Consider the following 110,673-nt stretch of genomic DNA (forward strand, 5'->3'; position numbering starts at 1 on the left):
GGCGCCCGAGCGGCGAGGAGGCCAAGCAGATCGCCAACGAACTGCGCGCCTGGGTGGCCAAGGAGATCGGCCCGATCGCCAAGCCCAAGGACATCCGCTTCGGCGAGAACCTGCCCAAGACGCGCAGCGGCAAGATCATGCGGCGCCTGCTGCGCAGCATTGCCAAGGGCGAGGCCATCACGCAGGACATCTCGACGCTGGAAAATCCGGCGATCCTGGAGCAGTTGTCACAGACCAACTGATTCGATCTGTAGGACATGGCCGTAAGTGGGAAGCAGGGGCCATGGCGGCCCGCGGCCTGAGGTAAAACCGGCGCAGTTGCCATGCACCTCGACGTGCATGGCGGGTTCACTGTGTTCGATCTTTACGAAGGAGGCCCCCATGGGCGTGAGATCTGCTTTCCTTTTCGCCATCCTGCTGCTGATCGCGGCGCTCGCCGCGCTCAACTGGGGCACGCTCTCGGCACCGGTGCCGGTGTCGCTGGGCTTCATGACCGTGTCGGCGCCGCTGGGCCTCATGATGCTGGGCCTGACCGTGGCCCTGGGCGTGTTCTTCCTGGTCTACGTCCTGTACCTGCACAGTTCGGTGCTGCTCGATGCCAAGCGCCACAACAGGGAAATGCAGGTGCAGCGCGACCTGGCCGACAAGGCCGAGGCCTCGCGCTTCACCGAGCTGCGCAATTTCCTCGAAGCGCAGGAAACCAAGCACATGGCGCAGAACGCCGATCGGCATGCCGCGCTGCTGACCCGGCTGGGGCAGCTCGAGAGCGTGATCCGCCAGCGCTCGGAGCAGTCCGACAACACCGTGGCCGCGCACATCGGCCAGCTCGAGGACCGCATCGAGCGCAAGCCGCTGCCCACGGACATCGATCCGCGGATCTGACGAGCCGCCGCGTCAGCGCGCCAGCAGCACCCAGGCCGCGAGCTTCTTGGCGTCGGCTTCGCTCACCTGGGTGTTGGCCGGCATCGCCAACGGCCCCCACACGCCCGAGCCGCCCTTGATGATCTTTGCCGCCAGCATGTCGACGGCACCGGCGTTGCCCTTGTACTTGGCGGCCACGTCCTTGAAGGCGGGGCCGAGCACCTTGCGGTCCACCGCGTGGCAGCTCATGCAGTTCTTCGACGTCGCCAACGCCAGGTCGGCAAAGGCGGGCGCCGCCAGGCCGAGGCCGAGAACCGCGAATGACAGGAGTCTTTTCATGGGGCTTGATTCGTAATGGCTGGGTTACATTCGATGCAACGCGATTGTAGGTAGCGCCGTGCACCGGCGTCCGGAAGCGTTGCCAACAAAAACCCGGAGGGATTCGCGATGCTTTTTCTGCTGTTGGGCCTGCTCGGCGTGGGCCTCAAGTATTTCGAGGTGGGCATGGTGGCCGGCTGGAGCTGGTGGATCGTGCTGTCGCCCTTTGCCATGGCCGTGGCATGGTGGGCATGGGCCGACTCGTCGGGCTACACCAAGCGCAAGGTCGTCGAGCGCGAAGAGGCGCGCAAGCAGGCGCGCATCGACCGCCAGCGCAGCAACATGGGCCTGCCCGGCAGCAAGGGCCAGCGCCCCAAGCGCTGACCCGGCAGGCGCTGGCCGGCCTCAGAACTTGTCGAGCACCGCGCCCGAGCTGGCGCTCGAGGCATTGAACGCGAACTTGGCCTGCACGCCGCGCGTGTAGCGCGGCGCCGGCGGCTTCCAGCCTTCGCGGCGCTTGGCCAGCTCGGCTTCGGGCACATTGAGTTCGAGCACCAGCTTGTGCGCATCGATGGTGATCGAGTCGCCCTCGTTCACGAACGCAATGGTGCCGCCCGCGGCTGCTTCAGGCGCGACGTGGCCCACCACCATGCCCCAGGTGCCGCCCGAGAAGCGGCCATCGGTGATCAGGCCCACGCTTTCGCCGAGGCCCGCGCCGATCAGCGCGCCCGTGGGGGCCAGCATCTCGGGCATGCCCGGGCCGCCCTTGGGGCCGAGGTAGCGCAGCACCATCACGTCGCCGGCCTTGATCTTGCCGTCCAGGATGGCCTTGAGCGCCGACTGCTCGTCGTCGAACACGCGCGCCGGGCCGGTGATGACCGGGTTCTTGAGGCCGGTGATCTTGGCGACCGCGCCTTCGGGCGAGAGGTTGCCCTTGAGGATGGCCAGGTGGCCTTCTTCGTACATCGGCTTGTCGATCGGGCGGATCACGTCCTGGTCGGCGCGCGGCACGTCGGGCACGTCCTTCAGCACTTCGGCGATCGTCTGGCCGGTGATGGTGATGCAGTCGCCGTGCAGCAGGCCCGCGTTCAGCAGCACCTTCATGACCTGCGGGATGCCGCCGGCCTGGTGCAGGTCGACCGCGAGGTACTTGCCCGAGGGCTTCAGGTCGCACAGCACCGGCACCTTCTTGCGCATGCGCTCGAAGTCGTCGATGGACCACTCGACGCCGGCCGCATGCGCAATGGCCAGGAAGTGCAGCACCGCGTTGGTGGAGCCGCCGGTGGCCATGATCACCGCCACCGCGTTCTCGATGGCCTTCTTGGTGACGATGTCGCGCGGCTTGATGTCTTTCTTGATGGCCTCGATCAGCACCTTGGCCGATTCCTTGGCCGAATTGGCCTTCTCGTCGTGCGGGTTGGCCATGGTGGACGAGTAGGGCAGCGAGATGCCCAGCGCCTCGAACGCGCTGGACATGGTGTTGGCCGTGTACATGCCGCCGCAGGAGCCGGTGCCGGGGATGGCGCGCTTCTCGATCTCGTGCAGGTCCTCGTCGCTCATGTTGCCGGCGGCGTTCTGGCCCACGGCCTCGAACACGCTCACGATGTTGAGGTCCTGTCCCTTGTAGCGGCCCGGCAGGATGGTGCCGCCGTAGACGTAGATGGCCGGCACGTTGGCGCGCAGCATGCCCATGAGGCCGCCCGGCATGTTCTTGTCGCAGCCGCCGACCACCAGCACGCCGTCCATCCACTGGCCGCCCACGCAGGTCTCGATGCAGTCGGAGATCACTTCGCGGCTCACCAGCGAGTACTTCATGCCTTCGGTGCCCATGGCCATGCCGTCGGAGATGGTGGGGGTGCCGAACACCTGCGCGTTGCCGCCGGCTTCCTCGATGCCCGCCATGGCCGCGTCGGCCAGCTTCTGCAGGCCCGAGTTGCAGGGCGTGATGGTGCTGTGGCCGTTGGCGACGCCGACCATCGGCTTCTTGAAGTCGGCCTCTTCGTAGCCCATGGCATAGAACATCGAGCGGTTGGGCGCGCGGCTCTTGCCTTCGACGATGTTGGCGCTGCGGCGGTTGATCTGGATTGGCTTGGTGTCCATGGTGTCTCTTGTGTCGTGGGGAGATCGAGGGGAATTCCAAGTATCGGACTTCTCATTGATTCATTCCAATCCATTTTTGTGCGCCGATTGATATGCTTGGCATATGAAAGATGCCTTGATCGACCTGCGCGCCTGGCGCCAGTTCGTGGCCGTGGCCGAGGAACTGCACTTCGGCCGCGCCGCGCTGCGGCTGCACATGACCCAGCCGCCGGTGACGCAGGCCATTGCCCAGCTCGAGAAGACGCTGGGCGTGGTGCTGTTCGACCGCACGCGCCGGCGCGTGGCGCTCACGCCGGCCGGCGAGGCGCTGCTGCCCGACGTGCGCGAACTGCTGGCGCGCGCCCAGGCGCTGCCGGCGCGGGCCCGTGCGGCGGCGGCGGGGCAGGTGGGGCGCGTGCGCATCGCCTTTGTCTCGACTGTCGGCTTCGAGCAGCTGCCGGCCTGGGTGCGCGAGTTCCGCGTGCGCTGCCCGGAGGTGGCGCTCGAGCTGGTCGAAGCCACGGGCGACGTGCAGCTCGAGGCCTTCGCGCGCGGCGAGATCGACGCCGGCCTGATGCTGCATTCGCCGGGCGCCGCGCCGCCCGGGCTCGCGCGCCTGCCGGTGGAGGAAGAGGCGCTGGTGCTGGCGCTGCCGTCGCAGCACCGGCTCGCGCGTGCGCGGCCCGTGCCGCTGGCCGAGGCGCTGGCCGAGCCGCTCGTGATCTTTCCGCGCCGCATCGTGCCGTCGCTGCACGATGCGGTCTTCGACCTCTATCACGCGGCGGGGCGCACGCCGCAGGTGGCGCAGGAGGCGATCCAGATGCAGACCATCGTCAACCTCGTCTCCGGCGGCATCGGCGTGGCCTGGGTGCCGCACAGCGTGATGCAGTTCCGGCGCGCCGGGGTGGTCTATCGGCAGGCCGGCGAGTTCAAGGGCACGGGCCGGCGCCGCGTGGCGCTGCCAGCCTGCGAAACCAGCCTCGTGTGGCCCGCGCAGGCCGCGCATCCGGCGCTCGCGCGCTTCGTGGAATTCGTGCGCGAGCGCACGGGGCGGGCAACGTAGGGCCGCCTACCTGCGCGGCGTTCGTGGGCCGGCCGGCCGCGGTGCTGCGGGCGTATCGAGCGAGGCGGCGAGCAGCGTCTCGAGCCAGCCCGCGAAGGCTTGCATGCGGCGCGAGAGATTGCGCCGGTGCGGATAGACCAGGTGCACCGGCAGCGGTTGGGCGCGTGCTTCGGGCAGCACCTCGGCCAGCTCGCCGGCCGCGAGGTGTTCGCGCACGTCGTAGGCCGGGATCTGGATCAGCCCGAGGCCTGCCAGCGCGCAGGCGATGTAGGTCTCGGCGTTGTTTGCGCTGACCTGGCTGCGCATGCGCAGTGTCGCGGTCTCGCCGTCGCGCTGCCACTCCCAGGGCGCCGCGCGGCCGCTGGTCGGCGAGGCGTAGTTGACCGCGATGTGCTCCGGCAGGTCCGCCGGCGTGCGCGGCGTGCCATGGCGCGCCAGGTAGGCCGGGCTCGCGCAATTGATCAGCGTGAAATGCCCGAGCGGCCGCGCGACCAGGCTGCTGCTCGCCAACGGACCCACGCGCAGCGCGCAATCGACACCTTCGAGCACCAGGTCCACCGCACGGTCGCTGGAGCCGAGCTCGAGCTCGATCGCCGGGTAGCGCTCGAAGAAATCCGGCAGCGCCGGCGCGATGAGCCGCCGCGCGATGCGGCTCGGCACATCGACCTTGAGCCGTCCGCTCACCTGGCTGCGCGAGGGCAGGAACTGCTGCTCGATGTCTTCCATGTCGGCCACGAGCGTGCGGGCGCGTTCCAGCAGCACCTCGCCGTCGGGCGTGAGGCCGACGCGCCGCGTGGTCCGGTGCAGCAGGCGCGAGCCCAGCTTCGCCTCGAGCTGCTGCACCGCCGTGGAAATGGTGGCGCGCGGCAGCGCGAGCCGATCGGCCGCACGCGTGAAGCTGCCGGTTTCGGCCACGCGCAGGAACACCTTGAGAAGGTCGATGCGGTCCATGCGTGCCAGTCGAATTGTTCGTGGTTCTGCGAACAGTCTAGCGCCCGATTGTTGATTTATTCCGGAACTTGCCATCAATAGACTGAAGCTTCCCGATTCACATCAACGCTCTTCAGCAGGAGGCCATTCCATGTCCGCACGCACTCTCCAGAACAAGGTCGCCGTCATCGCCGGCGGCGGCAAGAACCTCGGCGCGCTCATCGGCCATCAACTGGTCGATGGCGGCGCCCGCGGCATCGCCATCCACTACAACAGCGATGCCTCGCGCAAGGAGGCCGAGAAGACCGCCGCCGAGCTCGAGGCCAAGGGCGCCGGCACGCTGCTGGTGCAGGGCGACCTTGCCGTGGTGGAGAACAACGTCCGGCTGTTCGACCAGGCCGTCAAGCACTTCGGGCAGGTCGACATCGCCATCAACACCGCGGGCGTGGTGATCAAGAAGCCGATCCTCGATGTCACCGAAGCCGACTACGACAAGAGCTTCGACGCCAACGCCAAGGCCGCGTTCTTCTTCATCCAGCAGGCCGGCCGCACGCTGGCCGACGGCGGCAGCATCGTGTCGCTGGTGAGCTCGCTGCTGGCGGCCTACACGCCGTTCTACGCGATCTATCCGGCCTCGAAGGCGGCGGTGGAGCACTACACGCGCGCGGCTTCCAAGGAGTTCGGCGAGCGCGGCATCTCGGTCAACGCGATCGGCCCCGGACCGATGGACACGCCGTTCTTCTACGGCCAGGAAAGCAAGGAAGCCGTCGAGTACCACAGCAGTGCGGCGGCGCTCAGCAAGTTCTCGAAGAAGGGCCTCACCGACATCGAGGACATCGCGCCCATCGTCCGCTTCCTGGTCACCGAAGGCTGGTGGATCACCGGCCAGACCATCTTTGCCAACGGTGGCTACACCACGCGCTGATCCAGCCGGATCGCGCTCGGGGCCGGCTGCTCGGCGGGGTTTCGGGCACTGACATCGCCCTGAACGCCCCCGTGCCGGCCGCGACATTCGGGCCGGGCACAATCCGCGGATGCTCATGTATCCGCAGATCAATCCTGTCGCCCTGCAACTCGGGCCCGTGGCCATCCACTGGTACGGCCTGACCTACCTGGCCGCGTTCGCGCTGTTCTATTTTCTCGGCACCCGCCGGCTGCACCACGAACCGTACCGCTCGCTGGTCGGGCAGGGCGCCTGGCAGCGCAAGGACATCGAGGACATCCTCTTCCTGGGCGTGATGGGCGTGATCGTGGGCGGGCGGCTCGGCTATTGCCTGTTCTACAAGCCCGAGTTCTATCTCTCGCATCCGCTCGAGATCCTCTACGTGTGGCAGGGCGGCATGAGCTTCCATGGCGGCCTGCTGGGCGTGATCGGCGCGATGATCTGGTTCGCGCATTCGCGCGCGCGGCCGTTCTGGCAGGTGATGGATTTCGTCTCGCCCTGCGTGCCCACGGGCCTGGCGGCGGGGCGCGTCGGCAACTTCATCAACGGCGAGCTCTGGGGCCGCTTCAGCAGCCCCGACCTGCCCTGGGGCATGGTGTTTCCGCAGAGCGGCTCGATGCTGCCGCGCCATCCCTCGCAGGTGTACCAGTTCCTGCTCGAGGGGCTTCTGCTGTTTGCCATCATGTGGCTGTACGCCCGCAAGGAACGCAAGCAGGGGCAGGTGGCCGCGGTGTTCCTGATCGGCTACGGCGTGCTGCGCTTCATCGCCGAGTATTTCCGCGAGCCCGACGATTTCCTGGGCCTGCGCGCGCTGAACCTGAGCCAGGGGCAGTGGCTCAGCGTGCCGATGGTGATCTTCGGCATCGGCCTGTGGATCTGGGCCGCGCAGCGCCGCCAGCCGGCGAGCGCCTGAGCATCGCGTCCTCAGGGTAAGCACGGGCCGCGCAGGGGATGCGCGGCCTTGCGGCTCCTTCGGGCGCGCCTCACAATTACGCGTAATTACAGAAAATTACGCGAGCCGGATTTCCTCCAACCGCCATGCGCCTGGTCCCCAACTCCCTGCACGACGAAGTCGCCGCCACGCTGCGCGAGCAGATCTTCGCGGGCGCGCTGGTGCCGGGCAGCTTCCTGGACGAGGCCGCGCTGTGCGAGCGGCTGTCGATCTCGCGCACGCCCTTGCGCGAGGCGCTCAAAGTGCTCACGGCCGAAGGCCTGCTGCGCCACGAGCCGCGGCGCGGCTGCTTCGTGCGCGAGGTGACGGAGCGCGATCTGGACGAGATATTTCCCGTCATCGCGCTGCTCGAAGGCCGCTGCGCCTACGAGGCGGCGCGCAACGCCAGCGATGCGGAACTCAGCGAGCTCGACGTGCTGCACGAACGGCTGGTGCGCCACGCCAAGGCCAAGCGCATCAACGACTACTACGCCACCAACCACCAGATCCACGAGGCCATCATCCAGCTGGCCGATAACAAGTGGCTGGCGCAGGTGATTGGCGATCTGCGCAAAATTCTCAAGCTGGCGCGGCTTCAGCAGCTGCATGCGCCGGGCCGGCTCGAGCAGAGCCTGTCGGAGCACCTGGCGGTGTTCGCGGCGCTCAAGGCGCGCGACAGCGAGGGCGCGGACGCGGCCATGCGCACGCACCTGACGCGCCAGCGCGAGGCGCTGCGCGCGGTGGCGCGGCAACAGAAATCGAGGGTGATGTCGTGAGCCGCCTGAAAGAAGACGGCATTCCCGCAGCCCACAGCATTGGAGCTTGTCGATGAGTGCGACCGAGTGGTTCCAGGCGCGATTGCGCTCTGGCGAAAAGTCCGGCGAAAAGGCCGCAGCCAGGGTGCCCGTGGCATCCGACGGCGCGGCCCGCGGCGCACCCAAGTCGGCCGCAAGACCCAGCATGCGCTCGACCGCCGAGCGGCTGCAGGCCACGCTGCGCAAGGCCGACGAGGCCCTGTCGCCGCGCGCGCTGCGCCGCGTGCTCACGGCGCTGCAGGCGGTGATCGATCCGCGCGTGAGCGAGGTCGAGGGCGGGCGCCGGGCCCATGCCATTGCACGCGAATATGCCGCCGCCACGCCCGAGGAGCGGCGCGACTACTGGGCGCTCATGAGCGAGCATTTCGCGGCCGATCCGCACAAGCTCAAGTCCGCGCGCGACCAGCACCAGGCCGCCGTGGGAACGCCCGACGAAGGACAGGCCGAACTGCGGCTGAGGCGCGCGCTGGTGTCGCCGCGCATGCGCCTCTTGCAGCGTTTTGCAGTCGAGCCCGAGGGCATGCGCTTCCTGGTCGACCTGCGCGCCGAGCTGCTGCCGTTCCTCAAGTCGGACAAGCGGCTGCTCGCGCTCGATGCCGAACTGGAGCACCTGTTCTCCACCTGGTTCGACGTCGCCTTCCTTGAATTGCGACGGATCGACTGGCATTCGCCGGCGTCGCTGATCGAGAAGCTGATCCGCTACGAGGCCGTGCACGACATCAAGAGCTGGACCGACGTGAAGAACCGGCTCGACGACAGCGACCGCCGCTGCTACGGCTTCTTCCATCCGCGGCTGCCCAACGAGCCGCTGATCTTCGTCGAGGTGGCGCTGGTCGACCGTATCAGCGACGGCATCACGCCGCTGCTCGACGAGGCCGCCGTGCCGATCCAGCCGGCCAAGGCCACCACCGCCATCTTCTATTCGATCAGCAACACGCAGACCGGGCTGCGCGGCGTGAGCTTTGGCGATTCGCTCATCAAGCGCGTGGTCGAGACGCTGCAGGAAGAGCTGCCGCGCCTGAAGACCTTTGCCACGCTGTCGCCGATCCCGGGCTTTCGCAGCTGGCTCGCCCGGAATGCCGCCGAGCTGCTGCCGCGCCTGGACGAGAAGCGCGAGGCCGAGCTCGGCCGCCTCGTCGGCTCGCTGCCGCCGACCGCCGAGCGGCTGCTTGCCGCGGTGGAGGCGCCGGCCACGCTCGATGCCAAGTCGCCGCTGCGCCAGTGGCTGCTGCAGGCCGCGGCCGAATACCTGGGCCGCACGCTGGTCGACGGCACGCCGGCCGATCCGGTGGCGCGTTTTCACCTGGGCAACGGCGCGCGCGTGGAGCGCCTCAACTGGGCCGGCGATCCTTCGCCCAAGGGGCTGAAGCAGTCCTACGGCCTGATGGTCAATTACCTCTACGATCTCAAGCGCCTCGACAAGCATCGGGCATGGATCGCCGAGGGCAAGGTGGCGGTTTCGGGGGATGTGGAAAGCCTGTTCTTCAAAAAAGGCTGAGTTCTGGAAAGAAGTCCGGCGCGTGCTGCGCCGGCCCGCATGGTGCGGCAATCTACAACGACAGGAGATGACAGATGACTCAGAGTTTTCAGAGACGCGAGGTGCTGCGCCTGGCCGCGGCCGGTGCCGCCGTTCTGTGCGGCGGGGCAGCGGCGCAGGGAGGTAATTGGCCGACGCGGCCGGTCAACATGGTGGTGCCGTTCCCGGCCGGCGGCGGCACCGACGCCTTCGCGCGCCCGCTCTCGGCCCAGTTCGCCAAGGTCACCGGCCAGACGCTGGTCATCGACAACCGCGGCGGCGCGGGCGGCACCGTGGGGGCCAGCATCGCCGCCAAGGCCCAGCCCGATGGCTACACGCTCTTCATGGGCGCGGTGCACCACGCAATTGCGCCGTCGATCTACCCCAAGCTCGACTACGACCTCGAGAAAGACTTCGTGCCGCTGATGCTGCTGGCCAACGTGCCGCAGGTGGTGGTGGTCAACCCGCGCCGCGTCACGGCCAATACGCTGCAGGAACTCGTGGCCGCCGCCAAGCGCAGCCCCGGCAAGCTCAACTACGGCTCGGCCGGCGCAGGCACCTCGCACCACCTGGCGGGCGAGCTGTTCAAGCTGCAGACCGGCACTTTCATCACGCACATTCCCTACCGCGGCGCGGGGCCGGCGCTGTCCGACCTGATCGCCGGCAACGTCGACCTGATGTTCGACGGCCTCGGCTCCTCGGCCCAGCACATCAAGGGCGGGCGCATCAAGGCGCTGATGGTTGCCGGCAGCAAGCGCAACCCGGCGTTCCCCGACGTGCCCTGTGCGGCCGAGGTCGGCCTGCCCGACTACACGGTCACCACCTGGTACGGCCTGTGGGCGCCCAAGGGCACGCCGGCCGAGCTGCAGGCACGGATCGTCGACAGCATGAAGAAGGCCCTTCAGAGCGACGAGCTCAAGGCCATCTGGGCCCAGAATGGCTCCGAGATCCCGAACCTCACCATGGCCTCGTACGGCGGCTTCGTGAATTCCGAGATCAAGCGCTGGGCCTCGGTGGTGAAGGCCTCGGGCGCCAAGCTCGAGTAGCGGGCGGCAGCCAGCCTCCACGTCACACCGAATATCCGAAGCACCTGCCCGATGAAGACGAAAGCCAATTCCAACCTGTTCGCCGCCCTGCGCGCGGCCTTTCCCGCCGAGCTCGGCCGCACGGCCGTGGAAACCGACAACGGCCTGTTCTATTCGTGGCAGGACCTCGACCGCGCCAGCGCGATGATGGCCAACCTGTTCGGCGCGCTGGGGCTCGCGGAGGGCGCCCGCATCGCGGTGCAGGTCGAGAAATCGGTCGAGGCGATGATCCTCTACCTCGCCACGCTGCGCGCCGGCTACGTGTTCCTGCCGCTCAACACCGCCTACCAGAGCGCCGAGATCGAATACTTCATCGGCAACGCCGAGCCGGCCGTGGTGGTGTGCACCAGCCGCAATGCCGCGTGGGTCGGACCCATCGCGAGCGCGGCGGGCACCCGGCATGTGTTCACGCTGGACGACGACCGCACCGGCACGCTGCTGGAGCTTGCCGCGCAATGCAGCGACCGGCATGAAGCGGCGCGCAAGAACGCGGACGACCTGGCCGCCATCCTCTACACCAGCGGCACCACCGGCCGCAGCAAGGGCGCGATGCTCACGCATGGCAACCTGCTGTCGAACGCCGAGGTGCTCAAGGACTACTGGGGCTGGACGGAGGGCGACGTGCTGATCCACGCGCTGCCGATCTTCCATGTGCACGGCCTCTTCGTTGCGCTCCACGGTGCGCTGCTCAACGGCAGCAAGATGATCTGGTTCTCCAGGTTCGACCCGAAGCGCGCGGTCGAGAAGCTGCCCGAGGCCACCGTGTTCATGGGCGTGCCCACGCTCTATGTGCGCCTGCTGGCCGAGCCCGGCCTCACGCGCGAGGCGGTGCGCGGCATGCGGCTCTTCATCGCCGGTTCCGCGCCGCTGCTCATCGAGACCTTCGAGGAATGGCGCGAGCGCACCGGCCACACCATCCTGGAGCGCTACGGCATGAGCGAAACCATCATGCTCACCTCCAACCCCTACAGCCCCACACAGGGCGAGCGCCGCGGCGGCACCGTCGGCTTTGCGCTGCCGGGCGTGCGGCTGCGCGTGCGCGACGACGCCGGCCGCGACTGCACCACCGACGAGATCGGCAACATCCAGGTCAGCGGCCCGAACGTGTTCGCGGGCTACTGGCGCATGCCGGAGAAGACGAAGGAAGAATTCACCGCCGATGGTTTCTTCAAGACCGGCGACGTCGGCAAGATCGACGGCCGCGGCTACGTCACCATCGTCGGACGCAGCAAGGACCTGATCATCAGCGGCGGCTACAACGTCTATCCCGCCGAGATCGAGGGCTACATCAACGAGCTGCCGGGCGTGGCCGAAAGCGCGGTGGTCGGCGTGCCCCACCCCGACTTCGGCGAGGTGGGCGTGGCCATCGTCATTGCCAAGGGCAATGGGGCGCTCGACCCCGATGCCATCGTGGCGGAGCTCAAGTCGAAGCTCGCGAACTTCAAGATTCCCAAGCGCTGCTTCGTGGTGCCCGAGCTGCCGCGCAACACCATGGGCAAGGTGCAGAAGGCGCTGCTGCGGGAGCAGCACAAGGGGTTGTTCGGCTAGGGCTTTGCCACCTTCGGGGCGAGCGCGGTGACGCGGGGTTCGTGGAAGATCATCGCGTCTACTGCGTCGGGCCAAGGCCGGCGGAATTCCACGCCGAAGCCATCGAGCGTGTCGACGCGGAAGCTGCGTCCATCGGCCGGCAGCAAGCGATAGGTCGGCTGGCCAGGGATCGTCATGGCGAGCTCGCCGCGCGCATCGAGCCTGATCTCGATCACGCGGCCGCTGTGCAGGTAGTCGCCGGCGCACAGCTGCCGAAAGCCCGGGTCCAGCACGTCGCCGGCTGCGACGCGATGGAACACGATGTCGTCCACCATCTCCTCGAACGGTATCTCGATGCGGTCGATGCGGCCTTGCCGGTCGTAGCGGAAGGTGAGCGTCCGGTTGCTGGGGTGCAGCACCGTCGGGCGGTCGGGGGTGATGAACACGTCGTAGTGGCGGTGCTCGAGCTTCTCCTCGACACCGCGCCAGCGCCATGCGAGCCCGTCCGCCTCCCGGTCGATGCGCAGGCGCCCGTAGGCCGGATGCTCGTAGTCGCCGACATGCTCGTCGAGCGGATGGCTCGGCTGGGTTCCGCTCCTGCGGACTTCCGCGCTCACCTTCCTGTCGAGCGCCTGCTGTTCGATGGCCTGCCTGCGCTTGGGTGCCAGGCGCCCGAACCAGTCGACCGTCTCGCGGCCGCAGATGCGGTCGAGCACCGCATAGGTGAGGATCGCGTGCACGCTCCCCGGCGTGCGGTTCGTCAGCACCACGACGCCTGCACGGCGCTCGGGCTGCATCGTCATGAGCGTGCTCCAGCCGGTCCACGAGCCCGAGTGCGCGACGATGCGCTCGCCGCGGTACTGCTCGCAGAAGAGGCCGAGGCCGTAGTGCGAGTCGCCGATCTCGGCGTAGGGGGAGCGCCCCATGTGCACGCGCGGGATCGTCATTTCGCGCAGCGCCTGGGTCGAAAGCAGTTGCTGCCCATGCGCCTTGCCATCGAGGAGAAAGCGCGCCCATTTCGCAAGATCGGCCACCGAGGCGTTGATGCCGCCGGCCGGCGTCGCGCGGATCGGCGACAGCGGCGTGCGGTAGCGCTCGTCGCCATCCATCGCATGCGGACGGGCGGCGTCTTCGGCGGCCGCGAGGGCCTCGATGGAGAAGCCGAAGTGGCTGAAGCCCAGCGGCTTCATCAGGCGCTCGGTGGTGAAGTCCTGGTAGCTCCGGCCGCTGATGCGCTCGGTGACCATGCCGGCGGCCAGGTAGCCGAGGTTCGAGTACTGGAAGGCGTCGCGCAGGTCCTTGTTCGGCGCCAGGTGCCTGAGGGCGGCCAGCATCTGCGCGTTGCTCAGGTCGCCGGGCATGTGGATCCAGTCATGCCGCGGCAGCCCGCTGTGGTGGCACAGCAGGTCGCGCACGGTCAGCCGCTCGGTCGCCACCGGATCGTGCAGGCGGAATTCGGGAATCACCTCGCGCACCGGCCGGTCCCAGTCGAGCTTGCGTTCGTCCACCAGCAGGCCGAGACCGGCCGCGGTGAACGACTTGGTGATCGAGCACAGCAGGAATTGCGTGTCGATGGTCACGGGCAGGCCCGTGTCGGTGTCGCGCACGCCATAGCCCTTGAGCACGGCGATCTCGCCATCCTGGATGACGGCCAGCGCGAGTCCCGGTACCTTCCATTCCTGCATCGAGGCTTCGACGAGACTGTCGAGATCGCTCCACATGGTCGGGGTCCTTGCCTTTGTGTAGGGCCGCGCATCCTACGGCATCCCCGGAGCGAGGGGCCCGCTACACCTCGCCCAGCCCGTTCATGAGCCCGCTGCCCGCATGGCAGTTGATGTATTCGTAGCTCTGTTCGTCGGCCTTCAGCACCGACACCTCGTGGTACACGCGCAGCTGCAGCTGGAAGTTCAGTGCCTGCACGTAGCGCATGAAGCTGCCGAAGATCGCGACGTGCGTGGGATGCGACTCGGCCCAGCGCTCCATGTCGGCGAGCGAGTGCCAGAAGCTCAGGCCGAAGGATTTCTCCAGCGGCGCCCCCTTGGCATCGAGGTGCTGCATGTAGCGGTTGCTGTAGCAGCCGATGTGAAGCCCCTGGTCGCGCAGGAAGTCCATGCCTTCGCGCAGCACGGGTTCCATCTCGCCGAGATAGAGCGCGCGTTCCTGTCCCGTGGTGTCGGCCCACTCCTGGCCGGAGCGGATCATGGCGATGTTCTCGTGGCCTGCGATGCGCACGCGCTGGCCGGGTGCCGGCGCGCCGGCAATGACGGCGCGCGTGCCCGAGGGCGCCATGGCGTCGGTCTGTGACAGCGGAATGCGGTCGCGCATCGAACCCCAGTAGCCGTGCTCCTGCAGTTCGCCGCTCACGCCGCCCATCACCACGCCCACGCCTTCGAGGCGGTCGGGCGTGTTGAACATGGTCTCGAAGTGCTCGGCGCGCGGCGCAACGATTTCGCGGAAGTAGCCGAGGCCGTCCGCCAGCCGCTCGTCGGAGCGCCACCAGGCATCGACCTCGGGCGCCGTGCACCAGCGCGCATGGGCCGCAGGGTCGTTCCAGTAGGCGATGGCGACCATGTTGTCGCAGCCGGCGGCGTCGACATGGTGCGCGAAGTCGTGGTGGCCGGGCCCGTCGGGCAGCGCAAAGCCGGCGGCGATCTTCATCAGCGCCGCACACGCGCGGCCCTGCATCCCGGCGCCGCGCGACTGCACGCCGAAGTAGCCCATCACGACCTGCCTGACCGCGCCCGGCGCGCGCGCCGACCAGGCGGGGTAGGGCGGCGCGTAGTCGTCCTCCACGCGGCGATGGCGCGTGCGGGGGCACTTCAGGTGCTCGGCAATGGCGGATTCCATGGCGTGGCTCCGGTGCTTCAGGCCGCCAGCGGCTGCTGGCGCGCGGCCGCCGGTGCCGGCTCGGGTGCGGCGACGATGGCCTCGAAGGCACCGCGCTCGACCTCGGGCGCACGCTGCAGCACCACGGGTTCGCGGCGCGTCTTGTTCAACAGCAACTGCGTGACGTCGGGCCGCGAGTAGTGGCCGCTCGGGTCGGCGGCCGCCTTGGAGAGCGCGATCATCCCCAGGTCGATGTCCGCAATCACCAGCCCCTCCTGGTCTTCGGCCAGCGGCGTGCCCAGCGGCGAACCGTCGGGCGCATAGATGCGCGCAAAGCCGCCGCCCACGCGCAGCATCTGCTGCTTGCCGGCGTCGGTGCACATCAGCTCGCTCATGGACTGCGAAACCGTGGCGCACGGCGCAATCACGAAGCACTGGCCCTCGGCCGCGTACACCTGGCTCGCGGCGTTGTTGAGTTCGGGGCCGAGCGCATAGGCCGCGCCGCGATAGAGCGAAAAGCTCGGCCAGGCGCCGCAGTGGATCTGCTCGTTCTGCGCATACATCGCGTACTTGCTGAGCGGCTGAAGATGCTCCCAGCACGAGAGCGATCCGATGTTGCCGATGGGCGTTTCGACCACGGCCAGGTCCGAGCCGTCGCCCTCGCCGAACACGGTGCGCTCCACATGCGTGGGCTTGAGCTTGCGGCGCGTCTGCACCGTGCGGCCCTGGTCGTCGATCAGCGCCTGCGCAATGTAGAGGCTGCCGGCGGCCTTTTCGCTGTAGCCGAGCGAAACCCAGATGTTGTGCTTGCGCGCGGCCTCCCGGACGCGGTCGAATTCGGCCGAGCCCACGACCAGTGCGTTGTCGTGGTAGCGCTGCACGAACTGCATGCCCCAGGCCGGCGAGTCGAGCCAGATCCACCACGGGTAGCCGGGCACCCAGGTCTCGGGAAAGGCGATGAGCTTCACGCCCTGGCCGGCGGCCTGGGCCATGAGGTCGATGGTCTTGTCGATGGTGCCGTCGAGATCGAGGAACACGGGCGCTGCCTGCACGGCGGCAACGCGGAGCTTGGGGTGAACGGTGGCGGGCATGGCGGGGTCTCCGGAAACGGGTTGAAAGAAACAACTTCGCACACCTCGCACCGGGTTTGCGCGGTGGCATGCGGGTTGCTTCAAGCGTAGATTCGCCGCCGCGAAACGCCTTGACCCGAACTTGCGGCGTTCTTGTTCCAGCGTTGCAGGCCGACTTCCGAAGGAACCCCGATGACCCCGTTGCTCAGCACCGATGCCGTTCCGCGCGGCCAGCGGCTCGCCTACTGGACCGACATGATCTGCAACGTCTACGTGCAGCTCGGATGCGATCCGGTGCGCGAAGGCGATAGCGGCAATTTCGAAGGCAGCATCCGCCAGCACACGCTGCCGAGCCTGGACGTGTCGGTGGTCAGGTCAGGACCGCAGAAGGTGATGCGCACGCCGGGCCACATCTCGCGCTCGGGCGACGACTGCTTTCTGGTCAGCATCCAGGCGCGCGGCCAGGGCGTGGTGCGGCAGGATGGGCGCGACGCCGTGCTGGCGGCGGGCGACTTCGCGCTGTACGACAGCACGCGGCCCTACCAGCTGCTGTTCGACGACAGCTTCGAGCAGATCGTGCTCAAGCTGCCGGGCGAGCGCCTGCGCAGCGAGCTGCACCACACCGAAGCGCTGACGGCCACCACCGTGTCGGGGCGCGAGGGCGCGGGGCACCTGCTGCTGGGCATGATCCGCACGCTGCGCGAGGACATCGACACCTTGCAGCCGGCGTCGGCCCTGGCGGTGGCCAACGGCGTGCAGAGCATTCTCGTGGCCGGGCTGCAGACGCTGCCCGCGGCGCGCTCACCGGGCCTGAGCAGTCTCACGGCCTACCACCTGGCCCGCGTGAAGCGGCGCATCGACGAGCAGTTGGCGGATCCTTCGCTGTCGGTGGGAAGCCTCGCGGCGCAGCTGGGCGTCTCGGCGAGCCACATCCACCGCGTCTTCAAGAGCGAGCCGCTCACGCCTTCGCAGTACATCTGGGAGCGCCGGCTCGAAGCCTGCAGCCGCGACCTGCTCGAGGCGCGCCTGGCCGGCCGGCCCGTGGCCGAGATTGCCTACGGCCGCGGCTTCAACGACGCGGCGCATTTCAGCCGCGCGTTCCGCGAACGCTTCGGCTGCTCGCCGCGCGAATGGCGGCAGCAGCGCGTGCAATAAAAAGGGGAAGAGAAAAACCCGGCTACTGCACCAGCAGCACCGAGGTGTCGGTCTCGGAGATCACCTTGGTGGCCACCGAGCCCATCAGCGCGCGGCCGAAGATGCCGTGGCCATGGGTGCCGAGCACGATCAGCTGCGCATGCGCCGCGGCCGCCGACTTGAGGATTTCCTCGGCCGCATGGCCATGGCGCTTGTCGATCGTGTAGTTGCTCACGCCGTTCTGCGCAAGCAATGCCGCCACGGGTTCGAGCACCTTGGCGTTCTCCTCGGCGTAGTAGTCGGCGATGACCTCCTTGCTGAGGTGGCGCGCCACGTGCCCCGAGATGCCGGTGCTGACATGCACGATGACCAGCTCATGGCCATCCACGAACATCGCGCGGTTGGCCAGCAGGTAATTGAGCGCCTTCTGCGTGTAGGCGCTGCCGTCGACAGCAATGAGGATTTTCATGCGCCCGTTATACGGCCGGGCCTGCCGCCTCGCAACGGATCCCACCCGGGACCCGAGGGGCTTTCAACGCGCCCGGCGGCTCAGCCCTGCAGGCCCTTCCAGAGCATGTAGGCCGCCAGCAGGTACAGGATGCTCGCAAATACGCGCTTGAGCTTCTTCACCGGCAGGTTGTGCGCCGCCTTCGCGCCGAGCGGCGCAGTGAGCACGCTGCACAGCGCAATGACCACCAGCGCGGGCAGCCAGATGTAGCCGAACGAGCCGGCCGGAAGGCCCTGCACCGACTGCCCGCTCACCACGTAGCCCAGCACGTTGGCCACCGCAATCGGAAAGCCGAGCGCGGCGCTGGTGGCCACGGCGTTGTGGATGGAGATGTTGCACCAGGTCATGAACGGCACGCTGACAAAGCCGCCGCCCGCGCCGACCAGGCCCGAGATGAAGCCGATGGCGCCGCCCGCCGACAGCTGCCCCGCGGTGCCCGGCATCTGGCGCGTGGGCTTGGGCTTGCGGTCGAGGAACATCTGCGTGGCCGAGAAGCCCACGAACAGCGCAAAGACGATGGCCAGCACCGTGCCCTTGAGCAGCGCGAACACGCCCAGGCTGCCCAGCAGGCTGCCGATGACGATGCCGGGCGCCAGGCGCCGCACGATGTCCCAGCGCACCGCGCCGCGCTTGTGATGGGCGCGCACGCTGGACACCGAGGTGAAGATGATCGTGGCCATCGAGGTGGCGATCGCCATCTTCACGGCAAGATCGGAGGCCACCCCGCGGTGCCCCATGATGATCGTGATGAACGGCACCATGAGCATCCCTCCGCCGATGCCCAGCAGGCCCGCCAGGAAACCGGTGCCCAGGCCGAGCGCGGCCAATTCGGCGATCAGGAGGGGGTCGAGCAGGGAAGTCACGCAGCGGAGCCTTGAAAAAAAGCAACGGCCCCGTGCAGCGCATGCAGGGGCCGTATGAACGGAAAAAGGTGTCTGCAAGTGGGCGCCGAACCCGCATCCTGAACCAGGGTTCAGGTGGGCGAGGGCAGCAAGACTTCGGGTTCATCTGACGCGAGATGATCACACCCGTCAAGCGATGTACCAAGCCCGGCTCCGGAGAGCATTGGAACAAGGAAATATTAAGCCCGACGCGCACCGCAGACAGTTCGGATTTTACGCCCCGGACGGGCCGGGTGCTTCCGCTCAGAGTAAATGGTCATCGCCCGCGAGGGCTTGATCGAGTTTCTGAATGAGCTGGGCGGCCTTGGCATCGGCGTCGCCGCCCTCTGCCGAGGAGGCCGCGGCCAGGGGAGGCGGCGCGGCCGCGGCGGCCGCCTGCTGGGCCGCCAGGTCGAAAGCCAGGTTCAGCGAAGCGAGCACCGCGATGCGGTCGCGCGCCTTCACCTTGCCCGCATCGCGGATCTTGCACATGGCCGCGTCCACGCGCTCGACGGCTTCGCGCAGCTGCGCCTCGCCGCCTTCGGGGCAGCCGAGCAGATAGCTCTGGCCCATGATCTGAACTTCAATCTGCTTCATGCGGGGGAATCTTGGGAAGGTGGTTCGGCCGGCAGCCGCTCGAGCAGCGCATCGAGGCGCGTGCGGGCCGCGGCCAGCCGCGACTTCAACGCGTCGCGCTCGCGCGTGAGCGCTTCGACCTGCTCCTGCAGCAGCGCATTGGTGCGCTGCACCTCTTCATGACGCACGAGCAGGCGTTCCACACGCTCGGCGATCTGGTCGATGGGGCTGGAGGCGGGCATGGTTGGCGATTGTAGTTTCCCCGGCGGACGGCAGGCGGCGCAACTTTTGGCTTACTGCGCTGGCCGAGGCCCTAAAATCCTGCGCGTTGGTGCCTGCGGCGTGGTTCACACGCCGCGGTTCAACGGGAAGCAGGAGTGAACGCCCCCGGAAACGGAACAGGGCCGAAGCCGCCTGCGCTGCCCCCGCAACGGTCAAGCAGTCGACGCCGCAAGCGTCAACCTCATCCATCAAGCCACTGGGTGCCCTGAAACAGGCGCCTGGGAAGGCGGTGGGGTCGCACTGCCAGCCCGGATACCGGCCAACAAGGCGGCTGCCGCATGCGCGATCGATTTTCGATTCGGCGCGCAAGGCAGCCATTGCGCCCAAGCGCCGGCGGGGAAGCCGGCGACGGGCATAGACGTTCGTTCGCTCCATTCATGACTTCCTGTGGTTTCCTTTCCCTCGGCCGTGCGCCTGCGCGCCGCCGCCTTGCCTGCCTGCCGCTCGCGCTGGCCTCTGCTTTCGGCGGCATGGCGCTGCTTCAACTGCCGGCCGTCGCGCATGCCCAGCAGGATGCGCCGGCACTCGGCGAAACCGTGGTCACCGCCAACCGCACGCCGCAGCCGCTGTCGGACCTCGTGGGCGACGTGTCCGTGGTCGACCGCCAGACCATCGAGCGCAGCGGCGCGGTCGGCGTGGCCGACGTGCTGGCGCGCCTGCCCGGCATCGAGATCACGCGCAACGGCAGCGTGGGCAACACCACCAGCCTGTACATCCGCGGCGCCGAGACCCGCTTCACGGCCGTCTACGTCGACGGCGTGCGCGTCGATTCGCAATCGACCGGCGGTGCCGGCTGGGAAAGCATTCCGCTCTCGCAGATCGACCGCATCGAAGTGCTGCGCGGCCCGGCCGCCGCGGTGTACGGCTCCGATGCCGTGGGCGGCGTGATCCAGCTCTTCACCAGGCGCGGCGAAGAAGGCGTGGCGCCTTACGCGGGCATCGGCTTCGGCAGCCACGGCCTGCGCAAGGCGGAGGCGGGCGTGAGCGGCAAGTCGGGCGCCTTCGACTATTCGCTGGGCGCGGCGCACGAGGAAAGCCGGGGCTTCAACGTGCTGCCGATGGACAAGCGCACGCCCTCCAAGGACGGCTTCACCAGCCCCGACCGCGACGGCTACCGCAGCAATTCCGGCAACCTGCGCCTGGGCTACCAGCTCACGCCGAACCAGCGGCTGGAAGCCACGCTGCTGTACAGCGACATGGAAGCCGGCTACGACCCGCCGGTGAGCTTCAGGACCAAGCCGCCGATCCTCTTCCGGAACGACATCTCGAACAACACGCTGCGCACGGCCGGGCTCTCGTGGTCGGCCAAGTGGAACGACATCTACAGCACGCGCGTGCAGGTCACCGATTCGCAGTCGGTCTACAAGACCCAGCCTTCGTTCTACCGCACCGAAACCAATCTGCGCGGCTACCTGTTCCAGAACGAATTCCGCTTCGGCCCGCACCTGGTGACGGCCACGCTCGAGCGCCGCGAAGACGCGCTCGAGAATGCGCCCACCATCAGCAGCGGCCTGCTCTCGAGCAAGCGCTCGCAGGACGCGGTCTCGCTCGGCTATGGCTTCGTGCAGGGCGCGCATTCGCTCCAGCTGCATGTGCGCCATGACGACGACAGCGAATTCGGCGGCAAGGCCACCGGCAGCGCCGCCTACGGCTACGCGATCACGCCGCGCCTGCGCGCCACCGTCTCGGCCGGCACCGCCTTCCGCGCGCCCACGCTCTACCAGCGCTTCAGCGAATACGGCGTGGCCAGCCTCAAGCCCGAGTCGAGCCGCAACGTCGAACTCGGCCTGCAGTACACCGACGGCGGCACGCATGCGGGCATCGTCGTCTACCAGAACCGCGTCGAGAACCTGATCGTGTTCGACGGTTCGGCCACCAACTGCCGCTCCGGCTTCGGCTGCTATGCCAGCACCGCGCGCGCCCGCTACCAGGGCGTGACGCTGTCGGGCGGGCACCGCATCGGTGACGTGAGCCTGCGCGCATCGCTCGACTTCCAGGACCCGCGCGACCTCGACACCGACCACCTGCTGGCCCGCCGCGCGCGCCGCCACGGCACGCTGGGCGCCGACTGGCGCATTGCCGGCTGGACGCTGGGCGCCGAGCTGCAATCGTCGAGCAAGCGCTTCGACGACGCGGCCAACACCCGCACGCTGGGCGGCTACACCGTGCTGAACCTGGTGGCCAGCACGCAGATCACGCGCGACATCGGCCTGGTGGCCCGCGTCGACAATGTGGGCGACAAGGACTACACGCTTGCACGCGGCTACGCCACCGGCGGCCGCAACGCATACATCGGCCTGAAGTGGACACCGCAATAAGCCAGCCCCGCAACAACGGCGAACCGATCGCCGCGCACAGCTGCGCCGCCGTGCTGGTGGCGGCACCGGCTTCGGGGCAGGGCAAGACCACCGTCGCGGCCGCGCTGGCGCGCCTGCACGCGCGCCAGGGCCGGCGCGTGCGGGTCTTCAAGTGCGGGCCCGACTTTCTCGACCCGTACTGGCTGGCGCTTGCCAGCGGCGCGCCGGTGCATTCGCTCGACCTCTGGATGACCGGCGAGGCCGACTGCCGCCGGCGGCTGCATGCGGCCGCGGCCGAGGCCGACCTGCTGATCGTCGAGGGCGTCATGGGCCTGTTCGACGGCAGCCCCAGCGCGGCGGACCTGGCCGAGCGCTTCGGCCTGCCGGTGCTGGCCGTGATCGATGCGCAGGCCATGGCCGGCACCTTCGGCGCGCTGGCCTACGGCCTGCAGAACTTCCGTCCCGCGCTGCCCTGGGCCGGCGTGCTGGCCAACCGCGTGGCCGGCGAGCGGCATGCCGGCATGCTGAAGGAGGCCTTGCGCGAACCGGCGCAGTGGCTCGGCAGCCTGCCGCGCGGCGCCGGTTTCGAACTGCCCGAGCGGCACCTGGGGCTGGTCGCTGCGCATGAACTCGGCGACGCGACGGCGCGGCTCGATGCGGCGGCCGACGCGATGGCCGCCACGCCCCTGGGCAAGCGGCCGCTTTCCGATTGGCCGCAGGTGCGCTTCGAGGCTGCCGCGGCCGAGCCGCCGGCGCGCATCGATCCGCTGCTGCAGGGGCGCACCATCGCGGTCGCGCGCGATGCGGCCTTTGCCTTCATCTATCCGGCCAACCTCGACGTGCTTGCGGCGCTGGGCGCGCGGGTCGTGTTCTTCTCTCCGCTCGCCGGCGATGCGTTGCCCGCATGCGATGCGCTCTGGCTGCCCGGCGGCTACCCCGAGCTGCATGCGAAGGCGCTGTCCGCCAGCGAATCCCTGCGCGCGTCGCTGGCCGCGCACGCCGCCGCGGGCAAGCCGGTATGGGCCGAGTGCGGCGGCATGATGTCGCTGTTCGAGCAACTGGAAACGGCCGATGGCGCATCGCACGCGCTCTGGGGGCTGCTGCCGGGCCGGGTCGCGATGCACAAGCGGCTGTCCGGCCTCGGGCCGCAGCAGCTCACACTGGGTGCCCACACGCTGCGCGGCCACACCTTTCACTATTCGAGCTGCGAAACGCCGCTGGTGCCGGCGGCCTTCACCGGCAGGCCCGGCGCGGACGCCCGCGCGGGAGAGGCCTTCTATGTGCACGGCCCGGTGCGGGCGAGCTATTTTCATGCGTGGTTCGCGTCCAGCCCCGAAGCCACGGCCAGGCTGTTCGGCGCGATGCCGATCGAGCTCGAACACGAAACCCCGGAGGCCGATGCGCATGCGCGTTGAACATGAATTCATCCTCGGCGGCCAGAAGAGCGGCAAGTCGCGCCGCGCCGAGCAGCGCGCCGCCGACTGGCTGGCCGAGGCGCCCGCCATGCGGCGCGCCGTGCTGATTGCCACCGCCCAGGCGCATGACGAAGAGATGCAGGAGCGCATCGTGCGCCACCAGGCCGACCGCGCCCGCCGCGTGCCCGCCATGCGAACCGTGGAAGAACCCGTCGAACTGGCGCGCGCCATCGTCACGCAGAGTTCGCCCGACACGCTGGTGGTGGTCGACTGCCTCACGCTCTGGCTCACCAACCTGCTGATGCCGCTGCGCTGCGAGACCGCGCAGCCGGTCACGCGCACGCCGGCGGCGCATGCCGCGATGCTGCTGATGGCGCTGCGCGAAGCGCGCGGGCCGGTGGTGCTGGTCGGCAACGAGATCGGGCTGGGCGTGATTCCGCTCGGCCGCGAAACGCGCGCCTTCGTCGATGCGCTGGGCCGCATGAACCAGGACGTGGCGGCCGCCTGCGACCGCGTCACGCTGATGGCGGCCGGCTTGCCGCTGACCCTGAAGGCACCCGCATGACCGCCCGCTGGATTCGGTGCTTGTCCGCGGCGCTTGGCCTCGGCCTCTTCGCGCTGGCCGCGCATGCCATCGACGTGGTCGACGAGCGCGGCGTGACGGTGAGCCTGCCGCAGCCGCCGCAGCGCATCGTCACGCTGCTGCCGTCGCTGACCGAAGGCGTCTGCGCGCTGGGTGCGTGTTCGCGGCTGGTGGGCGTCGACAACTATTCCAATTCGCCCGACGCGGTGCGCGCCTTGCCGCAGCTGGGCGGCGGGCTCGACCCGAACGTCGAAGCCATCGTGGCGCTGCGGCCCGATGCGGTGCTGCTCGCCAAGTCCTCGCGCGTGACGCAGCGGCTCGAGGCGCTGGGCCTCAAGGTGCTGGTGCTCGAACCCAAGAGCCATGCCGACGTGCGGCGCGTGCTCGACAAGCTCGACCAGGTGCTCGGCACCCGCGAGGCGCCGAACATCTGGCGCGCGATCGATGCGGGCGTGTCGGCCGCCGCGCAGTCGCTGCCGGCCGGGGCGAGGGGCCAGCGCGTCTACTTCGAGGTCAACAGCGCGCCCTATGCGGCCGGCGAGTCGTCTTTCATCGGCGAGACGCTCGCGCGCCTGGGCATGAAGAACATCGTGCCGGCTTCGCTCGGGCCCTTTCCCAAGCTCAACCCCGAATACGTGGTGCGCGCCAATCCCGATCTCATCATGGTCAGCGTGCGCAGCGCGGCGGGCATGGAGCAGCGCCCGGGCTGGGGCGGCATCCGCGCGGTGCGCGAGGGGCGCATCTGCCGCTTCGACGCCGCGCAGTCGGACGTGCTCGTGCGTCCCGGCCCGCGCATGGACGAAGCCGCACGGCTGATGGCGCGCTGCATCGCCGAGAAGGCCGGCTGAGCGCGGGTGGACTTCATGCACACCCGCCATCAGCGCCGCGTCTGGCTCTTCGGCATCGCCTTGCTGGTGCTGGGCGGCGCGCTGGCGGTGCTCGGCCTGGGCATCGGCAGTACCGGCTTCGAAAGCCTGCGCGCGGCATGGCGCGATCCGGTGGCGCTGCGCATCGTCTGGGACATCCGGCTGCCGCGCACGCTGGGCGCGTGGCTCGCGGGCGCACTGCTCGGGCTCGCGGGCTCGGTGGCGCAGGGGCTGTTCCGCAATCCGCTGGCCGATCCTTATCTGCTGGGCAGCGCCTCGGGGGCTTCGCTCGGCGTGGCGGTGGCGCTGCTGCTGTTCGGCGGCTCGGCCGCCAGCACGCAATGGGCGATGCGCCTGGGGCTCACGGGCGCGGCCTTCGTGGGCGCGGTGCTCGCGGTGATGCTCACGCTGGTGCTCGCGCGCGGCGTGCAGCAGACGCTGCGGCTGCTGCTCGCGGGCGTGATCGTCGGCGTGGTGCTCGGCGCCGCCAAGGACCTGATCACCATCGCCTCGGCCGACATCCTGCAGGCCATCCAGGGCTTCATCCTCGGCAGCACAGGCCTGGTCGGCTGGAGCGCATGCGCGGTGATGGCCGCGGTCGGTGCGGTGTGCCTGCTGCTGGGCTGGGCGCTCGCGCCGGTGCTCGACGGCCTTGCGCTCGGCGAAGCGACGGCCCGCAGCCTCGGCCTGCCGCTGGGCGCGATGCGCGCCACGCTGGTGGTGGTGCTCGCGCTGGGCACCGGCGCAGCGGTGGCGCAGACCGGGCTCATCGCCTTCGTCGGCCTGGCCGCGCCGCACCTCGTGCGCTCGGTGGTCAAGACCACGCATGCCGGGTTGATCGTGCTGTCGGCCGCGATGGGCGGCCTGCTGCTGATGGCGGCCGACCTGCTGGCGCGCTGGCTCATCGCGCCGCAGGAACTGCCCGTGGGCGTGCTCACGGCGGTGCTCGGCGGCAGCTACCTGCTGTGGCTGATGCACAGGCGCAGCGCGCGGGGCGGGGTGGCATGAGCCAGGAGATCCCCGCACTCGAAGCCCGCGGCCTGGGCGCCACGCTCGGCAACACCGAGGTGCTGCACGGCATCGACCTGAAGCTCGGCGCGGCGCGCTGGACCAGCGTGGTCGGGCCGAACGGGGCGGGCAAGTCGACCCTGCTCAAGGCGCTCGCGGGCCTGCTCGCGCACCGCGGCGAAGTCTTTCTTTTTGGCGAACCGTCGGCCAGGGTGCCGGGCCGCCTTCGCGCGCAGCGCCTGTCGTGGCTGGGCCAGAGCGGCGCGGCGGGCGAGGGCAGTGCCGACGACCTGATGGTCTACGACATCGCCATGCTCGGCCGCCTGCCGCACCAGCGCTGGCTCGCGGCGCCGAGCCCGGCCGACCGCGCGGCGGTGGAGCGTGCCTTGCGCAGCACCCAAGCGTGGGACTGGCGCGAACGGCCGCTCGGACAGCTCTCGGGCGGCGAGCGCCAGCGCGTGCTGCTGGCGCGCGCGCTTGCGGTCGAGGCCGAGCTGCTGCTGATGGACGAGCCGCTCGCCAACCTCGACCCGCCGCACCAGGCCGACTGGATGCAGACCACGCGCGCCCTGGTGGCCGAAGGCCGCACCGTGGTCAGCGTGCTGCACGAACTGCCGATGGCGCTGGCCGCCGACGAGCTGGTGGTAATGAACCACGGCCGCGTGGTGCACCGCGGCGGCAGCAGCGACCCGGCCACCCACGCCGCGCTCGAACAGGTGTTCGACCACCGCATCCGCGTGCACCGCGTGGCCGAGCAGTGGATCGCGCTGCCGAACTGACCGCCCCCCATCAACACGGAGCCCGTCTCATGCAAATCGAAACTCCCCCCAGCGAGAAGCCGTACGACAAGGCCGAAGGCGAACGCCGCGGCATCGTCATCGTCAACACCGGCGACGGCAAGGGCAAGAGCACCGCGGCCTTCGGCCTCGCGCTGCGCGCGCACGGCCGCGGCAAGGCGGTGAAGATCTACCAGTTCATGAAGGTGCCTTCGGCGCGCTTCGGCGAGCACCGCATGTTCGAGCAGATCGGCATTCCGATCGAGGGGCTGGGCGACGGCTTCAGCTGGAAGAGCCAGGACCTCGAACACTCGGCCCAGCTCGCGCGCGATGGCTGGGAGAAAGCCAGGGCGGCCATTCTTTCGGGCGAGTTCTTCCTGGTGGTGCTCGACGAGATCACCTATCCGCTGATCTACGGCTGGCTGCCGCTCGAGGGCGTGCTCGAAACGCTGCGCACGCGGCCCAAGCACGTGCACGTGGTGCTCACGGGCCGGCGCTGCCCGCCCGAAATCGTCGAGCTGGCCGACACCGTGACCGAGATGGCCATGGTCAAGCACGCATTCAAGGCCGGCATTCCGGCGCAGCGCGGCATCGAGGACTGATTTCGATGTCGCAAGCCTTCGCGGCCGACGAGGTGAGGGCGGTGTACCGCGCCATCCATGAGCGGCGGGACATGCGTCACTTCGCAGGGGGGCAGGTGGCGCCCGAGTTGCTGCGCCGGCTGCTGGAAGGGGCGCACCACGCGCCCAGTGTCGGATTCATGCAGCCGTGGCGGTTCATTCGCGTTCGCGACGGTGCCTTGCGTCAGCGTCTGCACGATGTGATCGAGCGCGAACGCGTGCTGACGGCCCGCGCCCTCGGCGAGCGCGAAGACGCGTTCATGCGGCTCAAGGTGCAGGGCGTGCTCGATGCGGCCGAACTGCTGGCCGTGTCGCTGGCCGACGGCCGTGAGCGGCATGTGTTCGGCCGACGCACCTTGCCGCAGATGGACCTGGCCTCGGCGTCCTGCGCCATCCAGAACCTCTGGCTTGCGGCGCGTGCCGAAGGGCTGGGCATGGGCTGGGTCTCGCTGTTCGATCCCGCCGAGGTGTCGGCCCTGCTGGGCCTGCCCGAGGGGGCGGAGCCGATCGCGCTGCTGTGCCTGGGCCCGGTGCACGATTTCTACGAAGAGCCGATGCTGCAACGCGAACGCTGGGCCCGGCGCGAGCCCTTGTCGGCGCTGGTGTTCGACGAACGCTGGGGCCAGCCGTCGGACCTGTTTCCCACCCCGTCTTCGCGAGAATGACGGCTCCCATGCCCCCCTTTCCCCTCGAACACGCCCTGGCCGTCGTTGCCGCGCTGTGGCTTGCGCTTGCCATCGACTGCTGGCTGGGCGAGCCCGCTGCGTGCTGGCATCCGGTGGTGTGGATGGGGCAGTACCTCGGCTGGATCGGCTCGCGCATCGCACCGCCGGCGGCCAAGGCGAAGCCGCGCGACCTGCCGCTCTTCTTGATCGGGGCGCTGGCGTGGTGCGTGGGCGCGATGTGCGTGGGGGTGGTCGCCGCCGGCGTGCAGGCTGCGATGGTGCAATGGCTGCCCGCATGGGCGCTGGCGGTGGCGATGGCCTTTGCGCTGAAACCGCTTTTCGCGTGGCGCATGCTGCACGACGAAGTGCTCGCGGTCGAGGCGGCGCTGGGCGTTTCGCTCGATGCGGGGCGCGCGCAGCTGGGCCGGCTCGTCAGCCGCGATGTCTGCGCGCTCAGCGAGCGCGAGGTGCGCGAAAGCGCCATCGAATCATTGGCCGAGAACCTTAACGATTCGCTCGTGGCGCCGCTGTTCTGGTTCGTGCTACTGGGCTTGCCGGGCGCGGCGGTCTACCGCTTCGCCAACACGGCCGATGCGATGTGGGGCTACCGCGGCGAACGCAATGGCCGCGAGTGGAGCTGGTTCGGCAAGTGGGCCGCGCGCGCTGACGACCTGCTCTCGTGGCTGCCGGCGCGGCTCACGGCGCTGCTGCTTGCGCTTGCGGCATGGCGCTGGCCGCGCGGCGTGGCAGGCGAGGCGCGCCGCACGCCGTCGCCCAACAGCGGCTGGCCGATGGCGGCGATGGCACTGCTGCTCGGCGTGCGGCTTGCCAAGCCCGGCGTCTATGCCTTGAATGCCGAAGGACGGCCCGCCGATGCGGCCGATACGCAGCAGGCCGCGCGATGGGGCGGCAGGGCGGTGCTGGCCACGGCCGCTTGTGCATCATTGGCCATCTTCTTCGCGGCAACCGACTGGGCATGACACCGGAACACACGACATCCACCGGCCTGTTGCATGGCGGGCCCGACGCCATCGGCACCGCCTGGCACGATTTCTCGACCAACGGCAATGCCACGGGCTCATGCCCCGCTGTGCTTACCGCACTGCGTGCAGCCGATGCGGCGCACTACCCGGACCCGGGCTACACGGCGCTGCGCCGCGCATTGGCAGGCTTTCACGGCGTGGCCGCCGAACGCATCGTGATCGCGGCCAGTGCCAGCGAATTCATCCACCGCATCAGCGCCGCTTTTGCGCAGGGCGGCGGCCGGCAGGTGGTGCTGCCGGCGCACAGCTATGGCGACTACGAGCGCGCGGCATCGGCCTGGGGTTTGCAGGTGCTGCGGCCGCCAGCGCCGCATGACGGAGCAGCGCTGCGCTGGTGCTGCGAGCCGTCGAGCCCGCTGGGCCAGGCCGAGGCCAATCTCGCGCTGCACGCCGCGGCCGGCGGCCCCTGCGTGCTCGACCTGGCCTACGAAGCGCTGCGCCTCGAAGGCGCGGCATCGCTCGACGCGGCGCAGCGCAACCGTGTCTGGCAGCTGTGGACGCCCAACAAGGCCATGGGCCTGACCGGCATCCGCGCCGCCTATGCCATTGCGCCCGAAGGCGATGCCGCCGCATTGCTGAAGCAGCGCCTCGAGCGGCTGGCCCCCTCGTGGCCGGTGGGCGCGCATGGCGTGGCGCTGCTCGAAACCTGGATCGGCGAGCCCGCCCAAGCCTGGCTTGCCCGAAGCCTGCGCACCCTGCGCGAATGGAAGGCGCAGCAGCGCGCCCTTTGCGAATCGATGGGATGGCAGTGCCTGCCGAGCGAGGCCAACTTCTTTTGCGCGCGCACCGATGCGCCTTATCCGCAGCGGGCCGCCCGGCTGCGCGCCGAAGGCATCAAGCTGCGAGACTGTGCATCATTCGGCCTGCCGGGCCATGTGCGGCTCGGCGTGCTGCCGCCGCAGAGCCAGCAGGCGCTGAAAGAAGCCTGGACGCGCGCCGCGGCTTCGGCCGAACCTTGAAAGCCAGGACATCCGCATGCTCTACGCCATCACCACGCTCTTTCTTTGCCAACTGGCCGGCGAACTGCTCGTGCAGTGGCTGGGCTTGCCGATTCCCGGCCCGCTGATCGGCATGCTGCTGCTGTTCATCGTGCTGCTCGTGCGCGGCGGCGTGCCCGAGGCGCTGAACGAGACCTCGGGCCATCTGCTGCGCAACCTCATGCTGCTGTTCATTCCCGCGGTGACCGGCGTCATGCTGCATTTCGAACGGGTGGGGCGCGAATGGCTTCCGTTCCTTGCGGCGGGCATCGTGGGCGCGGCCTTCACCATGGCCGTGACCGCGCTCACCTTGCGCTGGATGATCCGCATCACCGGCAAGGATGCCGAATGACCCCGCCCGCCAAGCTGTCCGAGATCTGGGTCTTCCTGGCGCAGTCGCCGCTGCTGTGGCTGTCGCTCACGCTGCTGGCCTACCTGGGCGCGCTGTGGCTGCACCGGCGCAGCGGCGCCAACCCGGCGGTCAATCCGGTGCTGGTGTCGGTGGTTGTCATCGTGGGCGTGCTGCTCGCCACGCGCACGCCCTACGACACATATTTCGAAGGCGCCAAGTTCGTGCACTTCCTGATCGGGCCGGCCACCGTGGCACTGGCCGTGCCGCTGTATGGCCAGCTCGGTCGGCTGCGGCGCCTCTGGCTGCCGATCGGCGTGGCGCTGCTGGTGGGCTCGGCGGCGGCCATCGTGTCGGCCATCGGCATTGCCTGGGCGCTGGGCGGATCGCACGAGCTGCTGATGTCGCTCGCGCCCAAGTCGGCCACCATGCCGATCGCGATGGGCGTGGCCGAGAAGATCGGCGGGCTGCCGTCGCTGGCCGCGGTGGCGGCCGCCGTGGCGGGCATCTCGGGCGCGATCATGGCCACGGGTCTCCTGAACCTGCTGCGCATCAAGGAGCCCGCGGTGCGCGGCTTTGCCGTGGGCATGGCGGCGCACGGCATCGGCACCGCGCGGGCCATCCAGGTGAACGAAACGGCAGGCGCCTTCTCCGCGCTGGCGCTGGGGCTGAATGGCATCGCGACGGCGCTGCTGGTGCCGCTTTTGATCAGGCTCGCCGGCTTCTTCTGACGCAGAATGGCGCCTCCTCTTTTGGCTCTGGAGAGCAAGGCATGGCCCAGTACACCGCAGGAATCCTCTGGCAGCGAGGCGAGCAGGACTTCCTCGGCAACAGCTACAGCAGAAGGCATTCGCTGCGCTTCGATGGCGGCGCGGAAGTGCCGGGCTCCTCGTCGCCGCACGTGGTGCCGCTGCCGTTTTCCGATGCGGCGGCGGTCGATCCTGAAGAGGCCTTTGTCGCGTCGCTCTCGAGCTGCCACATGCTGTGGTTCCTCACCATGGCGGTGAAGCGCAAGTTCATTGTCGACCGCTACTTCGATGCGGCGAGCGGCGTCATGGAAAAGAACGCCGAGGGCAAGCTCGCGATGAACGTGGTCACGCTGCGTCCCGAGGTCACGTTCTCGGGCGAGAACCTGCCCACGCGCGAGCAGGTCGAGCACATGCACCACCGCGCGCACGAAGAGTGCTTCATCGCCAACTCGGTGAAGACCGAGGTGCGCTGCGAGCCGGTGTTCGCTCCGGCCGGTTGAGGCGCGTCAGGCGCAGTTCAGCGCCGCTGCAGCCGCGGGTTCTTCGCGAACAGCTCCGCCGCCCAGTCCACGAAGGCCCGCACCTTCGCGCTCAGGTGGCGGTTGGGCGGATAGACCACGTGGATCGGAAGCGGCTCGCGCTGCCAGTCGGGCAGCACCTCGATCAGCTCGCCGCTTGCGAGCAGCGGCTCGGCCATGAAGGTGATGCACTGCGAAATACCGAAGCCGCCGAGCACCGCCGCCATGTGGGCGTTGCTCTCGTTGACCGACACGCGGTAGGGCCCGTTGAGCTCGATGTATTCGTCGCCCTTCCTGAACTCGTGCGGATAGATGCGCCGCGTGGTGCCCGAAAAATAGCTCACCACGTGGTGGCGCTTCTCGATGTCGTTCGGATGCTGCGGAATGCCGTAGCGCTTGACGTAGGCGGGCGATGCCACGGTCACGAAGTGCAGCGTGCCGATGCGCCGGGCCACCAGCGACTGGTCGCTCAGTTCGCCGGCGCGGATCACGCAGTCGACGTTGTCGCTGATGAGGTCGACCGTGCGGTCGCTCACGCCCAGGTCGACCTGGATCTCGGGGTAGCGGTCGCAGAAGGTGGCCAGCGCGGGCAGGATGATCTGCCGCGCCACCGAGGTGCCGACGTCGATGCGCAGCCGCCCCGTCGGGTTGGCCTGCGCATTGGTCATGCTGGCTTCGATGTCGTCGAAGTCGTTCAAGAGGCGCGCGGCGCGTTCGTAGTAGGCCGCGCCGTCCGGCGTCACGGTCACTCGCCGCGTGGTGCGGTTGAGCAGCTTCACCCGCAGGCGCGATTCCAGCGCCTGGATCTGCTTGGTGACCGTCCCCTTGGGCAGGGCGAGCGAGTCCGCCGCCCGGGTGAACGTGCCCGCTTCCACCACGCGGACAAAGATCCGCATTGCCTGGATTTGATCCATTGATGACTGTTCCTGGGAGCCCGGCCATTGCCGGGAGGACGCGGATTCTCACACAAGGTGACAATCCCCGGCGTTTCCTGGATTGTTAGCTGTTTGGAAACAGAGTAGGGGCAGCTTGCCTGTTTAACGCCACACTGGCCGCCTTATATTTCGACTATCGCCAATCCTCCTGAGGTTGCCCCCATGTCACCGCGCCCATCGTCCCGCTCTGCCGAAGCCGCTGCTCTCGCCGCGGCGCAAGGCGTGGAAGCCGATCTGTCGATCGAGCTGCCCGGCCGCGAGCCCGTGGGCGCCCGGGTCTACGGACAGCGCCCGCGCGGCGAGACGGTGCCGCTGGTGCTGCACTTCCATGGCGGCACCTTCATCTGCGGCAACCTGGACAACGGGCGCAACGTGGCCCGGCTGCTGGCCGGCGCGGGCGCGGTGGTGGTGTCGGTGGACTATCCGCTGGCGCCCGAGTCGCCTTTCCCCGAGCCCATCGAAGTGGGCTATGCCGCGCTCGAATGGCTCTACAAGCAGCGCGTGAAGCTCGGCGGCAAGGGCGCCCAGGTGTACCTGGCCGGCGAAGAGGCCGGCGGCAACCTGGCCGCCGGGGTGGCGCTGATCGCCCGCGACCGGGCGCATCCGCCGCTGGCCGGGCAGATCCTGCTGTCGCCCATGCTCGACCCGTGCGCGGGCACCGCGTCGCTGCGCAAGGCCACCAACGACTCGGCCGAATGCCGCTGGGCCACGGGCTGGGAAAAGTACCTGAGCTGCCCGTCGAACGCGATGCACCCGTATGCGGTGCCGAGCGGGTCGCTGCGGCTGTCGTCCCTGGCGCCGGCCCTGGTGCTGGTGGGCCCCGACGACGCCATGCGCGACGAGGCAATGACCTTTGCCGGGCGCCTGCGCGCGGCCGGCATCGACGTCACCAGCAGCGTGCTGCCCGGCGCCGCCAACTGGCCCAGGGCGCTGTACGACCCCGAGCCCTCGGGCTGCAAGGCCTGCGAAGCCAGCGTGCAGCAGCACTTCCGCGAATTTTTCAGTGCCACCACGCCGCCCCCGGTAGCACCCAAGCCCAGCTAGGCGGGCCGGTCGCGGCAGCCCTCTGCTGACGACGCGACGCCGCCCCTCGGCCCACCGGTAACCCCGGTCATTTTCGAGTTCCGCCTCCTGGCGCCAAAAGCGCCGGGATGGCCTGTTGCATCCCAAGAAGTCATCGAGAAGGACGAACCATCATGTCGAACAACAAGCAAAACCTTTCTTCCGCCGCCCGCAAGGGCCTGTGGCCCGCAGTGACCGGCCTCACCGCACTGCTGGCGGTGGCCGCCGCGGTGCTCGGCATGCACAGCTTCAAGGCGGAGGCCACGGCACCGGCCGCGGCGCAGCAGGGCACGCCGGTCTCGGTGGCCACCGTGGCTTCGAGCGAGATCAATGCCTGGGACGAGTTCTCGGGCCGGCTCGAGGCGGTGCAGCGCGTCGACGTGCGCTCCCGCGTGGCGGGAGCCGTGCAGTCGGTGCACTTCCGCGAAGGCGCGCTGGTGAAGCAGGGCGACCTGCTGATCACCATCGACCCCGCGCCGTACGCGGCCGAGGTGGAGCGCGCCGAAGCGCAGGTGGCCTCGGCCCAGGCCCGCCAGGCCTTCAGCCGCAGCGAGCAGGAGCGCGCCAAGCGCCTGTGGGACCAGCAGGCCATCGCCCAGCGCGAATACGACGAGCGCGTGAACGCCGCCCGTGAAGCCGAAGCCAACCTGCGCGCCGCGCAAGCGTCGCTGCAGTCGGCGCGGCTGAACCTGGGCTACACCCAGGTGCGGGCGCCGGTGGCGGGCCGCATCGGCAAGCTCGAAGTGACGATGGGCAACCTGGTGGCCGCCGGCCCCGGCGCGCCGGTGCTGACCACGCTGGTGTCGGTGAGCCCGATCTACGCGAGCTTCGATGCCGACGAGCAGGTGATCACGCGGGCCCTGAAGGACCTGCCGAGCGGCGCCAGCGCCCGCGGCCAGATCGAGAGCATTCCCGTGCAGATGGGCACCGCCGGCCTCGAAGGCACGCCCTTCACCGGCAAGCTGCAGCTGATCGACAACCAGGTCGATGCGCGCAGCGGCACAGTGCGTGTGCGGGCCTCGTTCGACAACAAGGACGGCGCCCTCATTCCGGGCCAGTTCGCCCGCATCCGCATGGGCCAGGCGCGCAGCGACTCGGCCCTGCTGGTGAGCGAGCGCGCCATCGGCACCGACCAGAACAAGAAGTTCGTGATGGTGGTGGGCGAGGACAACAAGGCCACGTACCGCGAAGTCACGCTCGGCGCATCGATCAACGGGCTGCGCGTGGTGAGCAAGGGCCTGAAGGCCGGCGACCGCGTGGTGGTCAACGGCCTGCAGCACATCCGCCCCGGTGCGCTGGTGGTGCCGCAGACCGTGACGATGGACGCCAAGGCCGACACCAAGCAACAACAACCGGAACGCGTCGCGGAAGCCGCGAAGTCCTGAACTCGGTGGGGAGCGCATTTGCGCTCGCCGGAGAAACAACATGAATCTCTCTAAATTCTTCATCGACCGGCCGATCTTTGCCGGCGTGCTGTCGCTATTGATCCTGATAGCCGGCCTGATCGCGCTGCGCGGGCTGCCGATCTCGGAGTACCCGGAAGTTGCGCCGCCCTCGGTGGTGGTGCGCGCCCAGTACCCGGGCGCCAACCCGAAGGTGATCGCCGAAACCGTGGCCACGCCGCTCGAAGAGCAGATCAACGGCGTCGAGGGCATGCTCTACATGGGCAGCCAGGCCACCACCGACGGCGTGCTGACGCTCACCGTCACCTTCCGCCTCGGTACCGACCCGGACAAGGCGCAGCAGCTGGTGCAGAACCGCGTCTCGCAAGCCGAGCCGCGCCTGCCGGAGGAAGTGCGCCGCCTCGGCATCACGACCGTCAAGAGCGCGCCCGACCTGACGATGGTGGTCCACCTCGTCTCGCCGAACAACCGCTACGACATCAACTACCTGCGCAACTACGCTGTGTTGAACGTGAAAGACCCGCTCGCGCGCATCGAAGGCGTGGGCCAGGTGCAGATCTTCGGCGGCGGCGACTACTCGATGCGCGTCTGGCTCGACCCGCAGAAGGTCGCGCAGCGCGGCCTCTCGGCGAGCGACGTGGTGGCTGCCATCCGCGGCCAGAACGTGCAGGCCGCGGCCGGCGTGGTCGGCGCTTCGCCGGGCCTGTCGGGCGTGGACATGCAGCTCTCGATCAATGCGCAAGGGCGCCTGCAGAGCGAGGAAGAGTTTGGCGACATCATCGTCAAGAGCGGCACCGACGGCGCCGTGACGCGCCTGCGCGACATCGGCCGCCTCGAGATGGGCGCCGCCGACTACTCGCTGCGTTCGCTCCTGAACAACGACCCGGCCGTCGGCATGGGCGTGTTCCAGGCACCGGGCTCCAACGCGCTCGATATTTCGTCGAACGTGCGCAAGACGATGGCCGAGCTCAACAAGAACATGCCCGAAGGGCTGGAGTACCGCATCGCCTACGACCCGACGCAGTTCGTGCGCGCATCGATCGAATCGGTGATCCACACGCTGCTCGAAGCCATCCTGCTGGTGGTGCTGGTCGTGATCCTGTTCCTGCAGACCTGGCGCGCGTCGATCATTCCGCTTTTGGCCGTGCCGGTGTCGGTGATCGGCACCTTCGCGGTGCTGCATGTCCTGGGCTTCTCGATCAATGCGCTGAGCCTGTTCGGGCTGGTGCTGGCGATCGGCATCGTGGTGGACGACGCCATCGTGGTGGTGGAGAACGTCGAGCGCAACATCGAGGCGGGGCTCACGCCGCGTGAAGCCACCTACCGTGCGATGCGCGAAGTGTCCGGCCCCATCATCGCTATCGCGCTGGTGCTGGTGGCCGTGTTCGTGCCGCTGGCCTTCATCAGCGGCCTCACGGGGCAGTTCTACCGCCAGTTCGCGGTGACGATTGCGATCTCGACGGTGATCTCGGCGATCAACTCGCTCACGCTGTCGCCCGCGCTCGCCGCCTTGCTGCTGCGCGGCCATGACCAGCCCAAGGACGCATTGACGCGCGGCATGGACAAGGCCTTCGGCTGGCTGTTCCGCGGCTTCAACAAGCTCTTCAGCCGTGGCGCGGAAGCCTACAGCGGCGGCGTCAAGGGCGTGATCTCGCGCAAGACGCTGATGCTGGTGATCTACCTCGCGCTGATCGGCGTGACCTTCGGCCTGTTCAAGGCCGTGCCCAGCGGCTTCGTGCCGGCGCAGGACAAGCAGTACCTGATCGGCTTTGCCCAACTGCCCGACGGCGCCACGCTCGACCGCACCGACGAAGTGATCCAGCGCATGGGCGAGATCATGAAGAAGAACCCGAACGTGGAAGACGCCATCGCCTTCCCGGGCCTGTCGATCAACGGCTTCACCAACAGCTCGAACTCGGGCATCGTGTTTGCCACGCTCAAGCCCTTCGACCAGCGCAAGCGCGCCGACCAGAGCGGCGGTGCGGTGGCCGGGCAGCTCAACGGCGCCTTCGCCAGCATCCAGGACGCCTTCATCGTGATGTTCCCGCCGCCGCCGGTGGCGGGCCTGGGCACCACGGGCGGCTTCAAGCTGCAGATCGAAGACCGCGCCTCGGTCGGCTACGACCAGATGGACGCGGCGGTGAAGGCCTTCATGGCCAAGGCCTATGCCGCGCCGGAGCTCACGGGCATGTTCACGAGCTGGCAGGTCAACGTGCCGCAGCTGTATGCGGACATCGACCGCACCAAGGCGCGCCAGCTCGGCGTGCCGGTGACGGACATCTTCGACACCATGCAGATCTACCTCGGCAGCCTGTATGCGAACGACTTCAACAAGTTCGGCCGCACCTACAGCGTGCGCGTGCAGGCCGATGCGCCGTACCGCGCCCGCGCCGAAGACGTGGGCATGCTGAAGGTGCGCTCGACCACGGGCGAGATGGTGCCGCTGTCGGCGCTGATGAAGGTCAATTCGACCTTCGGGCCGGAACGCGCCATGCGCTACAACGGCTACCTGGCGGCCGACATCAACGGCGGCCCGGCCCCCGGCTATTCGTCGGGCCAGGCGCAGGACGCGATCACCAAGATCGCGGCCGAGACGCTGCCCAAGGGCGTGAGCTTCGAGTGGACCGAGCTGACCTACCAGGAAATCCTGGCCGGCAACTCCGCCTTCCTGGTGTTCCCGCTGGCCATCCTGCTGGTGTTCCTGGTGCTGGCCGCGCAGTACGAGAGCCTGACGCTGCCGATCGCCATCATCCTGATCGTGCCCATGGGCATCCTGGCCGCGATGACCGGCGTATGGATATCGGGGGGTGACAACAACGTCTTCACGCAGATCGGCTTGATCGTGCTGGTGGGGCTGAGTGCGAAGAACGCGATTTTGATCGTGGAGTTTGCGCGCGAGCTCGAGTTTGCCGGCAGAACGCCCATACAAGCGGCGATCGAAGCCAGCCGCCTGCGCCTGCGCCCGATCCTCATGACCTCGCTGGCCTTCGTGATGGGTGTGCTGCCCCTCGTGCTGTCGACCGGCGCGGGCTCGGAGATGCGCAAGGCCATGGGCGTGGCGGTGTTCGCCGGGATGATCGGCGTGACGGCCTTCGGCCTGTTCCTGACGCCGGTGTTCTATGTGCTGCTGCGCCGCCTGGCGGGCAACCGCGCGCTCAAGCTGCATGGCGAAGTGCCGCATGGCGAGGAGTTTGTCTCGGCGGGCCATCCGGTCGCTGCGGCACCCTCGTCGCACGGTGGTTCGGGCGGCGGCGGGCTGCACCCGGTGCCGGCCTCGCCGCGTCCTTCGCATGACTGATCGCCTGGTCGATCAAGAAGAAAGTTCATCATCATGAAATTCGCATTTCAACCCTGGGCCCGCACTGCCTTGCTGCCGCTGGTCGCAGCCCTGGCGCTGGCCGGCTGCGCGAGCGTGCCCTCGGGCGTGCCCGAGATCCAGACCACTGCCGAGTTCAAGGAGCAGGGCGCCGCCCCGCCCGCGGGCTGGACGCGTGCCGTGCCCTCCGAAGCGCAGGCGCGCGGCGCCTGGTGGCTGGCGTTCAACGACCCGGTGCTCAATGCGCTGGTCGAGAAGGCCGACGTCAGCAACAACAACATCCAGGCCGCGGCGGCGCGGCTGGCCGAGGCCCGCGCGCTGGCGCGCAGCGCCAATGCCGACCGCATGCCGCAGATCGGCCTGGGCGCGGGCGCCAACCGCGGCGCCGGCCTCGACAAGGCCACGGCCAGCACCCGGCCGGCCACCATGACCAACATCGGCGCCACCTTCTCGTACGAGGTCGACCTGTTCGGCCGCCTCTCGGGCGCGAGCAATGCGGCCAAGCTCGATGCGCAGAGCCGCGAGGCCCTGCTGCAGAGCACGCGCCTCGCGGTGCAGGCCGAAGTGGCCCAGACCTACCTGCAGCTGCGTGCGCTCGACGCCGAGCGCGCGCTGGTGCGCGAGCAGGTCGAGGCCTACCGCGACACGCTGCGCCTCTCGCAGCGCCGCCAGCAGGCCGGCGACATCGCCGAGCTCGACGTGGCGCGCGTGCAGACCGAGGTCTCGTCCACCGAGTCGGACGCGCTCGCGCTCGACCGGCAGCGCGCCCAGGTCGAGCATGCGCTCGCGGTGCTGGTGGGCGACTCGGCCTCGAGCTTCGGCCTGCGCACCGACGACTGGGCCACCGCGCTGCCGTCCGTGCCGCCCGGCGTGCCGGCCACGGTGCTCACGCGCCGCCCCGACGTCTCGGCCGCGCAGAACGCGGTGCTCGCGGCGCAGGCCCGCGTGGGCGTGGCGCAGGCGGCGTGGTTCCCGGACATCTCGCTGACCGGCGCGGCCGGCTATGCATCGCCCGAGATCGGCGACCTGTTCAAGTGGTCGGCCCGCTCGTGGGGCGTGGGTGCGCTGCTCTCGCTGCCGATCTTCGACGGCGGCCGCCGCGAAGCCGGCGTGCAGGGTGCCAATGCCCAGCTCGACGGCGCGCTCGCGAACTACCGCAACCAGGTGCTGGTGGCGTTCCAGGAGGTCGAAGACCAGCTGTCCGCGATCCGCATCCTGCAGGAGCAGTCGGCGGTGCAGGCGCAGGCCGTCACCTCGGCGCAGCGCGCGACCAGCCTGTCGGACACGCGCTACCGCAACGGCTACATCAGCCAGCTCGACCTGCTCGACGCCCGCCGCAGCGAATTGCGCAACCGGCGCCAGGCGCTGCAGGTGAAGTCGGCGCAGTACCAGGCGGCCGTGGGGCTGATCCGCGCCATCGGCGGCGGCTGGGAGGTGCCGGCGGCCACCGCAAAGGCGCCGCCCCAGGACGGGGCAGCCGCGGTACAGACCGCGGCGCGCTGAAAGAAAAACCAAGGGGCGCAAGCCCCTTTTTCTTTGCCTCTTCGCGGCTGCCGCAAGAGGGCTGCGGCGACAACGGACAATAGCCGCATGACAACCCGATGCGTGATGGTTCTCGGCACGACCAGTGGCGCCGGCAAGAGCTGGCTGACCGCCGCGCTGTGCCGCTGGTACGCGCGCCAGGGCCTCAAGGTGGCGCCCTTCAAGGCGCAGAACATGAGCAACAACGCCCGCGTGGTGGGCGGCGGCGAGATCGGCAGCGCGCAGTATTTCCAGGCACTGGCCGCGCGTGCCGTGCCCGACGTGCGCATGAACCCGCTGCTGCTCAAGCCCGAGCGCGACACCCACAGCCAGGTGGTGCTGATGGGGCAGGTGAGCGCGGAGCTCACGGCCATGCCCTGGCGCGGACGCAGCGAGCGCGTGTGGCCGCAGATCGCGCAGGCGCTCGACGCGCTGCGTGCCGAGAACGACGTGGTCGTGATCGAAGGCGCCGGCTCGCCGGCCGAGATCAACCTGATGGCCAGCGACATCGTCAACCTGCGCGTGGCCCGCCATGCGGATGCGCGCTGCCTGCTGGTGACCGACATCGACCGTGGTGGCGCCTTCGCGCATCTGTACGGCACCTGGGCATTGATGCCCGAAAGCGACCGCGCGCTGCTGCGCGGCTTCGTGCTCAACAAGTTCCGCGGAGATGCTTCGCTCCTGGCGCCGGCGCCGCAGCAGCTGCAGGCGCTGACCGGCATCGCCACCGTCGCCACGCTGCCGATGTGGCGGGAGCACGGCCTGCCGGAAGAAGACGGCGTGTTCGATGACCGAAGCCATGCGAGCGGTGCGGTGACCCGCACCGTTGCGGTCGTGGCCTACCCGCGCATCAGCAACCTCGACGAATTCCAGCCGCTCAAGAACGTGCCCGGCGTCCGCCTGGCCTGGGCGCGCACGCCGGCGGAGCTGGCCGGCGCCGACTGGATCGTGCTGCCCGGCTCCAAGCACACCAGCGGCGATCTCGCGTGGCTGCGCGCGCAGGGGCTGGACCGCGCCATCGCGGCGCACGCGGCCCGCGGCGGCGCCGTGCTGGGCGTCTGCGGCGGCCTGCAGATGCTGGGCGAGGCGCTGGTCGATCCGCACGGCATCGACGGCAATGCGCCCGGCCTGGGCCTGCTGCCGCTGGTGACGGTGTTCGAGCGCGAAAAGACCGTGCGCCACCGGGCGGCCGTCTTCGGCCAACTGGGCGGCGCATGGGCGTCGCTCTCGAACGTGCCGGTGGCGGGCTACGAAATCCATCACGGCCAAACCGCCATCCACCCCCAGATGGCGCAGGACGGCCATGCCGTGATGCCCGAGGGCCTGGCCTGGCAGAACGCGCGCGGCAACGTGCTGGGCCTCTATCTGCACGGCCTGTTCGAGGACGCGGCCGCGCTCCACGCACTCTTCGGTGCCGCGGCACCCACGCTCGACGCCACCTTCGACGGCCTGGCCGATTTCATCGACAACCACTTCGAGGCCGGCGTACTGCAGGGCCTGATCGCATGACCGACAGCAACCAGACCATTCCTTCCATCTCCGACATTCATGACGGCGCTCTTGCGGCGCGCCTGCAAAGCGCGCTCGACAACAAGACCAAGCCGCTCGGCGCGCTCGGCCGGCTCGAGAGCCTGGCCTTGCGGATCGGCCTCGTCCTGGGCAGTGAAACGCCGGTGCTCGAAGCACCGCAGATGCTGGTGTGCGCGGCCGACCATGGCCTGGCGGCGCGCGGCGTCTCGGCCTTTCCGAGCGACGTGACCTGGCAAATGGTCGAGAACTTCCTGGCCGGCGGCGCGGCCGTCAGCGTGCTGGCGCGCCAGCACGGCCTCGCGCTCACCGTGGTCGACTGCGGCGTGCGGCGCGACTTCCAGGCCCGCCCCGGGCTGGTCTCGCGCCGGATCGCCGCCGGTACCGCCGATGCGTCGGCCGGGCCCGCCATGACCGCGGAGCAATGCGCGCAAGCCATCGCCAACGGGCGCGAGGTGGTGCGCGCGCTGCCGGGCAATGCCTTGCTGCTCGGCGAAATGGGCATCGGCAACAGCTCGGCCGCAGCGCTGCTGCTGGCGCGCCTCGCGGGGCTGGACATCGATGGCTGCACCGGCTCCGGCACCGGCCTCGACGCCGCGGGGCTCGCGCGCAAGCGGGAGGTGCTGCGCGACGTGCTGGCGCTGCATGCGGCTGCGAGCGAGCCGCTCGATGCACTCGCGGCGTTCGGCGGCTTCGAGATTGCCACGCTGGTCGGCGCGGTGCTGCAGGCGGCGCAGGAGCGGCGCGTGATCGTGATCGATGGCTTCATCGCGAGCGCCGCGGTGCTGGTGGCGCAGGCGCTGCAGCCGCATGTGGCGCAGCGCTGCGTGGCCGCGCACAGCTCGGCGGAACCCGGGCATGCGCTGCTGCTGAAGCACCTCGGCCTGGAGCCCTTGCTGAACCTGGACCTGCGCCTTGGCGAAGGCTCGGGCGGTGCGCTGGCCTGGCCGCTGCTCGAATCGGCTTGCCGCATCCTGCGCGAGATGGCCAGCTTCGAAGCCGCCGGCGTGTCGCGCAAGGACAGTTGAACCCATGAACGGTGTCCGCCACTACCTGCTGGCGCTGCAGTTCTTCACGCGCGTACCGGTGACCGGCCGGCTCGCCGAATGGATCGGCTTCAGCCCGCAGATGCTGCGCGCAAGCGCGGCGCATTTTCCGGGCGTGGGCTGGCTCGTGGGTGGCGTGGGCGCAGCTGTTTTCGTGCTCGCGCTGCAGGGTTTGCCCGGCGTGGCCGGCGCGCTGGCCGCGGCGCTGCTGAGCATGGCGGCAACGGTGCTGCTGACCGGCGCCTTTCATGAAGACGGGCTCGCCGACGTGGCCGACGGCCTGGGCGGATCGGCCGACCGCAGCCGCGCGCTCGAGATCATGAAGGACTCGCGCATCGGTGCCTTCGGCGCCATTGCGCTGGTGCTGGCGCTCGGCCTCAAGGCCGCGCTGCTCGCGTCGATGGCGGGGCAGGGCGCGCAGGCGGTGGCCGGTGCCATCGTCGGCGCGCATGTGCTGTCGCGCCTGGCGCCGCTGTTCCTGATCCGCTGGCTGCCCTACGTGGGCGACAGCGGCGCGAGCAAGGCCAAGCCCTTGGCCGATGCGATCGGCGGCGGTGCCTTGCTGGTCGGCGTGCTCTGGTCGGTGCCCGCTGCCCTGCTGATGCTGGCGACGCAGGGCCCCGCACGAACGATCGCCATGGCGGTGGCATGCGCCCTGGCGGCGCTGGTCATGGCGCGCATGTTCCGGCGCCGGCTGCAGGGATTCACCGGCGACGGGCTCGGCGCGACGCAGCAGCTGTGCGAGCTCGCCATCTACCTGGCGCTGGCGTGGCAGGCATGAAGCTGTGGCTGGTGCGCCATGCGCAGACAGACGCCGCGCCGGGCCTTTGCTACGGCCGCACGGATGTGGGCGTGCCGGCCGAGGCGACGCTGGCGGTGGCGCATGCGGTGGCTTCGCGCCTGCCCGCGGACCTGGCGCTGGCGCACTCGCCCCTGCGGCGCTGCGCCGAACTCGCGCAGACCATCGGCAGGCTGCGTCCGGACCTTGCCACGCGCGCCGATCCGCGCCTCGCCGAGATGGATTTCGGCGCCTGGGAAGGCCGGCCCTGGTCGTCGATTGCCCGCGCCGAGTTCGAGGCGTGGACCTGCAATTTCGCCGAAGGGTGCCCGGGTGGGCATGGCGAAAGCACGGCCCGCTTCATGCAGCGCATCGGCACGGCCTTCGATGAATGGCGCGCGTCGGGGCAGGACGCGGTGTGGGTCACGCATGCGGGCGTGATGCGGGCGGTGGAGCTGCTGCATCGCGGCGTGCGGCGCGTCGACGATGCCGCGCAGTGGCCGTCGGCGCCCATTGACTATGGGGCGTGCCAGCTGATCGAATGCAGCTGATGCACGGCGGCACCCGCTGCCGCGCGCCACGGTCCGCCAACGCGATGCCGACACTGCCCAAGAACGAACGCTTGTACCTGCGCCTCGACGACGACCCCTTGCACGGGCCGGAGGCCGGCATGCCCGCGGACACGCTGCGCGCCTTTTCGGTCGCCGAGCCGCTGCGGATGCACGTTGCGCACATTCTTCTCTACAGGGAAACGCTGCCCGAGGGCCGCGAGGTGCTGGAGCGCGTGCTGCCCGATGGGGCGGTGCGGCTGGTCTTCAACCTGGGCGATGCGCCCTCGGCGGGCGAGAGCGCCGGACATGCGGTCGAGGCCATCGGCGCGTCGGCGGCGCCGGCCCTCGTGCGCCTCTGCCGGAAGATGGAAGGGCTGTCGGTGACCCTGCGCCCCGGCGCGGCCGCGGCGCTGCTCGGAAGGCCGGCCAGCGAGATCGCAGGCACTGCCGTGCACCTGGACGAACTGTGGCGCGGCCGTGGTGCCGAACTGCTGGAGCGCATCGCGCTGCAGCCGGACGACGCGTCGCGCGTGTCGGTGCTGTGCGCGGCCCTGCAGCGCCGGCTGGCCGATGGCGACGGCGCCGTCCACGTGGCGGCCATGCGCGCGGCGCAACTCATCGCCACGTCGGGCGGACGGCGTCCGCTGCGCGAGGTGGCGCAGGCCGTCGGGCTTGGCGAGCGGCGGCTGCAACAGGTCTTTCGGCAGCAGGTGGGCCTGTCGCCGCGGGCCTGGAGCCGGCTCGCGCGGCTGCATGCCTGCGTGCGCGCCTTGCGCCTGCAGCGCGAGCCCGCCTGGGCCAGCCTTGCGCTGGATGGCGGCTTCTATGACCAATCGCACCTCATCAACGAGTTCCAGGCGCTTTGCGGCCTCACGCCGACGGAGTTTCTGGGTCGCGCGATTTCGGGTTCTTCCAAGACGGCGGATTGACGCGGCCTTACCGTCGTCGTCTCTCACTCGCAACGAAAGGACAGGACGATGCCAGCTGAATGCAGGGAGCGACAACTGAAGGGCCGCGTGGCCGTGGTGACCGGAGCGAGCCGCGGCGCCGGCCGCGGCATTGCGCTGGAACTGGGCGCCGCGGGCGCCACCGTGTACGTCACCGGGCGAAGCACGCGCGGGCAGCCGGCAAATACCTATGGCCAGCTGCTCGCGCTCTCGGAGCTCGAAGCCCTGCCGGGCAGCATCGACGAAACCGCCGACGAGGTCACACGGCTGGGCGGACGCGGCATCGCGGTGCGCTGCGACCACACGCAGGAAGACGAGGTGAAGCAGCTCTTTGCGCAGGTGCAGCGCGAGCAAGGCCGCGTGGACCTGCTGGTCAACAACGCCTGGGGCGGCCACGAAACTTTCACCGGCGTCTTCGAGGCGCCGTTCTGGGAGCATCCGCTTTCCAACTGGGACTCGATGTTCGACCGCGGCGTGCGCAATCACCTGCTGGCCAGCCGCTTCGCCGCGCCGCTGATGGTGGCGCAAAAGAGCGGGCTGATCGTGACCACCACCTTCTGGGACCGCGGCAACTACCTGCGCGGGAACCTGTTCTACGACCTCGCCAAATCGGCCATGACCCGGCTGGCCTTCGGCATGGCGCAGGAGCTTCGTCCGGACGGCGTCGCTTCGCTGGCCGTGTCGCCGGGCTGGATGCGCACCGAGTTCGTGCTGGCGGCCCACAAGACCGACGAGGCGCATTGGCGCGAGCACCCGGCCTTGGCGCGGACCGAGTCGCCGCGCTATCTCGGCCGCGCGGTGGCTGCGCTCGCGGGCGATGCGCGGGTGCTCGAGAAAAGCGGCGGCGTGCATCGCGTGGCCGACCTGGCGCGCGAATACGGCTTCACCGACATCGACGGCCGGCAGGTCGAGGCATTCGAGCTGTAGCTGGGGAACAGGCCGGGCTCAGTACGGCCTCAGGCCGACTTGGGCCGCGGCGTCTTCGGCTTGTAGTCGCAAAAGGGTGCCACCGCGCATTCCCAGCACTTCGGCGTGCGTGCCACGCAGATGTAGCGCCCATGCAGGATGAGCCAGTGGTGCGCATGCAGCCGGAATTCGAACGGCACGCGTTTCTCCAGCTTGAGCTCCACTTCGAGCGGCGTCTTGCCCGGCGCGAGCCCGGTGCGGTTGCTGACGCGGAAGATGTGCGTGTCGACCGCGATCGTCGCTTCGCCGAACGCCACGTTGAGCACCACGTTGGCGGTCTTGCGGCCGACGCCCGGCAGCGCCTCGAGCTCGGCGCGCGTACGGGGCACTTCGCCGCCGTGCTTTTCCACCAGGATGCGGCAGGTCTCGATCAGGTGCTTGGCCTTGCTGCGGTACAGCCCGATGGTCTTGATGTAGTCCTCCAGGCCCTCCACGCCCAGCCTGAGGATCGCCTGCGGCGTGTTCGCCACCGGAAACAGCTTGCGCGTGGCCTTGTTCACGCCCACGTCGGTCGCCTGCGCCGAGAGCAGCACGGCGGCCAGCAGTTCGAATGGCGTGGCGTATTCGAGCTCGGTTTCGGGGGTGGGGTTGGCCGCCTGCAGGGTGGCGAAGAAGAGGGGGATGTTGTCTTTTTTCATGGGGTTCCGGGCAAGGCGCCCAATATATCGCCCGCGGCCCAAAGCCGACCGCGGCGCACGCCGCCGCACTTTCGCCACAATAGCGACCCAGAAAGTGAGACTTCCCATGCAATTCGCTTCCCGCCTCGACAACGTCGAAACCTCCGCCATCCGCGAACTCTTCAAGCTGCTGGGCAAGCCCGGCATCATCAGCTTTGCGGGCGGCTTCCCCGACAGCGCCATGTTCGACGTGGAGGGCCTGAAGGAGGCGAGCCAGAAGGCGCTGACCGAGGAGCCCGGCGGCGCGCTGCAGTACGGCGCCACCGAAGGCTACGAGCCGCTGCGCACGCAGCTTTCTGCCTTCATGAAGACCAAGGGCGTCGACGTGGACCCGAGCGGCCTGATCGTCACCACCGGCAGCCAGCAGGCGCTCGACCTGCTCGGCAAGACCATGATCTCGCCCGGCGACAAGGTGATCGTCGAGGGCCCGACCTTCCTGGCCACCATCCAGTGCTTCCGCCTCTACGGCGCGCAGCTCATCAGCGCGCCCATCGACGCCAACGGCGTGAAGACCGACGAGCTCGAAAAGCTCATCGCCGAGCACAAGCCCAAGTTCGTCTACCTGATTCCCACCTTCGGCAACCCGAGCGGCGCCATGCTGAGTCTGGAGCGCCGCAAGAAGGTGCTCGAGCTGGCGGTCAAGTACCAGACGCTGATCGTCGAGGACGACCCCTACGGCGACCTCTACTTCGGCGAAGCGCCGCCGCCTTCGATCCTGGCTTTGGCCAAGGACGTGCCGGGCAGCCGCGAGCTGCTCGCGCACTGCGGCAGCCTGAGCAAGGTGCTGAGCCCGGGCCTGCGCATCGGCTGGATGATCGCGCCGGCCGAACTGCTCGCCAAGGCCACGATGTGCAAGCAGTTCAGCGATGCGCACACCAGCACCTTCTCGCAGGCCACGGCCGCGCAGTACCTCAAGAGCGGCCGCATGCCGGCCACGCTGGCGCATGTGCGCGAGGTCTACGGGCAGCGCGCGCAGGCCATGGGCGCGGCGCTCGAGCGCGAACTGGGCGATGCGGTGAGCTTCACGCAGCCGCAGGGCGGCCTGTTCTTCTGGGCCCGCCTCACGGGCGCCAACGGCAAGCTGGCCGATGCCAACGAATTGGCCAAGCGGGCCATCGAGAAGCTCGTGGCCTTCGTGCCCGGAGCGCCGTTCTTTGCGGAGAAGCCCGATGTCGCAACGCTGCGCCTGAGCTTTGCGACGGCCGACGTGGCCAAGATCGAAGAGGGCGTGAAGCGCCTGGGCCAGGCCCTGTAGGCCTCCCGACTCAGGGCGAGCGGTGCAGGCGCGGCGCCGCCAGCAGCGCGAGGTTGTCCGCAATGGCCGCATCCACGTTCGGATAGCGGCCTTTCATTTTCGATAGCGTCATGATGGTCTGCAGCGCCTTCAGGTCCTTGACCGAGGGTGCGACCTTGATCTGCGCGATGGCCGCCGATGCGTTGCCGCCGTTGACCAATGCCATCACCTTGCTTGCCCAGTCGTTTGCGCGCGCCATGTCTTCACCTGCTTTCGTTTGAACCACCGCCGACTGTACACAGGCCGCGGGTTAGGATCGACCATGAGAAAAACCTTTCAGCTTCAGGTCGAGGGCAAGCACCCCGACCGACTCCTCGAAGCCATCAAGCACGAGATCCGCAAGTACATCAAGCGCGAGCGGCGCCGCGTCCTGCCCGAAGGCGCAGACTTCTGGGACTTCGACTGCAGGTTCGGCACCTCCGAAGAAACCGCCGAGGCCGTGCACCTGTCGGCCATCACGGGCCTGATCGACGGCATCGCCAAGGAAGGCGGCAAGCAGTTCTACGTCGAGGTCGTCGCCAAGCCCGGCAAGCGCAAGCCGCGCGCAGCCGGGGAGCCGGCGCAAGAAGAGCCGCCCGAAGAAATCTAGCCAGCTATCTCAGAGCAGCGCCTGCGCAAGGCGCAGGCCGTGGCGCTGCTCCGCATCCTGCAGCGACCGCGCGATCGACGGGTGCAGGCGCACCCCGTTCTTCGACTGCGCATCGCGGCGCTTCAAGCCGCCTTCGCCTGGCATCCGCACGGGCCTTGCCGGATCGATCGGCCTGTTGTTGCGGCACTGCGCAGCCACATGGTCCATCTGGCGCAGGAAAGCTTCCTTGCCGCCAAAGGCATGCAGATCGTGCAGCGTGACGTGCACCGTCGCGCCCCAGCCTTCGGGCGGGTCGGCGCGGCCATGGCCCGCGAGGCCGGCGGTCAGCGTCTCGACCAGCAGCGCCATGCCGTAGCCCTTGTGCCCATGGCTCAATCCGCCCACGGGCAGCAGCGTGCCGGGCGGCTGGTCGAACAGCACCTGCGGGTTGTTCGACGGCTTGCCGGCGGCGTCGATCAGCCATTCCTCCGCAAAGGTTTCGCCGGCGGCGCGCTTGCGGTTGCTCATGCCGTTGGTGGTGATGGAGGCCGAGATGTCGACCATCACGCCGCCTTGCGAGAGCGGAAAGCCCATGGCCAGCGGATTCGGCGTGAACACCGCCTGCGTGCCGCCGAAGGGCGCGACGCTGGCGGTGTTGGGGTCGGAGCAGGCGAGCAGCATCAGCATGTCTTCCTCGAGCGCGCGCAGCATGTAGACGGCGAGGCAGGCGATGTGGTGGCTGCGGCGGATCACGAGCGAGGCGGTGCCGAGTTCGCGGGCGCGCGGAACCAGCAGGTCCATGCCCTGGTCCATGAGCCAGGGGCCGGGCAGGCGCTTGCCGTCCCAGAGCACGGCGGCCGGGCGGTCCGACAGCACCTCGGGCGCGCCTTCCCGCGTCATGCCGCCGGACTCGAGTTCCTTCACGTAGCCGGCCAGCAGCGCGAGACCGTGCGTGTCGTGGCCCAGCAGGTCGCCTTCGACGAGGGTGCGGGCGACGCTGTCGGCCATCGGAGCGGCGAGGCCGGCCTTCTGCAGCAGGGCGCCGGCGTAATCCTTGAGCGCCTCGGCGCGGTAGAGGGGGGCGGTGGTGTCGGTCATGTCATGTCTCCATCAAGCTGATTGCTGCGAGGGGTGCTTGTGATTTGTGTGCTGGTTCGGGTGGTTTTGTTTCAGGGCGCTGTTGTTCAGGGCGCTCTTGTTCAGGGCGCGTGCACAGGCCACCGGGTACTCCCCTCCGCGAATGTCCCCCGGCCTTCGGCCTCCTCCTTGATTTCGCTGCGGGGAGCACCCGATGCCCTGTGCACCAGGGCACGCTGCCGGTGTGCCGCTGATCAACCAGCGCCCTGAACAAATCACGTCAAGCACAACGCGAGGCAAAGAGTCACTCCAGAAGCTCCAACAGCCGCTCAAGCCCGCCTTCGTTGATCGCCACCATGGCCTGCTCGCGCACCTTCGGCTTGGCGTGGTAGGCCACGGAGAGGCCGGCTTCGCCCATCATCGGCAGGTCGTTCGCGCCATCGCCCACGGCAATGGCTTCCTGCGGAGAAATGCCCAGCAGGGATGCAACCTCGAGCAGCGTGCGGCGCTTCTCGGCGCCGTCGCAGATGTCGCCCCAGCTTTGCTGCACCACCTGGCCGGTGAGCTTGCCATCGGCCTCGTCGAGCAGGTTGGAGCGTGCGAAGTCAATGCCCAGGCGGTCCTTCACGCGGTTCGCAAAGAAGGTGAAGCCGCCCGACACCAGCAGCACCTTGAGCCCGGCCGCCTTGCAGGCCGCCACCAGTTCCGCCGCGCCCGGATTGAGCTTCAGCCGCTCGTCGTAGACCTGCTGCAGCGCCTCGACCGGCACGCCCTTGAGCAGCGCCACGCGCCGCCGCAGGCTTTCCTTGAAGTCCTTGATCTCGCCGCGCATCGTGGCTTCGGTGATCGCGGCCACCTCGGCTTTCTTGCCGACCGCGTCGGCGATTTCGTCGATGCATTCGATGTTGATCAGCGTCGAGTCCATGTCGAACGCGATCAGCTTGAAGTCGGCCAGCTTCAGCGGCGGCTTCATGCGCTGGATGACGAGGCCGGGGGAGATTTCTGTGATTGCGCTCATGCGGGGGCGGGTTCCTTGACGATCGGTTGTCCGAGGCTGCGCAGCACGTCGCGCACCATTTGCGCACGCTCCTTGGGCTCCTTCAGCTCGCGCTCGATGCGCAGCTTCTCGTTGCCCGCGAGCTTGATGTGCTTGTTCTTCTGGATCAGGTGGATGATGGCCATCGAGTCGACCGGCGGATCCTTCTTGAACGTGATGTGGATCACGCCCGGCGCCGCATCCACCTTCACCACGCCGTACGGCCGTGCGAGCACGCGCAGCCGGTGCGTGTCGATCAGCGTCTGCGCCTGCGGCGGCAGCTTGCCGAAGCGGTCGACGATTTCTTCGAGCAAGGTGTCGATCTGCTCGGGCGTCTTCGCGGTGGCCAGCTTCTTGTAGAACGACAGGCGCAGGTGCACGTCGCCGCAGTAGTCGTCGGGCAAGAGGGCGGGGGCGTGCAAATTGATCTCGGTGGTGACCGACAGCGGCGCGAGCAGGTCGGGCTCCTGCCCGGCCTTGAGCGCGCGCACCGCCTCGCTCAGCATCTCGTTGTAGAGCTGGAAGCCGATCTCCATCATGTTGCCGCTCTGGTTCTCGCCCAGCACTTCGCCCGTGCCGCGGATCTCCAGGTCGTGCATCGCAAGATAGAAGCCCGAACCCAGTTCTTCCATCTGCTGGATGGCGTCGAGCCGCTGCGCCGCCTGCTTGGTCAGGCCCTCGGTGTCCGGCACCATCAGGTAGGCATAGGCCTGGTGGTGCGAGCGCCCGACACGGCCGCGCAGCTGGTGCAGCTGCGCGAGGCCGAACTTGTCGGCGCGGCTCATCACGATGGTGTTGGCGGTCGGCACGTCGATGCCGGTCTCGATGATGGTCGAGCACAGCAGGAGGTTGTAGCGCTGCGCCACGAAGTCGCGCATCACGCGCTCGAGCTCGCGCTCGGGCATCTGGCCGTGGGCCACGGCGATGCGGGCCTCGGGCAATATCTCCTCGAGCTTTTGGCGCCGGTTCTCGATGGTCTCGACCTCGTTGTGCAGGAAGTACACCTGCCCGCCGCGCTTCAGTTCGCGCAGCACGGCTTCGCGGATCACGCCCGTGCCCTCGTTGCGCACGAAGGTCTTGATGGCGAGGCGCCGCTGCGGCGCGGTCGCGATCACGCTCAGGTCGCGCAAGCCCTCGAGCGCCATGCCCAGCGTGCGCGGAATCGGCGTGGCGGTGAGCGTGAGCACGTCGACCTCGGCGCGCATGGCCTTCATCGCCTCCTTGTGGCGCACGCCGAAGCGGTGCTCCTCGTCGATGATGAGCAGGCCCAGGTTCTTGAACTTGACCGACTGCGAGAGCAGCTTGTGCGTGCCGACCACGATGTCGACCGTGCCTTCGGCCAGGCCCTTGGCCGCCGCGGTGATCTCCTTGGCCGAGCGGAAGCGGCTCATCTCGGCCACCTTGACCGGCCACTTGGCGAAGCGGTCGACCAGCGTCTGGTAGTGCTGCTCGGCCAGGAGCGTGGTAGGCGCGAGGAAGGCCACCTGCTTGCCGCCGGTGATCGCGATGAAGGCGGCGCGCAGCGCCACCTCGGTCTTGCCGAAGCCCACGTCGCCGCAGACCAGGCGGTCCATCGGCTGGGGCGAGATCATGTCCTGCACCACGGCGTGGATCGCGGCCTTCTGGTCGGCGGTTTCCTGGAAGCCGAAGTCGTTGGCGAACACTTCGTAGTCGGCGGCCGAGTAGCGGAAGGCATGGCCCTGCCGCGCGGCGCGGCGGGCGTAGATGTTGAGCAGCTCGGCGGCCGAGTCGCGCACCTGCTCGGCGGCCTTGCGCTTGGCCTTTTCCCACTGGCCGGAGCCCAGCTTGTGCAGCGGCGCCTCGTCGGCGCTGACGCCGGTGTAGCGGCTGATCTGGTGCAGCTGCGAGACCGGCACGTAGAGCGTCGCCTTGTCGGCGTACTCCAGGTGCAGCATTTCCTGCAAGAGCGGCTTGCCTTCGGCATCGGTGCCCTGGCCCAGGTCCATGTGGATCAGGCCGCGGTAGCGTCCGATGCCGTGCGCGGTGTGGACCACCGGGTCGCCCACGTTGAGCTCGGACAGGTCCTTGATCAGCGCCTCGACGTCGCTGACCTGTTCCTGCTTCTTGTTGCGCCGGCGCGTGGTGGGCGCGGTGGCGAAGAGCTCGGTCTCGGTGACGAAGTCGATGCCCTGCTCGCGCCAGGCAAAGCCCGAGGCGAGCGCGGCGGTGGCGATGCCGATCTTCTCGTCGGCCGAGGCTTCGAACTCGGCCAGCGAATCGAAGGCCGGCGGGCTCACGCCGCTGGCGCGCAGGAAGTCGAGCAGGCTTTCGCGCCGGCCTTCGCTTTCGGCGATCAGCAGCACGCGGTGCGGCGTGGCCTTGATATGGGCCTTGAGGCCGACCAGCGGGTCCTCCGCGCCGCGCACCACGGCAAAGGGCGGCAGCCTGTCGAACTCGGCGTAGGGCGTCTCGGCAGCAATGTCTCCGCCGCCCGCGTTTCCGCGGATCGCGAGCTGCGCATGCGGCTTGGCGCGCTGGTAGAACTGCTCGGCACTCAGGAACAGCGCCTCGGGCGGCAGCGCCGGGCGTTCGGGGTCGCCGCGCACCAGGCGGTAGCGCTCGCTCGTGTCCTGCCAGAAATGCTGGAACGCGGGCTCCAGGTCGCCGTGCAGCACCACGGTGGCGTCCGCACCCAGGTAGTCGAACACCGTGGCCGTCTCGTCGAAGAACAGCGGCAGGTAGTACTCGATGCCGGCGGTGGCCACGCCGTTGCCCATGTCCTTGTAGATGCGGCTCTTGGTCGGGTCGCCTTCGAGCAGTTCGCGCCAGCGGCTGCGGAAGCGCGCGCGGGCGTCGTCGTCCATCGGGAACTCGCGGCCGGGCAGCAGCCGCACCTCGGGCACCGGATAGAGGCTGCGCTGGGTGTCGGGGTCGAAGGTGCGGATCGAGTCGATCTCGTCGTCGAACAGGTCGACGCGAAACGGCACCAGCGAGCCCATCGGAAAGAGGTCGATCAGGCCGCCGCGCACCGCGTATTCGCCCGGGCTCACCACCTGTGTCACGTGGCTGTAGCCGGCCAGCGTGAGCTGGGCCTTGAGCTTGGATTCCTCGAGCTTCTGCTTGGCCTTGAAGTGGAAGGTGTAGCCGGCCAGGAAGGCCGGCGGCGCGAGCCGGTAGAGCGCGGTGGTGGCGGGCACCAGCACCACGTCGGCCTCTTTCTGGCTGATGCGCCAGAGCGTGGCCAGGCGCTCGCTGATCAGGTCCTGGTGCGGGGAAAAGCTGTCGTAGGGCAGCGTTTCCCAGTCGGGGAACAGGGCGCAGCGCAGCTCGGGCGCGAAGAAGGCGATCTCGTCGATCAGCCGCTGCGCGTCGTTGGCGTCGGCCGTGAACATCGCGGTGGCGCGGCCCGCGGCCTTCTCGCGCATGCCCAGCTGCGCCAGCAGCAGCGCATCGGCCGACAAAGGAGGACGCGGCAGCGTGAATCGCTTGCCCGCCGTGAGGTGGGGGAGGTCCATGGAACGCTTAGAAAATGCAGAACACCCCGCGCTGAGGGCGAGGGGTGTATGAGACGGTCGATTCTAGAATGGCGGCCCTTTATCCGCTTGCCGGCCGCCGGCCGTGCCGCACCCCATGTCTTCTTCCCGATTTTTCGTGCTGATTCCCTGCGCCGGCTTCGGCCACCGTGCAGGTGGCGCCCAGCCCAAGCAATACCAGCGGCTGGCGGGATCGTCGATGGTGGCCCACACGGTGGCTGCGTTCCGCGCGCTGGCGGGGCGCTTTGCCGGGCTGGCGGTGGTGGTGTCGCCGGACGACCGCGAGGTGCAGACGGCGCTGCCGCGCTTTCCGGCCGACAACGAATTCCTGCTGCGCGTGGGGGGCGTCACGCGCGCCGCCACGGTGCGCAACGGTCTCGCGGCGCTGCGCCAGAAGGGTGCCGGGGCGCATGACTGGGTGCTGGTGCACGATGCGGCGCGCTGCCTCGTCACCTCGAGCCAGATCGAGGCGCTGATCGCGGCCTGCGAGCACGACGCCGTCGGCGGGCTGCTGGCGCAGCGGCTGGCCGACACGCTGAAGGCCTCCTCGGCCGACAGCCGCGTCTCCCAGACTCTTTCGCGGGCCGACAAGTGGCTGGCCCAGACGCCGCAGATGTTCCGCATCGGCATGCTGCTCGATGCGCTGGAGCGGGCGGGCGACGCGGTGACCGACGAGGCCGGCGCCATCGAGGCCATCGGCCTGTCGCCCTTGCTGGTGCCGGGCAGCGCGCAGAACTTCAAGGTGACCTTTCCCGAGGACTTCGCCCTGGCCGAGGCGGTGCTGCTCGGCCGCCGAAAGGCCATCGCATGACGGCCGCGTTCAACCTCCGCGTGGGCGAGGGCTGGGACGTTCACCAGCTGGTGGCGGGACGCAAGCTGATTCTCGGCGGCGTGGAGGTTCCGCACACCACCGGCCTGCTGGGGCATTCGGATGCCGACGTGCTGCTGCATGCCATCACCGACGCCTTGTTCGGTGCGGCGGGCCTGGGCGACATCGGCCGGCATTTTCCCGACACCGACGCGCAGTTTCGCGGCGCCGATTCGGCCGTGCTGCTCGGCGAAGCGGCACGCCGCGTGCGCGCTGCGGGCTGGGAGATCGGCAACGTCGACAGCACGGTGATTGCGCAGGCGCCCAAGCTGGCGCCGCACATCCCGGCCATGTGCCGGCGCATCGCCCAGGTGCTGGGCCTCGCGCCCGAGCAGGTCAACGTGAAGGCCAAGACGGCCGAAAAGCTCGGCCCGGTCGGCGAAGGCCGCGCGATGGAAGCGCGCGCGGTGGTGCTGCTGCACCGCCAGGGCTGATCGACTCAGGCCCGCCGGCCCTGCTGCGCTTCCGCCGCCGGCCTCGGCTCGGGCATGGCGCGCGGCATGCGGATGTGCGCCGCCAGGCCGCGCCCGGGCGTGCTGGTGAGCGCAAAGGTGCCGCCCATGCGCTCGATGTTCTTTGCCACGATCGACAGGCCGAGCCCGGCGCCGGCCGCGGAGGTGCGCGCCACGTCGCCGCGGAAGAAGGGCTTGGTCAGCTGCGAGAGCAGGGCGGGCTCGACGCCCGCGCCGTGGTCGCGCACCTTGATCAGCACCGCGTCGTTGTTCGATTGCGCCTGGATCACCACGTCGGCAATGCCGGTGGAGGGTGTCTTGCCGTAGCGCCGCGCGTTCTCCACCAGGTTGGAGATCACGCGCGTGAGCTCGACCTCGTCGCCCAGCACGCGCAGGTCGGGCGGCACGTCGACGCGGATGTTCATTTCTTCGTAGTCCTGCACGGCGTAGGTGCAGGCATCGACCACGTCGCGCAGCAGCACGGGCTTGGGGTCGACATGGTCGGGGCGCGCGTAGTCGAGGAACTTGTCGATGATGGCGTCGAGCTGGGCGATGTCGGCCGCCATGTGGTCGCGCGCGTCCTCGTCGGACACGCTCATCTCGGTTTCGAGCCGCAGCCGCGCGAGCGGCGTGCGCAGGTCGTGCGAGATGCCGGCCAGCATGATGGCGCGGTCCTGCTCGATCTTGGCGAGCTGGTCGGCCATGCGGTTGAAGCCGATGTTGACCGCGCGGATCTCGTTGGTGCGGGCGCTCTCGTCGAGCCGGTGCGCCTCGTATTCGCCTTCGCGCACCTGCATGGTGGCGCGCGACAGCTGCTTGAGCGGCAGGTTGATGAGCCGCGTGATCAGCGCCGCGCCGGCCAGCGACAGCGCCATGGCGGTGCTGAGCCAGACCAGCCAGGTGCGTCCGCCCACGCGGCTGAAGCGGGTCGGGTCGAGCAGCAGCCAGTAGGTGTCGCTCTCGATGGTGAAGCCGATCCACAGGCCCGGCTCGTCGTTGACGCGGCTGGCCACCGTGGTGCCTTCGCCGAGCTGGTCGATCAGCTCCTCGGTCACGCGCTGGTCGAGCGCGCCGCTGGTGTAGGGCTGGAAGCGGTCGTTGGGCTCGCGCGGCAGGATGCGCACGCCCTCCTGGTCGGCCAGCGTCTTGATCAGCGACACCCGCGTGATCGCATCCGAATACACCAGCGCCGCGCGCGTGAGGTTCACGAGCGAGGCGATCTGGTGTGCCGTCTGGATGGCGCGCGGCTCGTATTCGAGCGAGCGGAAGGTCTGCAGCCAGGCGACCGTACAGCCGATCAGCAGCAGCGCGAGCAGGAAGAATGTGCGCCAGAAAAGGCTGAAGCCGAGCTTCAGGCCCGGTCGCCGGTCACGCTGGCCGCTGCCCTCCAGGGGGCTTGGCATGGTGACCTGCGCGCCGTCCTCCTGGGCTGGGCTGGGTCTGGCGGATTGCAGGCCGATGGCCACCTCAGGGTGTCGTTCAGGCCGTGCCGTCCGGCACGAACACGTAGCCCACGCCCCACACGGTCTGGATGTAGCGGGGCGCCGCCGCATCGGCCTCGACCAGCTTGCGCAGGCGCGAGATCTGCACGTCGAGGCTGCGGTCGAAGGGCTCGAACTCGCGGCCGCGGGCCAGTTGGGCCAGCTTCTCGCGCGACAGCGGCTGGCGTGGATGGCGCACCAGCGCCTTCAGCATCGCGAATTCGCCGGTGGTCAGGGAGAGTTCCTCGCCGTCCTTCTTGAGCGTGCGCGAACCCAGGTCGAAGGCAAAGGGCCCGAAGGTGACGGTCTCGTTCTCGGTGGAAGGGGCGCCGGGCGCTTCGAGTGGCGGACGGCGGCGCAGCACCGCATGCACGCGCGCCAGCAGTTCGCGGGGGTTGAACGGCTTGCCCAGGTAGTCGTCCGCGCCGACCTCGAGGCCGACGATGCGGTCGACGTCCTCGCCCTTGGCGGTGAGCATGATGATCGGCGTGCGGTCGTTGGCGGCACGCAGGCGGCGGCAGACCGACAGGCCGTCTTCGCCGGGCATCATCAGGTCGAGCACGATCAGGTCGACCGTGTCGCGCAACAGGATGCGGTTGAGCGCCTTGCCGTCCTCGGCCACGATCACTTCGAAACCTTCCTGGGTCAGGTAGCGGCGAAGCAGGTCGCGGATGCGGGCGTCGTCGTCGACGATCACGATCTTGTCAGTGCGGGCGGGAACTTGAGTCATTTCTACAACGTTGAATTTGTAACAGCGCCGATTCTGAAGGCGTTGAGCCCCCGTTGAGCCGGTTTTACTTATGGTTTGACACTAAGTTACAAAACTTGCGGTCGCTCGCTGTCTAGTCATCCGACGTTCGCCCGGCGGTGGCAAAGTCCGCCCAGTGCTATGACTTTTGTTCAATGAGAACCCTTCTTCCCGTCCTGCCGATCCTAGTTGCTTGCAGCTGCGGCCCTGCCTTGGCAAACGCCGGCGAGTTTCTCAGGGTCGGTGATTCGCGCCGCAGCGAGGTACGCGAGGCGGTAGCGGCCCACCGTGCCGCGCAGCGCGACGAAATCCGGCGGGAGGAGGCCGTGGCCGGCAGGCGCCTCACGGCGGCCGAACTCTTCGAACTGCGCCAGCAGGTGCGAAGGCAATGGACGCCGCCCGGCACACCCCACGTGCTGAATTCGGCAGAATCGCAGCCGGCCGAGCGAATGGTGCCGGAGCCGATGTCGGCCGCGCGCGCCCTGACCTTGCCCCGCAGCCAGCGCCGCTGAAGCGGCGAGGGCTGTGTGCTCTCGCGTTCTCGAATACCAACCCAGGGGAGTTAGCTCGTCTTGAAAAAAATCAGTTTGATCGCCGCCTTTGCCGCACTGGCTGCGGCTGGCACCGCCGGCACCGCCATGGCCCAGAACATGGTCCCGCCGCCGCAGAACGTGCTGCAGCTCACGGCCTCCGGCACAGTGGAAGTGCAGCAGGACATGCTCAGCATGACGCTCACCACCACGCGCGACGCAGCCGATGCCGCCACGGTCCAGTCGCAGCTCAAGGCCGCGGTGGACGCGGCCCTGGCCGAGGCCAAGAAAAACGCCCAGCGCGGCCAGCTCGACGTGCGCACCGGCAATTTCAGCCTGTCGCCGCGCTACACCCGCGAAGGCAAGATCAACGGCTGGCAGGGCTCCGCCGAAATGGTGCTCGAGGGCCGCGACTTCGCGCGCATCACGCAGACCGCAGGCCGCATCACCACGCTGAACGTCGGCAACGTGGGCTTCGCGCTCAGCCGCGAGCAGCGCGCCAAGAGCGAGACCGAGGCCCAGACCATCGCCATCGAGAACTTCAAGCAGAAGGCCACCGAACTGGCCAAGGGCTTCGGCTTCGGCGGCTACACGCTGCGCGAAGTCTCGGTGAACGCGAACGACAGCGGCCCGATCCGGCCGCGCGTCATGGCGGCGGCGGCCAAGTCCTTTGCGGCCGATGCGCCGGTGCCGGTGGAAGCCGGCAAGGCCAGCGTGGTCGTCAACGTCTCGGGATCGGTGCAGCTCAAATAGCTTCTTCTCTTATTGAGCGGTCCAGCCGCCGTCCATCTGCCAGGCGACGCCGCGCACCTGGTCGGCGGCCGGCGAGCACAGGAACACCGCCAGGCCGCCGAGCTGCTCGACCGTGGTGAACTGCAGCGAAGGCTGCTTTTCCCCGAGCAGCTCGTTCTGCGCCTGCGTGGCCGAGATGCCTTCGCGCGCCGCGCGGTCGTCGATCTGCTTTTGCACCAGCTGCGTCAGCACCCAGCCTGGGCAGATTGCATTGCTCGTGATGCCGGTGGTTGCGGTTTCGAGCGCCACCGACTTGGTGAAGCCCACGATGCCGTGCTTGGCCGCCACGTAGGCCGACTTCTGCGCCGAGGCCACCAGGCCGTGGGCCGATGCCACGTTGATGATGCGGCCCCAGTTGGCCTCGCGCATCGCGGGTATGGCGAGCCGGGTCGTGTGGAATGCGCTCGTGAGGTTGATGGCGATGATGGCGTCCCAGCGTTCCGGCGGGAAGTCCTCGACCTTTGCCACGTGCTGGATGCCGGCGTTGTTCACGAGGATGTCGACGCGCCCGAATCTGGACGCGGCGAACTTCATCATGTCCTCGATCTGAGCGGGCTGGCTCATGTCGGCGCCGTGGTATTCGGCGCGCACGCCGAGCGCCTCGATCTGGGACTTGGGGGTTTCGGCGTCGCCGAAACCGTTGAGCACGATGTTTGCGCCTTGTTGTGCAAGCGACTTGGCAATGGCCAAGCCAATGCCGCTGGTGGACCCCGTGACAAGCGCGGTTTTGCGTTTGAGCATGAAGATCAATCTCCGGATGAATTAGGATGCGACGAGACCATTATCCGCACCAGGACGACTTCGTTTTCATGACAGAACCGACGCTTCATTACGTGGCGTGCGATGACGCCCAGGGCGGTCACCGCATGGCCTACTGGCAATGGGGCGACGCGCGCAGTGCGCGCGTGGTGGTCTGCGTGCACGGCCTCACGCGGCAGGGACGCGACTTCGACGTGCTCGCCGAGGCCCTCGTGGCACGCGCCGCCGGCGACGTGCGCGTGGTCTGCCCCGACGTGGCGGGGCGCGGCCAGAGCGACTGGCTGCGCGACCCGGCCCTCTACCAGGTGCCGGTCTATGCGGCCGACATGCTGGCGCTGGTTGCGCAGCTGCACCGCGAACGACCGATCAACACGCTCGACTACCTGGGCACCAGCATGGGCGGGCTGATCGGCTTCGTGCTGGCGGGGCACAAGCAGCTGCCGCTGGCCCGGCCGATCCGCCGCTTCGTCGTGAACGACGTGGGCCCGACGATCGAGGCCGCCGCGCTGCAGCGCATTGGCGCCTACGTGGGGCAGGGCGGCCGCTACGACAGCGTGCAATCGGCGGCCGATGCCATGTGGACGATCTCGACCAGCTTCGGCCCCCATACACCGGACCAGTGGCTTTCGCTGTCGCAGCACATGGTGGTGCCTGCGTCGCAGCGCACGCCCGATGGCGCCGGCAAGGTGGAGGCCAGCGAATCCCATGGCGACGCAGCCGGTCCCTGGCTGCTTCACTACGACCCGGCCATTGCCGTTGCGCTGCGCGCCATCACGCCCGAGGCTGCGGTCCAGGGCGGTGCCGTGATGTGGAGCCTCTACGACGCCATCGATGCGCGCACGCTCGTGACGCGCGGCGCGCAGTCGGACCTGCTCTCGCGCGAAACGGCCCTGGCCATGACGCAGCGCGGTCCGCGCGCGGCGCTGGTCGAGTTCGAAGGCGTGGGCCATGCGCCCACCTTCGTCGACCCCGTGCAGGTGGGCGCCGTCACCAACTTCCTGTTCGATTGAGGCCAACGTGAAGCGCGAGTCTTCGAGTCTTCAAACGGCGCACGCCTCCGATACGGCGGTGGTGGACTATCCCTTGTCCGCTGCCACGGCCGACCGCACGCCGGTCATGGAGAACATGCTCGCCCGTGCACGCGCTTTCGCCGAGCCGCTGATCGCCGACGAAAAGCTCGACACCGGCGAGAACACGCTGGCGCATGCCGATGCCGTCGCCGCCATCGTCGCCAAGATGGGTGGCTCCGAGGCCATGCAGGCTGCGAGCTACCTGGTCTACGCCTGCCAGCACCTCAACCGCCCGCAGGAGGTGATCGCCAAGGTGTTCGGCGACAACTTCGCGGCGCTGGCGGTCGAAACCACCAAGCTGGTGCGCGTGCAGGAGCAGGCCCGCTCGGCTTCGCAGGGCCATCACCTGGCCGAAGGCGCAGCGGGTGCGCAGACCGAGAACGTGCGCAAGATGCTGCTCGCGTTCTCGCGCGACCTGCGCGTGGTCATGCTGCGCCTCGCATCGCGGCTGCAGACCCTGCGGCACGCCGCCGCCAGCAAGCAGCCGGCGCCCGAAAGCGTGGCGCGCGAGTCGCTGCAGGTGTTCGCGCCGCTCGCCAACCGGCTCGGCATCTGGCAGGTGAAGTGGGAGATCGAAGACCTCTCGTTCCGCTTCCTGGAGCCCGAGACCTACAAGCTGATTGCGCGCCTGCTCGACGAGAAGCGTGTCGAGCGCGAAGGCCACGTCGAGCAGCTGCGCTCACAGCTCGAACGCGAGCTGCAGGCCGAGGGCGTGCGCGCCACGGTGCAGGGGCGGCCCAAGAACATCTACAGCATCGTCAAGAAGATGCGCGGCAAGTCGCTCGACTTTGCGCAGGTGTTCGACATCCTCGCGCTGCGCGTGGTGGTGCCCGACGTGAAGGACTGCTACGCGGCGCTGGCCTGGGTGCACTCGCACTTCCTGCCGATCGACGAAGAGTTCGACGACTACATCGCGCGGCCCAAGCCCAACGGCTACCAGTCGCTGCACACAGTGGTGCGCGAGATGGTCGACGGCAAGCCCGGCAAGCCGATCGAGATCCAGATCCGCACCGAAGAAATGCACGACCATGCCGAGCACGGCGTGGCGGCGCACTGGGCCTACAAGGAGGCCGGGCACAAGGGCTATGCGGGCGTGTGGGCGAGCGGCGAATACGACGCGAAGATCGCCGTGCTGCGGCAACTGCTGGCATGGGAGCGCGACCTTTCGGGCGGCTCGCAGGGCCAGGGGCTTTTCGACGACCGCATCTACGTGCTCACGCCCGACGCGGCCATCGTCGAACTGCCGCAGGGCGCAACGCCGGTCGACTTTGCCTACACCGTGCACACCACGCTGGGCCACCGCTGCCGCGGAGCGCGCGTCGATGGGGCCATGGTGCCGCTCAACACGCCGCTGTCGAACGGCCAGACGGTGGAGATCATCGCGGCCAAGGAGGGCGGGCCTTCGCGCGACTGGCTCAATGCCGAGCTCGGCTACCTTGCAAGCCACCGCGCGCGCGCCAAGGTGCGCGCATGGTTCAACGCGCAGATCACGCACGAAACCGTGGCGCGCGGGCGCGAGGCGGTCGAGAAGCTGCTGCAGCGCGAAGGCAAGACCTCCACGCGCCTCGAGGACCTGGCTTCTCAGCTGGGCTTCAAGTCGGCGGACCACTTGTTCGAAGTGGTCGGCAAGGACGAGTTCTCGCTGCGCAACATCGAGGTGCTGCTGCGTCCGCCCGAGCCCGCGCCCAACCCCGACGACGGCGTGCAGATCAAGAAGCCGCGCGCGAGCGAGAAGTCCGGCAAGGGCGGTGTGCTGGTGGTGGGCGTGTCTTCGCTGATGACGCAGCTCGCCAAGTGCTGCAAGCCCGCGCCGCCCGATGCCATCCGCGGCTTCGTGACGCGCGGCCACGGCGTGAGCGTGCACCGCGTCGACTGCAGCAACTTCCGCATGATGGCCTCGCGCGACAGCGAGCGCGTGATCGATGTCGAATGGGGCGCCGCGAAGGGCGGCGAAGCGCCGGTCTATGCAGTCGACGTGTCCGTCGAGGCGGCCGACCGCCAGGGCCTGCTGCGCGACATCTCCGATGTGTTCGCACGCGAGAAGATGAACGTGATCGGCGTGCAGACCCAATCGGTCAAGGGCACGGCATGGATGACCTTCACCGTGGAAATCTCCGATGCGGCGCGGCTCACGCAGGTGCTGGGCGTGGTGACGGCGGTTGCCGGTGTGCGATCTGCACGTCGGCGCTGAAAAAGCGCGTTTTCTCCTGCTACAATAGCTGCTTCTCGGACACATCCTTAGGCGCGTAGCTCAGCTGGTTAGAGCACCACCTTGACATGGTGGGGGTCGTTGGTTCGAGTCCAATCGCGCCTACCAATTTCTGTTTCGACTTCCGGCCAACCACCGGGTCTGTCGAACAGAGCTTTCACCGGGTTCCCCGGTGATCCAATCGTCCTAGCGGTGAAGCAGACAAAGACCATGGCCATGTTGTTGTGCTACCTTGGCCGCTCTGCAAACCTTTTTCAAATTTCTTGACAAGCGATCTGATGAATACGCGATCAACGCTGGTTGATCGGGCTCATGCCGACATGCGCCTGGCCGCATTGCTCAGGCAGGCTCCCATCGAATTTGCGCGCGCGGTCTATGGCATCAACGACCACGCAAGCGGCCGCACCGACACCATGGCGGCACGCGAAATAGCCCGCGCCATCCGGCAGGGCACGCCCGTGACGCAGGAGCGCGCCGAGCAGCGCTCGCGCGCCTACTTGCCCACGGCAGGCCAGGAGCACTGTCCGCGCTGCTGGGTGGTCTATGGCCACAAGAGTCCGCTGCGTTTCAGGGAAGCCACCGAAGAACGCCCCGAGACCGCCACCTGCAGCGCCTGCAGCGCCGAGTACGCGACAACGCTCGGTTGAAGCGGCGCAGGCACGGTCAGGGTAAACCTTGTCGCGATGCAGCAAAACCGCTACCTAGAATCATCGGATGACATGGGCATCCATGTGAAGGAGTCCGCAGTGCAGAGCAAGAAGTCCGGGGTCAAGCCGGTGCAACGTGTAATCAAGAAGTACCCCAACCGAAGGCTCTACGACACCGAGACATCCACGTACATCACGCTCACCGAGGTGAAGCAGCTGGTCATACAGAATGCCCAGTTCGTGGTGCGCGATGCCAAGACCGGCGACGACCTCACGCGCAGCATCCTGCTGCAGATCATCCTCGAGGAAGAGGCGGGCGGTGCGCCCATGTTCACCGAGCAGGTGCTGGCCAACATCATCCGCTTCTACGGTCAGGCGATGCAGGGCTACATGGGTCCCTATCTCGAGAAGAACATCCAGGCCATGACCGAGGTACAGGCCCAGCTCACCGAAAAGGCCGAAGGCCTCACGCCCGAGATGTGGTCGCGCTTCATGACCATGCAGTCGCCCATGCTCCAGGGACTCATGGGCAACTACGTCGAGCAGTCCAAGAACGTGTTCCTGCAGATGCAGGAGCAGATGCAGAAAAATACCGAGCAGGTCCTGGGCGCATTCGGCATCAAACGCCCCTGAAATCCCGTCCGCGGCCGATAGCTGGGACAATAGGGGCATATATGAGCGAAGTTGCCTCCCCCGAACGTGCCGCCACGACGGCCGCCCCCAAAGTCGGCTTTGTGAGCCTGGGCTGCCCCAAGGCCCTGACCGATTCCGAACTGATCCTGACCCAGCTGAGCGCCGAGGGCTACCAAACGGCCAAGACCTTCGAGGGCGCCGACCTGGTGATCGTCAACACCTGCGGCTTCATCGACGATGCCGTGAAGGAAAGCCTGGACACCATCGGCGAGGCGCTGGCGGAAAACGGCCGCGTGATCGTCACGGGCTGCCTGGGCGCCAAGACCGGCGACCAGGGCGGCAACCTGGTGCGGCAAATGCATCCGAGCGTGCTGGCCGTGACCGGTCCGCATGCCACGCAGGAAGTGATGGACGCGGTCCACGCCAACCTGCCGAAGCCGCACGACCCGTTCGTCGACCTGGTGCCCAACACCTTCGGCATCGCGGGCCTCAAGCTCACGCCGCGGCACTATGCCTATCTGAAGATCAGCGAAGGCTGCAACCACCGCTGCACCTTCTGCATCATTCCCTCGATGCGCGGCGACCTGGTGTCGCGGCCGGTCGGCGACGTGCTCGGCGAGGCCAAGGCCCTGTTCGAAGGCGGCGTGAAGGAACTGCTGGTGATCAGCCAGGACACCTCGGCCTATGGCGTGGACGTCAAGTACCGCACCGGCTTCTGGGACGGCAAGCCGGTCAAGACGCGCATGCTCGAACTGGTGCGCACGCTGGGCGAAATTGCCGAGCCTTATGGCGCCTGGGTCCGGCTCCACTATGTGTATCCGTATCCGAGCGTGGACGAGATCATTCCGCTGATGGCCAGCGGCCAGGTGCTGCCTTACCTCGATGTGCCGCTGCAGCACAGCCACCCCGACGTGCTCAAGCGCATGAAGCGGCCGGCCAGCGGCGAGAAGAACCTGGAGCGCCTGGCGCGGTGGCGCGAGGTCTGCCCCGAGCTGGTGATCCGCAGCACCTTCATCGCGGGCTTCCCTGGCGAAACCGAGCAGGAGTTCGAGCACTTGCTCGACTTCATCCGCGAGGCGCAGATCGACCGCGCCGGATGCTTCGCCTACAGCCCTGTGGCAGGCGCCACCGCCAACGACATCCCCGGCATGCTGCCGCCGGCGGAGCGTGAAGCGCGCCGCGCCCGCTTCATGGAAGTGGCCGAAGCGGTGTCGATCGCCAAGCTGCGCCAGCGCATCGGTGCAACCATGCAGGTGCTGGTGGACTCGGCACCCGGCATGGGGCGCAAGGGCGGCGTGGGCCGCACCTACGCCGACGCCCCCGAGATCGACGGCACCGTGCGCCTGCTGCCGCCCGAGAAGATCAGCAAGACGCTCAAGGTGGGTGAATTCACGCGGGCCCGCATCGTGGGCGCCGAGGGCCACGACCTGATCGCGCTGCCGATCTGAACCGTCGCCATCCTGGCGAGAGCAAGAGAGAGCAAGGCGGCGATCGCCGACTTGCGAACCACGGACTGAGCGACAGGCGAAAAAGTTGTACGCCTACAGACGCATGCACCCGGGCATTTGAACGTGGCGGCTTGTGTTCTCCAGGAGGTCCCATGTTCTTCCAGCTCTTTCAATCCGGATCCAGCCTTCATCTCAAAAGGGCTGCCACGCTGCTTCACGAAGCCCAGATGGCGCGTCTCGAGCACCAGGCTGCAGCGGAGCATCACGCGGCCCTGGCCAAGATGTATGCGGAGCGTGTGAAGCGCCTTTCCGGCGAGGTCTATCCGCTACCAGCTCCCAGCAGCGAGGCGGCGGCTACGAAGACCGAGCAGGACAAGCCGGCGATCTATTCGATCGAGAGCAATCGCAGGCCCAAGTCGAACCTGCTGACGTAGTTCAAGAAAAGGAAAAGCCCGCTGCGAGCGGGCTTTTCGATGGGCATGGACAGGGCTGCAAGGGCCCGGCCGTTCTTCTTCTCAGTCATCCGAGCGAGAAACGACCAGGAGGCTCATGAACAACGCCCCGAGGAACATGCCGACTAACAAGGTGAATGCTGTGATCACAATGGTCTCCGCTAAATTTGATATTTTCAAATCAAACGTAACCTTGTGTACGCATTCAAGTTACCTTTTGAATCGTTTTTGACGTGAAAGTGTGACTTTTGCTACACGTCGGAGCCGAAAGTCGGCAGTGCATCCTTGCTCTTGGGCGGATGGCCTGGATACAGGTACCTGGAATACTCGCCCGACTGGCCGTACAGCCGTGCCGCGAGTTCCACGGGGTCCTCGTTGCGGTGTTTCTCATAGAGCACAGGGCCCCAGATGATGAATCCATCGATGCTCAGCGAATGAGGTGCCGGCTCGATGGCCTTCCATGCATGTGCGAACTTTGAAATCCATGCCAGTGCTTCGGCCAGCGCATGGTTGCGAGCAGGGGAGGTGATGGGTTCGGATCTCGACATGGCGGTTATCCTTTGTGAAAAGACTGTACAAATATACAGTAAAATTCACGATGTCGAGAGTTGTTGCCGCCATTGACGGCCTACTTTTGCCTGCCGAACCAGGCCCAGAGCGCAGCACCAGCACCGATCCAGACCGCCAGGACGAGCACGGCCCCCGCAATGCTTCGGGGCTTCGCGCCCTGCTCCTTCATCCACAGGTCGGCGCGCTGGCGGCATTCCTCGAGTACATCGGCCGGAATGAGCCGGATGTTCAGCCAGATCAGGCCGGGCAGCAGCAAGGCGTCGTCGAGGTAGCCCAGAACGGGAATGAAATCCGGGATGAGGTCGATCGGGCTCAGCGCATAGGCGACGACGAAGGCCGCGAGCAGCTTGGCGAACCAGGGCGTGCCCGGATGGCGGTAGGCGAACCACAGGGTCACGCCATCGCGCTTGATGCGCGACGCCCATTGCCTGATGCGTTGGAAAATGGCCATGCTCACACGCTGTCGAACCGGTGCATTGCTTCGCGTGTTAAGGTGCACCTCGGCTTCAAAGCCGTCGCAACCCACGCAGATCCGCCGGCGATCCACTGCTGCGAGCCCATACCGCGCTCATCGGCTTGGGTTGTGCGGTTCACCTCTACTGCCAACACGGTGTTATTGATTCGGTTGCTCTGCTTCTCGAGACTCTGCGCGATCATTCGTCGATGTACTGCGTCAGAATGGTGGAAAGCCGCTTCTTCAGGAGCGGGTTGCTGCATCATTCCATGAGACGAAGCCCGTTCCATTTGTTCGAATCCGTGCCGCCGACAAGCGCTTCGCAGAATGTTCCGCTTCAGGATCACGACGCCGTGCGCGAACGCGGCACACAACCGTCGGTGCGGCCAAGCTTGGCCGCGATCGGCATCCGTGAGGGAGAACATCCCTCGATCATGTTCCCAGGGAAAAGAAAAAACCCCTGTAAATCGATGATTCACAGGGGTTTCAGCTTGGTAGGGGTGGTGCCCAGAAGAGGACTCGAACCTCCACGATGTTACTCGCTAGTACCTGAAACTAGTGCGTCTACCAATTCCGCCATCTGGGCCCACATAGCTGCCGAAGCAGTTATGTTTTGAATTTCAGGAAAGAGAGAATCATATCAAAAATAATGGCACTTCCAGCGGTCTGCTGGATGAATTTGAAGGAACTGTTCAAGGGCATCGCGACGGACACGGTTTCGTGCAGCGCGACGACGGCGAAGCCGACATCTATCTGCCCCCGAACGAGATGCGTGCAGTGCTGCACAAGGACCGTGTCAAGGCGCGCGTGGTGCGGCAGGATCGGCGCGGACGTCCCGAGGGGCGGGTGGTCGAAATCGTCGAGCGCCCCGAGCAGCCGATCATCGGCCGCCTGCTGCATGAAGGCGGCGTCTGGCTCGTCGCGCCCGAAGACAAGCGCTACGGACAGGACGTCCTGATTCCAAAGGGCGCCACCGGCCCCGCCAAGGTGGGGCAGGTGGTCGTGGTGCAGCTCACCGAGCCGCCGGCGCTGTTCGGCCAGCCGGTCGGGCGCGTGAAGGAAGTGCTGGGCGAGATCGACGACCCCGGCATGGAGATCGAGATTGCGGTGCGCAAGTACGGCGTGCCGCACGAGTTTTCCGAGGCCTGCCTCGCCGAAGCCAAGGCGCTGCCCGAGAAGGTTCGCCCCGCCGACAAGAAGGGGCGCATCGACCTGACCGACGTTCCGCTGGTCACCATCGACGGCGAGGACGCGCGCGACTTCGACGACGCCGTGTACTGCGAGCCCGCCAAGGTCGGCCGCGGCAAGGGGTGGCGCCTGCTGGTGGCCATTGCCGACGTCAGCGCCTATGTGCAGACCGGCTCGGCCATCGACATCGATGCCTACGACCGCGCGACCAGCGTCTACTTTCCGCGCCGCGTGATTCCGATGCTGCCCGAGAAGCTCTCGAACGGCCTGTGCTCGCTCAACCCCGAGGTCGAGCGCCTGTGCATGGTGTGCGACATGCTCGTGGCCGCCGACGGCGAGATCTACGCCTACCAGTTCTACCCGGCCGTGATGTTCAGCCATGCGCGCTTCACGTACACCGAAGTGGCCGCCATTCTTGGCAACACGCGCGGCCCCGAGGCTGCCAAGCGCAAGGACCGCGTCAAGGACCTGCTGAACCTGGCCGACGTCTACAAGGCGCTGCTCAAGCAGCGCGGCAAGCGCGGCGCGGTCGACTTCGAAACCACCGAGACGCAGATCATCTGCGACGACGCGGGCCGCATCGAGAAGATCGTGCCCCGCACGCGCAACGAGGCGCACCGCCTCATCGAAGAAGCCATGCTCGCGGCCAACGTGTGCAGCGCCGACTTCATCGCCGAAGGCAAGCACCCGGGCCTGTTCCGCGTGCACGAAGGCCCGACGCCCGAGAAGAAGGAAATCCTGCGCGGCTACCTGAAGGCCATGGGCGTGGGCTTGAGCATCACCGACGATCCGCGTCCCGGCGAGTTCCAGGCGATTGCCGAAGCCACCAAGGAGCGCCCCGACGCGCAGCAGATCCACACCATGCTGCTGCGCTCGATGCAGCAGGCGATCTACACGCCCATCAACAGCGGCCATTTCGGCCTGGCGTACGAGGCCTACACGCACTTCACGAGCCCGATCCGGCGCTACCCCGACCTGCTGGTGCACCGCGTGATCAAGGCCATTCTTGGCAAGACGCGCTACCAGCTGCCGATGCTGCCGACGCCGGGCGAGGCGCATGCCAAGCTCGCCAAGCGGCTGGCTTCGCGCGTGAAGGCGCCGACCACCAAGCCGCAGAAAGCCACCGTCGCGCCGACCAAGGAAGTGCTGGCCTGGGAAGCGGCCGGCCTGCATTGCAGCGCCAACGAGCGCCGCGCCGACGAAGCCAGCCGCGACGTCGAAGCCTGGCTCAAGTGCAAGTACATGCGCGAGCACCTTGGCGAAGAGTACGGCGGCGTCGTCACCGCGGCCACCACATTCGGCATCTTCGTGACGCTCGATGCGATGTACGTCGAGGGGCTGGTGCACATCACCGAACTCGGCGGCGAATACTTCAAGTTCGACGAGATGCGCCAGGAACTGCGCGGCGAGCGCACCGGCATTCGCTACGCCATCGGCACCCGCGTGCGGGTGCAGGTGAGCCGTGTCGACCTGGACGGGCGCAAGATCGATTTCCGCCTGGTGCGCGAGGGCGAAGACCTCACCACGCGCGCCATGAAGGACAAGGGCGCAGCCCCGGCCGGCGTGCCGGTCAAGGCATCGGCCAAGCGCAGTTCGCGCCACAAGGCCGAAGCCGTGTCCGAGCAGCGCGTCGAGCGCAGCGCGACCGTCGCGGCGGCGGGCCCCCAGTCGGCAATGCAGGCTTTCAAGTCGGCCGTCAAGAAGGCCGCCAACAAGATGAAGGGCCGCAAGCCGCGGCGCGCATGATGCGCGCCGCAGCATTGCATCCCATCCATACAGACAAACCGAGAAGGAGACAACGAGCATGAGCGTGGAAAACAACAAGGGCCGCATTGCGATCGTCACGGGCGCCGGCACCGGCATCGGCCGCGCTGCGGCGCTGGCGCTGCTGGCCGACGGCTGGAGCGTGACCCTGGCGGGGCGCCGCCTCGAGCCGCTGGAACAGGTGGCGGAAGAGTCCGGCGCCGGTGCGCGCGCCTTCGCAGTGCCCACCGACGTGGCCAATGCGCAATCGGTGCAGGCGCTGTTCGCCGCCGCGGTGGAGCGCTTCGGCCGGGTCGACCTGCTGTTCAACAACGCCGGCGTGGGCAATCCGCCGGGGCCGTTCGAAGACTGGACGCCCGAGCAGTGGCGCGGCGTGGTCGACATCAACCTGAGCGGCATGTTCTTCTGCATCCAGCAGGCGTTCCGCACGATGAAGGCGCAAACGCCGCGCGGCGGCCGCATCATCAACAACGGCTCCATCTCGGCCACCGCGCCGCGGCCCAATTCCGCGGCCTACACCGCGACCAAGCATGCGGTCGAGGGCCTCACCAAGACCGCTTCGCTCGACGGGCGCAAGTACGACATCGCGGTCGGCCAGATCGACGTGGGCAACGCCATGACGGAACTGGCCGCGCGCATGGCCAAGGGCGTGCCGCAAGCCAACGGCGAGCTCGCGATCGAGCCGCTGATGGACGTGAAGATCGTGGGCCAGTCGGTGCTCTACATGGCGAACCTGCCACTGGAGGCCAACGTGCTGTTCCATACGGTCATGGCGACGAAGATGCCCTTCGTCGGGCGCGGCTAGAACCCGTCAGCAGGGCGCCTGGCGCGCCAGTGCGCCGGCCGTCAGCGGCGGCGCGCCGGCCGGCCAGGCGTCGGCCATGCGGCCGTGGCGCCAGACGGCTTCGCGCGCCGCCTCGAACGGCGGCCGCTGCGCCGCCAGTGCGGCGCCGATCATTCCCGCGAGCACGTCGCCGGTGCCGGCGGTTGCGAGCTTCGCGTTGCCGGTCAGGTTGAGCACCGGCGGCGTGCCGCCGCCTTCGGCAATCACCGTTCCCGATCCCTTGAGCACGGCGACCACGCCGTAGCGCGATGCGAGCTTGCGGGCGGCTGCGAGCCTGTCGGCCTGGATGTCGGCCGCCGCGCAGTCCAGCAGACGCGCGGCCTCGAGCGGATGCGGAGTGATCACCGTCGGCCTGCCGCGCCGCGCACGCGATGCCAACTGGGCCTGCAGCGCGCCGTCGACTGCGATGGCGTTCAATGCATCGGCGTCGAGCACCAGCGCGGCCGCCGTCGCCAGCACGCGCGGCAGCACCGCGCGGATGTCCGTGCCGCCGCCGCATCCGCAGACCGCCGTCATGCCCGAGAGATCGAGCGACCTGGCGTCACGCAGCATCAGCTCGGGTTGCGCCAGGTCGACCGGGGCCGCGCTCGCGTCGAGCAGGCCGACGAACACGCGGCCCGCGCCCGCATGCAGCGCGGCGGAGCCGGCCAGCAGCGCGGCGCCCGCCATGCCGGATGCGCCGCCGATCACCGCGACATCGCCATAGCTGCCCTTGTGCGAGGCGTGGCTGCGCGGGGTATCCGCCGGTGCGCCCGCCAGGCGCGCGACCGGCGGCTCACCGGCGCTGCTGCAGCCCAGGTCGTCGAACCAGACCGTGCCCGCCGCATCGCGGCCCTGCGCCGTGAACAGGCCGGGCTTGAGGGTCAGGAAGCTCAGGCAGAAGCGGGACGAAAGAGCACCCGGATGAGGCGCGGCGCTCGAAACGCCGGTGTCGGCATTCAGGCCGGAGGGCACATCGACGCTGAGTACCGGCGCGGCCATCGCATGCATCCGCCGCAACCAATCGGCCATGGCATTCGCGGGCGGTCGGCTCGACCCGATGCCGAGCAGCGCGTCGATCGCCAGCTCGCAGCCCGCAGGCGGCTCCGGCGCGAAGATCACGCCGGCATCGCGGGCCCGTTGCAGCGAGGCGCCGGCATCCGGCGGCAGCCGGTTTTCATCGCCCGCGAAGGTCACGATCGGCAGGAAGCCGCGCTGCTGCAGCTGCGCAGCAGCTTCGAAGCCGTCGCCGCCGTTGTTGCCCGGTCCGCAGGCGATCCAGATCGTCCGCGCATGCGGCGCCAGCGCCATCGCGAGGCGCGCCACGGCCAGGCCCGCGCGCTGCATCAGCGCATGAGGAGGCAGGGCGGCGGCCGCTTTCTGTTCGATGCGACGTGTTGCCGCAATGTCGAACAGGCCGCAGGCGGTGGCAGGCGTGATGCGTTGCATGGGCCGATTCTGCCCGCCTGAAGCTGCGGCTGCGCAGCCGCCGTCGTGCCTACTGGACGAGCCGCTCGACGCCGAGGCCTTCGAGGTCGACGCCCGCGTCGCGGCCGCCGATCAGGTCGGCCACCACGCGTGCGCTGCCGCACGACAGCGCCCATCCGCTCGAGCCGTGGCCCAGATTGAGCCAGACGCCCGGCACGCCGCTGGCACCAAGCACCGGCGGACCGTCGGGCAGCATCGGGCGCGCGCCCTTCCATTGCTGCACGCCCGACTGCAGCGTTGCGGCGCCCGGAAACCAGTCGTGCAGCACCTTGTAGAGCGTTTGCACGGCGGACGCATTCATGGAGCTCAGGGAGCCGCCGATCTCGGCGCCGCCGGCCACGCGCACGCGCTGGCCCAGGCGCGAGATCGCAACCTTGTAGCGTTCGTCCATCACGGCGCTGCGCGGCGCGTTGAGCGATTCGCGGATTGGCGCGCTGATCGAATGGCCGTACACCGGCGCCAGCGGAATCCGCAAGCCGAGCGGCCGCAGCAGCGTGGCCGAGGCAAGACCGGCGCACACCACCACCGCATCGAAGCGCAGCGGCTGCGAGCCGCTCGCGAGCGAAATGGAGGTGGGCGCCGCGCGGTGGATCGGCGCGATGTCGCAATTGAAATGGAACTGGGCGCCGAGCGCTTCGGCTTCCCACTTGAGAAGCAGCGCGAACTGGCGGCAGTTGGCCACTTCGTCCTCGGGCAGGTGGATGGCGCCTGCGAGCTCCGTGTCGGTGTTGAGCGCGGGTTCGATCCGGCGGGCCTCGTCGGCATCGACCTCCTTGAAGACGCTGCCGGTCGCGCGCAGCACCTCGAGGCCCGGCTGGACCAGTTTTTTCTCGCGCTTGGAGCGCAGCAGCACGAGGTAGCCGTCGCTGCGTTCGTAGCTCAGTTCGCGTGCTTCGGTCACTTCGTGCAGCCGGGTGCGGCTGTAGAACGCGAGGCGCTGCATGCGGGCGCGGTTGGCCAGGTAGGTTTCGAGCTTGCAGGCCTTCTGCCAGCGCGACATCCAGCCGAGGTCGCGCGAATTGAGCGGCCAGCGCAGCTTGATGGCGCCGTGCGGCGACAGCAGCGAGCGCAGCACCTTGGCGCGCATGCCCGGCGCCGCCCAGGGCGTGACGTAGCCCGGCGCGACCACCCCCGCATTCGCAAAACTGGATTCTTCGGCGGCGGCGCCGCGGCGCTCGAACACGGAAACTTCATGGCCGTCCGAAACCAGTTCCCAGGCGGTTGTGACGCCGATGATGCCGGCGCCCACGATCGCGATTTTCATTGAATTTTTGAGTAAGAAGAGATGGCCGCCGCCCGTCGATCGGTGCGCGAGGCTATTGTTTTTGCAGCGCTTTTTCTGCTTGCAGGGCGACCGCCAGGACGGCGTCGTCATGCAGCGCGGCATGCCACAGCATCAGGCCCACCGGCAGTTCGCCGGCGGCATGGCAGGGCAGCGAGATGGCGCAGCCGTCGAGCATGTTGACGATCGACGGGTTGCGCAGCAAGAGCGCATTGATGCGGAAGAATTCGTCGTCGCGCTCGGCGCCCGGCGCAACGCTCGCAATGGCGGGCGCGGTGATCGGCACGGTGGGCGACAGCACCGCATCGAAGGGCGACAGCGCCGCCTCGACGCGGGTGATCCAGTCATGGCGGGCGTGCACGAGATCGATGTATTCGTGCGCCTTCATGGTGGCACCCTTGAGGATGCGCTGCACCACGCGAGGATCGTAGCCGGCGCCGCTGCGCTCGAGCAGCAGCCGGTGCCAGGCGTAGGACTCGGCCGCCGAGAAACCGCCCGTGGCGTTGATGGCCTGCAACTGCGCGAGTTCCGGCAGCTCGATTTCCTCGATCCGGGCACCGCCATCGCGCAGTGTTTGCAGCGCATCTTCGAAGGCGCGGGCCACCGCGGGCTCGATGCCGTCCAGGAACACGTTCTTCACGACGGCAAGCCGGTATGCGCCCAGCAAGGCCGCACCGGCGGTCACGCGGCGTGCCGCGAGGACTTCATGCGCGGTGATGGCATCCCGCACCGAGCGCGTCATGGCGCAGACGGTGTCGAGCGTGGTCGACAGCGGCAGCGCGCCCTGGGCCGGCACCAGCCGGGCGGTGCTCTTGAAACCCACGATCCCGTTCAGCGCGGCCGGAATGCGGATCGAGCCGCCGGTGTCGGAGCCCAGGCCGATGAAGGCCGCCCCGGTGGCGACCGACACGGCGGCGCCGGAGGACGAACCGCCCGGGATGCGCGGCGTGGTCGCATCGCTGGCGTTGGCCGGCGTGCCGTGGTGCGGGTTGACGCCCACGCCGGAAAAGGCGAATTCCGTCATGTTGGTGCGGCCCGCCAGCACGCCGCCCGCGGCGCGCAGTCGCGCCACAGCCACGGCATCGGCCTTGGCGGCCGGCGCATGCGAGAGCACCATGGAGCCCGCCGGGGTCGGCTGCCCCTCGATGTCGAACAGGTCCTTGGCGGTGAAGGCGAGCCCGGCGAGCCGGCTTTGCGGCGCCGAACCGGCGACCTGCCGGCGGGCTTCGTCGAACAGCGTGCGGGTGAACACGTGGCGGCAGGCCGGGGACTGGGCGATGCCGATGGCGCGCTCCGTTTCGGTGCATGCATCGGTGCCACCTGCCAGAAGATTCAGACGGGTGGCGTGGAGGTCGTTCATGGGTGGGCTGCGAGGGCGCGGACGGCTCGGTTCCGGGGTGGGGCAAGGAGAAAGGGCGAGAGAGGGCCGTGCTATACTCTTTGGGTTTCGCTGAACATGTGACGGCTTTCGTCGCACCCAGCCAAACACATCCGCAAACCGGCCCAATCAAGGTGTTGTGATTCCATTCGAAGGAAGCACAAAACGGGCTGGATTTTAGACCCAACCTTTGGAGTAATTTTCAATGTCTACCACCATGCGCGAAATGCTGGAAGCCGGTGTCCACTTCGGTCACCAAACCCGCTTCTGGAACCCCAAGATGGCCCCGTTCATCTTCGGCCATCGCAACAAGATTCACATCATCAACCTGGAAAAGTCGCTCCCGATGTTCCAGGACGCGATGAAGTACGCCAAGCAGCTCACCGCCAACCGCGGCACGATCCTGATGGTCGGCACCAAGCGCCAGGCCCGTGAAATCGTGGCTGCCGAAGCCCGCCGCGCCGGCGTGCCTTTCGTCGACACCCGCTGGCTCGGCGGCATGCTGACCAACTTCAAGACGGTCAAGACCTCGATCAAGCGCCTGAAGGACATGAAGGCCCAGCAGGAAGCCGGCCTCGACAGCCTGAGCAAGAAAGAGCAGCTCACCTTCACCCGTGAAATCGAGAAGCTCGAGAAAGACATCGGCGGCATCCAGGACATGACCGCGCTGCCCGACGCCATCTTCGTGATCGACGTGGGCTTCCACAAGATCGCCGTGGCCGAAGCCAAGAAGCTGGGCATCCCGCTGATCGGCGTGGTCGACTCCAACCACTCGCCCGAAGGCATCGACTACGTGATCCCGGGCAACGACGACTCGTCGAAGGCCGTCACGCTCTACGCCCGCGGCATCGCCGACGCGATCATCGAAGGCCGCAACAGCGCCACCGGCGACGTGGTCAAGGCCATTGCCGAAGGCAGCGATGAATTCGTCGAAGTCGAAGAGGGCGCCTCGGCCTGATCGAGTGCTCTCACGCGCCTGAAGAAGGGGCTTGGTGCCCCTTTTTTTTAATCTGATTTTTTGGACACGGAGATAGAACAATGGCTGCAATCACCGCAAGCATGGTCGGCGAACTGCGCGCAAAGACCGACGCGCCGATGATGGAATGCAAGAAGGCCCTGACCGAGGCCGACGGCAACATGGAAAAGGCCGAAGAGCTGCTGCGCATCAAGCTCGGCAACAAGGCTGGCAAGGCATCGGGCCGCATCACCGCCGAAGGCGTGGTCACGGCGTTCGTCGACGGCGCTGCCGGCGGCATGATCGAGATCAATTGCGAAACCGACTTCGTCACCAAGAACGACAGCTTCCTGGCCATGGCCAACGCTGCCGCGATGCTGGTCGCCAAGCACAACCCCGCGGACATCGCCGCGCTCGGCGCGCTGCCCTATGAGCAGGACGGCTTCGGCCCCACGCTCGAGGACGTGCGCAAGGGCCTGATCGGCAAGATCGGCGAGAACATGAGCTTCCGCCGCTTCAAGCACTTTGCCGGCAACGGCAAGCTGGCTTCGTACCTGCACGGCACGCGCATCGGCGTGATGGTCGAGTTCGAAGGCGACGACACCTCGGCCAAGGATGTGGCGATGCACATCGCCGCCATGAAGCCGGTCGCCATCCAGGCATCGGACGTGCCTGCCGACCTGATCGAAAAAGAGCGCGCAGTGGCCGCCGGCAAGGCCGAGGAAGACCGCAAGACGGCCGAAGCCGAAGGCAAGAAGCCGCAGCCGGCCGAGATCGTTGCCAAGCGCATCGAAGGCGGCGTGCAGAAGTACCTCAAGGAAGTCTCGCTGCACAACCAGCCGTTCGTGAAGAACGACAAGCAGACCGTCGAGCAGATGCTCAAGGCCGCCAACACCAGCATCAAGGGCTTCACCCTGTATGTGGTCGGCGAAGGCATCGAAAAGAAGGTCGACGACTTTGCCGCCGAAGTTGCAGCCCAGGTGGCTGCCGCCAAGGCCGCCGCGTAAAAACTGTTACGCCCCAAAGCGGAGGTGCACGCGTGTGTGCCGCCGCTTTTTCACCGCCTCGTTCTACACTCGCCCCCGCCAACCCAAGTAAGGAAATTGCCCATGTCTGATCCCCGCCCAGCCCACAAGCGAATCTTGTTGAAGCTGTCGGGTGAGGCGTTGATGGGAGACGATGCCTTTGGTATTAACCGCGCCACCATCGTCCGCATGGTCGAAGAGGTGGCCGAAGTGGTGAACATGGGTGTGGAAGTCGCCGTCGTGATCGGCGGCGGCAACATCTTCCGCGGCGTTGCGGGAGGCTCGGTGGGCATGGATCGCGCCACGGCCGACTACATGGGCATGCTGGCCACCGTCATGAATTCGCTGGCCCTGGCCGACGCCATGAACAAGCAGGGGCTGGTGGCGCGCGTCATGTCCGCCATCGCCATCGAGCAGGTGGTCGAGCCCTACGTGCGGCCCAAGGCGCTGCAGTACCTCGAAGAGGGCAAGGTCGTGGTGTTTGCCGCGGGCACCGGCAATCCGTTCTTCACCACCGACACGGCCGCCGCGCTGCGCGGTGCCGAAATCGGTGCCGAGCTGGTGCTCAAGGCCACCAAGGTCGACGGCGTATATTCCGCCGATCCGAAGACCCATCCGGACGCAACGCGCTATTCGACGCTCACTTTCGACGAGGCAATCGCGCAGAATCTCGGCATCATGGACGCCACGGCCTTTGCGCTGTGCCGCGACCAGAAGCTGCCGATCAAGGTGTTCTCGATCTTCAAGAACGGCGCGCTCAAGCGCGTCGTCATGGGCGAGGACGAAGGCACGCTGGTGCATGCCTGAGGAGTAATTTGAGATGACGACCCCCACCATTGCAGAAATCCGCAGTGCGACCGATGCCAAGATGAATCAGTCGCTTGCCGCGTTCCAGAACAACCTCACCAAGATCCGTACCGGCCGTGCGAATTCGGCGCTGCTCGACTCGATCCACGTCGAGTACTACGGCTCGCAGGTTCCGCTGAGCCAGGTGGCCAATGTGTCGGTGCTCGACTCGCGCACGATCAGCGTGCAGCCCTGGGAAAAGGGCATGGGCGCCAAGATCGAGAAGGCCATCCGCGAAAGCGACCTGGGCCTGAACCCGGCCTCCATGGGCGACCTGATCCGCGTGCCGCTTCCCGCGATGAGCGAGGAGCGCCGCAAGGAAATGACCAAGCTGGTCCGCAACGAAGGCGAAAGCGCCAAGATCGCCACGCGCAACCTGCGCCGCGATGCGAACGAATCGGTCAAGAAGCTGGTGAAGGAAAAGCTCGCCTCCGAGGACGACCAGAAGCGCGCCGAAGCCGAGATCCAGAAGGTCACGGACCGCCACATCGCGGAAATCGACCGCCTGGTCGCGGCCAAGGAAGCGGAGATCATGGCCGTTTGAGGCTGCGCATGGCCTCGTCTTCGCTGCAGATTCCCCACCACATTGCCATCGTCATGGATGGCAACGGACGCTGGGCCACGCGGCGATTCCTGCCTCGCGTGGCGGGGCACAAGCAGGGCGTCGAGTCGCTCAGGCGCTGCGTCAAGGCCTGTGTCGACCGCGGGGTGGGCATTCTCACGGTCTTCGCCTTTTCGTCGGAGAACTGGAACCGTCCGCCCGAAGAAGTTTCGGGCCTGATGGAAATCATGGTGGGCGCACTCGCGCGCGAAGTGCCCAAGCTGAGCCGCGACGGCGTGCAGCTGCATTTCGTCGGCGAGCGCGCCGGGCTCTCCAAGAAAATGGTGCAGGGCCTGGTCGACGCCGAGAGCGCCACCGCGCAGAACACCAAGCTGATCCTGAACGTCTGCTTCAACTACGGTGGCCGCTGGGACATTGCCCGCGCCGCGGCCAGGCTGGCCGAGCAGGGCGAGGCGCTCACCGAAGCGAATCTCGACCGCGCCATGGCTCTCGCGCACGTGCCCGATCCCGACCTTCTCATCCGCACCGGCGGCGAGCAGCGCCTGTCGAACTTCCTGCTGTGGCAAAGCGCCTACGCGGAGCTTTTCTTCAGCGACAAGCTCTGGCCCGAGTTCGACCAGGCCGAACTGGATGCGGGAATCGCCGCCTTCCAGGCGCGCGAGCGCCGCTTCGGCAAGACCTCCGCACAACTCACGGCCGGCAGCGGCTCCGCACCCGATCGCCAGTTGGCCTGAGGGCCTCACGGTCCGACCCTCCAGCGCATGCTCAAACAACGCATCCTCACGGCCATCGTCCTGCTGGCGATCCTGCTGCCGGCGCTCTTCTACCCGTCGCACGTTCCCTTTGCCTGCGTGATGCTGGTGCTGATCGGTGCCGGGGCATGGGAGTGGGGCCGCCTCAACGGCTATGGCCAGCGGCTGTCGGTCTTCCTCGGCGTGGAAACCGTGGCGCTGTGTGCGCTCTCCTGGTGGCTCGGGCTGCTCGATCGATCGCTGCTGCTCATGTGGCTGCTGGCCAGTGCGGCCTGGGTGCTCGGCGGTGCCGCGCTGCTGCGTGTGGCCGTGCCGGGCTGGCCCCGCATTCCCCGCGGGCTGCGGCTGGTGGGCGGGCTGCTGGCACTCTGGGTGGCGTGGCTCGCGGCCGTGCAGGCGCGCATGGTCGGCATCAACTTCCTGCTGTCGATCCTCGTGCTGGTCTGGGTGGCGGACGTCTTCGCGTACTTCGCGGGCCGCGCCTTCGGCCTCAAGTTCACGCGCAGCAAGCTCGCGCCCGCCATCAGCCCCGGCAAGAGCTGGGAAGGCGTGTGGGGCGGCATGGCGGGCGTCGTGGTGCTGGCCTTTGCGTGGGTGTGGGCCGACAGGGCCGCCGGCGCGACGGTGGCCAGCCTCTACACCCGGCTGTACGAGCGCGGCTGGTGGCTGCTGCTGGTCGGCGTGCTGTTTCTCGCCGCCATCAGCGTCGTGGGCGACCTCGTCGAATCGCTGATCAAGCGCAGTGCCGGCGCCAAGGACAGCAGCAGCCTGCTGCCGGGCCACGGCGGCGTGCTCGACCGCGTGGATGCCCTCTTGCCGGCGCTTCCCATTGCAATGATGCTGGCTTTCCTGTGAACACACCCAAACAACGCATCACGGTGCTGGGCTCGACCGGATCGGTCGGCGTCAGCACGCTCGATGTCATTTCGCGGCACCCGGAGCGTTTCGAGGTCTTCGCGCTTTCCGCGTCGACCAAGGTCGACGAGCTGCTGGCGCAGTGCGCGCGGTTTTCGCCGCGCTATGCGGTCATGGCGAGCGCGCCGCATGCGGCGCTGCTGGCCGAAAAGATAGAACAGAACAATCTCAAGACTACCGTCCTGAGTGGCGGCGATGCTATTGAAAAAATAGCATCCCACGAAGAGGTCGATGCCGTGATGGCGGCCATCGTGGGGGCGGCCGGCCTCGGGCCCTGCCTGGCCGCGGCGCGCGCCGGCAAGCGGCTCCTGCTGGCCAACAAGGAGGCGCTGGTGGTCGGCGGCGAGCTCTTCATGCGCACCGTGCGCGAAGGCGGTGCCACGCTGCTGCCGATCGACAGCGAACACTCGGCCATCTTCCAGTCGCTGCCCGAAGATCCGTCGACCTGGCCGCGCCGCATCGACAAGATCATTCTCACGGCATCGGGCGGCCCGTTCCGCACGCGCGCGCCCGACACGCTGGGCACGGTCACGCCCGAGCAGGCCTGCGCGCATCCGAACTGGGTCATGGGCCGCAAGATCTCGGTCGATTCCGCCACCATGATGAACAAGGCGCTCGAGGTGATCGAGGCGCGCCATCTGTTCGGCGTGCTGCCCGAGCAGATCGAGGTGGTGATCCATCCCCAGAGCGTGGTGCATTCGATGGTCCAGTTCACCGATGCATCGGTCATTGCCCAACTGGGAACGCCCGACATGCGGGTGCCCATCGCGGTCGGACTGGCCTGGCCCGAGCGCATCGAGAGCGGCGCGGCGCGGCTGGATTTCCGCCGGATGGCGTCGCTGAGCTTCGACGCGCCCGATGCGGCGCTGTTTCCAGGGCTCGGCCTGGCCTGGCATGCGCTGCGCGCGGCGCCGGGGACCACGGCGGTGCTCAATGCCGCCAATGAAGTCGCGGTCGAGGCCTTTCTTGATCGGCGCCTGCGCTTCGACCGCATTCATGCGGTCAACATGGAAACTTTGGAAACCGTCAGCCCCTCCAAGCCCGCATCGCTGGCCGACCTGCTGGCGCTCGACGCCAGCGCCCGGGCGGCGGCCAATGCCGCGGCGCTGCGCTTCGCGGCCTGACACTCCCGCCAACAGAGGATCCGGATGCTTACCGTCATCGCTTTCGTGGTTGCACTCGGCCTCCTGATCGCCGTGCATGAATACGGCCACTACCGCGTTGCCGTCGCCTGCGGCGTCAAGGTGCTGCGGTTTTCGGTGGGCTTCGGCAAGACGCTCTACCGCTGGCAGCCCAGGCGCCAGCATCCGGGGCAGGAAACCGAGTTCGTCATCGGCGCGTTTCCCTTCGGCGGCTACGTCAAGATGCTCGACGAGCGCGAGGGGCCGGTGGCGCCCGAGGAGCGGCACCGCGCCTTCAACACGCAGCCGCTGCGCTCCCGCGCGGCCATCGTCGCTGCCGGGCCCATTGCCAATCTGCTGCTCGCCGTGGTGCTCTACACGGCCGTCAACTGGATCGGGGTCGAGGAGCCTGTTGCCAAGCTGGCGCGTCCGGTGGCGGCATCGCTGGCGGAAGCGGCGGGCCTGCGCGGCGGCGAGCACATCACGCGCGCCGGCTTCGAAGGCGAGCTGGAGCCCGTGCAGTCGTTCGAGGACCTGCGCTGGCGCATGACGCGCGGCGCGCTCGACGGCCGCGACCTGACGCTCGAAGTGGCGGGCGAGGGCGGCCGGCCCGGCCGCCAGGTCGTGCTGCCGCTCGGCCTCATGGAGGCCAAGGACGCCGACCCGCAGATGTTCCGCAAGATCGGCGTGCTCGCACCGCTGACGCGCCCCGAGATCGGCCAGGTGATGGCCGGCAGCGCGGCAGAACGCGCGGGCCTTCGCAGCGGCGATGTGGTCCGCAGCGTCGGCAATGTGCCCATCGTCGATGGACAGCAGCTGCGCGAGGCGATCCGCACCTCGATCGATGGCGACCAGCCGCGCACGCAGACCTGGCAGGTGCAGCGCGGCAGCCAGTCGATCGAATTGGAAGTCAGGCCCGAACTGCGCGAGGAGGGCGCCGCGAAGGTCGGCCGCATCGGCGCCTATGTCGGTGCGCCTCCCGAAATGGTGACGGTGCGCCAAGGCCCGATCGACGGCGTCTGGCGCGGCATCGTGCGCACCTGGGAGGTGTCGGCGCTGACCGTCCGCATGATGGGCAAGATGGTGATCGGCGAAGCCTCGCTCAAGAATCTGAGCGGGCCGCTCACGATTGCCGACTACGCCGGCAAGTCCGCGAGCCTCGGGCTGACCCAGTACCTGGTGTTCCTTGCACTGATCAGCGTGAGCCTTGGCGTGCTCAATCTCATGCCGCTGCCGGTCCTCGATGGGGGACACCTGATGTATTATCTTTGGGAGGGCCTGACCGGCAAGAGCGTCTCTGACGCCTGGATGGAACGGCTTCAGCGCGGCGGTGTCGCTTTGCTGCTGGTCATGATGTCGGTTGCGCTCTTCAACGACGTCACGCGGCTCTTTGGTTAACTTTCTGCCGGCCCTTTCCGCGCCGGCCCAATTCACAGATGAACACAAACTTCAGTCGCTTTCGCCTGCGTAGCGTTGCCGCGGTGGTGGCCAGCGCGTTGGCGGCCACGGCAGCCTGGGCCGTCGAGCCCTTCACGGTGCGTGACATTCGCGTCGAGGGCCTCCAACGCGTCGAGCCCGGCACGATCTTCGCATCGCTGCCGCTGCGAGTGGGCGATACCTACAGCGACGAGCGCGGATCGGCCGCCATCCGTGCGCTGTTCGACCTGGGGTTGTTCAAGGATGTGCGCATCGACGTCAACGGCAACGTGCTGGTGGTGATCGTCGAGGAGCGTCCCACCATTGCCGACGTCGATTTCGTCGGCGCCAAGGAATTCGACAAAGCCGCGCTCCAGAAGGCGCTGCGCGAAGTGGGCCTGGCCGATGGCCGACCCTACGACAAGGCGCTGGCCGACCGCGCCGAGCAGGAGCTCAAGCGCCAGTACGTGAGCCGCAGCCTCTACAACGCGCAGGTCGTGACCACGGTCACGCCCATCGAGCGCAACCGCGTCAATCTCACGTTCACCGTCACCGAAGGCGATTCCGCACGCATCCGCGAAGTGCGCGTGGTCGGCAACAAGGCCTTCAGCGAATCGACGCTCCTGAGCCTGTTCGACCAGGACAGCGGCGGCTTCATGAGCTGGTACACCAAGTCCAACCAGTACTCGCGCTCCAAGCTCAACGCCGACCTCGAAACGCTGCGCTCGTACTACATCACGCGCGGCTACCTCGAGTTCCGCATCGATTCGACCCAGGTCGCCATCTCGCCGGACCGCAAGGACCTGTCGGTGACCGTCAACATCACGGAAGGCGAGAAGTTCGTGGTGGCCGGCGTCAAGCTCGACGGCAACTATCTCGGCCGCGACGAGGAGTTCAAGTCCCTCGTGACCATCAAGCCCGGCGAGCCCTACAACGGCGAGCAGGTCACCGAAACCACCAAGGCCTTCACCGACTATTTCGGCACCTTCGGCTATGCGTTCGCGCGCGTGCAGGCACGCCCGGAAATCGACCGCGTCAACAACCGCGTCACCCTGACCCTGCAAGCCGAGCCCTCGCGCCGCGTCTATGTGCGCCGCGTGGCGGTGGGCGGCAACGCCAAGACGCGCGACGAAGTGATCCGGCGCGAGTTCCGCCAGTTCGAGGCCTCGTGGTACGACGGCGACAAGATCAAGCTCTCGCGCGACCGCGTGGACCGCCTGGGCTTCTTCACCGAAGTGAACGTCGAAACCCAGGAAATCCCGGGCTCGCCCGACCAGGTCGACCTGGTCGTCAACGTGGCGGAAAAGCCCACCGGCAGCCTGCAGCTGGGCGCCGGCTACTCGAGCGCGGAAAAGGTGGCTCTCACCTTCGGCATCTCGCAGGAGAACGTCTTCGGTTCGGGCAACTTCCTGGGCGTGCAGGTCAACACCAGCAAGTACAACCGCACGCTGTCGCTGACCACCACCGATCCGTACTTCACGAAGGACGGCATCTCGCGCACGATCAGCGTCTATCACACCACCACGCGCCCGTATTCGACCAACATCGACGGCGACTACAAGCTGGTGAACCAGGGCGCCTCGATCCGCTTCGGCGTGCCGTTCAGCGAAGTCGACACGGTCTTCTTCGGTGTCGGGCTCGAGCGCTACGCCTTCGATCCGAACACGTCGACCTCGTTCTCGGGACTCTTCACGCCGGCGTCCTACCTGCGCTACTTCCAGTGCTCGAAGGATGCGACCGGCTTGTTCGTGACCGGGTGCGACCAGAAGAGCGTGTGGGGCGTGCCGCTCACTGTCGGCTGGGGCCGCGACAGCCGCGACAGCGCGCTGGTTCCGACCACCGGCCGGCTGCAGCGTGCCAACCTGGAACTGGGCGCCGCCGGCGACATGAAGTACGTCAAGACGAACTACCAGTACCAGCAGTTCTTCGCGATCAACAAGCAGTACACCTTTGCGATCAACGCCGACGTGGGCTATGCCAAGCCCCTGGGCGGCAAGGTCTACCCGATCTTCAAGAACTTCTATGCCGGCGGCCTGGGTTCCATCCGCGGCTTCGAGCAGAACTCGCTCGGCCCGCGCGACGTGCCGCTCCTCGGCCAGACCGAAGGCGCCGCGCTGGGTGGCACCAAGAAGGCCGTCTTCAACGCCGAGCTCAGCACGCCGTTCCCCGGTGCGGGCAACGACCGCACGCTGCGGCTGTACACCTTCTTCGATGTCGGCAACGTGTTCGGTTCGCGCGCCCCGGGCCTCACCGACGAGCAGTACAAGGCGCAGAAGAAGCTGCGCGCCTCGGTGGGTCTCGGGATCAGCTGGATCTCGCCGCTGGGCCCGCTGCGCATCGCCTACGCCTTCCCCATCAAGTCCCAAAAGGAAGTGCTGGATCCGAATACCGGCCTCACTGTGATCCCGAAGGATAGAATCCAGCGCTTGCAATTCCAGATCGGAACGTCTTTCTAAATGAAGCATTTGATTCGCGCCGCCGTTGGCGCGTTGTTGGTCCCCGTTTTCGCGCTGGCTGCGGCGCCTGCCGCCCAGGCGCAGGAAACCTTTCGCATCGGCTTCGTGAATCCGGACCGCGTGCTGCGCGAGGCGCAGCCGGCCAAGGTTGCGCAAGCCAAGCTCGAGGCTGAATTCCTCAAGCGCGAAAAGGATCTCACGGCCCAGGGCGAAGCACTGAAGACGGCCTCCGAACGGTTCGAGCGCGAAGCGCCCACCCTGTCCGAAAGCCAGCGCACCGCGCGCCAGCGGGCGCTGGTCGACCAGGACCGCGATTTCCAGCGCCGCCGCCGCGAGTTCCAGGAAGACCTGAACGCGCGCAAGAACGAAGAACTCCAGCAGGTCTACGAACGCGCCAACCGCGTCGTGAAGCAGGTGGCCGAGGCTGAAAAGTACGACGCCATCCTGCAGGAAGCGATCTACATCAATCCCAAGCACGACATCACTGACAAGGTGATCAAGGCCCTGAACGCCTCGACCGCTGCTCCTTCGGCCGGCAAGTAACGCCGCGAATCGGCGTGGGACTGCAGCTCGGAGCCATCGTCAGCGCCCTTGGGGGCGAGCTTCACGGGGACCCGGCGCTGTCCATCGAACGGCTTGCGCCGCTGCAGAATGCGCAGCCCGATGCGCTCAGCTTCCTGAGCCATCCCAAATACCAGCAGGAACTGGCGGCCTCCAAGGCTGCCTGCGTGATCGTCGCGCCGGCCATGCGCGAGGCCGCGGCCTCGCGCGGGGCGTTCATCGTCGCGGCCGATCCCTACCTTTATTTCGCGCGCCTCACGCAGCTGTGGAAGGCGCATCATGCGCGGCCCGAGGCTGACCGCATCCATCCCTCCGCGGTGATCCATCCCGAGGCCGTGGTGGACGCCACGGCGCGCATCGGCGCCTTGTGCGTGGTGGAGCGGGGCGCGCGCATCGGCGCCGGCACGGTCCTCAAGTCGCGCGTGACGATCAGCGAAGACTGCGTGGTCGGCGAGCGCTGCCTGCTGCATCCGGGCGTGGTGATCGGCGCCGACGGCTTCGGCCTGGCGCCGCACGAAGGCGCCTGGGTCAAGATCGAGCAGCTGGGCGCGGTGCGCATCGGCAACGACGTCGAGATCGGCGCCAACACCTGCATCGACCGCGGCGCGCTCGACGACACCGTCATCGAGGACGGCGTCAAGCTCGACAACCTGATCCAGATCGGCCACAACGTGCGTGTCGGCAAGCACACCGCCATGGCCGGCTGCGTTGGCGTGGCGGGCAGCGCCACCATCGGTGCGCACTGCACCTTCGGCGGCGGTGCGATCGTGCTCGGCCATCTCACGGTGGCCGACGGGGTGCACGTGTCCGCGGCCACCGTGGTGACCCGCTCGATCCGCAAGGCCGGCCAGTACACCGGCATGTTCCCCATCGACGACAATGCGAACTGGGAAAAGAACGCGGCAACGCTCAAGCAGTTGCACAGCCTGCGCGAACGACTCAAGGCGCTCGAAAAGGCCCCTCAGAAAAAGTGAAGACGATGCAGGAACAGAAAATCATGACGACGACGACGCTCGATATCCATCAAATCCTCAAGCTGCTGCCCCACCGCTACCCGTTCCTGCTGGTGGATCGCGTGCTGGACATGGAAAAGGGCAAGCGCATCACGGCGCTCAAGAACGTGACAATGAACGAGCCGTTCTTCAACGGCCACTTCCCGCACCGTCCGGTGATGCCGGGCGTGCTCATGCTCGAAGCCATGGCGCAGGCGGCCGCGCTGCTGTCGTTTCATTCGCTGGACATCGTGCCTGACGACAACACGGTCTACTACTTCGCGGCCATCGACGGCGCGCGCTTCAAGCGCCCCGTGGAGCCGGGCGACCAGCTCACGCTCGAAGTCGAGATCGAGCGCATGAAGGCCGGCATCTCCAAGTTCAAGGGCCGCGCGCTGGTGGGCAGCGAGCTGGCCTGCGAGGCCACGCTGATGTGCGCGATGCGCCAGATCAACTGATCCTGCGGCGGTTACGACAAGGCATGACGCAGGTTCATCCCACAGCGCTCGTCGACCCGAAGGCACAGCTGGACGCCTCCGTTTCGGTCGGGCCCTACACCGTGATCGGTCCGCACGTGCGGGTCGGCGCCGGCACGACCATCGGTGCGCATTGCGTGATCGAAGGGCGCACCACCATCGGCCGCGACAACCGGATCTTTCAGTTTTCCTCGCTCGGCGCCATTCCGCAGGACAAGAAATACGCGGGTGAGCCCACCGAGCTGGTCATCGGCGACCGCAACGTCATCCGCGAGTTCTGCACCTTCAACCTCGGCGTGCCGGGGGCGGGGGGCGTGACGACCGTGGGCAACGACAACTGGATCATGGCGTACACGCACATTGCGCATGACTGCCATGTCGACAACCACACCACGCTGGCCAACAACACCACGCTGGCCGGCCACGTGCACCTGGCCGACTGGGTCACGATCGGCGGGCTGACGGGCATCCACCAGTTCGTCTCGGTCGGCGCGCATGCCATGGTCGGCTTTGCCAGCGCCGTGTCGCAGGACGTGCCTCCCTTCATGCTGGTCGACGGCAATCCGCTGGCGGTGCGCGGCTTCAACGTGGTGGGCCTGCGCCGGCGCGATTTTTCGGCGCCCCGCCTGGCCGCGGTCAAGCAGATGCACCGCCTGCTGTACCGGCAGGGCAAGACGCTCGAAGAAGCGCGCGCCGGCATCGCCGCCCTGGCCACCGAAATGCCGGAAGCGGCCGCCGACGTGGCGCTGATGGAGCAGTTCCTGGCCACATCGACTCGCGGCATCGCGCGTTGAAGTAAGCGAGACAGCCGCCATGGGCAAGGACGAACAGCGACGCTTCGCGCTGGTCGCGGGAGAAGCTTCCGGCGACCTGCTCGCAGGCCTTCTTCTCGACGGCCTGCAGGCGCGTTGGCCCTCGCTCCAGACCATGGGCATCGGCGGGCCCCGCATGCTCGCGCACGGGCTGCAGAGCTGGTGGCCGCAGGAAAAGCTTGCGGTGCGCGGCTACATCGAAGTGCTGCGCCACTACGCCGAGATCGCGGGCATCCGCCGGCAGCTCAAGGCGCGGCTGCTGCGCGAATGGCCCGAACTCTTCATCGGCGTCGACGCGCCCGATTTCAATCTCGATCTCGAAGCCGGGCTGCGCAGCCGCGGCATGAAGACCGTGCACTTCGTCTGCCCGTCGATCTGGGCCTGGCGCGCCGACCGCATCGAAAAGATCCGGGCCGCGGCCGACCACGTGCTGTGCATCTTTCCGTTCGAGCCGGCACTGCTGGCCGAACATGACGTGCAGGGCAGCTACGTCGGCCATCCGCTGGCCAATGTGATTCCGATGGTGCCCGACCGCGCCGGGGCGCGCGCGGCCCTCGGCCTTGCGCCGGATGCGCAGGTCGTGGCCCTGCTGCCGGGCAGCCGCCGTTCGGAAGTGCGCTACCTCGCTGCGCGGTTCTTCGCCGCCGCGGCGCAGATGCTGAAGGCGCGGCCCGCACTCCGCTTCGTCGCCCCCATCCTGCCGGGGCTGCGCGTCGAGGTCGAGGCGCTGCTGCAGGCCAGCGGCGCAGCGGGGCGGGTGCAACTGCTCGACGGCCAGTCGCATGCAGCGCTGGCCGCCTGCGACGCCACCCTGATCGCCAGCGGCACCGCCACGCTCGAGGCGGCGCTGTTCAAGCGGCCGATGGTCATCGCGTACAACATGAATGCGCTGTCATGGCGCCTGATGCAGCGCAAGCAGCTCCAGCCATGGGTCGGCCTGCCCAACATCCTGTCGCGTGAATTCGTGGTGCCCGAGCTGCTGCAGGAGGCCGCCACGCCGCAGGCGCTGGCCGACGCCACGCTCGCCTGGCTCGACGCGCCCGAGAAAACGCAGGCGCTGCAACAAAAATTTTCAGAGCTGCACGTGCAACTGCAGCGCGATACGCCCACACTTTGCGCCGATGCGATCCAGAAAGTTCTTGAAGGCTGAGCAGGCGGCCCTCGTGTGGGACGCGCCGGGCCTCGTTGCGGGCGTCGACGAGGCGGGCCGCGGGCCACTGGCCGGCCCGGTCGTCGCGGCAGCGGTCATCCTGGACGACCAGCGGCCGATCCGCGGCCTGGCCGATTCCAAGACGCTCACGGCCTTGCAGCGCGAACGCCTGAACGACCAGATCCTTGCCAAGGCGCTGTGCTGCTCGGTGGCCCAGGCCACGGTCGAGGAAATCGACACCCACAACATCCTGCAGGCCACCATGCTCGCGATGCGCCGCGCAGTCGAGGGCCTGCGCCTGAAGCCCGCCAAGGTGCTGGTCGACGGCAACCGCCTGCCCACGCTCGACGTGCTGGCCGAGGCCATCGTCAAGGGCGACGCGCGGATCAAGGCGATTTCCGCCGCCTCGATCCTGGCCAAGGTCCATCGCGACCGGCTGTGCGAGCAACTGCACCTGGAGTTTCCGCACTACGGCTTTGCCGGCCACAAGGGCTACGGCACGCCGGAGCACCTGGAGGCGCTGCAGCGCCATGGCGCGTGCATTCATCACCGCAGGTCGTTCAGCCCGGTGGCCGCGGCGCTGGCGCGCACGGCGGAGGGCGCCGCGGCGCTCGTGCTCGAGGCCTCGATGCAGGTTCCGGCCGAATTTCCGGCGGCCGAGACTGTGCACCTCGACCTGCGCACCGCGCCTTGAGCCGAAGCATGACCAGTCCCACCGGCGCGAATCACATCAGTTCGCGCGACAACCCCCTGCTCAAGGAGCTGCGCAAGCTGGCCCAGGACCCGGGCGCCTACCGCAGGCTCGGCCGGGTCTGGCTCGAAGGCGACCATCTCTGCCGGGCGGCGCTTGCGCGCGGCATCCGGCCTGCGGTCGCGGTCTTTTCGGAGTCCTTCTGGCCGTCGGCGCCCGCCGAATGGGCGAGTTCTGCTATCAAAACGGTAGTTGTCGACGACGATCTGCTGCGGGCCGTCAGCGGCCTGGAGTCGCCTGCGCCAATGGGCTTCGTGCTCGATCTGCCGGCGCGGCCGGAACTGCTTCCCGATGCGCCCAGCGTGGTGCTCGACCGCCTGCAGGACGCCGGCAACGCCGGCTCCATCCTGCGCAGCGCGGCGGCTTTCGGGTTCAAGCAGGTGATCGCGCTCAAGGGCACGGCCGCCCTGTGGGCGCCGAAGGTGCTGCGCGCCGGCATGGGCGCGCATTTCGGGCTGCGGCTGATCGAAGGCGTGGAGGCCGATGCGCTCGACGAACTCAAGGTGCCGCTCGTGGCCACCAGTTCCCACCGGGGCGACTGGCTGCATGAGGCGAGGCTGCCGCATCCCTGCGCATGGCTGCTGGGGCACGAAGGGCAGGGCGTTTCAGCGGCGCTGGAAGCCCGCGCCAGCCATCACATCCGGATTGCGCAGCCGGGCGGCGAGGAGTCGCTGAACGTGGCGGCTGCGGCGGCGATCTGCCTGCACGCGAGCGGCGCCGCGGCGCTTGTCCAGGCGGCTTCCTGATCCTCGAATGCCGCATAGGCATGAGGCGCGAATGTTTTCCGCCCCCGAGGCCCGAGAGGGCGATGCCGCCGGGCTACAATCGGGGGCTTACTCGCAATAGCGTCGCCCGGCCGCCTTTAACGCCAAAATCCCCTTAAGCAGCAGTCCGCAGGCAACGCGCCTGGGGCTCCGGGCGACCGTAACCATCCGGAGAACCCAGTGCTTTTGTCTCTCAAGGGAAGTTTCCCGCCCGCCATCCTGGCGCTCGCAGACGGCACGGTCTTTCAAGGCAATTCGATCGGAGCCGCCGGCTCCACGACCGGCGAAGTGGTGTTCAACACCGCCATGACCGGTTACCAGGAAATCCTCACCGACCCGAGTTACTGCCAGCAGATCGTGACGCTCACGTATCCGCACATCGGCAACTACGGCGTCAACGGGGAAGACATCGAAGCCGACAAGATCCATGCCGCGGGCCTGATCATCAAGGACCTGCCCCTCGTCGCCTCCAACTTCCGCAAGACCGCCACGCTGAGCGAATACCTCGTGGCCGGCAAGACGGTGGCCATCGCGAACATCGACACCCGCAAGCTCACGCGCCACCTGCGCACCCACGGCGCGCAGAACGGCTGCATCCTGGGCCTGGCCGCGGGCGAGGCCGTGACGCAGGCGCTGGTCGACAAGGCCATTGCCGCCGCCAAGGCCGCGCCCAGCATGGCCGGGCTCGACCTCGCCAAGGTGGTGTCGGTCACGCAGACCTACGAATGGACCGAGACCGAATGGAAGCTGGGCGCGGGCTACGGCGTGCAGATCACGCCCAAGTTCCACGTGGTGGCCTTCGACTACGGCGTCAAGAAGAACATCCTGCGCATGATCGCGCAGCGCGGTGCGCGCATCACCGTGGTGCCGGCGCAGACGCCCGCGGCCGACGTGCTCAAGCTCAAGCCCGACGGCATCTTCCTGGCCAATGGCCCGGGCGACCCGGAGCCCTGCGACTACGCCATCAGCGCGGTCAAGGAACTGATCGAGACCGGCATTCCCACCTTCGGCATCTGCCTGGGCCACCAGATCATGGCGCTGGCCTCGGGCGCAAAGACCTTCAAGATGAAGTTCGGCCACCATGGCGCGAACCATCCGGTGAAGGACCTGGACGACGGCCGAGTGAGCATCACCAGCCAGAACCACGGCTTCGCGGTCGACGAGAAGTCGCTGCCCGCCAACCTGCGCGCGACCCACATCAGCCTGTTCGACAACACGCTGCAGGGCCTTGCGCGCACCGACAAGCCGGCGTTCTGCTTCCAGGGCCACCCGGAAGCCTCGCCCGGCCCGCACGACATCGGCTACCTGTTCGACCGCTTCACCGCGCTCATGGAGCAGGCACGTGGCTGATGCACCCGCGGTGCTCGACGTCTCGGTCATCGCCGCATTGCGCGATGCCGAGGGCAAGATCTATGTGCTGCGCGGCCTCAAGGTCATGCTGGCGCAGGACCTTGCCGCGCTCTACGGCGTCGAGACCCGGGTGCTGTTGCAGGCCATGCGCCGCAACCTCGATCGTTTTCCGGCGGACTTCGCCTTCACCCTCGAGAACCACGACCTCGAGGCTTTGAGATCACAGCTTGTGATCTCAAAACCCGAGAGGCCCGGCTCCGGCGGCGCGCGCTACCGCAGCGTGGCCTTCACCGAGCAGGGCGTGGCCATGCTGTCGAGCGTGCTGCGCAGCGAACGCGCGGTGGCCGTCAACATCGAGATCATGCGGACCTTCGTCAAGCTGCGCAGCATGCTGTCGGAGCATGCCGATCTCAAGCGCAAGCTGAATGCGCTGGAACAGCGATACGACCAGAACTTTCGCGATGTATTCAACGCGATCCATCAATTGATGGATGAGCCGAAGCCGGGCGCCTACAGCGGCCGCGGCATCGGTTTCACCAAGGACAAATAAGATGCCCAAGCGCTCAGACCTCCAATCCATTCTCATCATCGGCGCCGGCCCGATCATCATCGGCCAGGCCTGCGAGTTCGACTACTCCGGCGTGCAGGCTTGCAAGGCACTGCGCGAGGAGGGCTACAAGGTCATCCTGATCAACAGCAACCCCGCCACGATCATGACCGACCCGGCCACGGCCGACGTGACCTACATCGAGCCGATCACCTGGCAGACGGTCGAGAAGATCATCGCCAAGGAGCGCCCCGACGCGATCCTGCCGACCATGGGCGGCCAGACGGCGCTGAACTGCGCGCTCGACCTCTGGCGTCACGGCGTGCTCGACAAGTACACCGGCGCGGCCACCAACAAGCCGGTCGAACTGATCGGCGCCACGCCCGAAGCCATCGACAAGGCCGAGGACCGCCTGAAGTTCAAGGACGCGATGACCAAGATCGGCCTCGGCTCGGCGCGCTCCGGCATCGCCCACTCGATGGACGAAGCCTGGGCCGTGCAGAAGTCGGTCGGCTTCCCGACGGTGATCCGCCCCAGCTTCACGCTCGGCGGCACCGGCGGCGGCATCGCCTACAACCCGGAAGAGTTCGAGACCATCTGCAAGCGCGGCATCGAAGCCTCGCCGACCAACGAGCTGCTGATCGAAGAGTCGCTGCTCGGCTGGAAAGAGTATGAGATGGAAGTCGTGCGCGACAAGGCCGACAACTGCATCATCGTCTGCTCGATCGAGAACCTCGACCCCATGGGCGTGCACACCGGCGACTCGATCACCGTGGCCCCTGCGCAGACGCTCTCCGACAAGGAATACCAGATCCTGCGCAACGCCTCGCTGGCCGTGCTGCGCGAGATCGGCGTCGATACCGGCGGCTCGAACGTGCAGTTCTCGATCAACCCGAAGGACGGCCGCATGGTCGTCATCGAGATGAATCCGCGCGTGTCGCGTTCGTCGGCGCTGGCCTCCAAGGCCACGGGCTTCCCGATCGCCAAGGTCGCGGCCAAGCTGGCCGTGGGCTACACGCTCGACGAGCTGCGCAACGAAATCACGGGCGGCGCCACGCCCGCGTCGTTCGAGCCGTCGATCGACTACGTGGTCACCAAGATCCCGCGCTTCGCTTTCGAGAAATTCCCGCAGGCCGATTCGCGCCTGACCACGCAGATGAAGTCGGTGGGCGAGGTGATGGCCATGGGCCGCACCTTCCAGGAGTCGTTCCAGAAGGCGCTGCGCGGCCTCGAAGTGGGCGTGGACGGCCTCAACGAGAAGACGCAGGACCGCGAAGTGCTCGAGAAGGAACTGGGCGAGCCCGGCCCTGAGCGCATCTGGTACGTGGGCGATGCCTTCGCCATGGGCCTGAGCGTCGATGAAGTGTTCGCGCTGACCAAGATCGACCCGTGGTTCCTGGTGCAGATCGAGGAGATCGTGAAGATCGAGCTCGAGCTCGAAACCAAGTCGCTGGCCGACATCGACCGCGACACGCTGCTCGCGCTCAAGAAGAAGGGCTTCTCGGACCGCCGACTCGCCAAGCAGCTCAAGACCACCGACACGGCCGTGCGCGAAAAGCGCCGCGCCCTCGGCGTGCGCCCGGTCTACAAGCGCGTGGATACCTGCGCGGCCGAGTTCGCGACCAACACGGCCTACATGTACTCGACCTACGAGGACGAGTGCGAAGCCGATCCCACCGACAAGAAGAAGATCATGGTGCTCGGCGGCGGCCCCAACCGCATCGGCCAAGGCATCGAGTTCGACTACTGCTGCGTGCATGCCGCGCTCGCGATGCGCGAGGACGGCTACGAGACCATCATGGTCAACTGCAACCCCGAGACCGTGTCGACCGACTACGACACCTCCGACCGCCTGTACTTCGAGCCGCTCACGCTCGAGGACGTGCTCGAGATCGTCGACAAGGAAAAGCCGCTCGGCGTGATCGTGCAGTACGGCGGCCAGACGCCGCTGAAGCTCGCGCTCGACCTCGAGGCCAACGGCGTGCCGATCATCGGCACCTCGCCCGACATGATCGACGCGGCCGAAGACCGCGAGCGCTTCCAGAAGCTGCTGCACGAGCTGGGCCTGCGCCAGCCGCCGAACGCCACGGCGCGCACCGAGCCCGAGGCGCTCGAAAAGGCCGCGGCGCTGGGCTATCCGCTGGTGGTGCGCCCGAGCTACGTGCTCGGCGGCCGCGCGATGGAAATCGTGCACGAGCAGCGCGACCTCGAGCGCTACATGCGCGAGGCGGTGAAGGTCAGCAACGATTCGCCGGTGCTGCTCGACCGCTTCCTCAACGACGCCGTCGAATGCGACGTCGACTGCATCCGCGACGCCGAGGGCCAGACCCTGATCGGCGGCGTGATGGAGCACATCGAACAGGCCGGCGTGCACTCGGGCGACTCCGCCTGCTCGCTGCCGCCCTACAGCCTGAGCGCCGAAACCATTGCCGAACTGAAGCGCCAGAGCGCCGCGATGGCCGCCGCGCTCAACGTGGTGGGCCTGATGAACGTGCAGTTCGCGATCCAGCAGAAGGACGGCAAGGACGTCATCTACGTGCTCGAAGTGAACCCGCGGGCTTCGCGCACCGTGCCCTACGTGAGCAAGGCCACCGGCATCCAGCTCGCCAAGGTGGCGGCGCGCTGCATGGCCGGCCAGTCGCTCAAGTCGCAGGGCGTGACCAAGGAAGTCACGCCGCCGTACTTCAGCGTGAAGGAAGCCGTGTTCCCGTTCGTCAAGTTCCCTGGCGTGGACACCATCCTCGGCCCCGAGATGAAGTCGACCGGCGAAGTCATGGGCGTGGGCAGGACCTTCGGCGAGGCCTTCGTGAAGTCGCAGCTCGGTGCCGGCACGCTGCTGCCGAAGTCGGGCAAGGTCTTCATCTCGGTGAAGAACAACGACAAGGCGCGCGCCGTGGAAGTGGCGCGCGGCCTGGTCAAGCTGGGCTTCGAGATCATCGCGACCAAGGGCACGGCCGCCGCCATCGGTGCCGCGGGCATTGAATGCGCGACGGTGAACAAGGTGACCGAGGGCCGCCCGCACATCGTGGACATGATCAAGAACAACGAGATTGCGCTGGTCATCAACACGGTGGAAGAGCGCCGCAACGCGATCAACGATTCGCGCCAGATCCGCACCTCGGCGCTGCTGGCCCGCGTGACCACCTTCACCACGATCTTCGGCGCCGAAGCCGCGGTCGAGGGCATGGGCTTCATGGACGAGCTCGGCGTGATCTCGGTGCAGGAGATGCACGCGCAGCTGGCTGCCGCCTGAGCGTGGCCATGGAAACGCAGCTCGTCGAACTGGATCTGAGCGACTGGCGCGCGGCCACGCCCAACGAGGCGTGGATCGCGCAGCTGGAAGCGGGCAAGGTGCTGTATTTTCCGCGCCTGGGTTTCGAGCTGCTGCCCGAAGAGCGCAGCCTGCTGACGCCCAGCCTGCTGTCGCCCGACGTGCGCAACATCAGCCTCGATGCCAACGGCAAGCTCAAGGGCGCCGTCGGCGACGAGGCGGTGCAGCGCACGGCGGCGGCGATGGTAGGGCGGTTTCGCGCGCAGGCGCAGCAGCTGATCCACGGCCTGCTGCCGCACTACACGCCGGCACTGCGCCTGGCGCCGACCAGCTACCGGCCGGCACAGGTCGAGACGCGCGTGCAGTCGTGGCGCGCCGACGACCGGCGCCTGCACGTCGACGCCTTTCCGTCGCGGCCCAACTACGGCGAGCGCATCCTGCGCGTCTTCACCAACGTCAACCCCGAGGGCGCACCGCGCGTGTGGCGCGTGGGCGAGCCTTTCGAGGACATCGCCAGGCGCTTCCTGCCGCGTGCCAAGCCCTATGTGCGCTGGCAGGCCAGGCTGCTGCAGGCGCTGCACGTGACCAAGTCGTTTCGCAGCGAATACGACCACCTGATGCTGCAGCTGCACGATGGCATGAAGTCGGACATGGCCTACCAGGAGAATTCGCCGCAGGAGAGGGCCGAATTTCCGCCGGGGTCGGTGTGGGTGTGCTTCTCGGACCAGACCTCGCACGCCGTCATGGCGGGCCAGTACATGCTCGAGCAGACCCTTCATCTGCCCGCGTCGAAGCAATACAATCCTGATTCGAGCCCGCTCGCCATCCTGAGCCGGCTGACCGGACGCACACTCGTCTGATCCTGTCCCCCAATCGACCGCCGAACGGCAGCGTTCGGCGGTTTCGCTTTATGGAGAACCAAACATGGCCACCATTCCAATTACCAAGCGCGGTGCCGAGAAGCTGCGCGCCGAGCTGCATCAGCTCAAGACCGTGGACCGCCCCTGGGTCATCAATGCCATCTCCGAAGCCCGCGCGCAGGGCGACCTGAGCGAGAACGCCGAATACGAAGTCGCCAAGGACCGCCAGGGCTTCATCGAGGGCCGCATCCAGGAAGTCGAGGGCAAGCTTTCGGCCGCCCAGATCATCGACCCGGCCGAGCTCGACGCCGGCGGCAAGGTGGTGTTCGGCTCCACGGTGGAACTCGAGGAAGAAGAATCGGGCGAGGCCGTCAAGTACCAGATCGTCGGCGAGGACGAGGCCGACCTGAAGCTGGGCCTGATCAACATCTCCAGCCCGATCGCGCGCGCGCTCATCGGCAAGGAAGAAGGCGACACCGCCGAGGTGCAGGCGCCCGGCGGCCTCAAGCGCTACGAGATCGTGGCGGTGCGCTACATCTGACAGGCAGGATGAAAGACCGCCTCGCGCTGCTGCTGGCCGCCTTCTGGTGGGGCAGCCTCACGACGATCGGTTTCATTGTGGTGCCGATGCTCTTCGCGCGGCTCGGCAACCCCGCGGTGGCCGGCAATTTCGCGGGCCAGCTGTTCGAGGCGCAGAGCTGGATCGCGATTGGCTGCGGCCTGCTGCTTTTGGTTCACTTCCGCACGAAGATGGACCAGCGCATCGACAGCGCCTCGATGGCCGCCATCTTTTTGATCCTGGGTGCGCTGCTGCTGGCTTTGCTCCAGCAATATGCCGTGGCGCCGCGCATACTCGCGCGCGACAACCTCAAGCTATGGCACGCCGTGGGAAGCGGCATGTACGTGGTCCAGTGGCTCTGTACCGGCGCGCTGCTGTGGCGCATGGGCGGCCGGGCGCCTGCCACGGCCTGAACGCCTACGGCGGCAGGACGACTTGCACCGTCCCTGCCGCTATCTCCCGTTCATTCCTTCCAGAACCTGGCGACCCAGTTCGCCGGCCGGATGTAGCGGAAAGCCCGGTTGCGCCGGCCCGCCAGCGCGTCGGGCGGATTGCATTCGCCGTGGAACACCATGATGCGCGCACCCTCGGGCACGAAGGGCTCTTCCCAGTAGTTGGCCGGCCACATCGGGATGCCGTGGTACTTGAAGCTCGGACACCAGGCCGCGGGCCAGTAGCCCAGCTTGCCTTGCTTGTGCAGCATGGCGGACAGGTACGTCTGCTCGTTGCGGTACTCGGCCTGGACCTTGTCCATGTTGTCGCGGAAATACGCCAGGATGTCGGCATGGGCGCCGAGCTCGAAGCGGTAGACCGACGAGTTTCCCGTGATCCGCTCGCGCCGCCAGGGGCGCGCGTAGTCGTGGATGATCAGGAACTCGCCGGGGTATTCGAAGAAGGCATCGAGGCTGCCGACCACGACCACGTCCACATCCAGGAACAGGGCGGTGCCGCGCAGGCCGTGCAGGTCTTTTTCGAAGGTGGTGAGCTTCTTCCAGGCGCCATCGCGCTGGCCGGGCGCCAGCTGCAGGTTGAGCGGCGGGATCGGCAGGCAGGTCACTTCGGGGCGGATGCCGGTGCCGTCGTCCGTCAGGCACACGAACTTGAAGTCGCCGCTGAGATTGCGGCGCACCATCGCGTAGAGGCGGTTGACGTACTCGGGGCCGTATTTCGTGCCCCACTTCATGCAGAGAATGTGGCGCTGTGCGCCTTGCGCTGGCACCAAGTTCAGTCTGCCTGGTTGCGTTTCTTGGCCGAGAGCGGCCGCTTGGCCTTGGCGCGCTTGATGGTGCCGCCGGGCGTGAGGCGCTGGTTGCCGAGCACGCGCAGGGTCTTGATCTCGGGCCGCTGGCCGCCGCGCTTGCTGTACTTCAGCACCTTGATGTCGCGCGGGCCGGGCATGCGGTCTTCATCGACCACGCGCTCCTTCTCGGGCTTGGGGCGCCACAGCACCAGCAGCTTGCCGATGTGCTGGATGGGGGCGGCACCGAGCTCGTCGGCGAGCTCTTGCAGCATGGCATCGCGGGCCAGGCGGTCGTCGGAGAAGACGCGGATCTTGATCAGGCCATGGGCCTTGAGCGCCGCGTCGGCTTCTTTCTTCACGGCAGGGGTGAGCCCGTCTCCACCGACCATGACGATCGGATCCAGGTGGTGAGCTTCGGCGCGGTGCACCTTGCGCTCGGCAGGGGTAAGTTGAATGGCGGGCATCCCCGTATTATCGACGCGTTACAAAGACCTCCATGAGCACCAAAGCCAAAAGCAAAAAAGTCAACAAAGCCTGGCTGCACGACCACATCAACGACCCGTATGTGAAACTGGCCACGCGCGAGGGATACCGCGCACGCGCCGCCTACAAGCTCAAGGAAATCGACGAATCGCTCGGGCTGGTCAAGCCGGGCCAGCTGGTGGTCGACCTGGGTTCCACGCCCGGAGCCTGGAGCCAGTACCTGCGCCGGCGCATGTCGCCCGAGGGCGCCGCGGCCGGCGAGCTGAACGGCACCATCATTGCGCTGGACATCCTGCCGATGGAGCCGATCGAGGGCGTGACCTTCCTGCAGGGCGATTTCCGCGAGGCGGAACTGCTGGAACAGGTGCTGGGCGTGCTGGCCGGCCGGAAGGCCGACCTGGTGGTTTCCGACATGGCCCCGAACCTGTCGGGCATCCATTCGGCCGATGCGGCCCGCGTGGCGCACCTGATCGAGCTGGCCATCGACTTTGCCCAGCACCACCTGAAGCCCGAGGGGGCACTGGTGGCCAAGCTCTTCCATGGCAGCGGCTATGACGAGCTGGTGAAGCTGTTCAAGGCGAACTTCCGCACCGTGAAGCCCTTCAAACCCAAGGCCTCGCGTGACAAATCATCGGAAACCTTCCTTGTCGGCATGGGTCTGAAGGCTCAGGAAACGCTTTGATACCTTGACGCCGGGCCCCGCAAAGCGTGCCCATGGGGCGCAAACCCTTGTCCGGCTATGGCTGCTTTAGGGAAATGCCCGCTTTTCGCAGCTTGAAAAGCCTAAAATGGGGCGCAATTGCGTATCCATAGCGCGTTCTTTTCACAATCTTGTCACGCGCTTTCGACTGGAGCTTCGTTTGAACAATCAGTGGTTTTCCAAAGTTGCCGTATGGCTCGTCATTGCCATGGTGTTGTTCACTGTGTTCAAGCAGTTCGACACCCGCGGCGGCGTCGGCTCAGGGACGGTGAGCTATTCGGAGTTCCTGGATCAGGTCCGAAACAACCAGATCAAGAGCGCCGTCATTCCTGAAGGTGCGGGCGGCGGAGAGATCGTGGCCGTCACCAACGAGGATCGCAAGATCCGCACGACCGCCACCGTGCTCGACCGCGGCCTGGTGGGCGACCTGATCGACCACAACGTCAAGTTCGACGTCAAGCCGCGCGAAGAGGGCTCGCTCCTCATGACGCTCTTGGTGAGCTGGGGGCCGATGCTGCTCCTGATCGGGGTCTGGATCTACTTCATGCGGCAGATGCAGGGCGGCGGCAAGGGCGGGGCGTTCAGCTTCGGCAAGAGCAAGGCCCGCATGATGGACGAGAACAACAACACGGTCACTTTTGCCGACGTCGCGGGCTGCGACGAGGCCAAGGAGGAGGTCCGCGAGGTGGTCGACTTCCTGAAGGACCCGCAGCGCTTCCAGAAGCTTGGCGGCCGCATTCCGCGCGGCCTGCTGCTGGTCGGCCCTCCGGGCACCGGCAAGACCTTGCTGGCCAAGTCGATTGCAGGTGAAGCCAAGGTGCCGTTCTTCTCGATCTCGGGTTCGGACTTCGTCGAAATGTTCGTCGGCGTGGGCGCGGCGCGCGTGCGCGACATGTTCGAGAACGCCAAGAAGAACGCGCCCTGCATCATCTTCATCGACGAAATCGATGCGGTGGGCCGCCAGCGCGGTGCCGGCCTGGGTGGCGGCAACGACGAGCGCGAGCAAACGCTGAACCAGATGCTGGTGGAGATGGACGGCTTCGAAACTAACCTGGGCGTGATCGTGGTGGCTGCCACCAACCGCCCGGACATCCTGGACGCCGCGCTGCTGCGCCCGGGCCGCTTCGACCGCCAGGTGTACGTGACGCTGCCCGACATCCGCGGCCGCGAGCAGATCCTGGGCGTTCACATGCGCAAGGTGCCGCTCGGCCAGGACGTGAACCCGAGCGTCATTGCGCGCGGCACGCCCGGCATGTCCGGCGCCGACCTGGCCAACCTCTGCAACGAAGCCGCACTGATGGCTGCACGCCGCAATGCGCGCGTGGTCGAGATGCAGGACTTCGAGAAGGCCAAGGACAAGATCTTCATGGGCCCCGAGCGCAAGAGCATGGTCATGCCCGAGGAAGAGCGCCGCAACACGGCCTACCACGAGTCCGGCCACGCGCTCATCGGCAAGCTGCTGCCCAAGTGCGATCCGGTCCACAAGGTCACCATCATCCCGCGTGGCCGGGCCCTGGGCGTGACCATGAGCCTGCCGGCGCAGGACCGCTACAGCTATGACCGCGAATACATGCTGAACCAGATCAGCATGCTGTTCGGCGGCCGCATCGCCGAAGAAGTGTTCATGCACCAGATGACCACCGGCGCCAGCAACGACTTCGAGCGCGCGACCTCCATCGCCCGCGACATGGTCACGCGCTACGGCATGACCGACGCGCTGGGACCGATGGTCTATGCCGAGAACGAAGGCGAAGTGTTCCTCGGCCGCTCGGTCACCAAGACCACCAACATGAGCGAGCAGACCATGGAAAAGGTCGACGCCGAAGTGCGCCGCATCATCGACGAGCAGTACGCCCTGGCGCGCCGCCTGATCGAGGAAAACAGCGACAAGATGCACGTCATGGCCAAGGCCCTGCTCGAATGGGAAACCATCGACACGGAACAGCTCGACGACATCATGGCCGGCCGCGCACCGCGCCCGCCCAAGGACTGGACGCCGCGCATTCCGCCTTCGGGCAGTGGCGGCAGCGGCGGCACGCCGGCAGTCAATCCGGATCCGGCACCCACAGTGGCCTGAAGTGAATCCGGTGTTCAACACCAACGGGGCCATGGGCCCCGTTTTCGATGATGAAGGTGCCGCATGACGATGGCCCCCGCGGTGGTCTGGCAGGCCGGCCGTTTTGCAATCGATCTCGCGCAGCCGCGCGTGATGGGCATCGTCAACGTCACCCCCGACTCCTTCTCCGACGGCGGCGCGCATGCTTCCACCGAGGCCGCGCTGCGGCATTGCGAGCAGTTGCTGAAGGAGGGCGCCGACATCCTCGACATTGGGGGCGAGTCGACCCGCCCCGGCAGCCCGGCCGTGCCGCTCGATGCGGAACTTGCACGCGTGTTGCCGGTGGTCCGGGAAGCCGTCAAGCTCAACGTGCCGCTGTCCATCGACACCTACAAGCCGGAAGTCATGCGCGCGGTGCTCGAACTGGGCGCCGACATCGTCAACGACGTCTGGGCGCTGCGCCGGCCCGGTGCGCGCGAAACGGTGGCGGCGCATCCCTCGTGCGGCATCTGCCTGATGCACATGCATCGGGATCCGCAGACCATGCAGACCGCGCCCATGCAGGGCGATGTGGTGCCCCAGGTGCTGTCGTTCTGGGCGGAGCAGGTGGCCCGGTTGCAGGCGCTGAAGGTCGATCCGTCGCGGATCACGCTGGACCCGGGCATCGGCTTCGGCAAGACCGTGGCGCAGAATTTTGCGCTGCTGGCGCGCCAGCGCGAACTGCTCGATGCCGGCTGTCCGCTGCTGCTGGGCTGGTCGCGCAAATCGTCGATCGGCACGGTCAGCGGCATTCCGGCGGCCGCCGAGCGCCTGGTGCCCAGCGTGACTGCGGCGGTGCTGGCCGTGGACCGCGGCGCGGCCATCGTGCGGGTGCACGACGTGCGCGACACCGTGGCGGCCATCGCCGTGTGGCGCGCCATGAAGGCCGAAGAGACACATCCATAACAAAACCCGAGAACAAGAACGAATCCATGACCCGCAAATACTTTGGCACCGACGGCATCCGCGGCACGGTCGGCCAGTCGCCCATCACGCCCGATTTCGTGCTGCGCCTCGCGCATGCCGTGGGCCGCGTGCTCAAGAAGAGCGAGGCGCGCCCCACGGTGCTGATCGGCAAGGACACGCGCATCTCGGGCTACATGCTCGAGTCCGCGCTGGAGTCGGGCTTCAACTCCGCGGGGGTCGACGTGGTGCTGCTGGGGCCGCTGCCGACGCCCGGCGTCGCCTACCTGACCCGCGCCCAGCGCGCGAGCCTGGGCGTGGTGATCAGCGCCAGCCACAACGCCTATCCAGATAACGGCATCAAGTTCTTCAGCGCGCAGGGAACCAAGCTCGACGATGCATGGGAGCTTGCAGTGGAAGCCGCGCTCGAGGAGGCTCCCGTGTGGGTCGACTCCGCCAATCTCGGCAAGGCACGCCGCCTCAACGACGCGCCGGGCCGCTACATCGAGTTCTGCAAGAGCACCTTCGCCAACGACCTGACGCTGCGCGGCATGAAGCTCGTGGTCGATGCGGCGCATGGCGCGGCCTACCAGGTGGCGCCGAATGTGTTCCACGAACTGGGTGCCGAGGTCAGCAGCATCGGCTGCGCACCCGACGGCCTCAACATCAACAAGGGCTTCGGCGCGACCCATCCGGCCGCGCTGGTCGAGGCCGTCACGGCGCAGAAGGCCGACTACGGCATCGCGCTCGACGGCGACGCCGATCGCCTGCAACTGGTCGACGCCAGCGGGCGGCTGTTCAATGGCGACGAGCTGCTCTACCTCATGGTGGCGGAGCGCATCGCGCGCGGCGACAAGCCGGCAGGCGTGGTCGGCACGCTCATGACCAACAAGGCGATCGAGGTGGCGCTGCGCGGGCAGGGCATCGAGCTGGTGCGCGCCAAGGTGGGCGACCGCTATGTGCTCGAGGAACTCGAAAAGCGCGGCTGGCTCCTGGGCGGCGAGGGCTCGGGCCACCTGCTGGCGCTCGACCGCCACACCACCGGGGACGGCATCGTGAGCGCGCTGCAGGTGCTGCAGGCCTGCGTGCGCAGCGGCAAGACGGTGGCGCAGCTGCTCGCGGAGATCACGCTGTTTCCGCAGGTGCTGATCAATGTCCGCCTGACGCCGGGACAGGACTGGAAGAACAACGATGCGCTGGCCGGCGAAACGCGCCGCATCGAAGCCGAGCTCGGCGACAGCGGCCGTGTGCTGATCCGTGCGAGCGGCACCGAACCGCTGGTGCGCGTGATGGTCGAGGCGCGCGATGCGAAGCAGGCGCAGTCTTGCGCGCAGCGGCTTGCCGCCACCCTGGAACCTGCACGGTGACGATGGTCGAGGTCGTGCTGGCGGACTACCGCAACGCCGCGCACGCGGCTGCGCTGGTCGGCCTGCTCGACGCCTACGCACGCGATCCCGCGGGCGGCGGCACGCCGCTCGAAGCGGGTGTGCTGGCCGAGCTGCCTGCGGCGCTGGCCGCGAGGCCGCAAGCCTTCAGCGTGCTCGCGTACGACGGGCCAACGCCCGTGGGCCTGGTCAACTGCATCGAAGGCTTCTCGACCTTCGCCTGCAAGCCGCTGGTCAATGTGCACGACGTGGTCGTGCTGCCCAGCCATCGCGGCCGGCGCATCGCGCAGCGCATGCTTGCGCGGGTGGAGCAGGAGGCCCGCGCGCGCGGCGCCTGCAAGCTCACGCTCGAGGTGCTGTCGGGCAATGCGCCGGCGCTGCGCAGCTATGAACGCGAGGGCTTCGCCGGCTATCAGCTCGATCCGGCGTTCGGGCACGCCGTCTTTTTGCAGAAGAAGCTCTGAAAGAGAAAAGGGCCGAGGCGCATGGTTCGCCGTCGGCCCTCACAAATCAGAAGCGCGTGACGGGCATGTCGGCATCGCCCTTGTTCGGCGCGTACTTGCCCAGCTCCCACTTGGCGATCGCATTGCGGTGCACTTCGTCCGGGCCGTCCGCGAAGCGCAGCGTGCGCGCGCCGGCATAGGCGTAGGCGAGCGGGAAGTCATCGGACATGCCGCCGCCGCCGTGGACCTGCATGGCCCAGTCGATCACCTGGCAGGCCATGCTGGGCGCGACCACCTTGATCATCGCGATCTCGTTCTTGGCGACCTTGTTGCCGGCCACGTCCATCAGCCATGCGGCCTTGAGCGTGAGCAGGCGCGCCATGTCGATCTTGCAGCGCGCTTCGGCGATGCGCTCCTGCGTGACGGTCTGCGAGGCGACGGTCTTGCCGAAGGCCACGCGCGAGGAGGCGCGCTTGCACATCAGCTCGAGCGCGCGCTCGGCCAGGCCGATCAGGCGCATGCAGTGGTGGATGCGTCCGGGGCCGAGGCGGCCCTGGGCAATTTCGAAGCCGCGGCCTTCGCCGAGCAGCATGTTGTCGGCCGGCACGCGCACGTTCTCGAAGTACATCTCGACGTGGCCGTGCGGCGCGTCGTCGTAGCCCATCACGTTGAGCGGCCGCACGATGCGGATGCCCTTGGCGTCGGCCGGCACGATGATCATGCTCTGCTGCGAATGCCGCGGCGCGTCGGGGTCGCTCTTGCCCATGGTGATGAAGACGGCGCAGCGCGGATCGGCAGCGCCCGAGATCCACCACTTGCGGCCGTTGATGACGTACTCGTCGCCCTGGCGCTCGATGCGGGTCGAGATGTTGGTCGCGTCGCTGGAGGCGACATCGGGTTCGGTCATGGCGAAGGCCGAGCGGATCTGGCCTTCGAGCAGCGGCTTGAGCCAGCGCGCCTTGATGGCTTCGGAGCCGTAGCGGGCAATGGTCTCCATGTTGCCCGTGTCCGGCGCCGAGCAGTTGAAGGCTTCCGAGGCCCATGGCACGCGGCCCATGATCTCGGCCAGCGGCGCGTATTCCTGGTTGGTGAGGCCGGCGCCTTCGTAGCCCGAGGCGGCCGCGCTGTCGACCGGCAGGAACAGGTTCCACAGGCCCTGGGCCTTGGCCTTTTCCTTGAGCTTCTCGACGGTCTTGAGCGCGGTCCAGCGCTTGCCTGCGGCCGTGTTGGCGGCCAGCTCGGCGGAATACTCGGCTTCGGCCGGATAGATGTGCGCATCCATGAATGCGCTCACGCGCTTCTGGAGCTCCTTGGTTTTTGCCGAGTATTCGAAGTCCATCGTCTGTCTCCTGGTGGGGTGTGGGGGCGGTTATGCCTTCTGGGCAAACTGCCAGGCCATTTCGGCCATGGGGCGCGCGCCGCGGGCCGAAGCCACGGCCTGCTCGCTCGATGCGGTGCCTGCCTCGACCCGCTTGGCAATGCCTTGCAGGATCGCGGCCATGCGGAACAGGTTGTAGGCCTGGTAGAAATTCCAGTCGGGCGCCAGCGCCTCGGGCGTGGTGATGCGCGTGCGCTCGCAGTAGCGGCGGATGTATTCGCTCTCGGTGGGTATGCCCAGCGCCGCGACATCCACGCCGCCGATGCCGCGGCCCGTGGTGGGGGGCATGTGCCAGGACATGCAGTGGTAGCTGAAGTCCGCCAGCGGATGGCCCAGCGTGGAGAGCTCCCAGTCGAGCACCGCGATGATCCGCGGCTCCGTGGCATGGAACATCACGTTGTCCAGGCGGTAGTCGCCATGGACGATCGAAACCTTGGTCTCGTCGCGCGCGCTCGCCGGCATATGGGCGGGAAGCCAGTCGATCAGGCGCTCCATGGCCTCGATCGGCTGCGACAGTTCACCGGCGCCATCGGCCGAGGCCTTGTACTGCTTGCTCCAGCGGCCGATCTGGCGCTCGAAGTAGTTGCCGGGCTTGCCGTAGTCCGCAAGGCCGCGCTCGGCGAACTTCACGGTGTGCAGCGCCGCGATGACGCGGTTCATCTCGTCGTAGATGGCCGCGCGCCCGGCGTTGTCCATGCCGGGCAGGGCCTGGTCCCACAGCACGCGGCCCTGCATGAACTCCATCACGTAGAAAGCGCGGCCGATCACGGCTTCGTCCTCGCACAGGCAATGCATGCGCGGCACGGGCACGCCGGTGCCGGCCAGGCCGCTCATGACCTTGAATTCACGCTCCACCGCATGGGCCGAGGGCAGCAGCTTGGCAACCGGGCCCGGCTTGGCGCGCATCACGTAGCTCTGCGTGGGCGTGACGAGCTTGTAGGTCGGGTTCGATTGCCCGCCCTTGAACATCTCGACCGTCAGCGGTCCCTGGAAGCCGTCGAGGTTCTTCGCCAGCCACGCGGCGAGCGCCTCGACGTCGAAGGCATGCTGCTGCGAGACCGCACGGGTGCCGATGAAGTTGGAGAAGTCCTGGCTCATGTCAATGATCTGCTTCCGAGACGCGCATCAATGCTGCGCGGTCCAATACGACCAGGCCGCCCGGCTCGATGCGGATGGTGCCCTCGCGTTCCATGGTCTTGAGTTCCTGGTTGACGCGCTGGCGCGAGGCGCCGAGCAGCTGGGCGAGTTCTTCCTGCGCCAGCTGCAGGCCGATGCGCATCTGGCTGCCGTCTTCCAGGTTGGGCACGCCGTAGCTGCGCACCAGGTGGATGAGCTGCTTGGCCAGGCGTGCACGCAGGGGCAGGGTGTTGAGGTCTTCCACCAGCCCGAACAGCGTGCGGATGCGGCGCGCCTGCAGCCGCATCAGCGCTTCGTACAGCTCCACGTGCGCAGCCAGGATCTTCTGGAAGTCGGCCCGCGCCACGCACAGGATGGTGGTGTCCCCATGCGCATAGGCATCGTGCGTGCGCCGGTCCCCGTCGAACATCGCCACGTCGCCGAACCAGATGCCCGGCTCCACGTAGGTCAGCGTCACCTGCTTGCCCGAGACGGCCGTCGAGCTGACGCGCACCGCGCCCTTGGCGCAGGCGATCCAGTGGTCGGGAGGGTCGCCGCGGGCAGCGATCAGGTCGCCGTCCTTGAAGCGTTTGACGAAAGCACATCGGAGGATGTCGTGCCGTAGCGATGGAGAAAGAGAAGAAAACCAGCGACCACTGTTGATCGCTTCACGTTCTTCGATGGTAAGAATGGGGTCGTCCATTGGTCTGTCCTGTCGGCGACTGAAAAACTGAGGGGTGTCGCAGGAGCGACGGCGTGCCGCTACTCGTAGTGCGGTGGTTTCTTGTCGATGAACGCGGCAATGCCGACGCCCGCATTCGGGTGGTGCAGGTTGCGAACGAAATGGTCGCGCTCCTGCGAGAGCTGCGACGCGAAGGTGGCGCCGGGCGCTTCGCTCAGCAGCTCCTTGATGCTGGCCAGCGAATTGGGCGCGCGTGCATTGAGCCGGGCCGCCAGCGCCAGGGCGCTTGCAAGCGCCTGGCCGTGCTCGCTCAGTTCGTTGACCAGCCCGAGCGCATGCAGCCGCGGCGCGCCGATGCGCTCGCCGCACATCAGCCACTCGCTGGCCAGCTGGCGCGGCAATGCACGCGCGAGCTGCCAGCTCAGGCCGCCGTCGGGCGAGAGCGCCACGTTGCTGTACGACGCCGCAAAGACCGCGTCGCGCGCGGCCACCACGAAATCGCAGGCCAGTGCCAGCGAGAAGCCGGCACCTGCGGCCGCGCCTTCGACCGCCGCGATGATGGGCTTGGGGAAGGCGCGGATCGAGTCGATCCAGTTGTGCAGGCCCTCGATGCTTTCGGCCTGCACCGAAGGATCGCGCTGCCGGTTGTCGGACAGCCGCTGCAGCGAGCCGCCGGCGCAGAACCATGCGGCTTCGCCCACGATGACGACGCTGCGGATCTCATCGCTGCTCTCGGCGCCGTTGAGCGCCTCGATGCCTGCGGCGTAGATCTCGGGGCCCAGGGCATTGCGCTGGGTCGGGTTGGCGATCGTCAGCACCATGGTGCGTCCCTCGCTGGTGCTCTTCAGTTCGGCGGTCATCGCTGTGATGCTTTCGTTTTTTGGTGTTGGTCTGCTTATTCTTCTTCGTGCAGCAGGCTCAGGCCGATCGCACCGCGGCGGCGCAGCCAGGGGCTGGGGCGGTAGCGCGGATCGCCGTAGACGGTCTGCAGGTTGAACAGCACTTCGAGCATGTTGGTCGGGCCGTACAGGTTGCCCATGGCCAGCGGGCCGCGCGGATAGCCCAGGCCCAGCTGGACCGCGGTTTCGAGGTCGGCCGGCGAGCAGACGCGCTGCTGGCACATGTCGGCGGCAATGTTCACGATGGTGCCGATCACGCGCTGCGTCACGAAGCCGCCGCTGTCGCGGATCACGCTCACCGCCTTTGCATCGCGCGCGAAGAGCGCATGCGCCGCATCGCGGATGTCGCGCCGCGTGGCGGGGTTGGTGGCGAGCACGCGGCGCTTGGTGGCGGCATCGTCGATCAGCATGTCGATGCCCATCGTGCGCGTGGCGTCCAGCCGCTCGACCGCGGCCACCGTGGTCACGTCGAAGCCCAGCGGGGCCACCAGGATCAGCGACGTGGGCGCCGCCGTGGCGCCGCTGTCGATCTGCGCGCCCAGTGCGTTCACCAGCCGCAGCAGCTCGGCCCGGCGCGCAGCGCGCGGCGAAACCCAGACCGAGGGCATCGCCGCCACCACCGGCACCGCCGGCTCGGCGGGCTGCTGCATCACGCCGTCGTTGTAGCGGTAGAAGCCTTCATTGGTCTTGCGGCCCAGCACGCCGGCCGCCAGCCGCTGGGCGGTGATCACGCTCGGACGGAAGCGCGGCTCCTCGTAGTACTGGTGGTAGATCGATTCCATCACCGGATGCGACACATCGAGCGCGGTCAGGTCCATCAGCTCGAAGGGGCCCAGGCGAAAGCCGGCCTGCTCCTTCAGGATGCGGTCGATGGTGGCGAAATCGGCCACGCCTTCGCCGACGATGCGCAGTGCTTCCGTGCCGTAGCCGCGGCCCGCGTGGTTGACGATGAAGCCCGGCGTGTCCTGCGCCTGCACGGCGCTGTGGCCCATCTGCACCGCATAGCCCGCGAGCTGCTTGCAGACCTCGGCCGAAGTCTTGAAGCCGGCCACCACCTCGACCACCTTCATCAGCGGCACCGGGTTGAAGAAGTGAAAGCCCGCCACGCGCTCCGGATGCGCGAGCCCGGCCGCAATGGCCGTGACCGACAGCGACGAGGTGTTGGTGGCCAGCGTGGTCGTGGGCGCGACCACTGTTTCGAGTTCGCGGAACAGCTTGCGCTTGACTTCGAGGTCTTCGACCACCGCTTCGATGACCAGGTCGCACTGGGCCAGTGCCCCGACCGAGTCGACCGCCTTCACGCGGGCGATTTGCGCATCGCGCGCCGCGGCGTCGATCTTGCCCTTCTCGTGCAGCTTGTTCCATTGGGCCGCGAGGGCTTCGCGCCCGCGTTCGGCGGCACCTGCAAAACTGTCGAGCAGCAGCACTTCGCTGCCCGCCTGGGCCGCGATCTGTGCGATGCCTCGGCCCATGGCGCCGGCGCCGACGACGCCGATCCGGGTGTAGTTGACTGTCATTGGAAAAGATCTTCGCTGGTTGGAGGGTGTCCGGGGCCGCCTGCAGGCACCGGGCCCGGAGTTTGCGCAGCCTTCGATTTTGCAGCCATCGGCCGCAGGGGCATGCCGGGTTTTACGCGGGGCCGCCGCGCGGTCAGGCCGGCCGGCGGCTGCGGTCGATGGCCACGCTCAGGCCGATGGCCGCGAGCAGCAGGGCAAAACCGGCCCAGTTCATCCACGCGACCGCGTCGTTGGCAAGCAGCCATCCACCCAGCCCGGCACCCACCGCCTGGCCGACATAGATGCCGGAACTGTTCAGCGCCACCGAGCCCGGCGCGAGCGCGGGGGCCAGGCCGACCAGCCGCGCCTGCTGCGCCGAATTGGTCGCGAAGCAGCCCAGCCCCCAGGGCACGAGCACCGCCGCCAGCCACGGCAGCGTACCGGCCCATGGCCAAAGGAAGAGGCTCAGCGCGATCAGCGAACTCGTCAGCAGCACCATGCGGCCCGCGCCCACGCGGTCGATGAACCGGCTCACGAGCATGTTGCCCGCAAGGCCGAACACGCCGAACAGCGCCCACATCAGGCTCAGCATGGTGGGGTCCGCGCCGAAGTCCCGCTTCAGGATCGGCCCGAAATAGCTGAACAGCACGAACTGGCCAGCCCCCTGCAGCGCTGTGACCGAGACGATGCCCATCAGCACCGGGCTGCGCAGCACGCGCGCCCAGGCGGCCGCCGTCAGCGCCGCGGGGCGGATGCCCTGCGGCAGGGTCAGCCAGATCGATGCCGCACTGGCGATGCTCAGCAGCGCGATCGCTCCGAAAGCCATGCGCCAGCCGAGATGGCCGCCCACCAGCGCACCGATGGGCAGCCCGAGCACCGAGGCCAGCGACCAGCCCAGGAAGACGAAAGTCACGGCGCGGCCGCGATGCTCCGGCGGCACCAGCATGCCGGCGCAGGCCGCAGCCTGGGGCGTGAAGATGGCGGGCGCCACCACCGTGAGCATGCGCACCGGCAGCAGGGCACCGAAGCTCGGCATCAGCGCCGCAATGGCATGCCCGGCCGCGTACCAGAGCAGGGTGAGGGCGAGCAGCTGGCGGCGGTCCCAGCCTGCGACAGCTGCCGCCAGCAGCGGCGCGCCCAGGCACATCACGACCGCGGCCACCGTGATCAGCTGGCCCGCAGTCGCCACAGAGACAGACAGCGACGCGCTGATTTCATTGAGCGTGCCGGGCACCACCATCACGCCCGTGCCGATCACGAAATTGCC

The 110,673-nt window shown here is 67.8% G+C and carries 108 protein-coding genes, 2 tRNA genes and 1 riboswitch (1 of these 111 only partly in view); of the genes, 76 read left to right on the plus strand and 34 right to left on the minus strand.

All coding sequences use genetic code 11. The features are described 5' to 3' along the window. Together AC1DSC_RS28075 and AC1DSC_RS28080 are read left to right on the plus strand one after the other, a co-directional pair. A partial coding sequence (locus tag AC1DSC_RS28075) for an AMP-binding enzyme (RefSeq protein WP_478131986.1) occupies positions 1-242 on the plus strand: 242 nt, incomplete at its 5' end. Positions 243-381: 139 nt separating this feature from the next. Next, positions 382-882 carry a hypothetical protein gene (locus AC1DSC_RS28080; RefSeq protein WP_012747636.1) on the plus strand — a complete coding sequence of 167 codons (501 nt, stop codon included), beginning with the start codon at positions 382-384 and terminating at the stop codon, positions 880-882. Positions 883-894: 12 nt separating this feature from the next. Here AC1DSC_RS28080 and AC1DSC_RS28085 read toward each other — a convergent pair whose 3' ends face one another. Beyond that, a complete protein-coding gene (locus tag AC1DSC_RS28085) occupies positions 895-1,200 on the minus strand; it encodes a c-type cytochrome (RefSeq protein WP_012747637.1) in 306 nt (101 codons plus the stop codon). A gap of 108 nt (positions 1,201-1,308) precedes the next feature. On the opposite strand from AC1DSC_RS28085, the gene AC1DSC_RS28090 reads away from it, so the two are divergent. Continuing rightward, positions 1,309-1,563, plus strand: a complete 255-nt coding sequence (locus AC1DSC_RS28090) for a TIGR04438 family Trp-rich protein (RefSeq protein ID WP_012747638.1) — start codon at positions 1,309-1,311, stop codon at positions 1,561-1,563. Between the two features lie 21 nt (positions 1,564-1,584). Here the strand turns inward: AC1DSC_RS28090 and ilvD are convergent, their stop codons facing one another. After that, a complete protein-coding gene (gene ilvD, locus AC1DSC_RS28095; RefSeq protein ID WP_012747639.1) occupies positions 1,585-3,279 on the minus strand; it encodes a dihydroxy-acid dehydratase in 1,695 nt (564 codons plus the stop codon). Between the two features lie 103 nt (positions 3,280-3,382). Here ilvD and AC1DSC_RS28100 point away from each other — a divergent pair, with 103 nt between their 5' ends. Further along, complete coding sequence (locus AC1DSC_RS28100) at positions 3,383-4,321, plus strand: LysR family transcriptional regulator (RefSeq protein WP_012747640.1); 939 nt, start codon at positions 3,383-3,385, stop codon at positions 4,319-4,321. 6 nt (positions 4,322-4,327) lie between these two features. Here AC1DSC_RS28100 and AC1DSC_RS28105 read toward each other — a convergent pair whose 3' ends face one another. After that, positions 4,328-5,272, minus strand: a complete 945-nt coding sequence (locus AC1DSC_RS28105) for a LysR family transcriptional regulator (protein ID WP_012747641.1) — start codon at positions 5,270-5,272, stop codon at positions 4,328-4,330. Positions 5,273-5,402: 130 nt separating this feature from the next. Here AC1DSC_RS28105 and AC1DSC_RS28110 point away from each other — a divergent pair, with 130 nt between their 5' ends. From AC1DSC_RS28110 to AC1DSC_RS28135, 6 genes are all read left to right on the plus strand, one after another. Next, the gene (locus tag AC1DSC_RS28110) at positions 5,403-6,176 is read left to right on the plus strand and encodes an SDR family oxidoreductase (RefSeq protein WP_012747642.1); all 774 of its coding nucleotides are present in this window, start codon (positions 5,403-5,405) and stop codon (positions 6,174-6,176) included. 109 nt (positions 6,177-6,285) lie between these two features. After that, a complete protein-coding gene (lgt, locus tag AC1DSC_RS28115) occupies positions 6,286-7,107 on the plus strand; it encodes a prolipoprotein diacylglyceryl transferase (protein ID WP_041945511.1) in 822 nt (273 codons plus the stop codon). Positions 7,108-7,232: 125 nt separating this feature from the next. Further along, positions 7,233-7,901, plus strand: a complete 669-nt coding sequence (locus tag AC1DSC_RS28120) for a GntR family transcriptional regulator (protein ID WP_012747644.1) — start codon at positions 7,233-7,235, stop codon at positions 7,899-7,901. 52 nt (positions 7,902-7,953) lie between these two features. After that, a complete protein-coding gene (locus tag AC1DSC_RS28125) occupies positions 7,954-9,438 on the plus strand; it encodes a malonyl-CoA decarboxylase (RefSeq protein ID WP_012747645.1) in 1,485 nt (494 codons plus the stop codon). Positions 9,439-9,512: 74 nt separating this feature from the next. Beyond that, positions 9,513-10,502, plus strand: a complete 990-nt coding sequence (locus AC1DSC_RS28130; RefSeq protein ID WP_012747646.1) for a Bug family tripartite tricarboxylate transporter substrate binding protein — start codon at positions 9,513-9,515, stop codon at positions 10,500-10,502. A gap of 51 nt (positions 10,503-10,553) precedes the next feature. Beyond that, complete coding sequence (locus tag AC1DSC_RS28135; protein WP_012747647.1) at positions 10,554-12,089, plus strand: malonate--CoA ligase; 1,536 nt, start codon at positions 10,554-10,556, stop codon at positions 12,087-12,089. Here the strand turns inward: AC1DSC_RS28135 and AC1DSC_RS28140 are convergent. From AC1DSC_RS28140 to AC1DSC_RS28150, 3 genes are all read right to left on the minus strand, one after another. Continuing rightward, the gene (locus AC1DSC_RS28140; protein ID WP_012747648.1) at positions 12,086-13,789 is read right to left on the minus strand and encodes a serine hydrolase; all 1,704 of its coding nucleotides are present in this window, start codon (positions 13,787-13,789) and stop codon (positions 12,086-12,088) included. The two genes, AC1DSC_RS28135 and AC1DSC_RS28140, sit on opposite strands and share 4 nt — an antisense overlap. A 64-nt stretch (positions 13,790-13,853) precedes the next feature. Beyond that, a complete protein-coding gene (locus AC1DSC_RS28145) occupies positions 13,854-14,915 on the minus strand; it encodes a phenylacetaldoxime dehydratase family protein (protein ID WP_012747649.1) in 1,062 nt (353 codons plus the stop codon). Between the two features lie 17 nt (positions 14,916-14,932). Further along, positions 14,933-15,985 (minus strand): carbon-nitrogen hydrolase family protein, encoded by a 1,053-nt coding sequence (locus tag AC1DSC_RS28150; protein WP_012747650.1) that lies wholly within the window; start codon positions 15,983-15,985, stop codon positions 14,933-14,935. A gap of 171 nt (positions 15,986-16,156) precedes the next feature. Here AC1DSC_RS28150 and AC1DSC_RS28155 point away from each other — a divergent pair, with 171 nt between their 5' ends. Continuing rightward, positions 16,157-17,119: an AraC-like ligand-binding domain-containing protein gene (locus AC1DSC_RS28155; RefSeq protein ID WP_012747651.1), complete on the plus strand. Its 963-nt coding sequence runs from the start codon at positions 16,157-16,159 to the stop codon at positions 17,117-17,119. 22 nt (positions 17,120-17,141) lie between these two features. Here AC1DSC_RS28155 and AC1DSC_RS28160 read toward each other — a convergent pair whose 3' ends face one another. From AC1DSC_RS28160 to AC1DSC_RS28175, 4 genes are all read right to left on the minus strand, one after another. Beyond that, a complete protein-coding gene (locus AC1DSC_RS28160) occupies positions 17,142-17,567 on the minus strand; it encodes a universal stress protein (protein ID WP_012747652.1) in 426 nt (141 codons plus the stop codon). An 80-nt stretch (positions 17,568-17,647) separates the two neighbouring features. Continuing rightward, entirely contained in the window at positions 17,648-18,469 is an 822-nt protein-coding gene (locus AC1DSC_RS28165) for a sulfite exporter TauE/SafE family protein (protein ID WP_012747653.1), read from the minus strand. Between the two features lie 282 nt (positions 18,470-18,751). Next, a complete protein-coding gene (locus tag AC1DSC_RS28170; protein ID WP_012747654.1) occupies positions 18,752-19,084 on the minus strand; it encodes a cell division protein ZapA in 333 nt (110 codons plus the stop codon). Next, positions 19,081-19,305 (minus strand): hypothetical protein, encoded by a 225-nt coding sequence (locus AC1DSC_RS28175; protein ID WP_012747655.1) that lies wholly within the window; start codon positions 19,303-19,305, stop codon positions 19,081-19,083. Before AC1DSC_RS28175 ends, AC1DSC_RS28170 begins: the two co-directional genes overlap by 4 nt. 71 nt (positions 19,306-19,376) lie before the next feature. Then, positions 19,377-19,623, plus strand: a riboswitch (cobalamin riboswitch). A gap of 99 nt (positions 19,624-19,722) precedes the next feature. Here AC1DSC_RS28175 and AC1DSC_RS28180 point away from each other — a divergent pair. Genes AC1DSC_RS28180 through AC1DSC_RS28240 form a run of 13 tightly spaced genes read left to right on the plus strand, consistent with a single transcriptional unit; the run spans position 19,723 to position 31,193 of the window. Then, positions 19,723-21,663: a TonB-dependent receptor domain-containing protein gene (locus tag AC1DSC_RS28180; RefSeq protein WP_041945512.1), complete on the plus strand. Its 1,941-nt coding sequence runs from the start codon at positions 19,723-19,725 to the stop codon at positions 21,661-21,663. Further along, positions 21,648-23,057: a cobyrinic acid a,c-diamide synthase CobB gene (locus tag AC1DSC_RS28185; RefSeq protein WP_012747657.1), complete on the plus strand. Its 1,410-nt coding sequence runs from the start codon at positions 21,648-21,650 to the stop codon at positions 23,055-23,057. The genes AC1DSC_RS28180 and AC1DSC_RS28185 overlap by 16 nt, the downstream gene beginning before the upstream one ends. After that, positions 23,047-23,622 (plus strand): bifunctional adenosylcobinamide kinase/adenosylcobinamide-phosphate guanylyltransferase, encoded by a 576-nt coding sequence (locus AC1DSC_RS28190; RefSeq protein ID WP_012747658.1) that lies wholly within the window; start codon positions 23,047-23,049, stop codon positions 23,620-23,622. Before AC1DSC_RS28185 ends, AC1DSC_RS28190 begins: the two co-directional genes overlap by 11 nt. Continuing rightward, a complete protein-coding gene (locus tag AC1DSC_RS28195; protein WP_012747659.1) occupies positions 23,619-24,488 on the plus strand; it encodes an ABC transporter substrate-binding protein in 870 nt (289 codons plus the stop codon). The genes AC1DSC_RS28190 and AC1DSC_RS28195 overlap by 4 nt, the downstream gene beginning before the upstream one ends. Before the next feature lie 15 nt (positions 24,489-24,503). Next, positions 24,504-25,514, plus strand: coding sequence for a FecCD family ABC transporter permease (locus AC1DSC_RS28200; protein ID WP_012747660.1), 1,011 nt, complete (start codon positions 24,504-24,506; stop codon positions 25,512-25,514). Continuing rightward, positions 25,511-26,293 (plus strand): ABC transporter ATP-binding protein, encoded by a 783-nt coding sequence (locus AC1DSC_RS28205; RefSeq protein WP_012747661.1) that lies wholly within the window; start codon positions 25,511-25,513, stop codon positions 26,291-26,293. Before AC1DSC_RS28200 ends, AC1DSC_RS28205 begins: the two co-directional genes overlap by 4 nt. A gap of 29 nt (positions 26,294-26,322) precedes the next feature. Further along, positions 26,323-26,892 carry a cob(I)yrinic acid a,c-diamide adenosyltransferase gene (gene cobO / locus AC1DSC_RS28210; protein ID WP_012747662.1) on the plus strand — a complete coding sequence of 190 codons (570 nt, stop codon included), beginning with the start codon at positions 26,323-26,325 and terminating at the stop codon, positions 26,890-26,892. Between the two features lie 5 nt (positions 26,893-26,897). Then, entirely contained in the window at positions 26,898-27,575 is a 678-nt protein-coding gene (gene bluB, locus AC1DSC_RS28215; RefSeq protein ID WP_012747663.1) for a 5,6-dimethylbenzimidazole synthase, read from the plus strand. A gap of 8 nt (positions 27,576-27,583) precedes the next feature. Continuing rightward, a complete protein-coding gene (cbiB, locus tag AC1DSC_RS28220; RefSeq protein WP_436287696.1) occupies positions 27,584-28,555 on the plus strand; it encodes an adenosylcobinamide-phosphate synthase CbiB in 972 nt (323 codons plus the stop codon). Beyond that, on the plus strand, positions 28,552-29,577 hold the full coding sequence (locus AC1DSC_RS28225) for an aminotransferase class I/II-fold pyridoxal phosphate-dependent enzyme (RefSeq protein WP_012747665.1): 1,026 nt from the start codon (positions 28,552-28,554) through the stop codon (positions 29,575-29,577). The genes cbiB and AC1DSC_RS28225 overlap by 4 nt, the downstream gene beginning before the upstream one ends. 16 nt (positions 29,578-29,593) lie before the next feature. Next, positions 29,594-29,947 carry a CidA/LrgA family protein gene (locus AC1DSC_RS28230; RefSeq protein ID WP_012747666.1) on the plus strand — a complete coding sequence of 118 codons (354 nt, stop codon included), beginning with the start codon at positions 29,594-29,596 and terminating at the stop codon, positions 29,945-29,947. After that, a complete protein-coding gene (locus tag AC1DSC_RS28235) occupies positions 29,944-30,675 on the plus strand; it encodes an LrgB family protein (RefSeq protein WP_012747667.1) in 732 nt (243 codons plus the stop codon). Before AC1DSC_RS28230 ends, AC1DSC_RS28235 begins: the two co-directional genes overlap by 4 nt. Before the next feature lie 41 nt (positions 30,676-30,716). Next, entirely contained in the window at positions 30,717-31,193 is a 477-nt protein-coding gene (locus AC1DSC_RS28240) for an OsmC family protein (RefSeq protein WP_369664461.1), read from the plus strand. Positions 31,194-31,210: 17 nt separating this feature from the next. Here AC1DSC_RS28240 and AC1DSC_RS28245 read toward each other — a convergent pair whose 3' ends face one another. Beyond that, positions 31,211-32,125, minus strand: coding sequence for a LysR family transcriptional regulator (locus AC1DSC_RS28245; RefSeq protein WP_012747669.1), 915 nt, complete (start codon positions 32,123-32,125; stop codon positions 31,211-31,213). Between the two features lie 183 nt (positions 32,126-32,308). Between AC1DSC_RS28245 and AC1DSC_RS28250 the strand changes: the two genes are divergently transcribed. From AC1DSC_RS28250 to AC1DSC_RS28295, 10 genes are all read left to right on the plus strand, one after another. Further along, positions 32,309-33,190 (plus strand): alpha/beta hydrolase, encoded by an 882-nt coding sequence (locus tag AC1DSC_RS28250; RefSeq protein ID WP_012747670.1) that lies wholly within the window; start codon positions 32,309-32,311, stop codon positions 33,188-33,190. A 152-nt stretch (positions 33,191-33,342) separates the two neighbouring features. Continuing rightward, positions 33,343-34,593: an efflux RND transporter periplasmic adaptor subunit gene (locus AC1DSC_RS28255; RefSeq protein ID WP_012747671.1), complete on the plus strand. Its 1,251-nt coding sequence runs from the start codon at positions 33,343-33,345 to the stop codon at positions 34,591-34,593. Between the two features lie 40 nt (positions 34,594-34,633). Further along, positions 34,634-37,909 carry an efflux RND transporter permease subunit gene (locus AC1DSC_RS28260; RefSeq protein ID WP_012747672.1) on the plus strand — a complete coding sequence of 1,092 codons (3,276 nt, stop codon included), beginning with the start codon at positions 34,634-34,636 and terminating at the stop codon, positions 37,907-37,909. 33 nt (positions 37,910-37,942) lie between these two features. After that, complete coding sequence (locus tag AC1DSC_RS28265; RefSeq protein ID WP_012747673.1) at positions 37,943-39,430, plus strand: efflux transporter outer membrane subunit; 1,488 nt, start codon at positions 37,943-37,945, stop codon at positions 39,428-39,430. Positions 39,431-39,517: 87 nt separating this feature from the next. Next, entirely contained in the window at positions 39,518-40,957 is a 1,440-nt protein-coding gene (locus AC1DSC_RS28270; protein ID WP_012747674.1) for a cobyric acid synthase, read from the plus strand. Continuing rightward, on the plus strand, positions 40,954-42,003 hold the full coding sequence (gene cobT, locus AC1DSC_RS28275; RefSeq protein ID WP_369664462.1) for a nicotinate-nucleotide--dimethylbenzimidazole phosphoribosyltransferase: 1,050 nt from the start codon (positions 40,954-40,956) through the stop codon (positions 42,001-42,003). The genes AC1DSC_RS28270 and cobT overlap by 4 nt, the downstream gene beginning before the upstream one ends. A 4-nt stretch (positions 42,004-42,007) precedes the next feature. Beyond that, positions 42,008-42,802: an adenosylcobinamide-GDP ribazoletransferase gene (locus tag AC1DSC_RS28280; protein WP_012747676.1), complete on the plus strand. Its 795-nt coding sequence runs from the start codon at positions 42,008-42,010 to the stop codon at positions 42,800-42,802. Further along, positions 42,799-43,350, plus strand: coding sequence for a histidine phosphatase family protein (locus tag AC1DSC_RS28285; RefSeq protein ID WP_012747677.1), 552 nt, complete (start codon positions 42,799-42,801; stop codon positions 43,348-43,350). The genes AC1DSC_RS28280 and AC1DSC_RS28285 overlap by 4 nt, the downstream gene beginning before the upstream one ends. Before the next feature lie 44 nt (positions 43,351-43,394). Then, on the plus strand, positions 43,395-44,279 hold the full coding sequence (locus tag AC1DSC_RS28290; RefSeq protein WP_307595357.1) for a helix-turn-helix domain-containing protein: 885 nt from the start codon (positions 43,395-43,397) through the stop codon (positions 44,277-44,279). A gap of 48 nt (positions 44,280-44,327) precedes the next feature. Next, positions 44,328-45,224, plus strand: a complete 897-nt coding sequence (locus AC1DSC_RS28295; protein WP_012747679.1) for an SDR family NAD(P)-dependent oxidoreductase — start codon at positions 44,328-44,330, stop codon at positions 45,222-45,224. Between the two features lie 29 nt (positions 45,225-45,253). Here AC1DSC_RS28295 and nth read toward each other — a convergent pair whose 3' ends face one another. Next, positions 45,254-45,901, minus strand: coding sequence for an endonuclease III (gene nth / locus AC1DSC_RS28300; protein ID WP_012747680.1), 648 nt, complete (start codon positions 45,899-45,901; stop codon positions 45,254-45,256). A gap of 106 nt (positions 45,902-46,007) precedes the next feature. Here nth and AC1DSC_RS28305 point away from each other — a divergent pair, with 106 nt between their 5' ends. Next, positions 46,008-47,195, plus strand: coding sequence for an aminotransferase-like domain-containing protein (locus AC1DSC_RS28305; RefSeq protein ID WP_012747681.1), 1,188 nt, complete (start codon positions 46,008-46,010; stop codon positions 47,193-47,195). Between the two features lie 10 nt (positions 47,196-47,205). Here AC1DSC_RS28305 and AC1DSC_RS28310 read toward each other — a convergent pair whose 3' ends face one another. Continuing rightward, positions 47,206-47,433 carry a hypothetical protein gene (locus tag AC1DSC_RS28310; protein WP_012747682.1) on the minus strand — a complete coding sequence of 76 codons (228 nt, stop codon included), beginning with the start codon at positions 47,431-47,433 and terminating at the stop codon, positions 47,206-47,208. Positions 47,434-47,496: 63 nt separating this feature from the next. Between AC1DSC_RS28310 and AC1DSC_RS28315 the strand changes: the two genes are divergently transcribed. Next, positions 47,497-47,823, plus strand: a complete 327-nt coding sequence (locus AC1DSC_RS28315) for a DUF6172 family protein (protein WP_012747683.1) — start codon at positions 47,497-47,499, stop codon at positions 47,821-47,823. Positions 47,824-47,832: 9 nt separating this feature from the next. On the opposite strand, the gene AC1DSC_RS28320 is transcribed toward AC1DSC_RS28315, so the two are convergent. From AC1DSC_RS28320 to mfd, 3 genes are all read right to left on the minus strand, one after another. After that, a complete protein-coding gene (locus AC1DSC_RS28320; RefSeq protein WP_369664463.1) occupies positions 47,833-48,900 on the minus strand; it encodes an Ldh family oxidoreductase in 1,068 nt (355 codons plus the stop codon). 283 nt (positions 48,901-49,183) lie between these two features. After that, positions 49,184-49,897 (minus strand): phosphoserine phosphatase SerB, encoded by a 714-nt coding sequence (gene serB, locus AC1DSC_RS28325; RefSeq protein WP_012747686.1) that lies wholly within the window; start codon positions 49,895-49,897, stop codon positions 49,184-49,186. After that, positions 49,894-53,391: a transcription-repair coupling factor gene (mfd, locus tag AC1DSC_RS28330; RefSeq protein WP_012747687.1), complete on the minus strand. Its 3,498-nt coding sequence runs from the start codon at positions 53,389-53,391 to the stop codon at positions 49,894-49,896. Before mfd ends, serB begins: the two co-directional genes overlap by 4 nt. 115 nt (positions 53,392-53,506) lie before the next feature. Here mfd and ispD point away from each other — a divergent pair, with 115 nt between their 5' ends. Both ispD and ispF read left to right on the plus strand, forming a co-directional pair. After that, positions 53,507-54,220, plus strand: a complete 714-nt coding sequence (gene ispD / locus AC1DSC_RS28335) for a 2-C-methyl-D-erythritol 4-phosphate cytidylyltransferase (RefSeq protein ID WP_026284068.1) — start codon at positions 53,507-53,509, stop codon at positions 54,218-54,220. Continuing rightward, entirely contained in the window at positions 54,217-54,711 is a 495-nt protein-coding gene (gene ispF, locus AC1DSC_RS28340) for a 2-C-methyl-D-erythritol 2,4-cyclodiphosphate synthase (protein WP_012747689.1), read from the plus strand. The genes ispD and ispF overlap by 4 nt, the downstream gene beginning before the upstream one ends. 5 nt (positions 54,712-54,716) lie before the next feature. Here the strand turns inward: ispF and AC1DSC_RS28345 are convergent, their stop codons facing one another. After that, on the minus strand, positions 54,717-56,132 hold the full coding sequence (locus AC1DSC_RS28345; protein WP_012747690.1) for a sensor histidine kinase: 1,416 nt from the start codon (positions 56,130-56,132) through the stop codon (positions 54,717-54,719). A gap of 76 nt (positions 56,133-56,208) precedes the next feature. Further along, positions 56,209-56,940 carry an osmolarity response regulator transcription factor OmpR gene (ompR, locus tag AC1DSC_RS28350; RefSeq protein WP_012747691.1) on the minus strand — a complete coding sequence of 244 codons (732 nt, stop codon included), beginning with the start codon at positions 56,938-56,940 and terminating at the stop codon, positions 56,209-56,211. Between the two features lie 230 nt (positions 56,941-57,170). Here ompR and AC1DSC_RS28355 point away from each other — a divergent pair, with 230 nt between their 5' ends. After that, positions 57,171-57,470: a hypothetical protein gene (locus AC1DSC_RS28355; protein ID WP_369664464.1), complete on the plus strand. Its 300-nt coding sequence runs from the start codon at positions 57,171-57,173 to the stop codon at positions 57,468-57,470. Positions 57,471-57,530: 60 nt separating this feature from the next. Then, positions 57,531-58,241 carry an SIMPL domain-containing protein gene (locus tag AC1DSC_RS28360; protein WP_012747693.1) on the plus strand — a complete coding sequence of 237 codons (711 nt, stop codon included), beginning with the start codon at positions 57,531-57,533 and terminating at the stop codon, positions 58,239-58,241. A gap of 9 nt (positions 58,242-58,250) precedes the next feature. On the opposite strand, the gene AC1DSC_RS28365 is transcribed toward AC1DSC_RS28360, so the two are convergent. Beyond that, on the minus strand, positions 58,251-59,021 hold the full coding sequence (locus AC1DSC_RS28365) for a 3-hydroxybutyrate dehydrogenase (protein WP_012747694.1): 771 nt from the start codon (positions 59,019-59,021) through the stop codon (positions 58,251-58,253). 68 nt (positions 59,022-59,089) lie between these two features. On the opposite strand from AC1DSC_RS28365, the gene AC1DSC_RS28370 reads away from it, so the two are divergent. From AC1DSC_RS28370 to AC1DSC_RS28400, 7 genes are all read left to right on the plus strand, one after another. Further along, the gene (locus AC1DSC_RS28370; RefSeq protein ID WP_012747695.1) at positions 59,090-60,049 is read left to right on the plus strand and encodes an alpha/beta fold hydrolase; all 960 of its coding nucleotides are present in this window, start codon (positions 59,090-59,092) and stop codon (positions 60,047-60,049) included. Positions 60,050-60,155: 106 nt separating this feature from the next. Continuing rightward, positions 60,156-62,300 carry a RelA/SpoT family protein gene (locus AC1DSC_RS28375; RefSeq protein WP_230537838.1) on the plus strand — a complete coding sequence of 715 codons (2,145 nt, stop codon included), beginning with the start codon at positions 60,156-60,158 and terminating at the stop codon, positions 62,298-62,300. A 49-nt stretch (positions 62,301-62,349) separates the two neighbouring features. Beyond that, a tRNA-Val gene (locus AC1DSC_RS28380) sits at positions 62,350-62,426 on the plus strand. Between the two features lie 170 nt (positions 62,427-62,596). Then, positions 62,597-62,965, plus strand: coding sequence for a hypothetical protein (locus AC1DSC_RS28385; protein WP_244883808.1), 369 nt, complete (start codon positions 62,597-62,599; stop codon positions 62,963-62,965). A gap of 72 nt (positions 62,966-63,037) precedes the next feature. Next, a complete protein-coding gene (phaR, locus tag AC1DSC_RS28390; protein WP_018905029.1) occupies positions 63,038-63,598 on the plus strand; it encodes a polyhydroxyalkanoate synthesis repressor PhaR in 561 nt (186 codons plus the stop codon). 41 nt (positions 63,599-63,639) lie between these two features. Next, on the plus strand, positions 63,640-65,046 hold the full coding sequence (rimO, locus tag AC1DSC_RS28395; protein WP_012747699.1) for a 30S ribosomal protein S12 methylthiotransferase RimO: 1,407 nt from the start codon (positions 63,640-63,642) through the stop codon (positions 65,044-65,046). Positions 65,047-65,198: 152 nt separating this feature from the next. Beyond that, a complete protein-coding gene (locus AC1DSC_RS28400) occupies positions 65,199-65,480 on the plus strand; it encodes a hypothetical protein (protein ID WP_012747700.1) in 282 nt (93 codons plus the stop codon). A gap of 269 nt (positions 65,481-65,749) precedes the next feature. Here AC1DSC_RS28400 and AC1DSC_RS28405 read toward each other — a convergent pair whose 3' ends face one another. The 4 genes from AC1DSC_RS28405 to AC1DSC_RS28420 form a co-directional block, all read right to left on the minus strand. Beyond that, a complete protein-coding gene (locus tag AC1DSC_RS28405) occupies positions 65,750-66,046 on the minus strand; it encodes a hypothetical protein (protein WP_012747701.1) in 297 nt (98 codons plus the stop codon). A gap of 80 nt (positions 66,047-66,126) precedes the next feature. Continuing rightward, on the minus strand, positions 66,127-66,519 hold the full coding sequence (locus tag AC1DSC_RS28410) for a YkvA family protein (RefSeq protein WP_012747702.1): 393 nt from the start codon (positions 66,517-66,519) through the stop codon (positions 66,127-66,129). Positions 66,520-66,521: 2 nt separating this feature from the next. Then, positions 66,522-67,001: a hypothetical protein gene (locus tag AC1DSC_RS28415; protein ID WP_167313229.1), complete on the minus strand. Its 480-nt coding sequence runs from the start codon at positions 66,999-67,001 to the stop codon at positions 66,522-66,524. Positions 67,002-67,023: 22 nt separating this feature from the next. Beyond that, positions 67,024-67,108: transfer RNA gene (locus AC1DSC_RS28420), tRNA-Leu, on the minus strand. Between the two features lie 80 nt (positions 67,109-67,188). On the opposite strand from AC1DSC_RS28420, the gene rnr reads away from it, so the two are divergent. Both rnr and AC1DSC_RS28430 read left to right on the plus strand, forming a co-directional pair. Further along, the gene (gene rnr / locus AC1DSC_RS28425) at positions 67,189-69,456 is read left to right on the plus strand and encodes a ribonuclease R (protein WP_049808409.1); all 2,268 of its coding nucleotides are present in this window, start codon (positions 67,189-67,191) and stop codon (positions 69,454-69,456) included. 58 nt (positions 69,457-69,514) lie between these two features. Further along, the gene (locus tag AC1DSC_RS28430; protein WP_012747703.1) at positions 69,515-70,279 is read left to right on the plus strand and encodes an SDR family oxidoreductase; all 765 of its coding nucleotides are present in this window, start codon (positions 69,515-69,517) and stop codon (positions 70,277-70,279) included. A 6-nt stretch (positions 70,280-70,285) separates the two neighbouring features. On the opposite strand, the gene AC1DSC_RS28435 is transcribed toward AC1DSC_RS28430, so the two are convergent. From AC1DSC_RS28435 to AC1DSC_RS28445, 3 genes are read right to left on the minus strand one after another with little or no spacing between them, the layout of a single operon-like run. Next, positions 70,286-71,746: a bifunctional ADP-dependent NAD(P)H-hydrate dehydratase/NAD(P)H-hydrate epimerase gene (locus AC1DSC_RS28435; RefSeq protein ID WP_012747704.1), complete on the minus strand. Its 1,461-nt coding sequence runs from the start codon at positions 71,744-71,746 to the stop codon at positions 70,286-70,288. A gap of 49 nt (positions 71,747-71,795) precedes the next feature. Further along, complete coding sequence (locus AC1DSC_RS28440) at positions 71,796-73,049, minus strand: D-amino acid dehydrogenase (protein WP_012747705.1); 1,254 nt, start codon at positions 73,047-73,049, stop codon at positions 71,796-71,798. 52 nt (positions 73,050-73,101) lie between these two features. Next, positions 73,102-74,427, minus strand: coding sequence for an amidase (locus tag AC1DSC_RS28445; RefSeq protein WP_012747706.1), 1,326 nt, complete (start codon positions 74,425-74,427; stop codon positions 73,102-73,104). A gap of 223 nt (positions 74,428-74,650) precedes the next feature. On the opposite strand from AC1DSC_RS28445, the gene rpsB reads away from it, so the two are divergent. From rpsB to AC1DSC_RS28555, 22 genes are all read left to right on the plus strand, one after another. Continuing rightward, entirely contained in the window at positions 74,651-75,403 is a 753-nt protein-coding gene (gene rpsB / locus AC1DSC_RS28450; RefSeq protein ID WP_012747707.1) for a 30S ribosomal protein S2, read from the plus strand. 80 nt (positions 75,404-75,483) lie between these two features. Beyond that, complete coding sequence (tsf, locus tag AC1DSC_RS28455) at positions 75,484-76,407, plus strand: translation elongation factor Ts (protein WP_012747708.1); 924 nt, start codon at positions 75,484-75,486, stop codon at positions 76,405-76,407. A gap of 102 nt (positions 76,408-76,509) precedes the next feature. After that, the gene (gene pyrH, locus AC1DSC_RS28460; RefSeq protein ID WP_012747709.1) at positions 76,510-77,232 is read left to right on the plus strand and encodes a UMP kinase; all 723 of its coding nucleotides are present in this window, start codon (positions 76,510-76,512) and stop codon (positions 77,230-77,232) included. Between the two features lie 13 nt (positions 77,233-77,245). Next, positions 77,246-77,815, plus strand: coding sequence for a ribosome recycling factor (gene frr, locus AC1DSC_RS28465; protein WP_012747710.1), 570 nt, complete (start codon positions 77,246-77,248; stop codon positions 77,813-77,815). A gap of 8 nt (positions 77,816-77,823) precedes the next feature. Continuing rightward, the gene (gene uppS / locus AC1DSC_RS28470; protein ID WP_012747711.1) at positions 77,824-78,567 is read left to right on the plus strand and encodes a polyprenyl diphosphate synthase; all 744 of its coding nucleotides are present in this window, start codon (positions 77,824-77,826) and stop codon (positions 78,565-78,567) included. Between the two features lie 27 nt (positions 78,568-78,594). Further along, complete coding sequence (locus AC1DSC_RS28475; protein ID WP_012747712.1) at positions 78,595-79,440, plus strand: phosphatidate cytidylyltransferase; 846 nt, start codon at positions 78,595-78,597, stop codon at positions 79,438-79,440. Next, entirely contained in the window at positions 79,437-80,624 is a 1,188-nt protein-coding gene (ispC, locus tag AC1DSC_RS28480; RefSeq protein WP_012747713.1) for a 1-deoxy-D-xylulose-5-phosphate reductoisomerase, read from the plus strand. Before AC1DSC_RS28475 ends, ispC begins: the two co-directional genes overlap by 4 nt. A 24-nt stretch (positions 80,625-80,648) precedes the next feature. Then, a complete protein-coding gene (gene rseP / locus AC1DSC_RS28485; RefSeq protein WP_012747714.1) occupies positions 80,649-82,019 on the plus strand; it encodes an RIP metalloprotease RseP in 1,371 nt (456 codons plus the stop codon). Positions 82,020-82,057: 38 nt separating this feature from the next. Then, the gene (bamA, locus tag AC1DSC_RS28490) at positions 82,058-84,493 is read left to right on the plus strand and encodes an outer membrane protein assembly factor BamA (RefSeq protein WP_012747715.1); all 2,436 of its coding nucleotides are present in this window, start codon (positions 82,058-82,060) and stop codon (positions 84,491-84,493) included. Then, entirely contained in the window at positions 84,494-85,036 is a 543-nt protein-coding gene (locus tag AC1DSC_RS28495) for an OmpH/Skp family outer membrane protein (protein WP_012747716.1), read from the plus strand. 14 nt (positions 85,037-85,050) lie between these two features. Next, positions 85,051-86,028, plus strand: coding sequence for a UDP-3-O-(3-hydroxymyristoyl)glucosamine N-acyltransferase (gene lpxD, locus AC1DSC_RS28500; RefSeq protein ID WP_012747717.1), 978 nt, complete (start codon positions 85,051-85,053; stop codon positions 86,026-86,028). 23 nt (positions 86,029-86,051) lie between these two features. After that, the gene (gene fabZ, locus AC1DSC_RS28505) at positions 86,052-86,504 is read left to right on the plus strand and encodes a 3-hydroxyacyl-ACP dehydratase FabZ (RefSeq protein WP_012747718.1); all 453 of its coding nucleotides are present in this window, start codon (positions 86,052-86,054) and stop codon (positions 86,502-86,504) included. 23 nt (positions 86,505-86,527) lie between these two features. Further along, complete coding sequence (lpxA, locus tag AC1DSC_RS28510; protein WP_012747719.1) at positions 86,528-87,316, plus strand: acyl-ACP--UDP-N-acetylglucosamine O-acyltransferase; 789 nt, start codon at positions 86,528-86,530, stop codon at positions 87,314-87,316. Positions 87,317-87,335: 19 nt separating this feature from the next. Continuing rightward, complete coding sequence (lpxB, locus tag AC1DSC_RS28515; RefSeq protein ID WP_012747720.1) at positions 87,336-88,484, plus strand: lipid-A-disaccharide synthase; 1,149 nt, start codon at positions 87,336-87,338, stop codon at positions 88,482-88,484. Continuing rightward, complete coding sequence (rnhB, locus tag AC1DSC_RS28520) at positions 88,456-89,178, plus strand: ribonuclease HII (RefSeq protein WP_012747721.1); 723 nt, start codon at positions 88,456-88,458, stop codon at positions 89,176-89,178. The genes lpxB and rnhB overlap by 29 nt, the downstream gene beginning before the upstream one ends. An 8-nt stretch (positions 89,179-89,186) precedes the next feature. Beyond that, entirely contained in the window at positions 89,187-89,981 is a 795-nt protein-coding gene (locus AC1DSC_RS28525) for a TrmH family RNA methyltransferase (protein WP_012747722.1), read from the plus strand. A 198-nt stretch (positions 89,982-90,179) separates the two neighbouring features. Next, positions 90,180-91,349 (plus strand): glutamine-hydrolyzing carbamoyl-phosphate synthase small subunit, encoded by a 1,170-nt coding sequence (gene carA / locus AC1DSC_RS28530; RefSeq protein ID WP_012747723.1) that lies wholly within the window; start codon positions 90,180-90,182, stop codon positions 91,347-91,349. Next, entirely contained in the window at positions 91,342-91,899 is a 558-nt protein-coding gene (locus tag AC1DSC_RS28535; RefSeq protein ID WP_012747724.1) for an ORF6N domain-containing protein, read from the plus strand. Before carA ends, AC1DSC_RS28535 begins: the two co-directional genes overlap by 8 nt. Position 91,900: 1 nt before the next feature. Beyond that, a complete protein-coding gene (gene carB, locus AC1DSC_RS28540; RefSeq protein ID WP_012747725.1) occupies positions 91,901-95,149 on the plus strand; it encodes a carbamoyl-phosphate synthase large subunit in 3,249 nt (1,082 codons plus the stop codon). Positions 95,150-95,157: 8 nt separating this feature from the next. Continuing rightward, positions 95,158-96,027 (plus strand): Kdo hydroxylase KdoO, encoded by an 870-nt coding sequence (locus AC1DSC_RS28545; RefSeq protein WP_012747726.1) that lies wholly within the window; start codon positions 95,158-95,160, stop codon positions 96,025-96,027. 64 nt (positions 96,028-96,091) lie between these two features. Continuing rightward, positions 96,092-96,568 (plus strand): transcription elongation factor GreA, encoded by a 477-nt coding sequence (gene greA, locus AC1DSC_RS28550; protein ID WP_012747727.1) that lies wholly within the window; start codon positions 96,092-96,094, stop codon positions 96,566-96,568. An 8-nt stretch (positions 96,569-96,576) separates the two neighbouring features. Further along, positions 96,577-96,999, plus strand: a complete 423-nt coding sequence (locus tag AC1DSC_RS28555) for a DUF4149 domain-containing protein (RefSeq protein ID WP_012747728.1) — start codon at positions 96,577-96,579, stop codon at positions 96,997-96,999. 50 nt (positions 97,000-97,049) lie between these two features. On the opposite strand, the gene AC1DSC_RS28560 is transcribed toward AC1DSC_RS28555, so the two are convergent. After that, the gene (locus AC1DSC_RS28560; RefSeq protein ID WP_049826162.1) at positions 97,050-97,769 is read right to left on the minus strand and encodes a hypothetical protein; all 720 of its coding nucleotides are present in this window, start codon (positions 97,767-97,769) and stop codon (positions 97,050-97,052) included. A 41-nt stretch (positions 97,770-97,810) separates the two neighbouring features. Beyond that, on the minus strand, positions 97,811-98,290 hold the full coding sequence (locus AC1DSC_RS28565; protein WP_012747730.1) for a YhbY family RNA-binding protein: 480 nt from the start codon (positions 98,288-98,290) through the stop codon (positions 97,811-97,813). Positions 98,291-98,322: 32 nt separating this feature from the next. Here AC1DSC_RS28565 and AC1DSC_RS28570 point away from each other — a divergent pair, with 32 nt between their 5' ends. The 5 genes from AC1DSC_RS28570 to AC1DSC_RS28590 all read left to right on the plus strand — a co-directional run bounded on the left by AC1DSC_RS28570 (position 98,323) and on the right by AC1DSC_RS28590 (position 103,856). Beyond that, complete coding sequence (locus tag AC1DSC_RS28570) at positions 98,323-98,991, plus strand: RlmE family RNA methyltransferase (RefSeq protein WP_012747731.1); 669 nt, start codon at positions 98,323-98,325, stop codon at positions 98,989-98,991. 178 nt (positions 98,992-99,169) lie between these two features. Then, entirely contained in the window at positions 99,170-101,086 is a 1,917-nt protein-coding gene (ftsH, locus tag AC1DSC_RS28575) for an ATP-dependent zinc metalloprotease FtsH (protein ID WP_012747732.1), read from the plus strand. A gap of 63 nt (positions 101,087-101,149) precedes the next feature. Next, positions 101,150-102,010, plus strand: coding sequence for a dihydropteroate synthase (gene folP / locus AC1DSC_RS28580; protein ID WP_012747733.1), 861 nt, complete (start codon positions 101,150-101,152; stop codon positions 102,008-102,010). 26 nt (positions 102,011-102,036) lie between these two features. Next, a complete protein-coding gene (gene glmM, locus AC1DSC_RS28585; protein ID WP_012747734.1) occupies positions 102,037-103,374 on the plus strand; it encodes a phosphoglucosamine mutase in 1,338 nt (445 codons plus the stop codon). Between the two features lie 2 nt (positions 103,375-103,376). Then, positions 103,377-103,856, plus strand: coding sequence for a GNAT family N-acetyltransferase (locus AC1DSC_RS28590; protein ID WP_012747735.1), 480 nt, complete (start codon positions 103,377-103,379; stop codon positions 103,854-103,856). 46 nt (positions 103,857-103,902) lie between these two features. On the opposite strand, the gene AC1DSC_RS28595 is transcribed toward AC1DSC_RS28590, so the two are convergent. The 6 genes from AC1DSC_RS28595 to AC1DSC_RS28620 form a co-directional block, all read right to left on the minus strand. After that, entirely contained in the window at positions 103,903-105,174 is a 1,272-nt protein-coding gene (locus AC1DSC_RS28595) for an acyl-CoA dehydrogenase family protein (RefSeq protein ID WP_012747736.1), read from the minus strand. A 30-nt stretch (positions 105,175-105,204) separates the two neighbouring features. Then, positions 105,205-106,311 (minus strand): phosphotransferase, encoded by a 1,107-nt coding sequence (locus AC1DSC_RS28600; RefSeq protein WP_012747737.1) that lies wholly within the window; start codon positions 106,309-106,311, stop codon positions 105,205-105,207. Between the two features lies 1 nt (position 106,312). Next, positions 106,313-107,032 (minus strand): Crp/Fnr family transcriptional regulator, encoded by a 720-nt coding sequence (locus tag AC1DSC_RS28605; RefSeq protein ID WP_012747738.1) that lies wholly within the window; start codon positions 107,030-107,032, stop codon positions 106,313-106,315. Positions 107,033-107,091: 59 nt separating this feature from the next. Further along, positions 107,092-107,871: an oxepin-CoA hydrolase, alternative type gene (locus tag AC1DSC_RS28610; RefSeq protein WP_012747739.1), complete on the minus strand. Its 780-nt coding sequence runs from the start codon at positions 107,869-107,871 to the stop codon at positions 107,092-107,094. A 35-nt stretch (positions 107,872-107,906) separates the two neighbouring features. Further along, positions 107,907-109,427, minus strand: a complete 1,521-nt coding sequence (locus AC1DSC_RS28615) for a 3-hydroxyacyl-CoA dehydrogenase (RefSeq protein ID WP_012747740.1) — start codon at positions 109,425-109,427, stop codon at positions 107,907-107,909. Positions 109,428-109,560: 133 nt separating this feature from the next. Further along, a protein-coding gene (locus AC1DSC_RS28620; protein WP_012747741.1) for an MFS transporter crosses the window boundary here: on the minus strand, positions 109,561-110,673 show its 3' portion. It continues 48 nt past the right edge of the window; the window shows 1,113 of its 1,161 coding nt (coding positions 49-1,161); the start codon falls outside the window, past its right edge; the stop codon is at positions 109,561-109,563.

Source organism: Variovorax sp. 01N425, assembly GCF_056399465.1.

Excerpts from the sequence above, each read along its gene's own strand:
- AC1DSC_RS28105 (WP_012747641.1), bottom strand. The coding sequence starts at position 5,272 with ATGGACCGCATCGACCTTCTCAAGGTGTTCCTGCGCGTGGCCGAAACC.
- AC1DSC_RS28230 (WP_012747666.1), top strand. The coding sequence starts at position 29,594 with ATGCTCTACGCCATCACCACGCTCTTTCTTTGCCAACTGGCCGGCGAA.
- carB (WP_012747725.1), top strand. The coding sequence starts at position 91,901 with ATGCCCAAGCGCTCAGACCTCCAATCCATTCTCATCATCGGCGCCGGC.
- greA (WP_012747727.1), top strand. The coding sequence starts at position 96,092 with ATGGCCACCATTCCAATTACCAAGCGCGGTGCCGAGAAGCTGCGCGCC.
- AC1DSC_RS28085 (WP_012747637.1), bottom strand. The coding sequence starts at position 1,200 with ATGAAAAGACTCCTGTCATTCGCGGTTCTCGGCCTCGGCCTGGCGGCG.
- lgt (WP_041945511.1), top strand. The coding sequence starts at position 6,286 with ATGCTCATGTATCCGCAGATCAATCCTGTCGCCCTGCAACTCGGGCCC.
- AC1DSC_RS28175 (WP_012747655.1), bottom strand. The coding sequence starts at position 19,305 with ATGCCCGCCTCCAGCCCCATCGACCAGATCGCCGAGCGTGTGGAACGC.
- AC1DSC_RS28235 (WP_012747667.1), top strand. The coding sequence starts at position 29,944 with ATGACCCCGCCCGCCAAGCTGTCCGAGATCTGGGTCTTCCTGGCGCAG.
- phaR (WP_018905029.1), top strand. The coding sequence starts at position 63,038 with ATGGGCATCCATGTGAAGGAGTCCGCAGTGCAGAGCAAGAAGTCCGGG.
- lpxA (WP_012747719.1), top strand. The coding sequence starts at position 86,528 with ATGACGCAGGTTCATCCCACAGCGCTCGTCGACCCGAAGGCACAGCTG.
- AC1DSC_RS28615 (WP_012747740.1), bottom strand. The coding sequence starts at position 109,427 with ATGACAGTCAACTACACCCGGATCGGCGTCGTCGGCGCCGGCGCCATG.
- AC1DSC_RS28315 (WP_012747683.1), top strand. The coding sequence starts at position 47,497 with ATGAGAAAAACCTTTCAGCTTCAGGTCGAGGGCAAGCACCCCGACCGA.
- AC1DSC_RS28240 (WP_369664461.1), top strand. The coding sequence starts at position 30,717 with ATGGCCCAGTACACCGCAGGAATCCTCTGGCAGCGAGGCGAGCAGGAC.
- AC1DSC_RS28405 (WP_012747701.1), bottom strand. The coding sequence starts at position 66,046 with ATGTCGAGATCCGAACCCATCACCTCCCCTGCTCGCAACCATGCGCTG.
- AC1DSC_RS28170 (WP_012747654.1), bottom strand. The coding sequence starts at position 19,084 with ATGAAGCAGATTGAAGTTCAGATCATGGGCCAGAGCTATCTGCTCGGC.
- AC1DSC_RS28250 (WP_012747670.1), top strand. The coding sequence starts at position 32,309 with ATGTCACCGCGCCCATCGTCCCGCTCTGCCGAAGCCGCTGCTCTCGCC.
- folP (WP_012747733.1), top strand. The coding sequence starts at position 101,150 with ATGACGATGGCCCCCGCGGTGGTCTGGCAGGCCGGCCGTTTTGCAATC.
- AC1DSC_RS28145 (WP_012747649.1), bottom strand. The coding sequence starts at position 14,915 with ATGGAATCCGCCATTGCCGAGCACCTGAAGTGCCCCCGCACGCGCCAT.
- AC1DSC_RS28285 (WP_012747677.1), top strand. The coding sequence starts at position 42,799 with ATGAAGCTGTGGCTGGTGCGCCATGCGCAGACAGACGCCGCGCCGGGC.
- AC1DSC_RS28430 (WP_012747703.1), top strand. The coding sequence starts at position 69,515 with ATGAGCGTGGAAAACAACAAGGGCCGCATTGCGATCGTCACGGGCGCC.
- fabZ (WP_012747718.1), top strand. The coding sequence starts at position 86,052 with ATGACGACGACGACGCTCGATATCCATCAAATCCTCAAGCTGCTGCCC.
- ilvD (WP_012747639.1), bottom strand. The coding sequence starts at position 3,279 with ATGGACACCAAGCCAATCCAGATCAACCGCCGCAGCGCCAACATCGTC.
- AC1DSC_RS28160 (WP_012747652.1), bottom strand. The coding sequence starts at position 17,567 with ATGAAAATCCTCATTGCTGTCGACGGCAGCGCCTACACGCAGAAGGCG.
- AC1DSC_RS28135 (WP_012747647.1), top strand. The coding sequence starts at position 10,554 with ATGAAGACGAAAGCCAATTCCAACCTGTTCGCCGCCCTGCGCGCGGCC.
- AC1DSC_RS28270 (WP_012747674.1), top strand. The coding sequence starts at position 39,518 with ATGACAACCCGATGCGTGATGGTTCTCGGCACGACCAGTGGCGCCGGC.
- AC1DSC_RS28605 (WP_012747738.1), bottom strand. The coding sequence starts at position 107,032 with ATGGACGACCCCATTCTTACCATCGAAGAACGTGAAGCGATCAACAGT.
- bamA (WP_012747715.1), top strand. The coding sequence starts at position 82,058 with ATGAACACAAACTTCAGTCGCTTTCGCCTGCGTAGCGTTGCCGCGGTG.
- AC1DSC_RS28565 (WP_012747730.1), bottom strand. The coding sequence starts at position 98,290 with ATGCCCGCCATTCAACTTACCCCTGCCGAGCGCAAGGTGCACCGCGCC.
- nth (WP_012747680.1), bottom strand. The coding sequence starts at position 45,901 with ATGAAAAAAGACAACATCCCCCTCTTCTTCGCCACCCTGCAGGCGGCC.
- AC1DSC_RS28555 (WP_012747728.1), top strand. The coding sequence starts at position 96,577 with ATGAAAGACCGCCTCGCGCTGCTGCTGGCCGCCTTCTGGTGGGGCAGC.
- AC1DSC_RS28310 (WP_012747682.1), bottom strand. The coding sequence starts at position 47,433 with ATGGCGCGCGCAAACGACTGGGCAAGCAAGGTGATGGCATTGGTCAAC.
- rnhB (WP_012747721.1), top strand. The coding sequence starts at position 88,456 with ATGCGATCCAGAAAGTTCTTGAAGGCTGAGCAGGCGGCCCTCGTGTGG.
- AC1DSC_RS28100 (WP_012747640.1), top strand. The coding sequence starts at position 3,383 with ATGAAAGATGCCTTGATCGACCTGCGCGCCTGGCGCCAGTTCGTGGCC.
- mfd (WP_012747687.1), bottom strand. The coding sequence starts at position 53,391 with ATGGACCTCCCCCACCTCACGGCGGGCAAGCGATTCACGCTGCCGCGT.
- AC1DSC_RS28120 (WP_012747644.1), top strand. The coding sequence starts at position 7,233 with ATGCGCCTGGTCCCCAACTCCCTGCACGACGAAGTCGCCGCCACGCTG.
- AC1DSC_RS28305 (WP_012747681.1), top strand. The coding sequence starts at position 46,008 with ATGCAATTCGCTTCCCGCCTCGACAACGTCGAAACCTCCGCCATCCGC.
- AC1DSC_RS28265 (WP_012747673.1), top strand. The coding sequence starts at position 37,943 with ATGAAATTCGCATTTCAACCCTGGGCCCGCACTGCCTTGCTGCCGCTG.
- AC1DSC_RS28590 (WP_012747735.1), top strand. The coding sequence starts at position 103,377 with ATGGTCGAGGTCGTGCTGGCGGACTACCGCAACGCCGCGCACGCGGCT.
- tsf (WP_012747708.1), top strand. The coding sequence starts at position 75,484 with ATGGCTGCAATCACCGCAAGCATGGTCGGCGAACTGCGCGCAAAGACC.
- AC1DSC_RS28610 (WP_012747739.1), bottom strand. The coding sequence starts at position 107,871 with ATGACCGCCGAACTGAAGAGCACCAGCGAGGGACGCACCATGGTGCTG.
- lpxB (WP_012747720.1), top strand. The coding sequence starts at position 87,336 with ATGGGCAAGGACGAACAGCGACGCTTCGCGCTGGTCGCGGGAGAAGCT.
- AC1DSC_RS28345 (WP_012747690.1), bottom strand. The coding sequence starts at position 56,132 with ATGCCAAGCCCCCTGGAGGGCAGCGGCCAGCGTGACCGGCGACCGGGC.
- AC1DSC_RS28600 (WP_012747737.1), bottom strand. The coding sequence starts at position 106,311 with ATGAGCCAGGACTTCTCCAACTTCATCGGCACCCGTGCGGTCTCGCAG.
- AC1DSC_RS28190 (WP_012747658.1), top strand. The coding sequence starts at position 23,047 with ATGCGCGTTGAACATGAATTCATCCTCGGCGGCCAGAAGAGCGGCAAG.
- AC1DSC_RS28255 (WP_012747671.1), top strand. The coding sequence starts at position 33,343 with ATGTCGAACAACAAGCAAAACCTTTCTTCCGCCGCCCGCAAGGGCCTG.
- AC1DSC_RS28400 (WP_012747700.1), top strand. The coding sequence starts at position 65,199 with ATGTTCTTCCAGCTCTTTCAATCCGGATCCAGCCTTCATCTCAAAAGG.
- AC1DSC_RS28410 (WP_012747702.1), bottom strand. The coding sequence starts at position 66,519 with ATGGCCATTTTCCAACGCATCAGGCAATGGGCGTCGCGCATCAAGCGC.
- AC1DSC_RS28180 (WP_041945512.1), top strand. The coding sequence starts at position 19,723 with ATGACTTCCTGTGGTTTCCTTTCCCTCGGCCGTGCGCCTGCGCGCCGC.
- AC1DSC_RS28570 (WP_012747731.1), top strand. The coding sequence starts at position 98,323 with ATGAGCACCAAAGCCAAAAGCAAAAAAGTCAACAAAGCCTGGCTGCAC.
- cobO (WP_012747662.1), top strand. The coding sequence starts at position 26,323 with ATGCAAATCGAAACTCCCCCCAGCGAGAAGCCGTACGACAAGGCCGAA.
- AC1DSC_RS28155 (WP_012747651.1), top strand. The coding sequence starts at position 16,157 with ATGACCCCGTTGCTCAGCACCGATGCCGTTCCGCGCGGCCAGCGGCTC.
- AC1DSC_RS28445 (WP_012747706.1), bottom strand. The coding sequence starts at position 74,427 with ATGAACGACCTCCACGCCACCCGTCTGAATCTTCTGGCAGGTGGCACC.
- AC1DSC_RS28365 (WP_012747694.1), bottom strand. The coding sequence starts at position 59,021 with ATGCTCAAACGCAAAACCGCGCTTGTCACGGGGTCCACCAGCGGCATT.
- glmM (WP_012747734.1), top strand. The coding sequence starts at position 102,037 with ATGACCCGCAAATACTTTGGCACCGACGGCATCCGCGGCACGGTCGGC.
- AC1DSC_RS28125 (WP_012747645.1), top strand. The coding sequence starts at position 7,954 with ATGAGTGCGACCGAGTGGTTCCAGGCGCGATTGCGCTCTGGCGAAAAG.
- AC1DSC_RS28595 (WP_012747736.1), bottom strand. The coding sequence starts at position 105,174 with ATGGACTTCGAATACTCGGCAAAAACCAAGGAGCTCCAGAAGCGCGTG.
- AC1DSC_RS28150 (WP_012747650.1), bottom strand. The coding sequence starts at position 15,985 with ATGCCCGCCACCGTTCACCCCAAGCTCCGCGTTGCCGCCGTGCAGGCA.
- AC1DSC_RS28435 (WP_012747704.1), bottom strand. The coding sequence starts at position 71,746 with ATGCAACGCATCACGCCTGCCACCGCCTGCGGCCTGTTCGACATTGCG.
- rimO (WP_012747699.1), top strand. The coding sequence starts at position 63,640 with ATGAGCGAAGTTGCCTCCCCCGAACGTGCCGCCACGACGGCCGCCCCC.
- rpsB (WP_012747707.1), top strand. The coding sequence starts at position 74,651 with ATGTCTACCACCATGCGCGAAATGCTGGAAGCCGGTGTCCACTTCGGT.
- ispF (WP_012747689.1), top strand. The coding sequence starts at position 54,217 with ATGACGGCCGCGTTCAACCTCCGCGTGGGCGAGGGCTGGGACGTTCAC.
- cbiB (WP_436287696.1), top strand. The coding sequence starts at position 27,584 with ATGCCCCCCTTTCCCCTCGAACACGCCCTGGCCGTCGTTGCCGCGCTG.
- AC1DSC_RS28225 (WP_012747665.1), top strand. The coding sequence starts at position 28,552 with ATGACACCGGAACACACGACATCCACCGGCCTGTTGCATGGCGGGCCC.
- AC1DSC_RS28205 (WP_012747661.1), top strand. The coding sequence starts at position 25,511 with ATGAGCCAGGAGATCCCCGCACTCGAAGCCCGCGGCCTGGGCGCCACG.
- AC1DSC_RS28385 (WP_244883808.1), top strand. The coding sequence starts at position 62,597 with ATGAATACGCGATCAACGCTGGTTGATCGGGCTCATGCCGACATGCGC.
- AC1DSC_RS28320 (WP_369664463.1), bottom strand. The coding sequence starts at position 48,900 with ATGACCGACACCACCGCCCCCCTCTACCGCGCCGAGGCGCTCAAGGAT.
- AC1DSC_RS28295 (WP_012747679.1), top strand. The coding sequence starts at position 44,328 with ATGCCAGCTGAATGCAGGGAGCGACAACTGAAGGGCCGCGTGGCCGTG.
- rseP (WP_012747714.1), top strand. The coding sequence starts at position 80,649 with ATGCTTACCGTCATCGCTTTCGTGGTTGCACTCGGCCTCCTGATCGCC.
- cobT (WP_369664462.1), top strand. The coding sequence starts at position 40,954 with ATGACCGACAGCAACCAGACCATTCCTTCCATCTCCGACATTCATGAC.
- AC1DSC_RS28280 (WP_012747676.1), top strand. The coding sequence starts at position 42,008 with ATGAACGGTGTCCGCCACTACCTGCTGGCGCTGCAGTTCTTCACGCGC.
- AC1DSC_RS28525 (WP_012747722.1), top strand. The coding sequence starts at position 89,187 with ATGACCAGTCCCACCGGCGCGAATCACATCAGTTCGCGCGACAACCCC.
- AC1DSC_RS28560 (WP_049826162.1), bottom strand. The coding sequence starts at position 97,769 with ATGAAGTGGGGCACGAAATACGGCCCCGAGTACGTCAACCGCCTCTAC.
- AC1DSC_RS28080 (WP_012747636.1), top strand. The coding sequence starts at position 382 with ATGGGCGTGAGATCTGCTTTCCTTTTCGCCATCCTGCTGCTGATCGCG.
- ompR (WP_012747691.1), bottom strand. The coding sequence starts at position 56,940 with ATGACTCAAGTTCCCGCCCGCACTGACAAGATCGTGATCGTCGACGAC.
- AC1DSC_RS28545 (WP_012747726.1), top strand. The coding sequence starts at position 95,158 with ATGGAAACGCAGCTCGTCGAACTGGATCTGAGCGACTGGCGCGCGGCC.
- AC1DSC_RS28440 (WP_012747705.1), bottom strand. The coding sequence starts at position 73,049 with ATGAAAATCGCGATCGTGGGCGCCGGCATCATCGGCGTCACAACCGCC.
- AC1DSC_RS28475 (WP_012747712.1), top strand. The coding sequence starts at position 78,595 with ATGCTCAAACAACGCATCCTCACGGCCATCGTCCTGCTGGCGATCCTG.
- frr (WP_012747710.1), top strand. The coding sequence starts at position 77,246 with ATGACGACCCCCACCATTGCAGAAATCCGCAGTGCGACCGATGCCAAG.
- AC1DSC_RS28090 (WP_012747638.1), top strand. The coding sequence starts at position 1,309 with ATGCTTTTTCTGCTGTTGGGCCTGCTCGGCGTGGGCCTCAAGTATTTC.
- AC1DSC_RS28375 (WP_230537838.1), top strand. The coding sequence starts at position 60,156 with ATGGAGAACATGCTCGCCCGTGCACGCGCTTTCGCCGAGCCGCTGATC.
- AC1DSC_RS28260 (WP_012747672.1), top strand. The coding sequence starts at position 34,634 with ATGAATCTCTCTAAATTCTTCATCGACCGGCCGATCTTTGCCGGCGTG.
- ispD (WP_026284068.1), top strand. The coding sequence starts at position 53,507 with ATGTCTTCTTCCCGATTTTTCGTGCTGATTCCCTGCGCCGGCTTCGGC.
- AC1DSC_RS28290 (WP_307595357.1), top strand. The coding sequence starts at position 43,395 with ATGCCGACACTGCCCAAGAACGAACGCTTGTACCTGCGCCTCGACGAC.
- AC1DSC_RS28370 (WP_012747695.1), top strand. The coding sequence starts at position 59,090 with ATGACAGAACCGACGCTTCATTACGTGGCGTGCGATGACGCCCAGGGC.
- AC1DSC_RS28245 (WP_012747669.1), bottom strand. The coding sequence starts at position 32,125 with ATGGATCAAATCCAGGCAATGCGGATCTTTGTCCGCGTGGTGGAAGCG.
- AC1DSC_RS28110 (WP_012747642.1), top strand. The coding sequence starts at position 5,403 with ATGTCCGCACGCACTCTCCAGAACAAGGTCGCCGTCATCGCCGGCGGC.
- AC1DSC_RS28130 (WP_012747646.1), top strand. The coding sequence starts at position 9,513 with ATGACTCAGAGTTTTCAGAGACGCGAGGTGCTGCGCCTGGCCGCGGCC.
- AC1DSC_RS28140 (WP_012747648.1), bottom strand. The coding sequence starts at position 13,789 with ATGTGGAGCGATCTCGACAGTCTCGTCGAAGCCTCGATGCAGGAATGG.
- AC1DSC_RS28195 (WP_012747659.1), top strand. The coding sequence starts at position 23,619 with ATGACCGCCCGCTGGATTCGGTGCTTGTCCGCGGCGCTTGGCCTCGGC.
- pyrH (WP_012747709.1), top strand. The coding sequence starts at position 76,510 with ATGTCTGATCCCCGCCCAGCCCACAAGCGAATCTTGTTGAAGCTGTCG.
- serB (WP_012747686.1), bottom strand. The coding sequence starts at position 49,897 with ATGAGCGCAATCACAGAAATCTCCCCCGGCCTCGTCATCCAGCGCATG.
- AC1DSC_RS28200 (WP_012747660.1), top strand. The coding sequence starts at position 24,504 with ATGCACACCCGCCATCAGCGCCGCGTCTGGCTCTTCGGCATCGCCTTG.
- bluB (WP_012747663.1), top strand. The coding sequence starts at position 26,898 with ATGTCGCAAGCCTTCGCGGCCGACGAGGTGAGGGCGGTGTACCGCGCC.
- uppS (WP_012747711.1), top strand. The coding sequence starts at position 77,824 with ATGGCCTCGTCTTCGCTGCAGATTCCCCACCACATTGCCATCGTCATG.
- AC1DSC_RS28495 (WP_012747716.1), top strand. The coding sequence starts at position 84,494 with ATGAAGCATTTGATTCGCGCCGCCGTTGGCGCGTTGTTGGTCCCCGTT.